Annotated in this window: 101 protein-coding genes (1 of these 101 running past the window's edge); 47 read left to right on the plus strand and 54 right to left on the minus strand. The window is 45.5% G+C overall.

Translation table 11 applies throughout. The features are described from left to right. Positions 1 to 475 precede the first annotated feature (475 nt). From A3773_RS07845 to A3773_RS07875, 7 genes are all read left to right on the plus strand, one after another. On the plus strand, positions 476 to 868 hold the full coding sequence (locus A3773_RS07845) for a hypothetical protein (RefSeq protein WP_156473468.1): 393 nt from the start codon (positions 476 to 478) through the stop codon (positions 866 to 868). Between the two features lie 489 nt (positions 869 to 1,357). Next, the gene (locus A3773_RS19140) at positions 1,358 to 1,513 is read left to right on the plus strand and encodes a DUF2813 domain-containing protein (RefSeq protein WP_368500064.1); all 156 of its coding nucleotides are present in this window, start codon (positions 1,358 to 1,360) and stop codon (positions 1,511 to 1,513) included. A 599-nt stretch (positions 1,514 to 2,112) separates the two neighbouring features. Continuing rightward, positions 2,113 to 2,517: a helix-turn-helix domain-containing protein gene (locus A3773_RS07855; protein WP_067984759.1), complete on the plus strand. Its 405-nt coding sequence runs from the start codon at positions 2,113 to 2,115 to the stop codon at positions 2,515 to 2,517. A 149-nt stretch (positions 2,518 to 2,666) separates the two neighbouring features. Further along, on the plus strand, positions 2,667 to 3,428 hold the full coding sequence (locus A3773_RS07860; protein ID WP_067984761.1) for a TnsA endonuclease N-terminal domain-containing protein: 762 nt from the start codon (positions 2,667 to 2,669) through the stop codon (positions 3,426 to 3,428). Continuing rightward, entirely contained in the window at positions 3,370 to 5,268 is a 1,899-nt protein-coding gene (locus A3773_RS07865; protein WP_067984766.1) for a TnsB C-terminal domain-containing protein, read from the plus strand. Before A3773_RS07860 ends, A3773_RS07865 begins: the two co-directional genes overlap by 59 nt. Beyond that, positions 5,261 to 6,199: a TniB family NTP-binding protein gene (locus tag A3773_RS07870; RefSeq protein ID WP_067984768.1), complete on the plus strand. Its 939-nt coding sequence runs from the start codon at positions 5,261 to 5,263 to the stop codon at positions 6,197 to 6,199. Before A3773_RS07865 ends, A3773_RS07870 begins: the two co-directional genes overlap by 8 nt. Beyond that, positions 6,199 to 8,082: a TniQ family protein gene (locus A3773_RS07875; RefSeq protein WP_067984770.1), complete on the plus strand. Its 1,884-nt coding sequence runs from the start codon at positions 6,199 to 6,201 to the stop codon at positions 8,080 to 8,082. Before A3773_RS07870 ends, A3773_RS07875 begins: the two co-directional genes overlap by 1 nt. 490 nt (positions 8,083 to 8,572) lie before the next feature. On the opposite strand, the gene A3773_RS07880 is transcribed toward A3773_RS07875, so the two are convergent. The 7 genes from A3773_RS07880 to A3773_RS07910 form a co-directional block, all read right to left on the minus strand. Further along, positions 8,573 to 9,259 carry a nucleotidyl transferase AbiEii/AbiGii toxin family protein gene (locus A3773_RS07880; RefSeq protein WP_067984772.1) on the minus strand — a complete coding sequence of 229 codons (687 nt, stop codon included), beginning with the start codon at positions 9,257 to 9,259 and terminating at the stop codon, positions 8,573 to 8,575. Continuing rightward, positions 9,240 to 10,037 (minus strand): MarR family winged helix-turn-helix transcriptional regulator, encoded by a 798-nt coding sequence (locus A3773_RS17700; RefSeq protein WP_156473469.1) that lies wholly within the window; start codon positions 10,035 to 10,037, stop codon positions 9,240 to 9,242. The genes A3773_RS07880 and A3773_RS17700 overlap by 20 nt, the downstream gene beginning before the upstream one ends. 1,040 nt (positions 10,038 to 11,077) lie before the next feature. After that, a complete protein-coding gene (locus A3773_RS07890; RefSeq protein ID WP_197462743.1) occupies positions 11,078 to 12,103 on the minus strand; it encodes a PfkB family carbohydrate kinase in 1,026 nt (341 codons plus the stop codon). A 37-nt stretch (positions 12,104 to 12,140) separates the two neighbouring features. Further along, positions 12,141 to 13,250, minus strand: coding sequence for a hypothetical protein (locus tag A3773_RS07895; RefSeq protein ID WP_067984778.1), 1,110 nt, complete (start codon positions 13,248 to 13,250; stop codon positions 12,141 to 12,143). A gap of 3 nt (positions 13,251 to 13,253) precedes the next feature. Next, positions 13,254 to 15,179 carry an ORC-CDC6 family AAA ATPase gene (locus tag A3773_RS07900; RefSeq protein ID WP_067984785.1) on the minus strand — a complete coding sequence of 642 codons (1,926 nt, stop codon included), beginning with the start codon at positions 15,177 to 15,179 and terminating at the stop codon, positions 13,254 to 13,256. 3 nt (positions 15,180 to 15,182) lie between these two features. Then, positions 15,183 to 16,310: a phosphoribosyltransferase-like protein gene (locus A3773_RS07905; protein WP_067984792.1), complete on the minus strand. Its 1,128-nt coding sequence runs from the start codon at positions 16,308 to 16,310 to the stop codon at positions 15,183 to 15,185. Between the two features lie 51 nt (positions 16,311 to 16,361). Next, on the minus strand, positions 16,362 to 18,275 hold the full coding sequence (locus tag A3773_RS07910) for a hypothetical protein (protein ID WP_067984794.1): 1,914 nt from the start codon (positions 18,273 to 18,275) through the stop codon (positions 16,362 to 16,364). A gap of 295 nt (positions 18,276 to 18,570) precedes the next feature. Between A3773_RS07910 and A3773_RS07915 the strand changes: the two genes are divergently transcribed. The 6 genes from A3773_RS07915 (at position 18,571) to A3773_RS07940 (ending at position 25,134) form a co-directional block, all read left to right on the plus strand. Next, positions 18,571 to 18,957 (plus strand): helix-turn-helix domain-containing protein, encoded by a 387-nt coding sequence (locus A3773_RS07915; RefSeq protein ID WP_067984796.1) that lies wholly within the window; start codon positions 18,571 to 18,573, stop codon positions 18,955 to 18,957. A 159-nt stretch (positions 18,958 to 19,116) separates the two neighbouring features. Beyond that, positions 19,117 to 19,869, plus strand: coding sequence for a TnsA endonuclease N-terminal domain-containing protein (locus tag A3773_RS07920; RefSeq protein WP_067984798.1), 753 nt, complete (start codon positions 19,117 to 19,119; stop codon positions 19,867 to 19,869). Beyond that, the gene (locus tag A3773_RS07925; protein WP_156473470.1) at positions 19,817 to 21,745 is read left to right on the plus strand and encodes a TnsB C-terminal domain-containing protein; all 1,929 of its coding nucleotides are present in this window, start codon (positions 19,817 to 19,819) and stop codon (positions 21,743 to 21,745) included. Before A3773_RS07920 ends, A3773_RS07925 begins: the two co-directional genes overlap by 53 nt. Beyond that, positions 21,742 to 22,698 (plus strand): TniB family NTP-binding protein, encoded by a 957-nt coding sequence (locus tag A3773_RS07930; RefSeq protein WP_067984802.1) that lies wholly within the window; start codon positions 21,742 to 21,744, stop codon positions 22,696 to 22,698. The genes A3773_RS07925 and A3773_RS07930 overlap by 4 nt, the downstream gene beginning before the upstream one ends. Further along, the gene (locus A3773_RS07935; RefSeq protein ID WP_082800574.1) at positions 22,688 to 24,643 is read left to right on the plus strand and encodes a TniQ family protein; all 1,956 of its coding nucleotides are present in this window, start codon (positions 22,688 to 22,690) and stop codon (positions 24,641 to 24,643) included. The genes A3773_RS07930 and A3773_RS07935 overlap by 11 nt, the downstream gene beginning before the upstream one ends. A gap of 53 nt (positions 24,644 to 24,696) precedes the next feature. Further along, positions 24,697 to 25,134, plus strand: a complete 438-nt coding sequence (locus A3773_RS07940; protein ID WP_067984805.1) for a hypothetical protein — start codon at positions 24,697 to 24,699, stop codon at positions 25,132 to 25,134. 3 nt (positions 25,135 to 25,137) lie between these two features. On the opposite strand, the gene A3773_RS07945 is transcribed toward A3773_RS07940, so the two are convergent. Then, positions 25,138 to 25,515, minus strand: a complete 378-nt coding sequence (locus A3773_RS07945; protein ID WP_067984807.1) for a hypothetical protein — start codon at positions 25,513 to 25,515, stop codon at positions 25,138 to 25,140. A 739-nt stretch (positions 25,516 to 26,254) separates the two neighbouring features. Between A3773_RS07945 and dsr1 the strand changes: the two genes are divergently transcribed. From dsr1 to A3773_RS07980, 6 genes are all read left to right on the plus strand, one after another. Next, positions 26,255 to 30,079: an anti-phage defense-associated sirtuin Dsr1 gene (gene dsr1, locus A3773_RS07955; RefSeq protein WP_067984811.1), complete on the plus strand. Its 3,825-nt coding sequence runs from the start codon at positions 26,255 to 26,257 to the stop codon at positions 30,077 to 30,079. Positions 30,080 to 30,162: 83 nt separating this feature from the next. Continuing rightward, the gene (locus tag A3773_RS07960; RefSeq protein ID WP_156473471.1) at positions 30,163 to 31,410 is read left to right on the plus strand and encodes a hypothetical protein; all 1,248 of its coding nucleotides are present in this window, start codon (positions 30,163 to 30,165) and stop codon (positions 31,408 to 31,410) included. A 712-nt stretch (positions 31,411 to 32,122) separates the two neighbouring features. Beyond that, the gene (locus tag A3773_RS07965) at positions 32,123 to 32,527 is read left to right on the plus strand and encodes a hypothetical protein (protein ID WP_067984815.1); all 405 of its coding nucleotides are present in this window, start codon (positions 32,123 to 32,125) and stop codon (positions 32,525 to 32,527) included. Between the two features lie 420 nt (positions 32,528 to 32,947). Beyond that, positions 32,948 to 33,427 (plus strand): hypothetical protein, encoded by a 480-nt coding sequence (locus A3773_RS07970; RefSeq protein ID WP_067984817.1) that lies wholly within the window; start codon positions 32,948 to 32,950, stop codon positions 33,425 to 33,427. A gap of 153 nt (positions 33,428 to 33,580) precedes the next feature. Next, on the plus strand, positions 33,581 to 34,498 hold the full coding sequence (locus A3773_RS07975; RefSeq protein WP_067984819.1) for a winged helix-turn-helix domain-containing protein: 918 nt from the start codon (positions 33,581 to 33,583) through the stop codon (positions 34,496 to 34,498). 254 nt (positions 34,499 to 34,752) lie between these two features. After that, the gene (locus A3773_RS07980; protein WP_197462744.1) at positions 34,753 to 36,825 is read left to right on the plus strand and encodes a 4Fe-4S binding protein; all 2,073 of its coding nucleotides are present in this window, start codon (positions 34,753 to 34,755) and stop codon (positions 36,823 to 36,825) included. Positions 36,826 to 37,333: 508 nt separating this feature from the next. Here A3773_RS07980 and A3773_RS07985 read toward each other — a convergent pair. The 3 genes from A3773_RS07985 to A3773_RS07995 form a co-directional block, all read right to left on the minus strand. Beyond that, positions 37,334 to 37,813: a 3'-5' exonuclease gene (locus A3773_RS07985; protein WP_067984822.1), complete on the minus strand. Its 480-nt coding sequence runs from the start codon at positions 37,811 to 37,813 to the stop codon at positions 37,334 to 37,336. A 214-nt stretch (positions 37,814 to 38,027) separates the two neighbouring features. Next, positions 38,028 to 38,492, minus strand: coding sequence for a nuclear transport factor 2 family protein (locus tag A3773_RS07990; protein WP_067984824.1), 465 nt, complete (start codon positions 38,490 to 38,492; stop codon positions 38,028 to 38,030). A 65-nt stretch (positions 38,493 to 38,557) separates the two neighbouring features. Continuing rightward, positions 38,558 to 39,100, minus strand: a complete 543-nt coding sequence (locus A3773_RS07995) for a carboxymuconolactone decarboxylase family protein (protein ID WP_067984826.1) — start codon at positions 39,098 to 39,100, stop codon at positions 38,558 to 38,560. A 149-nt stretch (positions 39,101 to 39,249) separates the two neighbouring features. Between A3773_RS07995 and A3773_RS08000 the strand changes: the two genes are divergently transcribed. After that, positions 39,250 to 40,149, plus strand: a complete 900-nt coding sequence (locus A3773_RS08000; RefSeq protein WP_067984828.1) for a LysR family transcriptional regulator — start codon at positions 39,250 to 39,252, stop codon at positions 40,147 to 40,149. 265 nt (positions 40,150 to 40,414) lie between these two features. Here A3773_RS08000 and soxR read toward each other — a convergent pair whose 3' ends face one another. Next, positions 40,415 to 40,891: a redox-sensitive transcriptional activator SoxR gene (soxR, locus tag A3773_RS08005; RefSeq protein WP_156473472.1), complete on the minus strand. Its 477-nt coding sequence runs from the start codon at positions 40,889 to 40,891 to the stop codon at positions 40,415 to 40,417. Between the two features lie 168 nt (positions 40,892 to 41,059). On the opposite strand from soxR, the gene A3773_RS08010 reads away from it, so the two are divergent. After that, positions 41,060 to 41,368, plus strand: a complete 309-nt coding sequence (locus A3773_RS08010) for a DUF1330 domain-containing protein (protein ID WP_067984830.1) — start codon at positions 41,060 to 41,062, stop codon at positions 41,366 to 41,368. Positions 41,369 to 41,372: 4 nt separating this feature from the next. Here A3773_RS08010 and A3773_RS08015 read toward each other — a convergent pair whose 3' ends face one another. The 3 genes from A3773_RS08015 to A3773_RS08025 all read right to left on the minus strand — a co-directional run bounded on the left by A3773_RS08015 (position 41,373) and on the right by A3773_RS08025 (position 44,134). Continuing rightward, positions 41,373 to 41,705, minus strand: coding sequence for a hypothetical protein (locus tag A3773_RS08015; RefSeq protein ID WP_231902169.1), 333 nt, complete (start codon positions 41,703 to 41,705; stop codon positions 41,373 to 41,375). A 165-nt stretch (positions 41,706 to 41,870) separates the two neighbouring features. After that, positions 41,871 to 43,424, minus strand: coding sequence for a sensor histidine kinase (locus tag A3773_RS08020; RefSeq protein WP_067984832.1), 1,554 nt, complete (start codon positions 43,422 to 43,424; stop codon positions 41,871 to 41,873). Continuing rightward, positions 43,421 to 44,134, minus strand: a complete 714-nt coding sequence (locus A3773_RS08025; RefSeq protein ID WP_067984834.1) for a response regulator transcription factor — start codon at positions 44,132 to 44,134, stop codon at positions 43,421 to 43,423. Before A3773_RS08025 ends, A3773_RS08020 begins: the two co-directional genes overlap by 4 nt. A gap of 263 nt (positions 44,135 to 44,397) precedes the next feature. Here A3773_RS08025 and A3773_RS08030 point away from each other — a divergent pair, with 263 nt between their 5' ends. Continuing rightward, positions 44,398 to 45,066: an outer membrane protein gene (locus tag A3773_RS08030; protein WP_067984836.1), complete on the plus strand. Its 669-nt coding sequence runs from the start codon at positions 44,398 to 44,400 to the stop codon at positions 45,064 to 45,066. 143 nt (positions 45,067 to 45,209) lie between these two features. Here the strand turns inward: A3773_RS08030 and gmhB are convergent, their stop codons facing one another. The 9 genes from gmhB to def form a co-directional block, all read right to left on the minus strand. Further along, positions 45,210 to 45,779: a D-glycero-beta-D-manno-heptose 1,7-bisphosphate 7-phosphatase gene (gene gmhB / locus A3773_RS08035; protein ID WP_231902170.1), complete on the minus strand. Its 570-nt coding sequence runs from the start codon at positions 45,777 to 45,779 to the stop codon at positions 45,210 to 45,212. A gap of 84 nt (positions 45,780 to 45,863) precedes the next feature. Further along, positions 45,864 to 47,912 carry a glycine--tRNA ligase subunit beta gene (gene glyS / locus A3773_RS08040; protein WP_067984838.1) on the minus strand — a complete coding sequence of 683 codons (2,049 nt, stop codon included), beginning with the start codon at positions 47,910 to 47,912 and terminating at the stop codon, positions 45,864 to 45,866. Then, positions 47,912 to 48,883 carry a glycine--tRNA ligase subunit alpha gene (glyQ, locus tag A3773_RS08045; RefSeq protein ID WP_067984840.1) on the minus strand — a complete coding sequence of 324 codons (972 nt, stop codon included), beginning with the start codon at positions 48,881 to 48,883 and terminating at the stop codon, positions 47,912 to 47,914. Before glyQ ends, glyS begins: the two co-directional genes overlap by 1 nt. Before the next feature lie 147 nt (positions 48,884 to 49,030). Next, a complete protein-coding gene (locus A3773_RS08050) occupies positions 49,031 to 49,477 on the minus strand; it encodes a YtoQ family protein (protein WP_067984842.1) in 447 nt (148 codons plus the stop codon). Between the two features lie 48 nt (positions 49,478 to 49,525). Then, positions 49,526 to 50,974, minus strand: coding sequence for a TrkH family potassium uptake protein (locus tag A3773_RS08055; protein ID WP_067984844.1), 1,449 nt, complete (start codon positions 50,972 to 50,974; stop codon positions 49,526 to 49,528). 15 nt (positions 50,975 to 50,989) lie between these two features. Continuing rightward, positions 50,990 to 52,366, minus strand: coding sequence for a Trk system potassium transporter TrkA (gene trkA, locus A3773_RS08060; protein ID WP_067984846.1), 1,377 nt, complete (start codon positions 52,364 to 52,366; stop codon positions 50,990 to 50,992). A 41-nt stretch (positions 52,367 to 52,407) separates the two neighbouring features. Then, positions 52,408 to 53,715 carry a 16S rRNA (cytosine(967)-C(5))-methyltransferase RsmB gene (rsmB, locus tag A3773_RS08065; protein WP_067984847.1) on the minus strand — a complete coding sequence of 436 codons (1,308 nt, stop codon included), beginning with the start codon at positions 53,713 to 53,715 and terminating at the stop codon, positions 52,408 to 52,410. Positions 53,716 to 53,720: 5 nt separating this feature from the next. Continuing rightward, positions 53,721 to 54,665, minus strand: a complete 945-nt coding sequence (fmt, locus tag A3773_RS08070) for a methionyl-tRNA formyltransferase (RefSeq protein ID WP_067984849.1) — start codon at positions 54,663 to 54,665, stop codon at positions 53,721 to 53,723. Between the two features lie 78 nt (positions 54,666 to 54,743). Beyond that, positions 54,744 to 55,256 (minus strand): peptide deformylase, encoded by a 513-nt coding sequence (gene def, locus A3773_RS08075; RefSeq protein WP_067984852.1) that lies wholly within the window; start codon positions 55,254 to 55,256, stop codon positions 54,744 to 54,746. A gap of 254 nt (positions 55,257 to 55,510) precedes the next feature. Here def and A3773_RS08080 point away from each other — a divergent pair, with 254 nt between their 5' ends. The 7 genes from A3773_RS08080 (at position 55,511) to A3773_RS08110 (ending at position 63,233) form a co-directional block, all read left to right on the plus strand. Next, complete coding sequence (locus tag A3773_RS08080) at positions 55,511 to 56,539, plus strand: LysM peptidoglycan-binding domain-containing protein (RefSeq protein WP_067984854.1); 1,029 nt, start codon at positions 55,511 to 55,513, stop codon at positions 56,537 to 56,539. Between the two features lie 15 nt (positions 56,540 to 56,554). After that, entirely contained in the window at positions 56,555 to 57,703 is a 1,149-nt protein-coding gene (gene dprA, locus A3773_RS08085) for a DNA-processing protein DprA (protein ID WP_067984856.1), read from the plus strand. A gap of 145 nt (positions 57,704 to 57,848) precedes the next feature. Beyond that, on the plus strand, positions 57,849 to 58,361 hold the full coding sequence (purE, locus tag A3773_RS08090; protein WP_067985239.1) for a 5-(carboxyamino)imidazole ribonucleotide mutase: 513 nt from the start codon (positions 57,849 to 57,851) through the stop codon (positions 58,359 to 58,361). Continuing rightward, on the plus strand, positions 58,351 to 58,926 hold the full coding sequence (gene tsaC / locus A3773_RS08095) for an L-threonylcarbamoyladenylate synthase type 1 TsaC (RefSeq protein WP_231902171.1): 576 nt from the start codon (positions 58,351 to 58,353) through the stop codon (positions 58,924 to 58,926). The genes purE and tsaC overlap by 11 nt, the downstream gene beginning before the upstream one ends. 21 nt (positions 58,927 to 58,947) lie before the next feature. Further along, entirely contained in the window at positions 58,948 to 59,862 is a 915-nt protein-coding gene (hemF, locus tag A3773_RS08100; protein ID WP_067984858.1) for an oxygen-dependent coproporphyrinogen oxidase, read from the plus strand. A 31-nt stretch (positions 59,863 to 59,893) separates the two neighbouring features. After that, the gene (gene aroE / locus A3773_RS08105) at positions 59,894 to 60,721 is read left to right on the plus strand and encodes a shikimate dehydrogenase (protein WP_067984860.1); all 828 of its coding nucleotides are present in this window, start codon (positions 59,894 to 59,896) and stop codon (positions 60,719 to 60,721) included. 136 nt (positions 60,722 to 60,857) lie between these two features. After that, complete coding sequence (locus A3773_RS08110; RefSeq protein WP_067984862.1) at positions 60,858 to 63,233, plus strand: Lon protease family protein; 2,376 nt, start codon at positions 60,858 to 60,860, stop codon at positions 63,231 to 63,233. A 247-nt stretch (positions 63,234 to 63,480) separates the two neighbouring features. Here the strand turns inward: A3773_RS08110 and A3773_RS08115 are convergent, their stop codons facing one another. From A3773_RS08115 to A3773_RS08145, 7 genes are all read right to left on the minus strand, one after another. Continuing rightward, entirely contained in the window at positions 63,481 to 64,521 is a 1,041-nt protein-coding gene (locus A3773_RS08115; protein ID WP_067984864.1) for an LbtU family siderophore porin, read from the minus strand. A 122-nt stretch (positions 64,522 to 64,643) separates the two neighbouring features. Then, a complete protein-coding gene (locus A3773_RS08120; protein WP_067984866.1) occupies positions 64,644 to 65,750 on the minus strand; it encodes a DUF1513 domain-containing protein in 1,107 nt (368 codons plus the stop codon). Then, positions 65,740 to 66,828 (minus strand): imelysin family protein, encoded by a 1,089-nt coding sequence (locus A3773_RS08125; protein ID WP_067984869.1) that lies wholly within the window; start codon positions 66,826 to 66,828, stop codon positions 65,740 to 65,742. Before A3773_RS08125 ends, A3773_RS08120 begins: the two co-directional genes overlap by 11 nt. Further along, positions 66,829 to 68,289: a di-heme oxidoreductase family protein gene (locus tag A3773_RS08130; protein WP_156473473.1), complete on the minus strand. Its 1,461-nt coding sequence runs from the start codon at positions 68,287 to 68,289 to the stop codon at positions 66,829 to 66,831. It lies immediately after the preceding gene. A 59-nt stretch (positions 68,290 to 68,348) separates the two neighbouring features. Further along, positions 68,349 to 69,623 carry an imelysin family protein gene (locus A3773_RS08135; protein ID WP_067984873.1) on the minus strand — a complete coding sequence of 425 codons (1,275 nt, stop codon included), beginning with the start codon at positions 69,621 to 69,623 and terminating at the stop codon, positions 68,349 to 68,351. A gap of 128 nt (positions 69,624 to 69,751) precedes the next feature. Continuing rightward, positions 69,752 to 70,372 (minus strand): hypothetical protein, encoded by a 621-nt coding sequence (locus A3773_RS08140; protein ID WP_156473474.1) that lies wholly within the window; start codon positions 70,370 to 70,372, stop codon positions 69,752 to 69,754. Next, complete coding sequence (locus tag A3773_RS08145) at positions 70,347 to 70,892, minus strand: gamma carbonic anhydrase family protein (protein WP_067984876.1); 546 nt, start codon at positions 70,890 to 70,892, stop codon at positions 70,347 to 70,349. Before A3773_RS08145 ends, A3773_RS08140 begins: the two co-directional genes overlap by 26 nt. 136 nt (positions 70,893 to 71,028) lie before the next feature. Here A3773_RS08145 and prlC point away from each other — a divergent pair, with 136 nt between their 5' ends. Then, positions 71,029 to 73,071, plus strand: a complete 2,043-nt coding sequence (gene prlC / locus A3773_RS08150; protein ID WP_067984878.1) for an oligopeptidase A — start codon at positions 71,029 to 71,031, stop codon at positions 73,069 to 73,071. Between the two features lie 69 nt (positions 73,072 to 73,140). Next, complete coding sequence (locus A3773_RS08155; protein ID WP_067984880.1) at positions 73,141 to 73,404, plus strand: YheV family putative zinc ribbon protein; 264 nt, start codon at positions 73,141 to 73,143, stop codon at positions 73,402 to 73,404. 39 nt (positions 73,405 to 73,443) lie between these two features. Here the strand turns inward: A3773_RS08155 and A3773_RS08160 are convergent, their stop codons facing one another. Genes A3773_RS08160 through A3773_RS08180 form a run of 5 tightly spaced genes read right to left on the minus strand, consistent with a single transcriptional unit; the run spans position 73,444 to position 77,954 of the window. Beyond that, the gene (locus tag A3773_RS08160; RefSeq protein ID WP_067984881.1) at positions 73,444 to 74,541 is read right to left on the minus strand and encodes a PQQ-dependent sugar dehydrogenase; all 1,098 of its coding nucleotides are present in this window, start codon (positions 74,539 to 74,541) and stop codon (positions 73,444 to 73,446) included. After that, positions 74,541 to 75,884 (minus strand): MATE family efflux transporter, encoded by a 1,344-nt coding sequence (locus A3773_RS08165; protein ID WP_067984883.1) that lies wholly within the window; start codon positions 75,882 to 75,884, stop codon positions 74,541 to 74,543. Before A3773_RS08165 ends, A3773_RS08160 begins: the two co-directional genes overlap by 1 nt. Continuing rightward, positions 75,881 to 76,669 carry a zinc ABC transporter permease subunit ZnuB gene (gene znuB, locus A3773_RS08170; RefSeq protein WP_067984885.1) on the minus strand — a complete coding sequence of 263 codons (789 nt, stop codon included), beginning with the start codon at positions 76,667 to 76,669 and terminating at the stop codon, positions 75,881 to 75,883. Before znuB ends, A3773_RS08165 begins: the two co-directional genes overlap by 4 nt. Further along, positions 76,669 to 77,466: a zinc ABC transporter ATP-binding protein ZnuC gene (gene znuC / locus A3773_RS08175; RefSeq protein WP_067984887.1), complete on the minus strand. Its 798-nt coding sequence runs from the start codon at positions 77,464 to 77,466 to the stop codon at positions 76,669 to 76,671. The genes znuB and znuC overlap by 1 nt, the downstream gene beginning before the upstream one ends. Further along, entirely contained in the window at positions 77,466 to 77,954 is a 489-nt protein-coding gene (locus A3773_RS08180; RefSeq protein WP_067984889.1) for a Fur family transcriptional regulator, read from the minus strand. Before A3773_RS08180 ends, znuC begins: the two co-directional genes overlap by 1 nt. A 64-nt stretch (positions 77,955 to 78,018) precedes the next feature. Between A3773_RS08180 and znuA the strand changes: the two genes are divergently transcribed. Further along, entirely contained in the window at positions 78,019 to 78,954 is a 936-nt protein-coding gene (znuA, locus tag A3773_RS08185; RefSeq protein ID WP_067984890.1) for a zinc ABC transporter substrate-binding protein ZnuA, read from the plus strand. Between the two features lie 72 nt (positions 78,955 to 79,026). Here the strand turns inward: znuA and A3773_RS08190 are convergent, their stop codons facing one another. The 3 genes from A3773_RS08190 to A3773_RS08195 all read right to left on the minus strand — a co-directional run bounded on the left by A3773_RS08190 (position 79,027) and on the right by A3773_RS08195 (position 81,213). Then, positions 79,027 to 80,013 (minus strand): ABC transporter substrate-binding protein, encoded by a 987-nt coding sequence (locus A3773_RS08190; RefSeq protein ID WP_067984892.1) that lies wholly within the window; start codon positions 80,011 to 80,013, stop codon positions 79,027 to 79,029. Positions 80,014 to 80,247: 234 nt separating this feature from the next. Beyond that, complete coding sequence (locus A3773_RS17805) at positions 80,248 to 80,424, minus strand: hypothetical protein (RefSeq protein ID WP_156473475.1); 177 nt, start codon at positions 80,422 to 80,424, stop codon at positions 80,248 to 80,250. Positions 80,425 to 80,595: 171 nt separating this feature from the next. After that, positions 80,596 to 81,213 (minus strand): cation efflux transmembrane domain-containing protein, encoded by a 618-nt coding sequence (locus tag A3773_RS08195; RefSeq protein ID WP_067984893.1) that lies wholly within the window; start codon positions 81,211 to 81,213, stop codon positions 80,596 to 80,598. A 146-nt stretch (positions 81,214 to 81,359) separates the two neighbouring features. Between A3773_RS08195 and A3773_RS08200 the strand changes: the two genes are divergently transcribed. The 4 genes from A3773_RS08200 (at position 81,360) to A3773_RS08215 (ending at position 85,061) form a co-directional block, all read left to right on the plus strand. Beyond that, positions 81,360 to 81,923 (plus strand): hypothetical protein, encoded by a 564-nt coding sequence (locus A3773_RS08200; protein WP_067984895.1) that lies wholly within the window; start codon positions 81,360 to 81,362, stop codon positions 81,921 to 81,923. Positions 81,924 to 81,994: 71 nt separating this feature from the next. After that, a complete protein-coding gene (locus tag A3773_RS08205; protein WP_067984897.1) occupies positions 81,995 to 82,612 on the plus strand; it encodes a DUF2799 domain-containing protein in 618 nt (205 codons plus the stop codon). 215 nt (positions 82,613 to 82,827) lie between these two features. Continuing rightward, on the plus strand, positions 82,828 to 84,210 hold the full coding sequence (locus tag A3773_RS08210) for an SLC5/6 family protein (protein WP_067984899.1): 1,383 nt from the start codon (positions 82,828 to 82,830) through the stop codon (positions 84,208 to 84,210). Between the two features lie 17 nt (positions 84,211 to 84,227). After that, complete coding sequence (locus tag A3773_RS08215) at positions 84,228 to 85,061, plus strand: metallophosphoesterase family protein (protein ID WP_067984902.1); 834 nt, start codon at positions 84,228 to 84,230, stop codon at positions 85,059 to 85,061. On the opposite strand, the gene A3773_RS08220 is transcribed toward A3773_RS08215, so the two are convergent. Together A3773_RS08220 and A3773_RS08225 are read right to left on the minus strand one after the other, a co-directional pair. Continuing rightward, the gene (locus A3773_RS08220) at positions 85,058 to 86,893 is read right to left on the minus strand and encodes a diguanylate cyclase (RefSeq protein ID WP_067984904.1); all 1,836 of its coding nucleotides are present in this window, start codon (positions 86,891 to 86,893) and stop codon (positions 85,058 to 85,060) included. The genes A3773_RS08215 and A3773_RS08220 overlap by 4 nt on opposite strands. A gap of 3 nt (positions 86,894 to 86,896) precedes the next feature. Continuing rightward, the gene (locus A3773_RS08225) at positions 86,897 to 88,267 is read right to left on the minus strand and encodes an ABC transporter substrate-binding protein (RefSeq protein WP_231902177.1); all 1,371 of its coding nucleotides are present in this window, start codon (positions 88,265 to 88,267) and stop codon (positions 86,897 to 86,899) included. 405 nt (positions 88,268 to 88,672) lie between these two features. On the opposite strand from A3773_RS08225, the gene A3773_RS08230 reads away from it, so the two are divergent. The 4 genes from A3773_RS08230 to nhaD all read left to right on the plus strand — a co-directional run bounded on the left by A3773_RS08230 (position 88,673) and on the right by nhaD (position 94,130). After that, complete coding sequence (locus tag A3773_RS08230; protein WP_067984908.1) at positions 88,673 to 90,784, plus strand: 4Fe-4S binding protein; 2,112 nt, start codon at positions 88,673 to 88,675, stop codon at positions 90,782 to 90,784. 323 nt (positions 90,785 to 91,107) lie between these two features. Then, positions 91,108 to 92,202, plus strand: coding sequence for an enoyl-CoA hydratase/isomerase family protein (locus A3773_RS08235; protein WP_067984910.1), 1,095 nt, complete (start codon positions 91,108 to 91,110; stop codon positions 92,200 to 92,202). 118 nt (positions 92,203 to 92,320) lie between these two features. Further along, positions 92,321 to 92,734 carry a rhodanese-like domain-containing protein gene (locus tag A3773_RS08240; RefSeq protein ID WP_067984911.1) on the plus strand — a complete coding sequence of 138 codons (414 nt, stop codon included), beginning with the start codon at positions 92,321 to 92,323 and terminating at the stop codon, positions 92,732 to 92,734. A 166-nt stretch (positions 92,735 to 92,900) separates the two neighbouring features. After that, the gene (gene nhaD, locus A3773_RS08245) at positions 92,901 to 94,130 is read left to right on the plus strand and encodes a sodium:proton antiporter NhaD (protein WP_067984913.1); all 1,230 of its coding nucleotides are present in this window, start codon (positions 92,901 to 92,903) and stop codon (positions 94,128 to 94,130) included. Positions 94,131 to 94,220: 90 nt separating this feature from the next. Here the strand turns inward: nhaD and modC are convergent, their stop codons facing one another. From modC to A3773_RS08265, 4 genes are all read right to left on the minus strand, one after another. Continuing rightward, the gene (modC, locus tag A3773_RS08250; protein WP_075109514.1) at positions 94,221 to 95,339 is read right to left on the minus strand and encodes a molybdenum ABC transporter ATP-binding protein; all 1,119 of its coding nucleotides are present in this window, start codon (positions 95,337 to 95,339) and stop codon (positions 94,221 to 94,223) included. Between the two features lie 15 nt (positions 95,340 to 95,354). Continuing rightward, positions 95,355 to 96,041, minus strand: coding sequence for a molybdate ABC transporter permease subunit (gene modB / locus A3773_RS08255; protein ID WP_067984915.1), 687 nt, complete (start codon positions 96,039 to 96,041; stop codon positions 95,355 to 95,357). Between the two features lie 10 nt (positions 96,042 to 96,051). Then, a complete protein-coding gene (gene modA / locus A3773_RS08260; protein ID WP_067984917.1) occupies positions 96,052 to 96,816 on the minus strand; it encodes a molybdate ABC transporter substrate-binding protein in 765 nt (254 codons plus the stop codon). Between the two features lie 208 nt (positions 96,817 to 97,024). Further along, positions 97,025 to 97,453, minus strand: a complete 429-nt coding sequence (locus A3773_RS08265; protein WP_067984919.1) for a hypothetical protein — start codon at positions 97,451 to 97,453, stop codon at positions 97,025 to 97,027. Positions 97,454 to 97,648: 195 nt separating this feature from the next. On the opposite strand from A3773_RS08265, the gene A3773_RS08270 reads away from it, so the two are divergent. Both A3773_RS08270 and A3773_RS08275 read left to right on the plus strand, forming a co-directional pair. Then, on the plus strand, positions 97,649 to 99,031 hold the full coding sequence (locus A3773_RS08270; protein ID WP_067984920.1) for a histidine kinase: 1,383 nt from the start codon (positions 97,649 to 97,651) through the stop codon (positions 99,029 to 99,031). Next, positions 99,015 to 99,668, plus strand: a complete 654-nt coding sequence (locus A3773_RS08275) for a response regulator (RefSeq protein ID WP_067984922.1) — start codon at positions 99,015 to 99,017, stop codon at positions 99,666 to 99,668. The genes A3773_RS08270 and A3773_RS08275 overlap by 17 nt, the downstream gene beginning before the upstream one ends. Positions 99,669 to 99,681: 13 nt before the next feature. Here the strand turns inward: A3773_RS08275 and A3773_RS08280 are convergent, their stop codons facing one another. Beyond that, the gene (locus A3773_RS08280) at positions 99,682 to 100,335 is read right to left on the minus strand and encodes a response regulator (protein WP_067984924.1); all 654 of its coding nucleotides are present in this window, start codon (positions 100,333 to 100,335) and stop codon (positions 99,682 to 99,684) included. Then, positions 100,332 to 101,660: a sensor histidine kinase gene (locus A3773_RS08285; protein ID WP_067984926.1), complete on the minus strand. Its 1,329-nt coding sequence runs from the start codon at positions 101,658 to 101,660 to the stop codon at positions 100,332 to 100,334. Before A3773_RS08285 ends, A3773_RS08280 begins: the two co-directional genes overlap by 4 nt. Positions 101,661 to 101,937: 277 nt before the next feature. On the opposite strand from A3773_RS08285, the gene A3773_RS08290 reads away from it, so the two are divergent. Next, the gene (locus A3773_RS08290) at positions 101,938 to 103,407 is read left to right on the plus strand and encodes a GGDEF domain-containing protein (protein ID WP_067984928.1); all 1,470 of its coding nucleotides are present in this window, start codon (positions 101,938 to 101,940) and stop codon (positions 103,405 to 103,407) included. An 8-nt stretch (positions 103,408 to 103,415) separates the two neighbouring features. Beyond that, positions 103,416 to 104,567, plus strand: a complete 1,152-nt coding sequence (locus tag A3773_RS08295; RefSeq protein WP_067984930.1) for a DUF3095 family protein — start codon at positions 103,416 to 103,418, stop codon at positions 104,565 to 104,567. On the opposite strand, the gene A3773_RS08300 is transcribed toward A3773_RS08295, so the two are convergent. The 6 genes from A3773_RS08300 to ectA all read right to left on the minus strand — a co-directional run bounded on the left by A3773_RS08300 (position 104,564) and on the right by ectA (position 110,130). Beyond that, a complete protein-coding gene (locus tag A3773_RS08300) occupies positions 104,564 to 105,004 on the minus strand; it encodes a hypothetical protein (RefSeq protein WP_067984933.1) in 441 nt (146 codons plus the stop codon). The two genes, A3773_RS08295 and A3773_RS08300, sit on opposite strands and share 4 nt — an antisense overlap. Positions 105,005 to 105,014: 10 nt before the next feature. Then, positions 105,015 to 105,845 carry a hypothetical protein gene (locus A3773_RS08305; protein ID WP_156473477.1) on the minus strand — a complete coding sequence of 277 codons (831 nt, stop codon included), beginning with the start codon at positions 105,843 to 105,845 and terminating at the stop codon, positions 105,015 to 105,017. 241 nt (positions 105,846 to 106,086) lie between these two features. Then, complete coding sequence (locus A3773_RS08310) at positions 106,087 to 107,520, minus strand: aspartate kinase (protein WP_067984938.1); 1,434 nt, start codon at positions 107,518 to 107,520, stop codon at positions 106,087 to 106,089. A gap of 339 nt (positions 107,521 to 107,859) precedes the next feature. Next, the gene (locus A3773_RS08315) at positions 107,860 to 108,252 is read right to left on the minus strand and encodes an ectoine synthase (protein WP_067984940.1); all 393 of its coding nucleotides are present in this window, start codon (positions 108,250 to 108,252) and stop codon (positions 107,860 to 107,862) included. A 15-nt stretch (positions 108,253 to 108,267) separates the two neighbouring features. Beyond that, the gene (ectB, locus tag A3773_RS08320) at positions 108,268 to 109,578 is read right to left on the minus strand and encodes a diaminobutyrate--2-oxoglutarate transaminase (RefSeq protein WP_067984942.1); all 1,311 of its coding nucleotides are present in this window, start codon (positions 109,576 to 109,578) and stop codon (positions 108,268 to 108,270) included. A gap of 51 nt (positions 109,579 to 109,629) precedes the next feature. Then, positions 109,630 to 110,130 (minus strand): diaminobutyrate acetyltransferase, encoded by a 501-nt coding sequence (ectA, locus tag A3773_RS08325; protein ID WP_067984944.1) that lies wholly within the window; start codon positions 110,128 to 110,130, stop codon positions 109,630 to 109,632. A gap of 230 nt (positions 110,131 to 110,360) precedes the next feature. Here ectA and A3773_RS08330 point away from each other — a divergent pair, with 230 nt between their 5' ends. From A3773_RS08330 to A3773_RS08340, 3 genes are all read left to right on the plus strand, one after another. Beyond that, positions 110,361 to 110,843 (plus strand): MarR family winged helix-turn-helix transcriptional regulator, encoded by a 483-nt coding sequence (locus A3773_RS08330; RefSeq protein ID WP_067984946.1) that lies wholly within the window; start codon positions 110,361 to 110,363, stop codon positions 110,841 to 110,843. Positions 110,844 to 111,077: 234 nt separating this feature from the next. Continuing rightward, positions 111,078 to 112,253: a CHASE domain-containing protein gene (locus tag A3773_RS08335; protein ID WP_067984948.1), complete on the plus strand. Its 1,176-nt coding sequence runs from the start codon at positions 111,078 to 111,080 to the stop codon at positions 112,251 to 112,253. Next, complete coding sequence (locus A3773_RS08340) at positions 112,159 to 113,886, plus strand: sensor domain-containing diguanylate cyclase (RefSeq protein ID WP_082800581.1); 1,728 nt, start codon at positions 112,159 to 112,161, stop codon at positions 113,884 to 113,886. The genes A3773_RS08335 and A3773_RS08340 overlap by 95 nt, the downstream gene beginning before the upstream one ends. Before the next feature lie 193 nt (positions 113,887 to 114,079). Here the strand turns inward: A3773_RS08340 and nhaA are convergent, their stop codons facing one another. Then, positions 114,080 to 115,343, minus strand: the 3' portion of a protein-coding gene (nhaA, locus tag A3773_RS08345) for a Na+/H+ antiporter NhaA (RefSeq protein WP_067984952.1). The gene runs 143 nt beyond the window's last position; 1,264 of the gene's 1,407 nt are visible here — the last part of the coding sequence; its start codon lies beyond the right edge, outside the window; the stop codon is at positions 114,080 to 114,082.

Below are 115,343 nucleotides of genomic sequence, written 5' to 3' on the forward strand. Positions count from 1 at the left end.
GAATTCGCTGACCATTTTACCAACTTAAGCCTGTGTAAGCTCCGGGAAGGGTTTTGTTAGTTTTCACACAGCCTGTGTCGAAAGCTGACCTTCGAGGTCGTTTCATTCTATATGAGAATTCCTACCAAATATTTCATGTTATATGAGATTTAGACCCTTCTCCTCGTTCTCACATAGAGTGAAATAGCCGATACTTTTGGGCTTTTCTATTTCAAGCCAAGTGAGATTCGACAGTTGGATCATCAAAAGAAGGCATTCCAATAATCATTTCATATTTATCCGGTTTCACTAAAAGCTGTGATTTCTTTGTCGAAGATGAATATACCCCCTTTCCCGAAGCGCAGAGAAAGGTAGGATATAGGATTGATCACCCCACCGTAGCTATCCTTGAGGCAATAGAGTCTGAGGCTATTAAGACTAGAAGAAAGTCACAGCTCATCGGTCTTAGAAGCCTTTACTTCTCGGAACAAGACCAATGGCTTGGTATCACCGAAAAGTAAATGAGGAACGTTCTGGTCTTTATACAATGTCGCAGCTTGAAAGGTCAATGTGTGTTTCTACCGAGCTGATCAAGCAGCTGATCGAAAGGCGTTTACTCCAATCATTTAAACGTGGTGAGAAAGAAAGTCGCTACATCCCTGCCAAATCAGTAGATGAGTTTAAAGAACGCTATGTTCTGTTTACGAAACTCTCTCAGCAATCTGGGCTAGAACTTCATGAAATCAGACCGTTATTTGAAGCCCATAAGATCAAGGCAATCGATCACAAATTACCGAAAGAAGAGCGATACATGAATCGTATTTCCTACAGGTATGACCTGGTTAATGTGAAGGAGACATCGGCTCTTGTGGGGGCAATGGGAGATTGAGTTTCTTGATCGGATTGATAAGGGTTATAAGGAATTGACCCGCGTTTCAATTAGGATAATCTGCTTTGGCCTTTGTTTGTGCTGTATAGGAGCCGTGTTGATTATCGGGGATAGTACCCTTGAGCTTCTATCCCCTCTAAGGCCTTATACGGCTATTCTTGCTATGACTCTCTTTGGTTCTGCTGCGGCAATCTTTTTCATGCATTTCAGATCACTGATAAAGAAAATGTTCAAAATAAGCTAATTGAAAAGAAGCAACAGCTCAAGAACAAGTTTGATGGCAACCTTTAAGTGATCAATTCGCGGATAGTGTCTTTAATTTGACGTAATTTACAAGAGTGTTTCTCTGCGAATGCATTGAAAGTTAATAAGGACTTAATCACAGCCGGTGATGTGCTATCGGATTGGGAATGTGATTTTTTATCAGGGAATTAGATGTGTATTTATCAAATTTAATAATTCAGAATTTCCGTAATTTTCAATTTATTAATATTCCGTAATTTTCAATTTATTAATATTCCATTGGCACAAAACATGGTAGTGCTAGGGGAAAACCGTGTAGGAAAAAGCAACCTTCTTTACGCAGTTAGATTAGTACTCGACTCGTCACTACCCGATTCTTCAAAGGCATCTAAAGTTCTCTGATCTCTGGGATGGCGTTGACTTGTCTAACGACCCTCAAATAGAAGTACATTTCAAATAGAAGTACATTTGGATTTCTCCGAGTTCGATAGTGATGCGGCACTTACAGCGTTGTTGACAGACTTTCGTAGAGCCGATGAACCCACTGTGGCGAGACTAAGCTATGTGTTTAGGAAAAAGGCTGAAGTCTAGGAACCGCGACTTCTAGTGAAGATTATGAATTATTAGTCTTTGGCGGAGGTGATGAGACTCGATCAGTCCCTAATAGAGTGCGCCGTAGAATATCTTTGGATATGCTACATGCTCTGCGAGAGGCTGAAGCTCAATTGGTATCTTGGCGGAACTCTCCCCTTCGACCATTACTTGAAGATGCCCTTGCATCAGTTGATCGTGTCGACCTTGATGGTGTTGCAAGTGATCTTGAGTCTACAAATAACAAAGTAGAATCATTTGATTTATTTACTTCAGGAAAAATATATATGCAGTATATTGAAATACTATAATAATACAGTATATGTAACATATTGTTTATAAAGGGTTAATTGAGTTTTTTGCTGCTGTTTACTATAATGGGTTGACTTAATTAGCATGAGAGATAGGGTATGACTCCTTTTGGTCGTTACCTAGAGCTGAAGCGTAAAAGTAGGCATCTGAAACAGAAGCAATTAGCAAACTTGCTGGGCATTAATCCTAGCTATATAAGTTTGATGGAAACGGGCAAGAAGCCGCCTCCTGCTATTCATATCCGCGAAAAAATTTCTTTAGTATTAAACTTTAATCGAGATGAGAAACGCCAACTGAAGTTTTATGCTGAGCAATCTGCAAGGGTATTCCATTTACCTGATGACATTTCCTTGGAAGTCTACCTTTTAGCTAACCAGTTTCATAAATGTATTAGTGAACTTTCAGCTGGCCAAGCAGCAGCAATTCAATCTATTTTGAAAATAAATGATGTTACAGAAAAGAAGAGCCAAACTTCAGAATTAGTAATGGAGGATATTATGTAAACAAAAACGAGCCTAAGCATGCGCTTGGCCCGTTCGATTCGGTATAAATACCTGTAACTCGCAAATACAGTATCTATTTCCTTTCGAATTCAGTCAAGCGCCCTACTTTATATCGTGATTTTTATTACCTGATTAGGTAAGGGTTTTATATGTCTAAGAAAAATTTTGCTGTGCCTCAGAAGGTACGGTGCGGGGATGATTTTGCCTTTAATTTGGGTCCAGAGCTCAAACACAGTCGTTCAAGAGAACCTGTTACTCGTTCTAGAAGAACGATCCGAGGGCATTTTCCTTCAGTAAAAATGGAAAGGATGATTGATTGGGAGTCTCAATTAGAAAGGCGAGCTTGTCATCGTTTTGAATTTTCGCCTTCTATAAAACAGTACTATGAACAACCAGAGTCTATTTGGCTGTTCATTGAGGGTAAATATAGGAGGTATACACCCGATTTCAAGCTTCACTTTACTGACGGGAGCGTTTTAATCATAGAAATAAAACCTTTCGATCATTTGCAGAAAAGGGATATTAGAGACAAGTTAATTTTAGCATCTTTAGAGTTTGAGAAAGTCGGACGAAAATTTGGAGTTATAACGGACCAAGAGCTACCAAATAAGGAATTAGATCGCAATATTCACTTCCTTCGCCAGTACCAAAAGCTTCCATTTGGTGAGGCGGAAATTGAAAAAGCAAAGAAGTTCTGTGAAAAAACCTTATTACCTTCCATTTCTGGACTAGCGCAAATACTTGGTCGTCTTGGCACAGTATACGCCCTGCTTGCAAATAATGTATGTGGAACAGATATGAATAGGCCTATAGAGCCTGATTCGTTAATTATCTTTGTAGGAGATACTAACCATGAAACTTGCATCTTTTCGTACAGGTCAGCACCTGACTTTGAACTCGTCGACTTATGAAATTATTAGAACACTTGAAAATAAAGATGCTGTTTTGGAGAGGAAGCCAGACTTAGCAATTGTCCTGTATACGGAGGCTGAACTATCTGAAGCTCTTTCCAATGGCACTTTGTCTTTTATCGGTAACCTAGGGATTGATGAGGGTCTGCCAAAGGATGTTTCTTGCCTTTCTGAAAAGGACCAAGAGATAGCCTTTTCAAAGTTTGAATATATACAACAAATTATTGCTAGAGGAGGTGAAAGACCAAGCCTAAAGGCAGTAGAGGTATGGATAGACGACATTTCTGCAACCTTGGGTGACTGTTCACCTCCTAGTCCTATCACTATTTATCGTTGGTGGAGGGCCTGGTTTGAATCAGGTAAAGATATTTCTTCGCTAGCTCCTAAGCAAAAACTAGGTCGTCGTTCTTTTTATGTTCTGGAGCTTGGGCCAATGATTCTTGATGCTTCTGAGTCTCTGCTTTTAAAGGCTACGCCGCATACAAAAAGTGATGTATACGATTACATTTTGGCGAATATTAATGAATCCGCTATTAAGGGGGTTAGATATCAAAAGCCGTCTAAAGCGACTTTTTATCGTTTATTAGATAAGTTGTTAGATCCATTTGAGTTAATGGCTGCTCAAAAAGGGAAAACAGTGGCTAATAAGTTCTATAGGATGCATGGAGCGGGATATGTGACTTCTCGCATACTTGAGCGAGTGGAAATTGATCATACACCGTTAAATATTTTCGTAGTTGATGAAAATACCAAGAAAGTAATTGGTCGCCCAAATTTCACTTTAATTTTAGATCACTTTTCTAAGATGCCTTTAGGATTTTATATAGGCTTTGAACCCCCCTCTTCAGTATCAGTAATGCGTGCTATTCGACATGCAATTTTATCTAAGGATTATGTTAGTAAAGAGTTCCCTTCAATAAGGAATAGCTGGCCTGCTTATGGGTGCTTTACAACTCTTGCCTGTGATAATGGTTCAGAATTTCATGATCATCAGTTAAGACGGATGTGTAATGAGCTTAATACAGAGCTTTTCTTTTGCCCGTCAAAACAACCACATTATAAAGGGTCAGTTGAACGTTTTCTGGGTACTTTGAATAGAGCTGTATGCCATAAATTAAAAGGGACTTCTTATGGAAGTATATCTGAACGCGGGGAGTACGAATCAACAAAGCTTGCGTCTGTCACTTTAGATAAGCTTCGTGAACTGATTCATAAGTGGGTAATAGACATTTACATTCATAGTCCGCATGCAGGGCTGGATGATACACCGGCTAATGTTTGGAAGAACGGACTAAAAGATATCGAATTGATTCTGCCACAGAGCCGAGAGCGGCTTGATCTTATTCTGACAAAAGAATATGTCAGGAAGTTATCTCATGAAGGCATTCGTCTATTTAAACTTAATTATAGCTCTGATGAACTAAGGTTGTTTCGACAACAACTTAAAGCTAACGCAACTGTACATGTGCGAATTGACCCTGAAAACGTAGGTAAAATATGGGTTTTAGATAAAGCAAATCAACGTTATTTCAGCGTACCTTGTACTAAACCTGAATATGCTGAAGGCATCTCATTGAGACAGCATAGATCTGTACTATCTGTTCGCAATGAAAAAAAAGTGGCTGCCATTACTCCTAGTCTTCTTCAGGCAAAAAAAGAATTTACTGATCATGTAAATGAGCTTTCTAACAGCAAGAGTATTCGAGCTAAAACTCAAGCAGCACAACTTAAGCAAAACCCTATAGAAGTAATTTTAGATAACCCTAAGGATTTGGATCGCTCTGAATTGTTGGTTCCTCCTGGTTTAGAGGATTTTGATGTGGAGATAAAATATGAATAAGAACCAGATTGCATCATTATCTAAGCTAAATGGGCTGATAGTTCATCACCCTCAATTTGAATGCGCGTACAAACAAATAAATGAATGTTATGAACTAAAAAATGCAGGGTTGCCGGTAAATTTTTTGTGTCTAGGTATGTCCGGTACAGGAAAAACAACATTGAAAGAGAAATTTCTCAATCAGCATCTTCCTTATCAGACTAGGGACCGAAAAATTGTACCAGTTCTTGTGGTCGATATACCCTCTTTACCTACCGTGAAGAATGTATCAGAAGCCGTATTGCTTGAATTAGGAGACCCTCTTTTTAACAGAGGTACTGCTATAGAAAAAACAAACAGGATTTTGACATTAGTAAAGACCTGTAAAGTACAACTTATTATTTTTGATGAACTACAACATTTTGTTGATCAGGGAAGCAGGTCTACACCTAGTCAGGCTGCGGACTGGTTGAAAACCATTATTGACCGATCAAACGCATCAGTCGTGCTTATGGGATTACAAAGAAGTGAGCACATTCTTCGTTTGAATGAGCAGCTCAGAAGGCGTTTTAGTCGTAGAATTAATTTAGAGCCCTTTTCTCTAGCTAAGATGAATAGTTATTGGGATTTTGTTCGTGTACTACGTGCCATGTTGAAGGTTGTGGACATGCAAGAGGAAACAAACCTGTCTGATAATTTGGTAAGGAGAATACATTATGCAACGAATGGGGTTATTGGTTACATGCAGACACTGCTTATGGCTGCATTTCGAAGTGCATCTAGTTTCGGCAGAAGTCACATAAGTGAGGAGGATTTCGAGGCTGCGTTTACGGAATCAATATGGTCTGCTGGGATTGGAACTAATAATCCATTTAATGAAGATTTTGTTTTTAAGAGGCTTATCAAGCCAGGTATGCCCTTCCATCGTTTGATGAGTCCGGAGGAAGTATAATGGCGACCTTAATTATTCCATTAGTCTATCCGAAAGCTTTTGAAGATGAGTCTCCTATTGGGTATTTAATTCGGGTTGTTGAGGCTAATGGTTATAAACGAGTTCAATGGCTATTTAGTGCTGATGGCGAGCCTTTTAGTTTTTCCCCTCAAAAGTTACTTGAAGCTTTGATTGATGCGAAATGGACTGGCTTTTATACATTCAAAGAACTGATATCTGCGATATACAACGTAGATCAGAAACTATTTCGTTTTGAATCGTTTCGTTACTGCAAAGAGTGTTTGAAAGAGAGGCCTTATCATCGTGCTAGCTGGCAGCTAAGTACTACAGTTGTTTGTGTTAAGCATAGGATGTGGCTCATTGATGAGTGTCGATCATGTGGTTCAAAGCTTAACTTCAAATCTATGTCCTCTATAACCTCATGTTGCTGTGGCGAGTCTTTGATAGATGTTGAGGATACAAATTATGTCCCAACAACAGTGTTGAGAATGCAGAACTTCCTGGATGGTAAATCGTGTATTGCAGAGCCCGATTTTGGGTTTAGTCATGCCTTCAACGGGCCTCTTTTTGATCGAGAGTATAGGCTTAAACTGATAATAAATTTTATTCGTTGGCAGCCTTCTGAAAATATGAAGAATTTAAAAACTGGCTACTTTACAGGGTTAAATACCTTCCCTGAAGCTAAATATTACTCGACAGCTTGTGCTGATGCTTGGTTTGCTACAGAGGAGGATTTTCAACGGTATCTAAGCTGTCTTCATTCAGAGGTTTTTAGTGATCAAAGCCGCGGAGATATTTATTTCAAAAGGTTTTACCAACGAATTTTTTCTATATGTACACATCCAAGTCAAGAATTGATCATTACTTCCATTCAGAATTATCTCAAGGATCACTGGACCTATGCGATAAATAAGAAGAACACACTATTCAGTAAAGAGGCGATCGAAAATCATAAGTGGATAGCGCTACAGCCTGCTTCTTCAGAATACAATATTTCAAAAGCTATGCTTCGAGAAGGAATTACTAGCGGCTCGATTAGATCTCGAATTAGACGTGTAAAATCAAGGGAAAATACAGTTATACACCGAGATGATGTTGTTGAATTTATCAATCAAGAGAAAACGTTTGTAAATGCAAAAGTAGCTATATCGCTTCTCGGTATAACTAAAAGTCAATTTTATGCTCTTATCGAAAGTGGTTTCATTGAAGGGATTTCTCCTGATGAGACAGTTAAAAAGGAATGGGTTATACACCTAGAGGATATATATGCACTGAAGAATTCTGTTTTTACTACCTTGCCACCTATAGAGGTCCAATATATTTATCTTCCTGAGGCTATTCGGAAAGTAGGAAATACTATAAAGAATCCCTTTATTACTATTGTTACAGCAATCAAAACACGTGAGCTTAAAGCCTTTGTTGATCCTAAGTATGTCGGGTTTAGGGGAGTCTGCATTGATATAGAAGATTTGAAGGATTGGTATTTACTAAAGCAGAAGAAGAAAAATCTTAACTATTTCAGCATTAACTCTTTGCGAAGATACTTTCAAGTATCTTCAATGCTTGTCCCCCAGCTTGTTGAAAAGGGATTAATCCAACGCATTAGGTTTAGTAAAAGGGATGAGGAGTTATCTATTACTCATAAGGAAGTGGATACTTTCAAGAACCGCTACGTACTACTATCAAAGTTGTCTAGAGTATGTGAAGTCTCATCCGCTGTTTTGATGGAGTTGTTCAGTGAAAAGGGAATCTATCCTGTAGATGATGATTGGGAAAAACCAGAACAGTTTGTTCAGAAAATCTATTACAGGTATGAACTTATCGACGTTCCGGAGGTACGCTCGATAGTCGCCTCCATGGATGACTGGAATTTTGTTTTCTAGGTAGGAATTGCTGATTGGTTGAGGTTTGTTATAAACAGTTCAGACCTTTTTAAGTTAAAATTTTGTTCTAACTAGTTTTGCTAAAACTACCTCAAAGTGCCTATCTGCTCATAGAGCTGGCCACAAATGAGTACTCAAACAAGTAACAACTAAACGGTCTGCTGGTCAATTGAACACCTGGCAAAGGTAAATATTCCAATCAGCTTCAAACATATCTAGGTGAGTGGCATACAATACACCCTGACCCCCACCCAACTCTTTCTACCTCTGATATAAGTGAATGGAGGAGAAACCTAAAAGGTCAAAAGGCTATTTTAATAATAATTGGTCAGAAGTCAGATTGGTTTGCATACTGGAATGGCAGCCAGGCTATCGTGATTAAACAACCGGTTAAGGAGATAAACAGCATGTGAGCATTTCACCATTGACCCCATCCATAAGCTACCAATAATGCTCTCAGGGCCAAGAAAAAGTAAGCTTTAAATTAAGATCAATTAGTTGTAGTTATACTATTCAATTCCTCTGCACTCTGACCAAGCTCAAGTACCAAGTCTTCCAGATCTATATCTTTGAGAATTGAGTCTTCAATGTGGTCGGCTGCGTACCTAGACTGCAAACTATCAGGATTAATTACCATATCATTCAACGTGCTAACTTGATCTGGTGTAAAAAGCTCAGTGAACTCACGTGCTAAATACCCAAGATCAAATAAATCCCTTATCTTTGATCGATTTTGCGCAGCATTCAGCTTCTGAGAAATGAGCTCTTGAGCGTGATAAACCTTAATATCATTGATGGTCGTATAAGCTTGTTCATCTATCTGTAATGCTCGGTATGACACTTCGAACTTTACTCGTCCCTTACCTTCAGGTCCGGTATATTCAAGCATCCATCGTTTTGTCGTTTGAGTATCTTTTGTTTGTTTGATCGCATCGAGGTTAATGGGAACACCTTTAAATGCATCCCTCATACGACTTTCTGGTTTGATTTGAACTGTTGAATCAAAGTCCAAGTCTTCACTGTATCGATCCAATCCATGACATAGCATCAGTGCCGTTCCCCCTTTCAATATCATAGGGGAATCAGAAAACTTTTGTGCAATACGAGCCATGACTTCCACATGCTGTTTCTGCAGAGGTGAAAATTCATCGATCACCTCAAGCTGCGGTAAGGTCATTTTTGCTTCTCCATGCCCTTAAATCTCTCATTTGGTCTGTCCTTAGAACCGGTTCTAGCTTATCCAACATAGAGGCAAGTTTTCTTTTATTTTTTTTCTCTGGAAACCAGTCATCGACAACATATGAATCGATACCGTTCCCATCATGAAGCCGCTGAAAAATCATGTCAGCCATTGCTCGATAATGGTTGGCCGCAAAGAGTTTTGTATTTGAAATGACACCTGCTTCTTCAAGGCTTTTTGTTTGATCCTCAATTCCTTCAGACCCAAAGACTGAGTATGTATCTGCATAGTTGTCACCCGCCACAAAAAACGGCCCAGGGTTTCTTCCATGCGAACCTTTAAACGTTTCAATGAAGTGCCAATCTCCCGTTCCTTCGTTGGACGGCAGATTTAATGCGGCAAGTCCCGTGAGATAGCGGCGCTTTGTTGTATACGGAATATCGGTAGGCTGGTAGCTACCCTGATAAACCCTTGTTTCAGGTTTCAGCTGTTTCTTCAGTTTATTCCGGCCTTTCACCGTTAACCTAACTAGCTTGTTTCTGGCATCATGAGGATCTTTACTTGTTGCGATCCAGTTTTTAGATACAAGCTTCGTTACAGACCGGCTAAAGCTACTAGTCTTCTCAGTATCACCACGTAATTCATGCAAAGGCATCCACTTCCCAGGCTTGAACATGGAAAGAACAAGTAGAACCCGAAGCTCAGATACTTTTAGGTCATCAAATTCTTCGGCTGAAATAATGTTGTCTATATTGATTGCCTGTGAATTACTCATAACTTTAGGCTCGCATTTCATTTAGTTCCGATATCGGAATTATATCACTAAAAGCCCATCTGTGTTCTAGTTTGGGGCATAGCAATAACTCTGAGGCTCAGCTTTCTTGATCTGTTCCCCCTATCACTACGTCTATTGGTTAGTTAGTCAGTATATTGAGAGGGAGAAAGTGAAGGTTCTTGCTATGGCTACCGAGCGTGCGCAGCCACCCTAGCTGAGTATTATGAGACAGTAGCGGCAGCAGCTGCTTCGCTTAAAGATTCAGATGCTCTCGAAGAGTTTATCAAAGCCCAAGATGTATTTGATAACTATCCATCTAAGTCTGACCAAGCAATAAACGAATATCTACGAGTTGCTAAAGACTACGATATAGCTCTTAAAGATTGCTCAAGTAAACCTATGAAAAAGTTTCTGGAGGACATGTGGCATTAAATGGAGCATAAAATAGAAGTGATTAAGTCTTTCTTGCTGGTGCAATTGCTGCTCTTGATTAGCGTTTAGCTAAAGAAAGACGCACGACTACAAATGGTAGGGTTAAAGCTGTTCGAGGAGGGAATGTTGATGAGAAATAGCGTTTAAATAAGATTGGCTCTATTTGGCAGGAGCTGGCTGAAACACTGTTTGCGCTCTGAACTCTCTCGCATTAATTTGATGCTTAAGGGTTATCTTGATGGGCTTAATAAAATTGAAGAGTACGCAGAGAAAGTTGCAGTAGATGGGTTACCATCAAGCTACTCAGAAAGTAGCTAGTGCTGTCGTTTAAGCTGCTAGGTATATTCTGATTGGTTTCATTACATATGAGAATGGTTCCTATCCATTTCACTATATATGAGAATTTGGGCTCGTGCCCTATTCTCATATATAGTGAAATAGCTTGTATTATGTAGGTTTTTCATTTCATTACATATGAGAACCGACAAGTACTTTGTCGAATCTCATGAATAGTGAAACACTGTCCTATTTTTGTGAGACAGTGTTTCACTAAAGATGAAACATGCAAAAAAAAGCAGCCATATGGCTGCTTTTTTAGTGAAGTAAGTTCAGTTTGGACAAAGTGGACACTTATTCAAAGTATCAGAACTTTCTATGTTTGGTTTATGAGATGAGCCTTCATAGGACTTTGTTTCTAAAATCGAACAGATTTCGTTTTCGAATGTTTCTTTAGTCATGGAATACATACCACTTCTAGCTCCTTCAAAACCGCAATTCCATGATCCTAAAGCTTGTCCATATGAGAGAGCATCCTTTATAGAATCGAGATTATTTGAATATAAATCCTCTCTCGTTCCTGTACATAATTTGGAGATAATCCCAGCTGTTGTCCAGTCACCGCAACCACAGGAATCTAGAACTTTCTTCACTTCAAAAGAAGGTATAGAACACCACTCACCTTGGCTATTCACTCGATACTGCAAACCTTCGCTGCCAAGTGTTTGAATCTCAAGGAATGGACGCTTATCAGATTGTAGGGTTTCGCAGTCAAAGCGTTGATTAGAATACTTAACGATATCAGCTAACTCTAATGCTCTCTGAAGGTGATTAGCAGCTCCTTTAGCGGAAGGTTCGAAAAAGATAATACTACCTTTATTCTTATAAAATTCTGCAAGATCTATTGCCGCAGGAGATACGCGATCGAAAAAGAAGACATCACAACTTGTATCATCCTCTTTAAGAAACTTAGATGCTTTAAGAGTTATCGCCTTATAGCTAGGTAACCACTCGTTACAGTTAGGGCAATTTCGCCAATGAAACTTATGTCGAGCAGGCTGTGAACCCTTACCAGGTATTATTTCCTCGAAAATTACCGGTATAGAAGCAGTGGGCTGAAGTGATAAATATAGATCATTTACCCCCCATGACTTCATATCTTGAATTGCTTTATTTGAATGAGGACTATCATCCATTCTCGATATTGGGAATGAGTTCCATCCTAAATAAGAAAGTATGGTTAGCACATTGCCACAGGTTCCGCCTGCCCATTGATAAGTTGTACCTTCGGGTGACGATTCAGTGACAATGTCTAGCGCTACAAGCCCTGTGCCATGTATTGTAAGACTACTACTCATTAGTGATTGCTCGACTAGATTCATGCTAGAGCTCAAGCTATGCGTAAGCATCGCCGTATAGCCAAATATGCGTTAGTTTTGGTTTGGTCTGTAAATTGCCAGGAGAGTCTAATTTTTCCCAGTCAACATTATAAGACAAGGCCTCTACATAAACTATTGGAAACTTTTTGTCTAAAGCTGCCATTAGAGCACCAATTGCTGGTATTTTGCTGCCTAAAGGAGAGAGAACAATAGTAGAACCGCCTAGAGCTTCAAACACAGGCTGACGATCTTGGGATATTCTCAATATAGTTCTATAGATATCAAGGGGATTTCTTTCATCCGAATAAAGGAAATTTTGTGGTTCAAGTCCCCATTCATTCTCCAGCGCCCCCCCCCAAGCTGTATGAATCTCAGAGAAGTAGCTATAGGCTATTAGGTCCCCTTTTTTCGGATCGTCTGCAGGGAAAGGTAAGATCGGACACGTATCATGAGGTTTTAAATTACTATGTATAATCTTAAGGAGTTGTTCTTTCCCTTTCGTTAGTAGTGGTAACCACAGAGTGGCTGTTTGGCTGCTACCAAATAAAGCTTCTCGATCACAACCACGAACATCACTAGGTTGATCATTTGGTTCTGATTTTATTGAAGAGTCAAGATCAGGGTTGGAAATGATAGCTATATGAATATTTGCTGTGCAGCCATGCTCATTAACCATTTTTGATAGATATAAAATAATAGGAAAGCTTATTCCCATTGACATGGCACTCATATCAACAACGATATCTGTATATCCATCTAAATCAATAGATCGAATAGCTTTTATTATATTGTGACCTGCAACAACAGCCCCGTCGTCAGAGAATATTTCGACTTTTTCTACATCTAAATTGGAACATAGATTCTTCAATGAATTGAGGTTTTCATCTGCCCGAATGATCAACTCGTCATCTGGTTGTGGTCTTTCCTCTTTTATCATGAAGGCTGAAAGCCTGCCTTTTAGCGTGCTTGAAAGCTCAGATATGATTTCAGTACTTCTAGGATCAAAACCAGCACCACCAATCACTAAGCATTTTTTATTGTCACAAGAGAAGTGCTCTTGAAAAAAGCTTAATACACTTTCATCGTAGTGGGATACGCACCTTTCACTCCATCGGCCGTTCTTCATCAACTAGTCCTTATAAATGCTCATTAGGTGCTCAAGATCTCTTTCAAGAAAGCCGCCTCGTTTAAATGTAAGGCCACTTTTTATTTTATATACGCCTGATAATTCGATAAGAGTCCAAAATCTATTTTTAGTTGAATGCTTACGCTTTATGGTTAGCGCGTTGTATGCAACACCATATTTCAAGGCTTGGGCGAGATCATGCTTTTTGTTCAATATTTTTTTAAAATCTTCATCTGGGATGCCGATCGCATTTGGGCCACCCTCTAAAGATGCGTTTGGCTCTAAGGACTTTTTGATACACTGATCGGAGATTAAATTACATATTCGAATTACTTCTGAGTGCTTGGGAAAAGCCCACTTGGATATGATTTCTTCAGCTTTTTTTCTCAATAGCTTGTGCTGAAAATCAGCCCTTAACTCGGCTCTATCTCCACGAATAATCTTAGTTTCAGATGCACTAACTAATTGGCTAGCAAGTAATAAGAATTGCTCGGCATTTTCAGAGCTACCATCGCAAAGATCATCAATCCCGAAATAATACGGTCTTTTGAACTCATGAAGAAGATGTATCTTTGCACCATCTACAATGCCTGAATTCAACTTAATCGGCTTAGACGGTTCTGCTGTTAGTTGATCTTCAAATAGACTGGCTTGGGGAACTCTTTTGATATACCTATTCAATAATATCTTTAACGTTGCAAGTTTTACATCTTCGCCACCTTTTACATTAGAGCCGCCATTAAAGTAGGTTTCTATTTGACTGTTAAAATCATCAATAACTGTAGGGCTTATATTGTTCTTATCTTGTAATCTAGAAACAGAAGATTTCAGCTTTTCTAGATTTGATTTAGTTAACTCAGATGGCTTTGAATTTAAAATATCTTGAATTGATGATAAACCATTCCTTTGAAATATCGGCATCAAGCGGAGGTATTTATCCGCCATGTTTTTAGCCATAACTCGAAAGTTATTTCTTTTCGATAATCTATCTTCACCACTTTGAAGCCAAATTTGCGATATTTCCCTACTTTCCTGAATAGTTGTATCCATTCCAATGCTTGAATGAGAAGTCAGTTCGCTGTGAAGAATCGATTCAGGAGTTTGAGCATCCAAACGCATCATCATCCAACGTGATATCTTCATTTCTCTTCGTGCTAGCCAATCACGGAGGCTAAATATTTGGTCAGGATGTAAGGTATGTACATCGTCCAGTATAACTAGAGGGCGTAATTTTGACTTTTTGCCGTCTCTGTTACTAACTTCGATATTAAGAATTGAATCAAATAACTGATATGGTTCTAAAGCTAACTTTGGAATGTCATCAATCTTTGGCGGGATTAGTGATGCACTAACTTGATATATAACTCTTTCAACCTTTTTGGCTCTCTCTAAAATTTCTTCAGCAAGGCTGCCACCTAAAGTTTCAGATGCAACGGTAGCTTGATCTCTGTACAAGAATTTTATTTTTTTAAAGTCGAGAGATTCATCCTGTTGTAAGTAGTTAAGCCACTGAATAATTGCCCTTGATTGTAAGAATGACTTTAGAAGACCGTGCTTTATTTCTTCAGAATAGGGTAACTCCCAGAAATCCCTGTATTCTGACTCCATGGGTATCCTACAGCCAATTACATCAATATTATTCTCAGCTCCAACGATCTTGCACTTTTTTAAAGCATCCAGCAGAACGCCGTATTCTGTATGGTTTGGGCTATTTATGAGGGTATATACTGTGTTGTATTGCATTAGAGTTGCAATTGTAGTCTTACCACTACCTGGAGTCCCAATAACAACGCTTAGCCTATCAAAAAGAGAGTCATCTTTTGCTGGATTAGAAAAGAATGTATCTAAAGGTTCTGGAGTAACGATAGATAGAAAAGCTGAAGAATCCTTCAGGTATTCTGTTGCCCTTTTCTCAAATGGATTACTCATTTACTAAGCCTTATTAATATTGGTTGTATCATTACTACTCATATCGCTGTGTCTTTCCCTTCTCCTGAAAAGAGGCCTCATACTGTGGCCGCTTTGGCTTTCTGTTTCAGCCCAAAGTAGTGGTAGAGAGTTGTTAGGAGTGTTATGTTCAATCACTACAGGAAGACCGCACTGTCCATATCCGAACCTTTTACAAGTTGTACCGCTTTGACCGCCATGCTTCCCATCTCCTTCAATTGCTTCGTCATAGTACTTTTCACATAAAGTGGAGAATGGGTGGTCAGAACCACTTTTTATGCTTATTTCTTCAGGAAGCACTAGGCCATATGTGAATCTAATGTCATCAGTACCAGATATTTCTAGGAGTTGATCTTTAGCCTTTGAGTAAGATGCATCTATGTTATTCTTGGCGTGTTCTGTCGCGATATAGTGGTGAACATATATTTCAAAATTTTTTGCAAATACACATTCTTCACTATTTATTGAGTTAAGGAATTTAAAGAGCTTTCCTTTCAATCTTTTAACAACATCAATATCAGGTAATATGCTGGTTCCTGAGGCAGTGAAATCGTCAATCAAGTACACACGAGAGAATTTTTCCTCGCTCGATTCAAGCCCAAAATGGTTGGCTAGGTCTTCTCTCAGGTCTTCTAACAGGCTTGTCCATTTTTCATCGTTAATCTGTGTTGCTATCACTACTTGCTCATTAGAAATTGTACCTGCATTCATTCTCCTAAGAGTGTCGATCCTTGCACCATCGCTTAGGCCCATGAAAAGTGTTTTTCTACACTCAATTTGGTAGTCTTTTATGTTCTTACTTGATGACCAAATTTTATGTGAAGGGGTTCCATTAGCTTTAGCTACACTAGAGATGATGTCTTTTTGTACAAATTCAGGGAAAAACTTCTCAACCAATCTATAAATTTCAGCAGGGCTAAAGTAAATTAAATTGTGTTTGATGAAGTTATAAGCGTTCGCTCTATCTTCAGGAGAAAACTGCTGTAACCATGTCGCAAGGCTTTCGATAAATCGAGCACCAGCATGGTAGTCTCTATAACCGTCATACTTATATGACGCCATGAAAGAAAGCCATTTGAACTCTTCAGTTGCAATTTCTTCATCCCAGCTCATTATATTGCTTAATAAGCGTAAGCAAAGTTCCCTGTTCATTAGTAATCTTCCCTACTTGAATTTTATTTTGCCTTTTTCGCTCTTAATTCTTTTTAGATAACTAAGTGTCCCTTGAGGTCCTCTAGTCCCCGCTGGACAGAGATTCCAGCATTTGTCGATAGCGCTTGAAACCTCATCAACACTTAAAGAGAAGGTACTACTTAGAAGTTGACTGTCGTTTCCTGGCCATTTTCCCCTATCTCCAATCGTTAGTACAACCTTGTTCTCATCTAAAGACATTGCCAGTTTGTTAACTACATCTTGCTTAGTGGCATCTTTGGAAAGAATATCAATTGAATGACTTGATCGAGTGATATTTATATCTATATCGGGATAGCTGCTTAATTGATCTTGAACTGACTCCCATAAAAATGACTCTGAAACGGGAAGGTTTGGCTCAACAGTAATTTGTTTGCTTCGAGGTGTTATATTGGGGTCTATCGATTGAACTAATTGGTTTTGACTCAACAAGTCTTCAATGGGAAGTAGACTTGGACAAGTCTTAGTATCACGATTAGGTGCGTTATTATCATCTAACGTGCTCAAATCCGAACCATTGTAATATCCAACTAAAATATCAGACCAGTACTTTTCAGGTATTATACTACTGTCCTGAAGTGCTTCTCTGATGGACTTTCCTCTACCTGTTGCAAAGCCAATTTTGATACCAAGATCTAGTAGCCTTACTAATTCACTACATAGTTCTGCACTAGGTGGGTATCTTCGATAACGACTATCAACCAGTGTTCCATCGTAATCAAATACGATCGCTCCGATATCTTGATTAGTTAAATTCTTATTGAACTGTTTGTAAGCTTTTAACCATTCAGCATCGTTAAATTGATGAATTTGGGATGTTTTTCGTCGAACAGCTGCTTTTTCTTTAGATTGTGATGAAATAAATCCAGAACGAGTTGAAAGCCTATATATCTTTGATCCGTATTGAGGCACGCCAGGTTTACCTGGATCGATACCTCTTATATGGCCTTTCCAGCTAGTAAAGTAGAATGAAAAAATTATTCCAGCGATAAGCTCAAGTAGGCCCCTGTCCTTAAATTCAATCATACCTTTAGGTATGGCTTCAGGAAGCAAATCTAGTGTTTTTCGACAGAGATCTGCATCAGCATCTGTGGTTAAGCAAAGGATGCCACTTGTATTTTCATTCTTTGAAAACCAGTGATGTCGGCCATGTGCGAAGTTTCTTAAGTCCGCTAGATGCACTGAACCTAAACCTGCTTCTACAAGCTTTGATTCAATATCTATTGCTGCAGACTTAAGCTTTGGGCTGTAAATGATATGAAGCCTATCTACACTACATAGCTCTTTATTCTTAGCTTTCAACGTATTTAGATCTTCGAAGCCTTCAATGCAGAAGCTTAATAACGAATTGATATCTTTAGGAAGTTTTGCTGTTCTATCTGTCGCAGAGCAGTACGCTCTGTATAGAATAGTTGTAAAAGAAAGTAATGAATTAGTTGCTAAGAAACCGTCTTTACCAGCCGGCAGATCGTATTCGATCAAATTTGTATATTGATATCGCTTATGTAACTCAGCGAGCCTACTTCCTTTTCTTCCCACAACAGCGCAAATTGTTCTTGGTTCTAGGAGAGAAGCATGTTGGTAAGCCCTTTTAATATCGATGTTGTTACCGCTTGCTGACATAAACCACACAGCGGTATTTCCGTTCTGAGGTATAGCTGATGCAAGCTCCATTGGTGTCACAGGGACTGCTATTGATCCAAAGAAGTGTCTATGTAGTGTTGCTTGGAATTCAGCAGCAGAGAAGGAACCGCCTGAGCCTACCGACAGTAGCGGAAGATGATGGCTTGTTCTAATTACATTTACAATATCTTCAAGCGCTTGTTCTGCAGTCCATTGATAAGTCGCATTTAGCTTCTGCAACTCACTAGAGAAAGGTTTTCCCATATCACTTCACTGTGTAGGTTGTTTGTAGACTAAATAATCCTATATTTGATGGCTAATTGCACACTATATAAATCTGATTTACTAAGTTTATCTGAATAGAAATAGTCAGATTTATTGTTTGTAGCCGCGAATAATTAAAACTTGAGTCTTATCTGAATCTACAAAAAAAAAAGATTACACCTGAATAAAAGTTAAGATATATCGTAACTTTTTGAAAAATAAGATAAAAACTTTGATTTGTTCAGGTTTTGGGCTTATTTTGTTACTTATCTGAGTAACTTTTGAGCGGTTTGGTATGTCACCTTTTGGACGGTATCTTGCAACCTTAAGGCTTCACCGAAGAGTCAAACAGAAAGATTTGGCTAATGCTGTAGGGGTTCATCCTTGCTATATAAGTTTGATCGAAAGTGGAAAAAAGAGCCCACCTCCTGGCCGTTTGATCAACTTGATTACCTTAGCACTTGAGCTTCAAGAAGATGAAGCTGGCTTATTGCGTAGATATGCGGATGAGTCCATCAAAGTGATGCATGTGCCTGAAGACCTCCCAATGGAGGGATACGCTTTTATCTATGACTTACGAAAGTCGTTAAAGCTGCTTTCCATCGATGATTTCAAAGAGTTACGAAGTATTGTTTCAATGAATAAAGTTCTTGGAGAAGAGAGGATGAAAAATAGCGCCTAGATAAAGAAAAACGGGAAAAGCACTGCTTGACCCGCTTTCAGATGGTATAGATACCATGTTGTGGTGACTAAAAGTATCTATCCCCTCCTTAAGCCCGTCAAGCAACCTAACTAAATTCAATAATTTTTGTTACCGATTTTGGTAACGAAAGGGTTAGTTATGTTTAAAAATTATAATGCTACGCCTTTGGGTAAAGGTGTTAAGGGATCTTTGCGCTCAATTTTTAGCGCAGAATCGCCAAATAGTCGGTCAAGGGAGCCTGTTAATCGCTCTGGAATAACATATCGAGGACGATTCCCATCTTTCAAAATGGAAAGATTGATTCATTGGGAATCCAAGTATGAAAGATTGGCCTGCTACAGGTTTGAGTTCTCACCAGGAATAGTAAGCTTTGAAGAGCAGCCTAACCCTATCATTTACCCCCCAGGCTTTAGGTTTTCCAAGTACACACCTGACTTCAGACTAGTGTCTAGTGACTCCAATGAATGGATGGTAGAGATAAAGCCTTATAACCATCTATTTAAAGATGATGTTCTAGATAAGCTACAAACCGCTGCTAGCTATTACCAAGCTCAGGGAATTAACTTCATTGTTATAACCGAAAAAGAGCTTCTTAACCCCATACTCGAATCTAATTTGGTTACCTTGAGAAAAGCTTTGGCCCCTCTTACTGAAAATGAAAGAGCGCACATAACTCACTGGATGAATAACGTTTCTTTGCCAACGGTTGGTATGGCTGCAGAGTATTTTGGAGGCCTGAACAGAGTTTATTCCTTTATTGGCAATCACGTGATAACTACAAATTTAGAATCCCCGTTATCTAGATCATCTTTCATTAAGCTAGCTGAGGAGGGGTACAGTGAAAATTGCTTCTTTTCGTACAGGACAGCACCTCATTTTGAGGTTTGTTGAATATAAGATTTTCAGGATAGTTAGAGATGAGCAGGTAGTTTTAGAGCGCCAAAATGATGGGGCTCTTATCTCTTTTGATAAGCAAAGTTTGATGGAAAGCCTAGTAACAGGCGAATTAGAAATTCTTAGTGACTTACAAAAGCAGGATCACTCCAATGGAGTACTCAATCCACTCAGCTGTTACTCGGATGAATCACAGGCGGAAGCTTCACGTCGGTATGAGTACCTGAAATCAGTCATTGGTGTAGTTGGTGACGTCCCAACTAGAATTGGAATAATACCGGTCATCAAGGAGCATTCTGAGCTAACTGGTGACACCTCCCCTCCAAGTGTTAGTACTCTCTTTAGGTGGTGGAAAAAGTGGCTGCAGAGCGGGAATGATGTTGCTGCATTAGTTCCAATAAATACTAAAAAGCGAAATTCCTTTGTCTCGGGATATCTAAAGGATTTATTCCATGAAGTTGCTGAGGAGGTTCTATTACGGCCAGTTCCTGGAAGTATTCAGGACGCCTATGATTTATATATTGTACGGCTTCAGGAATATAACAAAGCTTGTTCAGAGCCTCTCAGGATGCCCTCACGCTCAACTTTCTATCGTCAGTATCAATCAAGTTATGACGGCTATGAGAAGCTACGTGCTCAAAAAGGAAAGCGCATTGCAGATGAATTTTATCGTGCATCTGGTGCAGGAGTGACTACCTCGCGGATATTAGAGCGTGTAGAGATAGATCATACACCAATAGATAACATCATCGTTGATGATCGCACAGGTTTAGCCATTGGGAAACCCAATCTAACAGCACTTATAGATCACTATTCCAGGATGATTCTCGGAGTCTATATTGGCTTTGAACCTCCTTCAGAGCTATCAGTGATGCTGGCTCTAAAGCACTCGATATTGCCTAAGCCTCAATACCAGGAAGAGTTTGAGTTTGTCCATAATGAGTGGAAAGCATATGGCATCCCATCTGTTCTGGTTTGTGATAATGGTTCAGAGTTTCATGGTCATCAATTGAAACGATTAGCCAGGGAATTAAATATAGAGCTTTTCTTCTGCCCTCCTAGAAAGGGAAGTGCTAAAGGGACAATTGAGCGTGTTGTAGGGTATATCAACGACAGAACTTCTAAGCGTTTACCTGGTACTACTTTTTCGAATATTAATGAAAGGGCCGATTATGACCCTGTGAAGAAATCTTCGATTCCTCTTCGGTATTTTCAGTCTCTTGTATATGAATGGATTATCAATATCTACCAGGAGAGCTTTCATAGTGGCATCAACACATCACCACGGCTGAAGTGGACGGAAGGTTTGGAATCTATAGAGCCTGTCATCCCTGCAAATATCTATCAATTTGATCTCGCTTTTACCCGTGAATATCACAGAAAGCTAAGCCATTCAGGTATTAAGGTTTGTAACCTTCAGTACAACTCGCATGAACTTAAGCTTCTTTCCCATCGAATTGGACATAAGAGCAGTGTCCGTATCAGGCTGGATCCGGAGAATTTAGGCCGAATTTGGATTTACGATGATCAACAAGAACATTTTTTTGTTGTGCCTTCAGTAAGTGAGGAAGCTGAAGGGCTGACAGTTCGTCAGCAAAAACTGATTAGATCAATGATTACTGCACATAGAAAGGAGCTTGATACCGATACTTTAAGGCTGGCTAAGGTTAGCTTGGCGAAACGCTTACGAGATGGTCTGTCTAGTAAAAAGATAACTGAGAGAACTCGCTCGAAAAGGATTGAATCAGACATGGATTGCTTTCAGTCGCCTGTGACACCAGTGAATAAGCCCCCGAAAGCAGATTCTAATAATCCTCTCACTCCACCTGCAGAAGAAGATCTCTTTGAGGTCGATTGGGGGAGAAAGAAATGAATACTGAAGTGTTTGAGAAAATCAAAGCTATTAGAGGAATTACGATTAAGCATCCTCAATTTGAAAAGGCGGTACGGAAAATAGAAAGGGCTTTCTTGTCATGCTCTGAGTGCTCAGTTCCAGAAAATTTGATTTGCATAGGGCCGTCCGGGACAGGCAAATCTACATTAAAGAATTGGTTCGTTGATAGGTATGACAGGAAAGATGTTAATGGGTGCCTAAATATCCCAATTTTAGCTATTGATACACCCTCGCATCCAACAGTAAAGAATTTTGCCGAAGCTGTACTAATTGAACTAGGCGATCCCAATTACAGTAGAGGGTCGATGCAAGATAAGACTAATCGTATACAGCTGTACTTACGGCAATGTGAAGTAAAACTAATTATCTTCGATGAACTACAGCACTTTGTTGATCAAGGAACAAAATCAGCACAAAGAAGTGTATCTGATTGGTTGAAATTATTAATAGATAAGTCAGGGGTGTCCACTGTACTTATGGGACTGGAGAGAAGTGAGCGCATACTACAAGAGAATGAACAAATCCGTAGACGCTTTAGTCACCGAGTTGATCTAACTCCCTTCTCAATCGATACTCATGAGGATAAGAAGACCTTTTACGGAGCAATTTTTGTTCTTGATAAAAGTATCGCTCTTCCTAAGAGAATCGAAGTTGATGACAATCTGTTGATTTCCTTTTTCTACGCTACTAATGGTGTGATGGGCTACTTGGTAAAGCTCATGTTAGGTGCTTTTGAAGTGGCTTACTTTTCTAGATCCAAGTCGATATCAAGAAAACATTTAGAAGTAGCTTTCACCGACACAATTTGGTCTAAGGGGGTTGGTAGCAATAATCCGTTCAGTTCCTCTTTTGCCAAGAGGCCTTTGATTAGAGAGGGAATGCCCTTTTATCTAGAAAGTCAGCCCTTTATTAAGGAGCCGAATGATGCCTGAGCTGATAAGGCCTATTTATCATCCAGTCGCGTATAAAGAAGAGTCTCCTCTTGGTTATCTTTTTCGGCTATCTGATATGAATAAGTACAAGTTTATACACTGGCTTTTTAAAGATAACTTTGGTGCTCTTTCTTATACATTCAAGAACTTACTTCATAGCTTAATTGATCAGCCTTGGACGGGGTTTGATGAATGTGATGAGTTATCAAATAAAATCTCTGAATTGCCAGGTAAATATCTAAATTATACAAGCTGTCGATATTGCCCTTCTTGTCTTCGTGAGGACGGATACTATAGAAATATATGGCATATAAAGTCTGTGGTAGCTTGCCCCAGGCATAACGTATGGCTAGTTGATACGTGCCATTCTTGTAATTCCAGATTGAACTTCAGAGAGCTTGCAGGCTTGCATAGTTGTAGCTGTGGGGCAGATTTGCGTTTGGCATCATCTATAGAGCTTGCCGAAGATGTTCGCCGTTACTTTTATCTACTATCGATAGAAAAACCAGCCTCAGACTTTCATTCTTGGCCTTACTCTATTTGCTTTGGGATGAAAAACTGGAGCCTGGAAGTGCGAATCAGCTACTTACATTTTTTTGCGTCCTGGCAGCCAATAGACCTAAACAATTTTGACCATCGAGGGGCTTTTGGTGGGCTTAATTCAATGGATTCTGCAAAACCGTATATTGAATCCTTGGCTATGAGCCTATGTGGTAACGAGCAGTCTTGTTTTCATGAATTCCTCGACAAGCTCCAGCACTCTGTCGAAAGTAGCCCTGATGCTGGAGACGCCCTCCTCCGCCGCTTTTACAAAGCTTTCTACAAGGTCTGCACCCATGATGACTTCGATGCTTTAAGAATCTCTTTGCAAGAGTATTTAAACGATAACTGGATGTATGCTGTGAATCACAGAAATACCCTGTTTTCTGATCAAGAGATCAAGGCTCATAATTGGGTCTCTTTGCAGACAATTTCTAGGCAATTTGGTATAGGTCAATCCAAAATATTACATGCAATTTCCTCGGAAATGGTTCGAGCCCACTATAGAAGCTCTGATAAAAGGGTCCAAACCCTGGTTCATCGGCAAGACCTAATTCGTTACTTTGAGCAGGAGAAGAATTACGTCGATTTTAAGACGACAGCATCGTTACTTGGCATAACCAGAAAGCAGCTGAAGAGTTTGATTGATGCTGAGGTTTTAAAGGGAAAAGAGCCGGAAAAGCACTACCAGAGTTGGTCCTTTTCTTTGGATGATATCCATGAGCTGATCGATACGTTAAAGGAAGTTGTACCATTCATTGAGGACTCTCGACTTTCTTTAGCTGATGCCATTCGGAAAATATCAAATCGAATAGATAATCCTTTAGTGCGGCTGTATGACGCTATTTTGAATGAAGATGTTAAGTGCTTCTACGATAGCAAATATGTTGGTTTAAGCGGCTTATTAATTGATGAAGCTAGCTTGATGGATTGGTATATGAGAGAAACTTACAAAGAGGATTCTAGTGTCTTTACTAAAGAGCAATTAAAGATGCTGTTGAAGCTTTCATCGACACTGATCAAGCAGTTAGTAGATAAGGGTTTCTTGGAAAAGAGTATGGCTACTGGTCCTGGGAACTGCACTTATATTTCTCAGGAAGCTGTTATCAAGTTCCAGGAGCAGTATGTTGTTCTCTCAAAGCTTTCAAATGCTACTGGAATTGAGTCAAGAGGGCTGATTAGCTTACTATCTGAGCTAAATATTCAATCTATTGATGCTGACTGGCCACTAAATGAGGCACTGTTTCAGAAGGTCTATTTAAGGAGAGACTTAGTTGGTGTTAAGGAAGTAGACGGAGCTATTCGTACTGGTGATGATTGGGCTTATGCATCAGTAGGCGCTATTCCTCAGGCACAGACAAATACACATTATGAGTGGGATGCTCAGTTGAAGTGTCCATTTTAAGTCTGTAAATTCAGTTACTTATATAGCCTAAAAATGAGATATCGGATTTAATCATGGATGACATATCGCTCTCTACAGCAATTTTTTCAATAGTTTGTAGCCTTATAGCAAGCTGGTTATTTCTGAAGTATCAGAAGATTAGTGAGTATCGAGTTAAGAAGAAGATTGCTGACTTAGACTTCGAAATTGAATTCTTAGATCGAATCGGTAATGGCTACAAGGAGCTAATCCGGGTCTCAGTAAAGGTAATTTGTTTTTCTTTAGGTTTGTGTGCCACAGCAGCTGTGGTACTTGTAGCTACTTACTTCTTAGGTCCCCTGGCCCCTTTCAAATCTGTAGCTGTAATTATTGCTCTCATCTGCTTGATATCTGCTGCAGGAATCTTCTTCGCTCACTTTAGATCGTTGGTTCAGCTTATTGATAAAGAGTCTGTTCAGAACAAAATGAGGACAAAAAAGGAAGCGTTAGAAAGTAAGCTCGAAAGTCGTTAATTGTTATTTGTATCTGTTCTTATGATATTTATCCCACAGATGGAGTCGCTTCAATATCAGATAGCTGCAGATTATAAGAGCAATACCGATATTGCCTAACCATAGCTTTTGATGGGTTTCGTAGGAAGCTATCATCATAATCCCTGTGCCTCCAACCAATAAGATTTGCAGTCCATTTAAGGCTCTTAGTGATAGAACTTTGACGTGATGATTGAAAGCTAACTTATCAGTGCTTTCATATTCTCTAACTAAGGGCTGTTCCTCTTTTATGGGCTTCTGTCGATACTTATTTAACTTAAGCTCGCTGTAAGCAATCCACAATGCTACCAAAGCAATTATTGTAGTAATTGACCATTGCCAGTTATCTTCAAACCACTCCATCGGCTACCCTCTCACAGTACAGTACTTTTGTTCTACACAAAGTGTTTAAATAGTATCAGAGCTAATAGGATTTTGGGATTTGGTTTCAAAATCTATGACATGAGAGATACTTTAGAGATGTCATGAATACTGCAACGGATATAAACTACAGCTGCTCCGGTTCTAGCTTTCATGAGATTCGACATACTTACTTATCCTAAAAAGCCCTGACAGCAATGTCGGGGCTTTTTTTATCGCTCGCTAACGGATAGATATAAACGCGCTCAGCTCCCAAAATATGCTGTAGGAGCTCAGCCCCTGAGCGAATGCCTGAGTAAATATCTGAGCAAGCCTCGGGCGAGATTTTTCTCTGCCATTGCTGTTTAGGCGGGCAGTCTATTTCCACATAAGCGCTTTCCCTGCGGATTTACAGCCTTACCTGTCCAAAATGATAATTGTATTGCCTGCCCGCTTAGGTTAAAAATAGTGATAAATCAGACAGGTGGATGTCTGGCATGGGGCGATATACTGAGCTGCTTTTAGCAGGTTCAATGGCTATCAACTATTAATACGCATGCTTGTTTTGTCACGGAAGAGTACGATTCAATTCTTTAGTTTCCCCTTCCTTTTCAAATCACACCACCTGTTTTTAACGGATAACGGTGCGGGTCGATACACAGACCCCCGTATATATAAATGTTAGATCCGTTGAGCCCTCATTTGCTCGAATAAACATACGCATTGGATAGGAAGTATAGGTATGCAATTCATCACGGACGGCCCTGATATACCGGATGAGCTTTTGCAAGCGCATGAGGATGGTCGCGTGGTGTTCTTTTGCGGAGCAGGGATTTCCTACCCTGCCGGTTTGCCGGGTTTCAAGGGCCTTGTAGAGCAAATTTACCGGTTGAATGGAACGGCACTTTCGGACATTGAACGAGGGGCCTTCGAGCGTGGGCAGTTCGATGCCACACTTGATCTGCTCGAACGGCGCCTGCCGGGCCAGCGTTTGGCCGTCCGTCGTGCTTTGGCAAATGCCTTGAAGCCAAAACTCCGCCGCAAGGAGGCAACCAATACACAGGCAGCGCTGTTGCATCTGGCGCGCAACCGTGAGGGAGCGTTGCGGCTGGTCACCACCAACTTTGATCGTATCTTTCACGTGGCGGCCAAACGCACGGACCAAGAGTTCCAAGAGTACGCAGCCCCTATGCTGCCCATCCCCAAAAACAGCCGTTGGAACGGGCTGGTTTATCTACACGGCCTGTTACCTGGAAAGGTGGACGACACGAGCCTGAACCGTCTGGTTGTCACTAGCGGTGATTTCGGCTTGGCCTACCTCACAGAGCGCTGGGCGGCACGCTTTGTAAGCGAGTTGTTCCGCAATTATGTGGTCTGCTTCGTGGGTTACAGCATCAACGATCCAGTGCTTCGCTACATGATGGATGCGCTGGCTGCCGACCGGATGCTTGGAGAAGTCACGCCGCAGGCTTGGGCACTGGGAGATTGCGAACCGGGGCAAGAGCACAGTAAGACCATCGAGTGGGAAGCCAAGGGTGTCACTCCTATACTCTACAACGTACCTGCTGGTAGCCATGACCACTCAGCGCTACACCAGACTTTGCATGCTTGGGCAGATACCTACCGCGACGGAGTGCAGGGCAAAGAGGCCATTGTCGTCAAACACGCCCTTGCTCGTCCACAGGACAGCACGCGGCAGGACGATTTCGTTGGCCGGATGCTGTGGGCCTTGTCAGATAAATCAGGTTTACCGGCAAAGCGCTTTGCGGACCTCAATCCTGTCCCTTCGCTGGACTGGCTGCTGGAGCCCTTCTCGCATGAACGTTTTGGGCACGGCGATCTAGCACGTTTTGGCGTGCCGCCACAAGATGATGTGGATGCCGAGCTGCGCTTCAGTCTGATTTGCCGACCCGCATCCTATGACCGTGCCCCATCCATGCTACTGGCCTCCGGGGACCTAACCAGCATCCAGTGGGATGATGTGATGTTCCATCTGGCCCGCTGGCTGGTACGCCACCTGGATGACCCGAGACTTATCATCTGGATTGCTGAGCGCGGTGGGCAAATGCATGACCGGTGGCAGTGGTTGATTGAGCACGAACTGGATCGCTTTGCTTCATTGGCGCGTCAAGGCAAAACCTCCGAGCTGGATGAAATTCGCTTGCATGCCCCCAAGGCGATCCCTGGCCCCTTGATGCATACCTTGTGGCGCCTATTGCTCAGCGGTCGGGTGAAATCCCCGTGGCACGACTCCGATCTGTATCGCTGGAATGATCGACTGAAACGGGAGGGACTGACTACGACATTGCGTCTGGAGTTACGCGAGCTGCTTGCCCCCAAGGTGGTTTTGAAGAAGCCGTTTCGCTGGAGCGACGACTCGAGCAGTACCGATGAGTCTACAAAAATCAAGCAGTTGGTGGACTGGGAATTGGTGCTGGCCACTGATCACGTGCATTCCGCGCTGCGCGACCTTGCCGATGAGCCATGGAAATCAGCTCTGCCGCAGCTGTTTGAAGACTTCCAGCAGCTGCTTCGTGACGCACTGGATCTTTTGTGCGAGTTGGGCGAGGACGACAACCGTAGCGACCGCTCGCATAGGGATCTGCCATCCATCACGCCGCACCGGCAGAACAGGGGGTTCCGAGACTGGGTAAGCCTGATAGAATTGCTGCGCGACGCGTGGTTGGAGGTTCATAGCAATGACAGCGCGCGTGCCACGCGCATGGCTCAGGCTTGGTTTGAATTGCCGTATCCCGCCTTTAAACGTCTGGCGCTATTTGCCGCTAGCCACGACCACTGCATTCCGACAGAACAGTGGGTGGATTGGTTGCTGGCGGAAAACGCATCGTGGCTGTGGTCCACAGATACAGGGCGGGAGGTGTTCAGGCTGATCGTTCTGCAGGGACGGCATTTGGCAGGGGCTGCACAGGAACGTCTGGAAACAGCCATATTGGCAGGCCCGCCGCGCGCGATGTACCGAGACGATTTGGAGGAGGATCGGTGGCAAGGCTTGGTGGCTCGCTCCGTCTGGCTCCGCTTGGCCAAATTGAACACATCAGGCCTCGTGTTGGGGGCGCCTGCAGCGGCACGCTTGGCGAAAATATCCGCTACCTACTCGCAATGGCAGTTGGCGAACAATGAAAGTGACGAGTTCTCATGCTGGATGAGTGGCACGGGCGATCCGGATTACGAAGACAGCCGAGAAGTCGACATTGCACCCCGCAAGCGGCAGGACCTGGTGCAATGGCTCACAAAACCGGCGCAAGAACGGCGGCCCTTCTACGAAGACACGTGGCGTGAGGTTTGCCGTTCGCGCTTCTTTCACAGTTTGTCCGCATTGTGCGATCTAGCACAGGATGACGTGTGGCCCGCTTCCCGATGGCGCGAAGCTCTACAGACTTGGGCTGAAGAAGGAATAGTGCTGCGCTCTTGGCGATACGCCGCGCCGCTGGTACAGACCATGCCCGATGCAGTTCTTCAGGAGATTGCCCATGGTGTGACGTGGTGGATGGAAGCCGTTTCCAAGTCCATCAACGTCCACGAAAGCATCCTGCTGAATTTGTGCCAGCGCGTGCTGGCTCTGCCGATTGATCCGGGCACGGGAATGACGAGCAACGGAGCATCAATTGACCAACCTGTTACGGAGGCCATTAATCACCCGGTCGGGCATGTCACGCAGTCTTTAATCAACTTGTGGTTCAAGCAGAACCCGAATGACAACGATCTGCTTCCTGCTGAATTAAAGCCCATCTTCACCACTCTATGCGACGTGCAGATAGATCGATTCCGGCACAGTCGGGTGCTGATGAGTTCGCGGCTGATTGCATTTTTTCGTGTGGATCGCCCTTGGACCGAACAGCACCTACTGCCGCTGTTCAGCTGGAGTAACTCCGTTGAAGCCAAGGCCGCTTGGGAAGGATTCCTCTGGTCACCCCGTTTATACCAGCCATTGCTGACAGCCTTCAAGTCACAGTTTCTGGATAGTGCAAACCACTATGCCGATCTTGGCGAGCACCGCCAGCAATTCGCAACTTTCCTCACCTACGTGGCATTGGGTCCGACCGAGGGATACACTGTAGAGGAGTTTCGCGCAGCGATTGGTTCGCTTCCACAAGAAGGCCTAGAGGAATCCGCGCAGGCGCTCTCCCAGACGCTTGAAGGTGCAGCCGATCAGCGTGAAGACTACTGGAAAAACCGTGTCCAGCCGTTCTGGCAACAGATCTGGCCAAAGTCCCGCGACTTGGCGACCCCGCGAATCGCCGAGTCCTTGACCCGGTTGGTCATTGCTGCCCGAGGCGAGTTTCCGGCGGCCTTGGCTGCAGTGCAGGACTGGCTGCAACCCATTGAACACCCTCACTACGTCGTTCATCTACTTGCCGAATCTGGCCTGTGTAAACGATTCCCAACGGGGGCACAGTTGCTGTTGAATTCAGTGATTGGCGATCAACAGTGGGCGCCCCGGGAACTGGGGCAATGTTTGGACGACATCGTGCAGGCTGATATACAGCTTGGGCAAGATGCTCGATACCAGCGACTAAGTGAATACTTTCGAAGGCGCGGTGTGTGAAAGTGGCACCACGTGATCGGTAGGTCTAACAAGTGGCTGTTGTCGGACGCTCCTACGCTTGCGCTCCGATGCGCGGCAAAACCATGGCATTATATTCTATTATGAAAAAACTACTCGCTATCCTAATTCCCCTCTTCGCTGTTGTTGTATTGTTGGCGCAGGTTGATGATGACCTAAGTGAAGACGCTATTAGGCTGATTGATCGCCTTGATAGTGAGAGGACGAGTGAGTCATTTCTTTATCTCTATGGGATCTTTGCCAGTGAAGCGGATGGCCCGCTCAAGGTCGGTAGTCAGCTTTTAGAGGAGTATCGAAAATTAGATGTCGACGGGTCTTATGCGGTTACCGACTATCCCGATTCTAAAAAAATACCTTTACCAACGGGAGATGCGTTTTGTAACGCTTCGGAGCGTGGCTGTCTGGCGTCCCTTTTTTCATTACCATTTGATATTGAAAATCTAGTAAGCGAGCACCGTTTACTGGTTGCTCGATCCAATAGGTTCATTGAGTTTGATGAGTACACAACCCTTTCGAAGCCGACGATTCATGAGTTATTCCCGCCTTACCAATACATGGCTGCAGCCGAACGTATAAAGGTACTTGAAGCTATATCGGTTTATAACGCGGGGAACGCGACGGAGGCGATTGATGCGTTATCGCTTCAATTTTCCCAACTAAGACGAGCAATGGCATTGCAGGATAACTTGATTGGGAAGCTGGTGTTTCTTATGAAGCTATCAGAAATCATCGATGTTATGAGCATCATTCTGACGCATGATGAAGCTGCCGCTAAATGGATTCCTGCTTTAAGTCCATCGGAAAAGAGCTTCGCCATGATCGCCTCGCGAGAGTTCGGCATGTCTTACTACACGTTCAAAGGTTTAGATAAACATCCCGAGTTCTTTGAAAGTGGAGGTAAGGTTCCAGGATGGCTAACCCGATTTGTCTACAAGCCGAATATGACCATTAATGCGGTAGCGCCCACTTACCTAGAGCTAGAGCGGTTAGCCCTATTGTCGCCGGCTGAGTTTGCAAAACAAATCGACGTAAGTCATAGCAGCGCCCCTTCTACGTCGAAACTCAGAAATTATGTGGGCAGCATTTTGATTGCGGTTTCGTCTCCTCAATATGTTGAGTATGTTGCTAGGTTCCAAGATTTCGAGGCGAAGTTAGCGCTGTTTAACCAAGTGCACCACTTTAAGCTTACGCTTGATCGTATGGAAAACCCTTACTATGGAAACGAAACGCCTAAGGAAGCCGAAGGTAGTTTGTGTTTTAGCGGGCCGTTAGACGACAAAAAATCTCTACGGTGCCTCAAAGTAAACATATAACAAACGCCTCAATTAGGACGCTCGTAATAAATTGGGTCTGGTCTATTTATCCGTGGCGGGACGGCTTTGGATCGACAGCCGGTCTTCTAGGTCAATTTCATTCTATATGAACGTGGATTATTTCTCTCGCCCTCCTGCAGGGTGAATAATATCGATAGACCTTAAAAAACAGCCTTCGGGCTGTTTTTTGCGTTATAGGCGTAAACTTGGCCTGTCACGGGCACTATAAAGCCCTCTGCTGCTCTCTCTTCTTGGGTTATGCAATCAGTTGAGACCTTCTTTAAAACCCCTCAGAAGTGATTATATAAAGCCGAAATTCCGACTATTTTTAAAATAAAGTGATTAAATCAGCGCAAGGTGGAGAGGTGACGCCGCCGGTGTTACCTTGGTCAGTAAACGCTTTGTGGTAAGTTGTACTGCTGTTGTCGTACTGTCGTTGTGCTGTGGTTATGCTGTCGTACTCGCATCAATTAAAAAATATAGTGGGCATTGCCCTACTCGTCTTTGGCTGCACGTTACAGAAAGTGACTTCATTAAATGGGCGAGACTTTTATGAGTGAGTCTTTTATGGCTGAGCCTTTTATGAGTAGGTAGGTAACCCTTTGGCGATAAGAACGGTATATCTACGATTGTTTAAGCAAAACCCCTTACCTGTTTTTAATACATTCAACCGGCTAAATGTGCGGGGCTCGGTAAAAGTGCTAACGCTATTATGAGAATAATCTTAGCTATAGGAATCAGTCTGCTCGCTACCGTTGCCTTATATCTTTTATATTGGTTAGGCAGTGGGATCGCATCAGATCTAGGGCATCCCCAGCGAGGGGGTGTGAGCTGGGGTATTGGTGTGCTTGTAGCCACATGTTTTATGCTGCCGTCTGCGTTGATGGCGATGCTGCTTGTCAGTCAGTGGAGGTATTCGCGTGTTGTTGCCGTAGCCTTAAGCTTCCTTGTGTTTCTGTTGTTTAGCACACTGTTTATGGGTAATCAGTTTAGTGGTGGTTGGGCACACCCTTATCGTTATATCTACTTTCAGTGTTGTGCGTTGCTGGTGTTGAGTTCGTTAGTTGTTGTGCCGTTAATCTATAACGCGATTCGGCACGGTAAGGCTACAGGGTAAGTAGGGAAAGGTATTATCGAACATGTGATTAACATGAGCACATGTTTTGCAAACAAGAGATACGTATAGCTTTTCTACTAATATGAATTGTTTTTTGTTAGTTAGAGTCTATAAAAACTCTCATAGGATTACTTTTAGAGTGGTGGGTATAAGTAAGTGCCCTGCTTTTGGGGCTGGTTTTTTTGGGTTACGCGCTTTATTTATATTATGGCCGCCACTCTTAGCTCTGACCGAGTAGTTCCCACAATGTGGAAAAGCCGTAATTTACAGCCACCTAATCAGATAACTAACTGGTGTTATAGTAATTTTGCATTTTTCTTTTATATTTCTGACATAACGATACAGCTTACCCATTAAACAGATAACTTACGTCAGCTAGAGCTGGTGATCTGTTAATAGACACAGGAGAGCTATGTCATTATGTACCTAAAACTGTCTAAGGACTTAATCGTCACACTACAATCTGAGGCCTATGGCGAAGCCTCTTTTCGATCTGCTTACTATGTTTCGACCGGAGTAAAAAAGCGCAAAGCTAAAGCTCTTTGGCAGTTGGAAATACAAACAAAATCCCGGGTTCTTGACTATTTTGAATACAATCAATTACCCATACCCGACCTTAAGATGGCTGCAATTAAAGGGAGTTTTTTGGGGCTGATTTTCCCCATTTTCCCTTGGCGTTTGGTGATGAAAATTATACTCAAGGAAACCGAGATGTTTTTAGATGTCTTCCAACGTTTGGAAGCTCAAGCACCTAAACAAGATAAGCCTTTCTTCAAATACTTAGTTGATCATGAAATCGCCATAAGACGCTTTGCAGAGCTGGAACTGGAAAATAGCCCCGAACAAGCACTGCAGGCGGTCACTTGCCTGTTGAGTCATAACGAAGGTGATTCTGAGTAACATCGCCATAAAGTATCAGCATGGTCATCTACCTCCCTCTCATTTAGGGTGGTGGGAGGCCTCTTTTCGATATTTAGTACCGTTGTCTTCCCAAAACTAGTGAATTAATCTGGTACCCAAGATCTCTACACACGAGCGGTATTTGCTGTAAACATGTGCTTACTGAAAACCACGTTTAATGTATTGCTAGTCGTAGCTCTTATATTTGCCCACTCTATGGTGCAAGCGGGAAGCAACGCGGAAGACATCCGAGCTAAGGCAGAACACTTCCTGATAAAGGAAGTTGCATGGTTTCAGCAGGGAATCATACATGGCTCACAAACGGATATTCGTTTGCGTCAGGCCTCTCTTCCTTTAATCGAAGCGGTGGGTATCTGGGATAATCAGGGACGCTTGGTTTTTCCTGATCAGGAATCCGCGCCTCATATATATGATGTGACCATCACCCATAACCTAAGTAGGTTGCAAACACTCCGTCGTGCAGCTCAACCTACTGCGTGGGAAGCGTTTGATATCGAGGTGGATTCAACATTCTTTTGCTCTAATAGCCTGCCTTCAGTTTGTTTACTGATTAACTCTAAGGAGCTAGCAAAAGGGTTAAATGTTACCAAGCCTCAATTGGTTGAGGCACTGTTTCAACCCATTGAACCACTTGTTTTTTCGCTGGGTCATCTTTGGGTTCTAGTGGCTGGATTGTTGCTATTGCCGCTGGCTTACGTGAGATACTTTAAAACCTCAGAACCACTACAGAAGAAAAAAGATACCAGTTATATTTTTCTTTTGGGGGATATGGAGGTTGACTCTAAACGTATGAAAATTAGTCGCGATGGTTTCAGTGCAAGTATCGGCTCTAGGGACCTCAAGTTGCTGAGATGCTTCCATGACCATCCGGATGAAGTGATTAGTAAAGATCATCTATACAACGTTGGTTGGGGACGGGATTTTATTCCCAGCAGTCGCTCTCTTGAGCAGCATATAATGACTTTACGCAAGAAAATCGACCCGGGTCGTAACCGCTGTTTATTGATAGAAACGGTCCACGGGCAAGGGTATCGTTATCCCCTAAACTAGGCTTAACCTTATGATTTTAAAATCATTACACTTTTCTTTTAATTTTCTGACACCTTTTTCCTAAGTAACCTTTTAAATGATTCTGTACTTCAAGCTGTTCTGACAGTTTGTTTTCCAGAGCGACAGACAAAAGGTTATACAGGATGCTTTTCCGGATTACTGCTTTTTTACTATGGGTTTTACTCTACGGATTTTCAGGTCCATCTTTTGCTGCGGGTTCGGTTGAAAGCGCTGGCATTAAGGTGGTCAGTGTTATGGATAAGAGCAAATTAGAACCCCTCTTTCCTGACCCTTATTTCGTAGGGGATAAAGATACCGAACTGGAGCTATGGCCTCTTTTCAAACAGGAGGTCACAGGCCTGAATCTGGTCGGGTATATCTATGAGTCGATCAACTACTCCTCTATCCCCGGTTTTATGGGTATTCCCTATAACCTGCTCGTAGTGATGGATACCGAGGGTGGTTTTCTCGATGTACGGGTGCTATTTCACCGCGAGCCGATGTTTGTGGGTGGGGTTGGTGAAAAGCCCATGTTCGAATTTGTGGAACAGTACAAAGGCTTATCCCTGATGCATAATATCAAGTTCAATGATAATCAGGGCCAACGTAAACCCAGTGATGGCAAAAACACTTACCTAGATGGTATTTCCGGCGCGACTGCATCTATCCGTATTTTGAATCAAACGTTGTTGTCATCGGCATTAAAGGTTGCCCGTGCCAAACTGGGTTTTGGTGCAGGCAAAGACCCAGACCTGATCGCTAAAATTGATATGGAGCTATTCACCGATATGAACTGGCTCAGTCTAATAGAACAGGGTTTGATTAGGAAAGTCAGCATTACTAATAGCCAAGTGGAAGAACTTTTTACAGAGACTCGGGCTGCCGAGATTGACGAAATTGCCAAGCAGTACCCGAATGAACTGCTAACTGAGCTGTATGTGATGGATCTGGCTATTCCAACGGTTGGGCGTAATCTTCTGTCACCAACATCTTGGGAATTTCTACAGGATAATCTAGAAACCGGCGATCATGCGATACTGGTAGTCAGCACCGGTCGTTACTCTTTTGTGCATGATAAAACCTTGCGAGGTGGTATCTCGGACCGTATTCTGCTGCGCCAGGAAGGCCTACCTATCGAGATGCGTGATTTCGATTTTAGTGAGCGCGTAGATCTCTACAACCCTGAGTATACCGTCAAACTACCGGCTCGCCTGCAAAAGGCTGACTGGATGGTTTACCGGGTTATCGACACTTCAGGTATTGATATTGCCTTACCTCTGGATTTTGAGTTTTCGATCAGTCGGGGAGATGACATTGTTTACCTGCCCACAATCACCAAGAGTTTTAATTTTAGATATACCGTTCCAGAAGCCTATTATTTTGAACCCGACAGCGCGAATAAAACTTGGGTGTCAATCTGGCAAAAACGGCAATGGGATCTCACCATTCTTGCAGCGGGTTTGATAGTCTTATGCGTTGTATTACTGAGACCAAAATTCGTAATGGCGCAGCCTAAACATCTGCAAATATTTCGAACTTGCTACCTTGTTTTTACCCTGTTTTTTATAGGCTGGTATGCACAGGGGCAGCTTTCGATTGTAAATATCACGGGTACCATTCAATCTTTAATGGCAGGCGGAAATCTCAACTTCTTCCTTTATGACCCTATGACATTGGTCTTGTGGGCCTTCGTTATTCCAACTTTTTTTATCTGGGGAAGAGGTGCTTTCTGTGGCTGGTTATGCCCTTTTGGTGCTCTACAGGAACTTAGCGCCCGCATACTAGCCCGCTTGAATTTACAAACATTTGAGCCAAGCCCTAAACTGGATCGTATTCTTAAAAAACTAAAATACCTGCTGCTTTTCGCAATTCTTGTTGCGGCATTTATATCCCCGGTTTGGACAGATCGTTTAGTCGAAATTGAGCCCTTTAAAACCAGTATCACTCTTTATTTTACGCGTTACTGGCCCTTTGTCCTCTGGGCAGTATTCGCCGTTCTGGCCAGTACATTTATTTATAAAGGTTATTGCCGCTACCTCTGTCCATTAGGTGCAGTTATGGCGATTTTGGGTAAATTTCGATTGCTAAACTGGCTGCCGCGCCGGGATGAATGTGGCTCGCCTTGCCAGCTTTGTAAAAAAAGCTGCGCATATGAATCGATTAACAGAGATGGGAGTATTGATTATGATGAGTGTTTTCAATGTCTGGACTGTGTTGAAATTTATGAAAGCGATCAACGTTGTGTCCCTTTAATATTGGAAAAACGAAATGGTCGCAAGCTCAAAAAAGTAGGCTCAGAGGCGTTGATCGCTAGTAGTACGCTTTAGGGGGTAAACAGGAAAACCTTTCTACTGGTAGATGAGCCTTACAACGTCTAAGTTTTCTGATCTATCGTGCCCTCCCCTTTAAGGCTCGTTCTTTATGTTGTCGTCTGCGCTGCTGGTGTTGAGTTCGTTAGTCGTTGCTCCGTTAATCTATAACGCGATTCGGCATGCTATTAAAGCTAAGCCTAGGCTGTAAATGTCGGGCTAGAACGATGGGCGTTTTGACGGGTTACTTAAACGAAGCCCCGTTTTTGGCTTACGGTTGCTAGCTATAATGGCCAGATAGTAACGGCACGATCATTAGCAAACATTAACAAACCGGCAGGGTGTTTCACGTGAAACATTGTGTAATTTTCGCTGCTAAGTTTAGGTACATTTAGTTCTGCCTTTAAACATGTGGCTTTATATTAAATAGAGTTAATAGGTTGAATGAGCCAGGTAACTTCGCCTGTTGCCATGTTGGTTGTAGATTTTAGGCGTGTTGATGGAGCGCGCCGAATTGCTTATGCCTTTATGCTAAGGCTCTTGATATTGCACCGTGAATGATGTGTGCGTCATTCAGTGCGCGGTGGGCTTGATGATCTTTTCGCTTGCTTAGTTTATCAAGGGTGGTGACGTAGATACTCATTGTCTCGTTGTTCAAAAGCTCGTTAATATCTGCAACCCTAAAGTTGGGCGTTATATTTACAGCACTAAATAAACGTTTCAACCAAAAGCCATCCCAATCTTCATGATCGCTATAAACAACGTTTGTTCCTAAAAGCCGGTTAAGCTCTTTTGCAACAACGGCTATGGGTTTGCCTTGTTCGAATAGCGTCTTGCGTAAAATGCCATGCATAGCTTCTGCTTTAAGGCTCCAGTGGCACCAAGACTCCTCGGGAATGATAAGCGAGTGATAGGCCTTTTGGCCGTTGTAAAGGCCAACCTCAATAGGATAACTATTTGGACTGAGTCCACTTGCTTCGATATCTACTATCCATAAGTGAGTCATTACTTTACCCTTCTTTGTTTCTCATCATATGGATGAGTATCGCTCACAGCTGAATAAAGCCGCTTTTTTGCGAAGATCACGCCATAAATGAATTAGCATAACTTGTGGAGAAAAGTTATGTGCTAGCTCCAAACTACACCCTGAACGTAATGTGTAAGTAGTTTTGATGGCCTCGGATGGCTTTTATATTGTTTGTAAAAGCCATCCGAGAAAATCATAAGCCTAAGTCGCTTAGGCCTGGGTGGGTCTTTGGTCGGGGGCCTAGAGGCCAGCGAAACAAACGCTCTTCTTCTTTTATTGGTAGATCGTTAATACAAGCAAAGCGGTTAATCATTAGACCGTCTGCTTCAAATTCCCAATTCTCGTTGCCGTAAGAGCGGAACCAGTTACCGCTATCATCACGCCATTCATAAGCATATCGAACCGCAATACGATTACCAGTAAACGCCCAAAGCTCTTTAATCAGGCGATATTCATGTTCTCTAAGCCATTTGCCAGAGAGAAAATCTTCGGCCTCCTGACGGTTGGATACAAAGTGTGTACGGTTACGCCATTGAGTATTTTCTGAGTAAGCAAGCGCGACTTTGGCTGCGTCGCGTGAATTCCAGCCGTCTTCGGCCATGCGTATTTTTTCAATAGCTGTTTCTTTAGTGAAGGGAGGTAAAGGGGGTCTGGGCATGATGGGCTCCTTTTTAAAAATAAAGGGGGGGCGGTAATCCCCGTCCCCCTGATTAGAAAACGAGGTTACAGTGCCTCAACCGTTGGAAAATCAACTTTGGTGCCTAAAACTTCGTTCATGAAGTTTGTTAAGGTGTTCAGAGCAACGTGACCAACAATTTCAACGATCTCAGCATTAGAATATCCAGCATCGCGGACGGTTTGGAGGTCACCATCAGACACTTGACCACGGTTTTTAGTGATTTTTACGGCAAACTCTACTGCTGCTGCCGCTTTGGGGTCGCGCGATGAGCCGTTGCGGTTGGATTCGATTTCTTCAGGGCTTAGTTTAGCCACGTTAGTGCCAAGGTAGTTATGCGCAGCTAGGCAGTAGTCACAACTATTTACTTCAGCCACAGCTAATGCAATACGTTCGCGAGTTGATGTATCGAGGGAGCCGTTTCCAAGCGAACTATTAAGACTTAAATAGCCCTCTAGGGTTTGTGGGCTATTACTAATTAATCGAAACATATTTGGGACAACGCCTAGCAAATTATTGACTGCTTCAAGAGAGCTTTGTGATGCTTCTGGTGCGTCTTGGATAGTTGCGGGGGTCGGTATTCTAGACATGTTTTTCTCCTAGGCTCTGGATGAATTTGAAACGTTATTTAATTGCAAGACTTAATATACAATTGATCAAAACTAAAATAATTGAATAATATTAGAATTAACTATTACTTATTCTGAAATAATAAGGCTTGGTGTTTGGGTGATGTGTAATGGATAAGCTCGAAACAATGAGGGTGTTTGTAGAAGTGGCAGAATGTCAGAGCTTCGTCGGGGCTAGTCGAAAACTGGACTTGTCACCGCCTACAGTTACTCGGTCAATTGCACAACTAGAGCATACTTTGGGTGTGCGTTTGTTTAATCGAACTACTCGGAATATTCGGTTAACTGATGCTGGGGCGCGGTTCTTTACTGATGCCAAGAGAATTCTAGATGATCTCGCTCAGGCTGAGGCTGCCGCTTCAGGGAGCTATGCAACCCCTAAAGGTGCTCTGTCCGTAACCGCTCCTGTCTTATTTGGGCAAAAATATATAGCTCCTATTTTAACAGAGTACTTACGGAAAAATTCCGAAGTGGAAGTGCGGGCTGCATTTTATGATCGCGTTAGTAACATTCTCGATGAGGGCTTAGACGTAGCAATTAGGATAGGACATCTGAAAGATTCCAGCATGTTTGCAACTCAGGTGGGGAGTATTCAGAGGATTCTTTGTGCTTCACCCGAGTACCTTGAAAAAAATGGTACACCGGAAAGTCCTGCTGATCTTGCCAAGCATGAAATAATACTTGCGTCGACTGTTGAGTCATCGACAACGTGGCGGTTTGAATTATCTCAAAAAAAGCTTTCAGTAAAGGTATTTCCTCGTTTGTACTGCAGCCAAAACGGAACGGCTATTGAAGCAGCTAAGCAGGGTTTTGGTATTACACGGTTACTGTCTTATCAGGTGGGGGAAGAGCTTCAGGCTGGAACGTTACGGCGTATTTTATGTGATTACGAGATCGATTCGTTTCCAGTAAATATTATTCATTTAGAGGGGCGGCAGGCTAATATTAAAATTCGATCGTTTATTGATTTGGCGGTTGATCGATTGCGAGCTAACCCTTTTATCAACTAACAGTTAAATAGCTTGCTCGGTTTAGGTGCTTATTTCAAGGGTGGACTTAACACGGGCCTATAAGCCAAGAATAGGACGTTAGTTTAACTCTTATTCTAATCTCAGTGTGTAAATACAAGGCCCATAGGGAAATGACAACATTGGCCGTTGGTATAAATGAGACTCCCTTTCTGCAATTTTTGTTTCACGTGGAACAGGTAGGCCTAAACGTGAATAAAGGGAAAAGTTGCTATCCTCTTTGTCTGTTTGCTTTAAATTAAATGCTTTATTCATCACCTAAGTGCACATTAGGGTCTAGGTAATATGCCCCAGGGCCATTTACGGCGACGCTATCTTTTGGGTTAAAGAGTTTACATTCATCTACAGATAGGCAGCCGCAGCCGATACAGCTGCCCAAAATATCTCTTAAGCGGGTTAGTTGGTTGATTCGTTTGTTTAGATCTGTTCTCCACTGCTCTGCTAGATTATTCCAATCCTCTGCTGTGATGGTTTTATCATTTGATAATTGACTCATCGCTTGCTTAATTTCTTCTAACGGGATGCCGGTTTTCTGCGCTACCTTAATAACCGCAAGCTTTCTTAATACCCCTCGTTTGTAGCGTCTATGGTTGCCGTTATTTCTTTGTGAGCTGATAAGCCCCTTCGATTCATAAAAGTGGATAGTCGAGACGGGTAATCCACTCCTTGATGAGACTTCACCCACTGACAGTTCTTCTTGTGCCGCATATTTTTTGTTCATCATTTAATAAAAATCGCTTGACCTCAAGTAAGGTTGAGATTTTAGAATGCTCCGCATTGTATGGCAAGTAACCTGTTTTACGAGGCGGAATGAATGCATAAATTCCCTGAAGGTCGCAATCAAAGGAGTGCTGTAATAGGCGCTCAGTTTTTAAGTAATAGGAATGGTTTTATGCTATCGCCCGTTTATCTTGTTGCTAGTGCGCTGCTCGTTGAGGAAGCGAGCCCCTTAAGTTTTTATAACAAAAGCGTTATTCCTTTTTTTGCTGGATATGGTGCGGAGGTTTTGGTAGTGGGTCGTACGGAGCAACTGGTTGAGCATTTGGAGGGTGAATGGAAACCTGGCTCTGATTTTATTCTGTTCCGCTTCTCTTCTATGGATGCATTAGATAAGTGTCTAAACTCTGCGGAGTATCGTGCCTTAAAGTACCTACAAACAGAGATTGTTTCTAAACGCTTATTCTTATCCCTAATAGTCTAGACTGCTACAGGTTGGCGAGAAGCAGAACCGGATTTGATCTGTGGTGATAAGGCGTCCCCCCTCCCTTTTTGTTAACTGATAAGGCCATTTTTCTGAAGAGAGATATATATTTTTTTGGCTGTTTTTGCCAGTTTGTCGATCTCACCAAGGTTAGGCATTTTACCATCCTGTAAGTTCTTTCTTTATCGAGCAGCTCCATATCTAAATAATCTAAGAGCTTTTTGGCGCAGCCAGTACAAGGGCCGTTACACATTAAGGCAATCGGTGTGTCGAATGGAATGGCCTCTCTGATCTGCTTGATGAGCGTTTGCATCGCTTCCGTTGTGTCGGGTTTCATGGCTCCCACCTCTGGCTTTAATTTACCAAACTTGCCGTATTGGTTTCTAGGGTTATGATAAAAGGTGAGCGAAAGGCGACGAGGTGTTATAGGTAAATGGCGACCTTTTTAGGCTGTGTATGGATTCTATCTAGGGCATTTGTGGGCCGCTTTTTATGTTGATGCTCAGGCGGCGAACGGTAATGAAAACTCGAAACAGGTTCCCTGGTTGAGTGTGCTCTGTACGTTGATGGGGCTGTTATGGAGTTCTAGGATTCGTTTCACAATCGCTAAGCCGAGTCCTGTTGAGTGGTTCGCTTCCCTGCTTTTGTCTGGGTTGGTATAAAAGCGTTCGAAGATATGAGGTAGGTCATCTTGGCTTATACCTGCGCCATTATCGCTAATGCTTATTTTAATAGCGTCCGTTGTGACGTTTGTTTGGGCCTCAAGTTGAAAAACAATGCGGCCATTCTTAGGGGTGTAAGCGATGGCATTACGGATGAGGTTTTCAAAGACCCGCTGGATAAGGCTGATATCCGCATGCACATTAAGGTTGTGATTGGGGGTGATAACTTGGTAGTGGATACCCTTCTCTTTTAGCTCTAGTTCCAACTCTTGTAAGGTGTCGTAAACGAGCTCTGCCAAGGAGAAGGTTTCAAATTTAGGGGCCACATTAATGGCCTCAAGTTTAGAGAGCTCAAATAGATCTCCGATTAACTGACCTAAACGGGTTGTGCTGCTGATCGCTGTTTTTAGATAGTGTAAGCGTTCGTTTTGGCTAAGCTGTTTGTCTTTGATGAGTAATGTTTCTAAGTAGCCTTGGGCTGATGCTAACGGGGTTCTTAAATCATGGGATACATTGGCAATCAGTTCGCGGCGTGAATTGTCGGCGTCCTTTAGTTGATCAAACTGTTGCTCGATCTGTGCCGTCATCTGGCCAAAGGTTTGTTGTAGCTGGTCGATCTCATCTTTAGCGGGTGGCGACGTTGCTTGCTGACTTAGGGAGTGGCTTAGAGAGCTGTGTTTGCGCCCCCGTGTATTGCCGCGTTGTTGTTCGGAAAATTGGCCTATCCTTTTGCTTAGCTTGTTGAGGGGATTTATCAGTAAGCTAAAGATCAAAACGCCTGCGATGACGGCAGCTAAACCGATCATAGACAGGGTCATCACCGCCATAGAACGACTGTGGCTGGATTTTATATCTTTGCCCATCTCTTGGTATATCTTGCTACCTAAAACCACGTACAGATAGCCCTGAGCCGCTCCGCTGTTAGGTACTTGGGCGGCGGAAAATATTTTAGTCTGTGTGGGATCGCGTGGGTCAACGCCATGCAATGGGAATACTGCATCGCCATTGATAAAGGCTTTAATGGGGTCTAAGGGGATTGTTCTTTGCTGGATGCTTGCTTCCGGTAATGCGTGGGCGATGATTCTGCCAGTGCTGTCCAGCAGGTAAACTTCGGCTATGGGATTGATGATCATTGCTTGGCGAGAGAGTTCTTTTATCACATCGAGCTTAGGCTTTTCGTCATCCTTACCGATCAGTTCGTAGGCGTCTGTAATGTACATTGCGATACTGGCATTTATCTTTTGGGTTATCTCTTCGTTGTATTGTTTCATCCAAAATTGGCCCGCAAGGAACATAGCCACACTGGATGAGATGAGAATGAGTATGAGCGCAATGGATAGCTTGCTGCTGAGTGTACGGGTTAACGGGGATCGATTAACGGTTGGTTGGCTCATGCGTCAGCGCCTAAGGTTTCTAATTTATACCCCACGCCCCAGATGGTGACGATCTGTTTTGGGTTGTTCGCGTCCTGCTCTATTTTGGCTCTAAGCCGATTGATATGAGAATTGACTGTGTGTTCGTAGCCGTCATGGCCATAGCCCCAAACCTGATCTAAGAGTTCCGAGCGTCGAAAAACCCGCCCTGGGTGTGAGGCGAAATGTTTGAGCAGATCGAATTCGCGTGCCGTTAGGTCGATCTCCTCCTCGCCTAAAAACACGCTGCGATGATCTTCATCTATGGTGAGCGAACCGGCTTTTATTATCCGATTTTTACTGGCGGTTACTGTCTGCATGGCCGCTTCTCGACGAAACACCGCTCGAATACGGGCAATTAATTCCATCACGCTAAAGGGTTTTGTGATGTAATCGTCGGCGCCTAGATCTAAGCCCAGCACTCGATCTAATTCGCTTGATCTTGAGGTGAGTAATAGCACAGGAATATAGGCTTGTTCCCGCCGTACGCAGCGGCAAATTTCCAACCCAGACGGTCCGGGTAGTTGTATGTCGAGAATGATTAAATCCCAGCTTTCGGTCAGGGCTTTCTGCAGGCCGTCATGACCGTCGGCGGAAAGTGTCACTGCCGCACCCAAATCGCCAAGGTGTAGATTTAATAGATCGGCGATATCCTTTTGGTCTTCAACGATCAGTATTTTTCTGTTTTCCATAGGGTTTGGCCTGTACTTAAATGCGGACACGTTTTTAGTGCTGAGTAGGTTATGACAGTTGATTGATGATTTAATTCTATCGATCAGTTCTCACAGGAGTATCACGGAGAGCGGGCTATTTTGTTTTTCTGTGATATCTGCGGATAGAATTAAGACCTTATTGTTAGCCTCTCTGGATACCTTCTTCCGCCCTCTTTTTTAAACTGACTCCGATCTGAAATTATATGGCGGTCTCTGTTGAGCCGTTTAGACGGAGAGTTTTAATGAATCGTTTTAACGCTAAATTAAGTCTGGTTGCTTCGGCTGTTGTCTTGTCCTCAGTAGTGAGTTCGGGGGCGATGGCTGCTGATGGTTTTTATGTGGGTGGTCAGTTGCAGAGTTCTACGTTTGGTCACAGCATTGAACGTAATACTGGCAGTGGTACTAATCCAAGTATTACCAGTTTTGCAGAAGAAACGGATGCGGCTGTTGGTGTCCATCTCGGCTATAAAATGCATTTAACCGATGATGCGTTTGTTGTAGCGGAAGCGTTTTACACCGATGAAAATGCCGAGACAACAAATATCAATAACATGCTGCAAACGCAGTTGGAACTGAATAGTTCGTACGGTATTAATTTTAAAGCTGGGGTTGATGTTACCCCTAAGTTTTCGGTTTATGGGATCGCCGGTGCGACCGTGTTAGATTTTGATATTCATAATAGCTACCCCTTTGCGCCACCTATGCGAAGCGGCGATACGTCGGAAGTGGGGCTGTCTTTAGGGGCGGGCTTTGAATACCAAGTGGATAATCAGTGGTCGGTGAAAGGTGAGTATATTCAGATCAACGATCTTAGTTTTGATCCTTTGCCAGAGGTGGCTGTGCCGGGCAAGTTGAATCCAAATGAGGTTGATTTCGATAGTCTTAAATTGTCAGTGAGTTACGCTTTTTAGCGTCCGCTAACATTACCGTACAAGCCCCTTCCTTACTTTTACGGTTTTTACTCTCAGTGTTTCACGTGAAACACTGAGTTTTTTGCTGGGTGAAGGGTGTGGGATCAAGGGGTAAGGTTGGCATATTGGCCGTGGCTTTTACGTTAGGCTTTAAGGCGTAGGTGTTCGGCAAATGCGCTTAAGTCATCAAAAATCAATGTGCCCGTTGGGTAGGTTTCTGCGGCGATGGTTTTTAACCCTTTACCTGTTTTTACCAAAATCGGCTGACTGTTGAGTTCGCCTCCAGCGACAAGGTCACGCGCGCTGTCGCCAACGGTATAAGAGCCTGATAGATCTGAAAGCCCAAACAAGTTCGCAATTTTTTTGAACATGCCAGGGAGTGGTTTTCGGCATCCGCATTGATCGTCTGGACCATGAGGACAGTATTCTATTGTGTGTATAACGCCGCCCTTCTCGCTTACTAGGTTCGTTAGTTTTTCGTGCATTGCATGCAGCGTGCTTTCGTCAAAATAGTTTCGCGCCAGTCCTGATTGGTTGGTCGCAACGCAGAGAATGTAGCCCGCTTTAGATAGATCTGCGATCGCTTCAATACTACCCGGAATGGGGATCCATTCATCCAGTGACTTTACGTAAGCGTCGGAGTCTTCATTAATGACACCATCTCTGTCGAGGATGATAAGTTTGCACGGGTCGATCTGAGTCAATTGAATCACCACTAAATCTTTACTGTAGGTTTCACGTGAAACACAAAAAAGCCGGCGTAGTCGCCGGCTTGTATTGTATCTGAAAGCGGATGTTTATCCGAGAATGGATATGTCTGCAACACCTAAGAAGAGTGCGCGAAGTTGGCTAAGCAAAGCTAGGCGATTATTTTTGATCGCTTCGTCGTCGGCCATCACCATGACATCTTCAAAAAACGCATCAACTGGCGCGCGTAAACCCGCGAGTGATTCAAGTGCTTCTTGATATTTACCTTCTGCGAACAGTGGCGCTAAAGTCGCTTTCTGTGTGTCTATTGCTGCCGCGAGTGACTTCTCAGCCTCTTCTGATAAGAGGGCTGGATCAACATCGGTTGTGCCAGTGACGCCCTGTTTTGACAGGATGTTAGATACACGTTTGTTGGCGGCTGCCAACGCGTTAGCTTCGGTCAAACTGCGGAAGTGGTTCACTGCTTTAACACGACGGTCAAAGTCTAGTGGACGGCTTGGTTTGATCGCCAACACGGCCAAGAAGACTTCTGCATTAATGCCTGCATCTTCATACCATGCACGGAAACGTTCCAGCATAAAGTCGAGTACTTTGCTTTCAAGTCCGTCACGGGCGGGTAGGCTCGTGTGGTTGTCGGACGCGATAACCAGCAGATCACGCAGGTCTAGGTCTAAGTTGCGTTCCACAATAATGCGAAGCACACCCAGTGCAGCACGGCGTAGTGCGAACGGGTCTTTAGAACCTGTAGGCGGCTGATTAATACCAAACAAGCCCGTTAGGGTGTCTAGACGGTCAGCGATCGCTACAGCGATGCCGGGCGCTGTTTGTGGTAACTCGTCACCGGAGAAGCGAGGCATGTACTGCTCGTTTTGCGCCAGTGCTACGTCGTTGTCTTCCCCATCGTTGAGTGCATAGTGGTAGCCCATAAGACCTTGTAGGTCAGTGAACTCATACACCATGTCAGTCATTAGATCGGTTTTAGCAAGCAGGCCTGCTCGCTCTGCTTTCGCTTTATCTTCGCCTAGTGCCAGCGCGATCTTTCCAGCCAAGGTGCTGATGCGTGATGCTTTATCATGCAGGGTACCAAGGTCTTTTTGGAAGACAATTGTTTTAAGTTTTTCGACGCGGGATTCAAGCGTGCTTTTCTTATCCGTTTCAAAAAAGAAGGCGGCATCGGACAAGCGAGGACGGATAACTTTTTCGTTACCTTCAATTACCTGTTGCGGGTCATTGGAGACAATATTACAGATAGTGGTGAAGTTCGGCAGAAGGCTTCCTTCACTGTCTAAGTGGTGGAAGTACTTCTGGTGCTCCTTCATGGAGGAGATAAGTGCAGCAGCCGGAACGTCTAAAAAGCGTTCTTCAAAGCGACCCGTTAAAGCAACAGGCCACTCATTCAGTGAGGCAACTTCGTCAAGTAGGTCTTCGTCGATCTGTGCCGTTGCGTTGAGCTTTTGCCCTTCCGCAATCACTTGTTCGCGAATCATCTCTTTACGTGCTTCATAATCGGCAACAACCATGCCCGGCTCATTCAGGCGAGCTTGGTATTCTGCTGGGGTAATCAGCTCGATCTCATTGTTGTAATGGAATCGATGACCGCGTGTTTTACGGCCTGATGTTAGTCCCAGGATTTCACAGTCGATAACGTCGTCACCCAGTAGCATGACAAGCCAGTGAACAGGGCGAACAAACTCAACCCGTGACGCACCCCAGCGCATACGCTTAGGGATCGGCAGTTTGTTTAGCGAGTTTTCAACCAGTGTCGGTAGTAGTAACGCCGTCGCTTTACCCTCTTCCGTGTTACGGAAGTTGAAGTAATCGCCTTTGTCGGTCGTGATGGTTTCTAGCTGATCAGCCGTCACACCGCATGAACGAGCAAAGCCTTCGACCGCTTTTTCTGGTGCTTTTACCGATGGGCCGCGACGTTCAATATCACGGTCTGCTTGTTTCTCATCCAGTGCGCTAATGAGCACGGCAAGTCTGCGTGGAGAGGCAAAGCTTTTTACGTCGGTAAAGCTAACGCCCGCTTCTTTTAGACCTGATGTGATGCCTTGAGTAAACGCATCGGACAATGTCTTAAGGGCTTTAGGTGGCAGCTCTTCGGTGCCAAGTTCTACGAGAAAATCGTGTTGGGACATTATTTATTCTCCTCGCAGTTAGCCAGTACTTCCTGACGAATTGCTTCAGGTGCTAGCGGGAATCCTAACGCTTTACGTGTATTGAAGTATGCGCTGGCAACTTCACGGGCCAGTGTACGTACCCGTAAGATAAAGCGCTGACGTTCAGTTACTGAGATCGCATGGCGAGCATCCAGTAAGTTGAAGGTGTGTGATGCTTTCAGTACTTGTTCGTATGCAGGGAGTGGCAGTGGCTTTTCAAGTTGAAGCAACTTGTTGCACTCTGCTTCGCAATGGTCAAACTGTTTGAACAGTTGAGGTACGTCTGCATGTTCGAAGTTGTACGTGGATTGCTCTACTTCGTTTTGATGGAAAACATCGCCATAAGTGACCACTGAACCATCTGGGTTTTTAGCCCAAATCAGATCGTAAACGCTATCTACGTTTTGCAGATACATCGCAATACGTTCTAGGCCATAGGTGATTTCACCGGTTACGGGGTAGCACTCTAAACCACCGGCTTGCTGGAAGTAGGTGAACTGAGTAACTTCCATACCGTTTAACCAGACTTCCCAACCTAAGCCCCAAGCACCCAGTGTGGGTGACTCCCAGTTATCCTCTACGAAGCGAACATCGTGAATACCTAGATCTACCCCCATACGGCGTAACGAGCCAAGGTAGAGTTCCTGGATATTGTCAGGGGATGGTTTTAATACAACCTGGAATTGGTAGTAATGCTGTAGACGGTTAGGGTTTTCACCATAACGGCCATCCGTTGGGCGACGGCTTGGCTGAACATAGGCAGAGCGCCATGTTTCAGGTCCGGTTGCACGGAGAAAAGTAGATGGGTGGAAGGTGCCCGCACCAACCTCCATATCAAGTGGTTGTACGATTACACAACCCTGCTCTGCCCAGTATTCCTGCAGAGCAAGGATCAGCCCCTGAAATGTGCTTACGTCTGGGGTTGCCTTATCAGTCACAGAGTTCACCATTGTAAAATTGGCCGAAAAATTAGGCGGGAATTATACAACAAAAAATGAACAATCGGGCTTAGGAAAAGTGGAGAAGCGGGGATAAAATAGATTTTTTGCTGAAAAGTTTGGGCAGAACGGCTTTCTGCCCAAGATTCGGTCGAAAAATCAGTAATCTAGGCAGAGGTATTTTAAGGTTTCGATCACCTGTTCGGTGTTTTCTGCAACCGCATGAGCGCAGGCATCAATCTCTTTGAGTGGGTGTGTTAGCTCTGGGGCATGTTCCACAATCAATGATTTTCCATTCGCGATAGCAAAGCCTGCATCAAACGCCGCGTTCCACTGACGGTATTTATTACCAAAACGCACGATCACTATATCCGCACGTTTGATGGCGGTCATATGGCGCATGGTATTCATTTTGGCCGATTTGTGGTCGGTCCAAAAATCGGATGTTTCAGGGCCTAGAATCTCGGTGGCGCAGCCGTCACTGGATTCATGATTCGTATTGGGTGTTAATACATCGATAGGTAGGCCATTTTGGTTAATCGCCCTTTTGATCTGATCGCGCCAGTCGGAATGGATCTCACCAGAAAGATATACAGTGTAACGCATGGTTAAAGTCTCAAATTGTAGTCACTTAAAATCTATTCTACCGCCTGCTTAGCGTTTCCAAAAGATCGGCGTAAATAATACAAGCAAGGTAAATACTTCTAATCGGCCGAGTAGCATGGCAAAGCATAACACCCATTTTGCAGGCTCGTTTAGGTTGCCGTAGTGGGCTGATACGTTACCTAGTCCCGGTCCTAAGTTGTTCAGCGTTGCGCCGACTGCGGACCATGCGGTGACTTGGTCTAAGCCTGTGGCAAGCAGTGCAACTAACATCACAACAAAGACAATCATGTAGACGGAGAAGAAACCCCATACCGCTTCTAACACGCGGTCAGAGATCGGTTTTTTGCCAAGCTTAACGGGGATGATTGCGTTAGGGTGAACAAGGCGTTGGATCTCACGGTAGCCCTGTTTCAAAATCAGTAGCACACGTATAACTTTCATCCCGCCGCCGGTTGATCCGGCACAGCCGCCGGCGAAGGTCGCAACAAAGAGTAAAAACGGAAGCATGGCTGGCCAGTGGGCAAAGTCGGCGGTAGCAAAGCCTGAGGTTGTGGCAATCGAGACCACCATGAAGGTGGCTTTACGCAGTGATTCAGCCGGTTCGTAAGTGTTGGTGACAATAAGCACGATCAGTGCGATAAGCGTTATGCCCAGCAGTGTCGAAATATAAAATTTAAATTCAGGGTCTTTAAAGTAGTGGCTGATGGAGCGTTGGCGCCAAGCGAAAAAGTGAAGCCCGAAATTAACGGTCGATACGACCATAAAGAACACACATATCAGCTCAATTGTGAGCGAGTCGAAGTAACCGATACTGGCATCGTGGGTGGAAAATCCGCCGATGGCAACGGTGGAGAAACTATGGCTAACCGCGTCAAACACGTCCATCCCTGCGAGCCAATAACCGACCCCACAGACAATGGTAAGGGAGAGGTAAATATACCAAAGGGCTTTGGCTGTTTCGGTGATGCGTGGGGTTAGTTTAGAGTCTTTAACCGGGCCAGGTATCTCCGCGCGGTAAAGCTGCATACCCCCGATACCTAACATCGGCAGAATGGCGACGGCTAATACGATGATACCCATACCGCCTAGCCACTGCAGTTGCTGACGATAAAAAAGAATCGATTTGGGCAGGTAGTCGATACCGGTGATAACCGTGGCCCCGGTTGTGGTGAGGCCTGATAGGGATTCAAAAACAGCATCGACGAAAGAGAGGTGCGGATCTTCGGTGATCATAAAGGGAAAGGCCCCGAAAAAGCCCAATACCGCCCAGAAGAGTACCGTGATTAAAAAGCCATCCCGTGTGCGCAAGTCTTGCCGGACACGGTAGACAGGTATCCAGATAAGAAACCCCGTTACCAGCGTAATAAAAAAGCCTGCAATAAACGCAAAATCAGCGCCGTCATTGTAAATGTATGAGATGGCTAAAGGCGGCAGCATGGAGAAGCTGAATATCATCAGCAAAATACCAAGAATGCGCAGAATTACTTTGTAATGCATTTGCTCAATTACCGCTTAGAAGAAGGTTAAGCCAACTTGGAAAAGTCGCTCGACCTCTTTAATTCGTCGTTTATCGACAAGGAATAAGATCACGTGGTCGCCACTTTCAACCACAACATCATCATGAGCGATAAGCACTTGATCGTTACGCACAATAGCGCCAATGGTCGTCCCATCAGGCAGGTTGATCTCTTCGATGGTTTTGCCCACAACTTTGGAGGATGAGCTGTCACCATGGGCAACCGCTTCTAAGGCTTCTGCCGCGCCCCGTCGTAAGGCATGCACCGCAACCACGTCACCTCGTCGTACGTGGGTGAGCAGTGCACCAATGGTTGTTTGCTGTGGTGATATGGCGATATCAATCGCCCCGCCCTGTACAAGATCTACATAGGCGGGGTTGTTGATAAGGGTCATTACTGTTCTGGCCCCTTGTCGTTTGGCTAACATGGAGGCCATGATATTGGCCTCATCATCGTTCGTTAAGGCGCAAAATACATCGGTATCTTCAATGTTCTCTTCGATTAAGAGCTCACGGTCGGATGCGCTGCCTTGGAGGACGATGGTTTTATCTAAGGTACGGGCTAGCTTGTTACAACGTTCGAGGTCGCGTTCGATGATTTTAACTTGATAGCGGCCTTCGATGGATTCGGCTAAGCGCGCACCAATATTACCGCCGCCAGCGATGATGATGCGTTTGTAGGGGTTGTCGAGGCGGCGAAGCTCACTCATGACCGCTAAAATATCTTTGCGTGCGGCGATAAAAAAGACTTCATCATCGGCTTCAATGATCGTATCGCCTTTCGGAATAATTGGGCTTCCGCTTCGAAAGATTGCCGCTACGCGGGTGTCAACGGAGGGCATATGTGTGCGTAGGTAGGAGATTTCACGCCCTACCAGCGGCCCACCGTAATAGGCTTTTACTGCGACCAGCTGCGCTTTTCCATCGGCAAAATCGAGTACCTGCAATGCGCCGGGGTGCTGAATCAGCCGTTTGATATGTTTAGTGACGAGAAACTCAGGACTGATTCGGACATCAATAGGGATGCCCTTTTCACCAAAGATCTTTTGGTTTTTATCTAAGTAGTCATGTTCGCGAACACGGGCGATTTTTGTGGGCGTATTAAATAGCGTTTGAGCAATCTGACAGGCAAGCATGTTCACTTCGTCAGAATTGGTAACAGCAATCAACATATCCGCATCAACCGCGCCGGCTTGTTCAAGCACGGTGGGGTAGGATGCTTTGCCTTCGATGGTACGAATATCTAGCCGGTCTTGAAGCTCACGCAGTCGATTCGTATCTGTATCAACGACAGTGATGTCGTTATCTTCTCGGGCTAGGTTTTCAGCCAGTGTGCCGCCAACTTGCCCGGCACCTAGAATAATGATCTTCATTATCAGCCTTTTACTGCTGCTAGAGGCGTAGGGTCGCCGTTTTAGTCGAGCTTACCCTGTTTTTCTAGCAGTGCATAATAGAAACCATCATGGCCGTCAATTTGTGGAAATAATTGGCGTCCATACTCACGTTGAATGCCCCAAGGCGCGTCAATGGTTATATGTTTTACATTGTCGGTTTGTGCGATAAACCGTTTTATTAACCGCTCATTTTCTTGTGGGAAAATGGAGCAGGTTGCGTATAGAAGTTTGCCGCCCGGTTTGAGCATCGACCAGCAGTTTTCGATAATCGCTTGCTGTAGTTTAGATATTTCATGGATATCTTCACCTTGGCGTAAATATTTTATATCAGGATTGCGTCTAATCACGCCGGTGGCTGAACAGGGGGCATCTAATAAAATGCGGTCATACTGTTCACCGTCCCACCATGTTTGAGTGGACGCATCCGCAATAATAAGGCGTGCCTCTAAGCCCAAACGGGTTAAGTTCTCCTCAATGCGCCCTGCTCTTCTTTCCTCTAATTCAACCGCGTCTACGGCGCTAAGGGCCGGTTCGGTTTCTAATATGTGGCACAGTTTTCCGCCCGGCGCAGCGCATGCGTCTAAGACGGTTTGGCCCGGTTGTAGATCAAGCAGTTGGGCCGCGAGTTGGGCGGCTTCATCTTGAACACTAAAGGCGCCGCTTTCATAGCCGGGCAGTGACTCCACGTTTAGGGAGGTGGATAAGCGAATACCCGCGGGGCTGAACACGGTTTTCTCGGCATCAACGATCGGCTCAAGTTGGGCCAAATAACTGTCTCTATCGGTGTTGAGGGTGTTTACCCTTAGCGTCAGTGGTGCTTGCCCATTGTTGGCGTGAAGGATCTGTTGCCAGTGCTCTGGCCAGTTATTCTTTAATTTAGCGATCATCCACTCGGGATGGTTGAACTGGTAAGATTCATTGTCTGCCAGTGAGTCTTCGAGCTCCTCTTGCTCCCGTTGGAAGCGGCGCAAAATCGCATTTACAACTTTGCCTGCCCACTCTTTATCGAGTTCCCGACAGGCCTCAACGCTTTCACTAATGGCAGCATGGGCGGGGATGCGGGTGTGTTGGAGCTGGTAAAGGCCGACTAAAACGATGGCTTTTATATCAATATCACGAAACTTAAACGCACGGTTTTGGAGTAATTTAACCAGACAGTTAAGTTGCGGATGGTGGCGCATCGTGCCGTAACAAAGTTCCCGTAGCAGTGCGCGGTCTTTCTCTGGACAGTGGCGCTCAATAGCGGGGTACTGTGTGTTGAGAGAGCCTTTGTTTTGCAGCAAAGGGGTAAGTACTTGAGCGGCTAATGCGCGCACATTGGATGTCATTAGGGTTATCCTAGCTGCACGCCAGCGCTAAACTGTTCGCGCTTAGAGTTGAGTACTGAGGCTGCGTCCATCGGTTTTTTCCCGGGAAGTTGCAGCGTTTTTATTTTAATGGCGCCTTTTCCGCAGCCGATAATAATGCTCTTTTTATCAGCGGGTAAAATTTGTCCTGCGACGCCCTGTTGGTCGAGTTGCTCGCACTCAAGTAATTTAATAGTTTCATCACCTAGCTGGAAGGTCACGGCAACACGGGGGCTTAATGTCCGCACTTTAAGGTCAATGGCGTCTGCCGTTTGCGTCCAGTCGATCACGCCCTCCTCTTTGCTGAGTTTGTGAGCGTACGTTGCTAATTGGTTGTCTTGAGGCTCTGGCGTTAGATGACCGGCGTTTATGCCGTTTAATGTTTCAACTAATGCGGTTGCGCCAAGGCTACCTAGGCGTTCAAAGAGGGAGGCCGCGGTGTCGTTATGGCTGATAGGTGTGGTGACTTTTAACAGCATGTCACCGGTATCTAAGCCTTCGTCCATCTGCATAATGGTTACGCCGGTTTCGGCATCACCGGCTAGCATTGCGCGTTCGACCGGCGCGGCTCCTCGCCAGCGTGGTAGGAGTGATCCATGTACATTAATGCAGCCTAAGCGTGGTGTATCTAAAATAGGCTTCGGTAGCAGCATTCCATAGGCAACGACAACCATTATGTCGGCTTCAAGGTTAGCGAGTACTTGCTGTTCTTCTTCGGTTTTTAAACTATGGGGCTGAAAAACAGGGATATCGTGGGCTTGAGCAAGGTCTTTGACGGGCCTTGGTGCCATCTGATTTTTACGTTTTCCTTTTTTATCGGGCTGGGTATACACCGCTATCACTTGGTGTTCGCTATCAAGCAGCGCTTGTAAGTTGTACGCGGCAAAGTCTGGCGTGCCTGCAAAGACGATACGAAGTGGGGTGTTAGCCATAAAAAAGTTATCCAAATCAAATAAAACAGGCCTGCGGTGTTACGCGCAAGCCTGAGAATAGAGTGTAGTCGATCGCGCTTACGCGTGTTTTTCCATTTTGTGCTGCTTTTCAAGCTTACTCTTAATGCGATTACGCTTAAGCATGGAGAGGTAATCGACAAAAAGTTTGCCATTTAAATGGTCTAATTCATGTTGGATGCAAACCGCCAAGAGGTCTTCCGCAATCAGCTCGTAAGGTTCGCCATTATAATCGATGGCTGTTAATTTTACTTTTTGTGGGCGTTGTACATCTTCATAAAACCCTGGGACCGATAAACAGCCCTCCTGATATTTATGTAACTCGTCTTCGAGTACTTCAAATTCAGGGTTGATCAAAATCAACGGTTCGTTTTGTTCTTCTGAGATATCGATGGTGACAATACGTTTATGAATGTTCACCTGTGTAGCGGCTAGGCCTATGCCTGGCGCGTCGTACATGGTTTCTAACATATCATCAATCTGAGCACGTACGGCATCATCAACCGTTTCTACAGGTTCTGCGATAGTTCGCAGGCGAGGATCGGGGTATTCAAGAATGGTTAATTTTGCCATGATTCAGTATCTATTCTACAGTTGTGTGAGGTTATCCAGCAGGTATCTCTCATTGATACATGCTAACGTTAGAAAGAAAGTAGTTTGTTTCTAACAAATTTTCTCGATTTTTCAGCCGACTGGCCGAAATAATATGTCGAGATCAATAGCGAAAAATATTATTCTGCCTATTATACTGATTAGAACGCTCAATGCATTGTCGTTACCTCGTTAGCTTGATAGTTTTATGGCTTGGGGTAATAAGGGAACTAGACATGAAAAAATTGTTATGTGGATTACTTGCCTTTGTGGTGCTGTCTTTTACGCACGTTAGTGCTGAAACACGAGAAGATAGTTTGCTTCTTCGTGAGGATTACCCGCAAGAGTATGTAGTCGTGAAGGGAGACACGTTATGGCATATTTCTGGGCGTTTTTTACAAAGCCCTTGGAAGTGGCCCGAAGTGTGGGGTGTAAACCCTCAAGTCGATAATCCACATCTGATCTACCCAGGTGATGTTATCTATTTAACATGGGTGGATGGTAAACCCCGCTTAGGTGTACGTCGCGACAGTGGTATTTACCCGCGTGCCCGTACCTCTCCGTTAGATCATGCCATTCCGGCCATTCCTTTACGTGACATTATCGGGTTTCTAAATGATAACCGGGTGTTGCCTGAAGATATTCTGAAAGATGCACCTTATGTGTTAGGTGGTCGAAGCGCGCGTATTATTGCGGGTGCCGGTGACCGTGTTTATGCACGTGGTACTTTATTAGAAGAGCAGCGTCGCCAAGGTGTTTATCGCGCCGCTGGTGAGTATAAAGATCCTGATACCGATGAGATGTTAGGTTTTGAGCTGACCAAAGTGGCTGATGCGGATGTTAAAGCGCAGGCTGATAGTGTGATTAGCTTGGACGTGGTCAAGTCGAAGAAAGAGATTCGCGTATTGGACCGAGTTGTACCGACGGAAGAGGTGCGTATTCAGTCGATCTTTTATCCACAGTCTTCACCTGATGGGGTCGAAGGTAAGATTCTTAAAGTACTCGGTGGTGTGCGTGATGGTGGTCAATTTAACGTGGTTGCCATTAATAAGGGCGTCCGTGAAGGGTTAGAGCCGGGTCATGTTTTTGCTATCTACCGTCAAGGTGAACGAATTAAAGATCCAGTGACTAAAGATTTTGTCATCTTACCGAGTGAGCGTTCCGGTGAGTTGATGGTGTTTAAAGTCTTCGAAAAGGTCAGCTACGGCCTGATTATGCAAAGCACTGATGTGGTTTCTATTGGCGATACATTGCGCCAACCGTAATATAAGGAAGTAAACATGACGGCAGATCCAAAGGACTGGATCGCCGTTGCAGCCCTGCCCTGTCTAGGGCCGGCATCGATTAAGCGGTTGTGGGAGCATGGCTGGACGCCTGAAAAACTCCTTACCGCTTCAACAATCGAATGGCAGCGGTTAGGTCTTAAGCAAAAAACCATTGATGCCCTGAATGAATATCAGCACTCCTCCCAAGGGCTTATCCATACGACCATAGCGAATGCATTGCAGTGGCAGTCATCCTATGACGATGCACATCTCTTACCGATTACCCATGGGGATTACCCCCACTTACTGCGCGAAATTTATGATCCGCCCCCTATTTTGTTCGTTCGCGGCAATGTTGACGCACTCAGCCTACCTCAGATAGCGATTGTCGGCAGCAGGAGCGCGTCTAAGAGCGGTTTGAAGCAATCCTATGGGTTTGCATTAGAGCTAGCGCAAAACGGCCTTGTTATTAATTCGGGCTTGGCATTAGGGGTGGATGCCGCAGCACATCAGGCTTGCGTCGATATTTCCAAGCCAACCCTTGCGGTTTTTGGCACCGGTATTGACCGAATGTACCCTGCTCGGAATCGTGTGCTCGCGAGCGAGATTTTGCAAAATGGCGGGGCGTGGATTAGTGAGTTGTTTTTGGGCGCGCCGCCCATCGCGCCCCACTTTCCAAAAAGAAACCGTTTGATTAGTGGTATGAGTGCTGGGGTTCTCGTTGTTGAAGCGGCACCGAAAAGTGGATCACTCATTACCGCTCGTATGGCGATGGAGCATGGTCGAGAGGTGTTTGCGTTGCCAGGCCCTTTAAACAACCCGTTGAGCCGAGGCTGCCATTTGTTGATTAAAGAGGGGGCGGTGCTGGTTGAAACCGCGCAAGAGATGGTTGATCACCTTGCACCTCTGCTGGGTTGCTACCTAAATGAAGGCTCAGATTTAGATTCGGCTCACTTAGGTCCTCCTGCTGAACAGGGGGTGCGAGTGGAGCTGAGTGGGGATGAAATCCAAGTTTTAGAGCAGATGGGCTATGAAGTGTGCTGTATAGACCAACTCAGTGTGCAAAGTGGCTTTAGTATTGCTGAGTTGAGTCAGATACTGGTGGCGCTGGAGTTAAAGGGGGTCGTCGAGCAACGGGAAGGTGGTTACATTAAGTGTTGCTGAGAAATGCCTAACATGAAATAAAAAAGAATATCAGTCGGTTTTTCTATATATTTTTCGTCTATATCTATTACCTAACAGCTGTTGCAAAGCGGGCTTTGAACATTTAGTGTTCAGCCTCTTAACTAACTACCTATTCGAGAAAGATATGAGTAAACCATTTCTTGCTATTTTAATGGGGTCTGATTCCGACCTTCCAGTAATGACCGCAGCTGTTGACGTATTGCGTTCATTGGACGTTGAGTTTGAAATCAAAGTTAGCTCCGCACACCGTACACCCGTTCAAACGCATGACTATGTTAAAGATGCGGATGCACGTGGTGCTGTTGCGTTTATTTGTGCAGCGGGTATGGCGGCTCATTTAGCCGGTGCTGTGGCTGCAAATACCACTAAGCCTGTTATTGGTGTGCCAATTAACTCATCGCTTGATGGTTTAGATGCCTTGCTTTCGACGGTACAGATGCCGGGTGGCATTCCTGTTGCGACGGTTGCTATCGGTAAAGCCGGTGCTAAAAATGCGGCCTACCTTGGTGCGCAGATTATGGCGGTAGGTGATGCCGATCTTGCTGAGAGATTAAAGCAGGAGCGCCAAGCTAATACGGATTCCATCGTTGCTAAAGATGCTGCGTTGCAGGAAAAGCTAAAGAACGGTGAACTGTAATCAGAATTTAGACTGGTGGCATATCCACCAGTCTGTCCGGGCGATGCACCAAGGTGGTGTCATCGCCTATCCTACCGAAGCTGTTTGGGGATTAGGGTGTGACCCTTTTAACCAAGACGCAGTCTCTCACCTGCTCAACATTAAACGACGTCCTGTCGATAAAGGGCTTGTTTTAGTTGCGGGCAACCTGTCTCAAATACAATGTCTGTTAGATGACCTCAGTGCGGACGAATACGATAAAGTAACGGCTAGTTGGCCGGGGCCTTATACGTGGGTTTTACCGGACAAAAAAGATATAATCCCCAGATGGATTAAAGGAAAGCATAGCTCAGTTGCTGTGAGAGTGAGCGATCACTCACTGGTTAAAAAGTTAACTGAAGCTTACGGATCGTTCATCGTTTCCACTTCTGCCAATCCTTCAGCTCATTGCCCTGCAAGAGATATATTGAGAGTAAAGACTTACTTCGGCGATGAGCTTGATTATATTTTGCCCGGTTGTTTAGGCGGATTGTCTCAGCCAACCCAAATTAAAGATTTAAAATCGGACCGTATCGTTAGGGTCTGAACATATAAGTGAGTGAGTACTATGTCCGCCCCAAATATCGAAGCTGTAAAAGAATATCTATTAAGCCTTCAGGACGCTATTTGTGATGCCCTTGAAAAGGTTGATGGCGGTGGTGAATTCTTTGAGGACGAATGGCAGCGAGATACGGGCGGTGGTGGTCGCACTCGGGTACTAGCGGACGGGGTCATTATTGAAAAAGGTGGGGTGAATTTCTCCCACGTTTTTGGTGATAAGCTACCCGGCTCGGCAACTGCGCATCGACCTGAGTTAGCGGGGCGTAATTTTCAGGCGATGGGCGTGTCGCTGGTGATACACCCAAGAAATCCTTATATCCCTACGTCGCATGCCAATGTGCGATTTTTTATTGCGGAGAAAGAGGGTGAAGATCCGGTGTGGTGGTTTGGTGGTGGTTTTGATTTAACGCCTTACTACGGCAACGATGAAGATTGTAAATTTTGGCATCAGACGGCTAAAGATGCCTGCGATCCTTTTGGTGAAGAGATCTATCCTCACTTTAAAACATGGTGTGATGAGTATTTCCATCTTAAACATCGAGATGAGCCCCGAGGTATCGGCGGTCTATTTTTTGATGATTTAAACGAGTATGGCTTTGATAAGAGCTTCGCTCTGATGCAATCGATTGGTAATGCTTACAGCAAAGCCTATATCCCTATTATTGAACGTAATAAAGAGAAAGCCTACGGCGAACGTCAACGTGATTTCCAATTACACCGTCGTGGCCGCTATGTTGAGTTTAATCTTGTTTATGACCGTGGGACGCTGTTTGGTCTTCAGTCGGGTGGGCGCACTGAATCCATTCTTATGTCACTGCCACCGGAAGTTCGCTGGGGTTATGATTGGAAGCCTGAGGAAGGCAGTGAAGAAGCGGTATTATATGATCGCTATTTGAAGCCAACCGATTGGTTAAACATTTAACCTTACCTTAGCAATGTAAAGAGTTTTGCCCATGACTGACCGTTATGCCGTTTTTGGTAACCCAATAAAACATTCAAAGTCACCACAGATACATCAGGCTTTTGCTCAAAGTACAGGTCAAGATTTGACCTATGAGGCGATCGCTGTGGCGGAAGATCAATTTACGCAGACGGTTGAATCGTTTTTATCGGGTGATGGGCGAGGTCTAAATATCACCATCCCCTTTAAGCAGGAGGCGTGGGCCTTGGCGAGCGTACGCTCTCCCCGTGCAGAGCTTGCCGGCGCGGTGAACACCTTGTATCGGGATGAGCAGGGACGTCTTTGCGGCGATAACACTGATGGTATCGGCATGGTACGGGATATCATACGTAACCATGGCGGTACGATTAAAGGGAAGCGGGTTCTTATTCTAGGTGCGGGTGGTGCTGTTAGAGGCGTGTTGCAGCCGGTATTAGAGCAAAACCCGAGCTGCGTGGTGATTGCTAATCGAACCGCGTCAAAGGCGGTAGAGTTAGCGGCGCTGGCGTCCCATTTAGGTGATGTGTCAGGCTGTGGTTTTAATACATTGGATGGCCAATGTTTTGATTTAATCATCAATGGAACGGCTGCTAGCCTGCAAGGTGAAGTGCCCCCTATCCCTGCGACTGTCTTAGCGGATAACGCTTGGTGCTATGACATGATGTATGCCGCCTCCCCTACTGCATTCTGTCAGTGGGCGGCTGATCACGGTGCGGAAAAGTCGATTGATGGCTTAGGTATGTTGGTTGAGCAGGCCGCACAATCATTTCAAATATGGCGGGGCGTTGAGCCGGATTCTCAGGCGGTAATTGAGCAGCTTCGCACCGCATTAACTGATTGATTTTAATACAACTGTTATCTTTCCTTGTTTTTATATCATCGCTTGCAAGCGGCGCGTCTGGGGCGTATAACTTCAACAAACACAATGAAAAAAATTGTGATCTCTTAATGACCCCAGTCATCAGCGGGAGCGCCATATGGTAACGGAAACCCGACTATCTTCTGAGCAGCTCTATTTTAGCTGCGATCCTGAATTACTACCGTTTAAAACAACCTCTACGCTTGAGCCTTTTACCGGATTTTTTGGTCAAAACAGGGCGATCGAAGCGATGGAGTTTGGTATAGGTATGCGTCGCCCAGGTTATAACCTGTTTGTGATGGGCACGCCTCATACCGGCCGCTTCTCTTTTGCGATGGAAAACTTAAAAGCGGTCGCTAAAAAAGAGAAAACGCCAAAAGACTGGATCTATCTTAATAATCTACAAGATAACCGCCATCCTTTAGCGATTAGTTTCCCGGCGGGTAAAGCGCAATCCTTTAAGCGGGATATAAAGCAGATTATTGAGGGGGCATTGTCGGAAATGCCCGCAGCGTTTGAAAGCCCGACCTATCAACGCAAGAAAAGTAAAATTGAGCGTGATTTTAATCGTTATTATGATCGCGCGATCGATGCTGTCGAACGGGAAGCCCGTGAACATAGTATCGCGGTCTATCGCGATGCGGGCACTATAGGTTTTACCCCGGTTGCCGATGGGCAAGCGATGGACGAAGCGGTTTTCTCTCAGTTGTCAGAGGATGCCCGTGATGCCTTTACTAAAGCGATCTCCGAGTTAGAAGACCAGTTAAATGAGGCGCTAACCGGTTTGCCTCAGTGGCGTCGAGAAGCGGCGGAGAAACTAAAAAATCTTGATCGTGATACCACGCGCGAAGCTATCTCCCCGCTCTTCCAACCGATCAGAGAAAAATACGCCAACCTATCGGCTGCGATGGATTATTTGGCGGAAATGGAAACCTCGCTGGTTAAAAATTGCAGTGAAATTGTGGGCGACGATAAGGTGTTAGAGCCGGTTACTGATGCGGCTCGACGTAGCTACATGGAGAGCAATTACGGGGTTAACCTACTGGTTGATAATATAAAAACCAAAGGGGCTCCGGTGGTCTACGAGGCCCACCCTAGTTATGAAAACCTGTTTGGCCGTGTGGAATACAACACGGAGATGGGGGCCTTATCAACCAACTATAAGCTTATTCGTTCTGGGGCATTACATCAGGCGAATGGTGGCTATTTGGTTATGGAGGCGGAGAAGTTATTAGAACAGCCGTTTGTTTATGGTGCGTTAAAGCGCGCCTTAAAGTCCCACGAGATCCGTATTGAAAGCCCTGCTAGTGAATATACAGGGATCAGTACCATCACATTGTTACCACAAGCGGTGCCATTGACGGTCAAGTTGGTACTGATCGGCTCTCGCGATATCTACTACTTATTACAAGAGCTGGATCACGACTTTGAAAAGATGTTCCGCGTGGTGGTCGACTTTGATGAGGATGTAAAACGTACACCTCAGATGGTACGCAGTTATGCACGGTTAATGAAAACCTTAGCCGATGAGGAGGGTTTAGCCCCGCTAACACGTCGTGCAGTCGCTCGACTGGTGGAGCACAGCTCCCGGCAAGCGCAAAACCAAGAGTTGCTCTCTGCCCATATAGGTGAGCTCGTTGATCTACTCTGTGAGGCGGATTTTAAACGCATCCAAGAGGAAGATGAGTTAATCAATGCTGACCATGTTGAGATGGCGTTGAACGCGAAAGAGCGTCGTACTGCACGTATGGCTGAGAAGATTGAAGAAGGTATTGTTGAAGAAACGGTATTAATTGATACCGAAGGTGAGGCGATAGGTAAAGCAAACGGTCTCACCGTATTGCAAGTGGGTGATGTGGCGTTTGGTACGCCTGCACGTATCACTGCGACGGTCTACCCCGGTAGCCGAGGGATCGTGGATATTGAGCGAGAGGTTACGCTGGGTCAGCCGATCCATTCCAAAGGGGTGCTTATTTTAAGTGGCTTTTTAGGCAACCAATACGCAAAAGACTTCCCTATGACGATGTCTGCAAGTATCGCATTGGAGCAATCATACGGTTATGTTGATGGCGATAGCGCTTCCCTTGCTGAGGTCTGCACGCTTATATCCGCCCTAACCCATATTCCGATCAGTCAGAACTACGCCACCACTGGATCGATTAATCAGTATGGTGAGGTGCAAGCGATTGGGGGGGTAAATGAGAAAATTGAGGGTTATTTCAATCTGTGTAAAACACGGGGGTTGAATGGCGAGCAGGGGGTCATTATCCCTAAAGCGAATATCCGTAACTTAATGCTGAAGGCGGAAGTCGTCAATGCGGTTAAAGCCGGTGAGTTTTCCGTTTATGCGGTTGCCCATGTTGATGAGTGTTTAGAGATACTGATGGGGCGCAAAGCCGGTAAGCGGAAAGAGGATGGTACGTTTACTCAGCGAAGTATTAATGCACAAGTGGTTAAACGCTTACGCGAAATATCTAGTGCTAAAGCGGACTAAGCCTCATACCTTGTGATTAAAAAGGGTAAAAGTTGGTGCAAGCTAGTTCCATGCTCGACGCTTTACAGATAATATGCACGCTATTAGTGCAACGGAAGCGTTGACACTATGGCTATACCAAATTGTGACGGCCGGCATTGATGATAGAAGGGGGATTCAATGCCGGTCTGTCACACTCCAAACAAACCGCGGTGTTGACCGACGATTTGCTCAGATTTATTCCACTAAACCTAGTAGGTCTAGCTACTTAGAACTCTGTCACAAGGACAAGGTTTAAAGTATCAGTTTCTTCATTGCTGTATGACTCTTCACGAACATACTCTGCAACAACAGACGCATTTTCACCGAATGAGCGCTCTACACCTAGAACAATACGTTCTTCAGCTAAATCAGTAACATTCTGGCCATCATCTGTTTCACTGTAGCCTGCAAAGATTTGACCGTCAGCACCAAACACGTTAGTTGCATAACCTGCATTTAGGTGTAGGAAGGTTGGGTCGATAGATGTGTTGTCAGCATCAATATCAATATACTCTGCAGATAGCGCTAGCGCACCGACTTCATATAGGCCGTTTACACGCCATGCATCGCCTGCTGGAAGGCCGTTTAGATCAGCAACATCGCTTAGGTAGCCCGCACCAAAAGACAAGCCTTCAGTTACAGCAAAATCAGCGCCTAAACCAATAGTGTCAAGCGTGTCACCATCTTCAGCACCGTTAAACGTATAAGCATCAAGGGTTACGCTGTCGTTGCCCCAGCTAACCATTGCCATGCCTTCTTTGATATCGAAAGCATCGTCAGTTAGTGGATCAGTCCATGAGTTGCTGTTAATAACAGCAAATGGAACAGGTGCTTTACCAACAGTAAGAGATAGGTTGCTATCTGGCGCACCAATAACAGCATAAGCTTCAGTTACGTCTAGTTTTTCAGCGTCTGAATCGTATTCAACTAATGAGGAAAGGGTCACATTCTCATTAATTTTCGCTTCAATACCCAGCTCGAACGTATCAAGAAGCACATCATTTGTGCTGTTGCCACCGTCTTCTTCAGAGTGGGTTGCAAGTATCTCAACGGCACCTGAAACGGAGACATTATCAGCAAAGCCACCGGAGTTAGTGCTAGAAACGGTTTCTTGTTTGGCGATCGTTGCTTGTTGAGCAGCAAGTTGTGATTCAAGCTGCGCGATGCGTGCTTTCATTGCTTCTAGCTCTTCTGCAACGCCTGCAAATACAGGAGAGGAGATAGCAATAGTTGCTGCAACGCATGTAGCAACGGCTGTTTTTTTCATGGTTTTTATGTTCCCTTCATCTTTTCAAGTGCAATTAAGTTATATTATAACATTTTGTTTGTCGTAATGTGTATATCTCGACAGCTAAAAAATAGCCTCTGCCTTCGCTGAGTAGCACGCGCCTAACTTATTAAGAGGGACATGTGGTTATCCCAAGCAATATGCGCAGGAACGGAGAGCTTTATTTTCTCTTTACGTTGAGTTTGGCAGTTATAACGGTAGCAATACCCTCTGCCCGTACTGATTAAAAATTCTTCTGGGTGGTCTGTGTGCGCTAAACCACAACCGTCACGGCTTAGGGTCGATGCGATGAATTGCTGTGTATCAGCTTGCCAAAACGTCACCAAGTTACCTCGAGGTGAGGAGATGGCGGCAATGCTACCACTCTTATCAAAGCGTGCGCTCCCACAATAGTGTTTCATCGCTTGATTTGTTACTGAGGGGGCGCGAACTAAGGATAACGGTTGCCCCTGACGATGGAAGGCCACGAGGGGAACATCATCGGTTTTGCTGCCTTGATACTGTAAGCCAATGACAGCCGTTCCCGCCTGATTAACATCGAAATGCCGAATGCTAAGCTGATGATGCTTGTCCGGCATAAATGCCTGTTCTAATAAAGTGCCGGTGTGTAGGTCTATATAGGCTAAGGAGGGGCGCATGCTCTCTAGATTGAGCTTTTCTCTGCCTTTGTCCGGGTGTGTCAGTATGCCGCCATTAGCAACCACTAAGGTTTTCTCGTCGGCCATCATCTTCAGTTCATGGGGCCCAATACCGCCAGAGCTGAACTGTTTTATCACGCGGTAGTTGTCTGCAGTATCTCGAATCACGATTAACCCACGGCCTGTGGCTATCTCGTTCTCGGTTGATATAAGCCAGCGACCGTCGGGCGAGTAAATCGCATGGCCATAGAAGTGTTGCCCTGCAGCGCTTGTGATGCGTTTTATGAGTGCTTTTGACCTGTAGTCGACCACATCAATGAATGTCTCAGGACGGCGGCCTACGGCAGCCAAGACCGGTTCATGGGGGTGCGTGGCGATATGATGCGCACGGGCAGGTAAACGATGGCGCAAGGTTGTCTGCCCCGCTTGATCGATAACAAGTAGCTCATAGCCCCCTGCTTCTGTTTTGATCGCAGAAGCAAAGAGGTTCGTTTTGCTGGTAGCAAGAAGTGAAGGGCTCAGCAGCGTACATCCAAGTAGGAGGCTGAACTGTCTACGACTAATCTCCATCACGGCTATTGAATCCTAGTAAAAGTCCGAGCGCAGGCATGCTTTGATCAAGGCTCGTGTGTAGTTGTTCAAGTTCTTGAGAGATGAGTAATAACTGCTGTCTTACCGCCGGCTCTTTAATATGCTGCGACAGGGGTGTAGGTAGCTTTGTTAACGCCGACTCGATCGTGATGAACTGTTGTTCGATGCCTTCAGCTAAGTCTGTGGCGCCCTCCTCTTTTAACAGCTGGAACAGGTTATAAGTGTTTATTCCGCTATAGAGGTGATGCAACGACTGGATGTTCATCTGTATATTTTGCAGTGCATTTTGGCTGCGCCAGCTTTCTAAACGTCGCGCTTTTGCTTTACCTTCATTACCTAAGGGTCGGAGTATTTTGAGGTCTCGAATAACTTCCAGCTGCTCCACTTGAGCTTTCATGATATCGATGCTCGCTTCTTGAGCTGTTTCGTAAATCCCCTCCTCTGAGGATTCTGTGCTGAACGCTTGCTTATAGGTTTGCCATTCATCGGTCGTATTTTGTGTTTGTAGCACTAAATATTCACTTACCGCGTGAAGGAATTGGCAGCGATAGGGTGTGGTTTCTATCTGTTTTAGCGCATTGTCAGCGAAAATGATGCGCTCAATCGCGGGTAAGCCTTTGACCGCAATGCTGGCTGTTTTGAAAAATTCGGGCTGTAAGGCCGCGGGGTCTTGTGCGCTAAGAATAACGTTTAGCTGCTTTGAGGTTAGGTTTTTCTTATCGGGCCAGAATTGAATCGTGTAATTACGCATGAGTAGTTCAATGGGGCCAAACTGCACGTGCTGTATGCCCTGCCATGCGTTTAGGGTTTCAATAAAGCTGGCTTGTGTTTGCTTGAGCGTGGTTTGACTGGGGGCTTTACAGAGTGATGCGCTGTCGGCGGCTAAGTGCTTACTTTTGTCTGCGAGGGTTTGGTAGCCCGGTAAAATGTGTTCATTCACTGCCGCTTGGTTGAGCTTTAACCAACGCGCTTGGCTAATGTCCGCAGAGGCGAAGGGTATAGTTAGCAGTAGCGCTAAGCTCATTGTGCTGTATCGGGTAATAGATAGCAGGCTCATTTACAGAGACTCCAAAAATTTAATGAGATTGTGTCGATCAGATGTAGGCATGTTTTTTACAGTGAGTTTTGCTTGTTCGGCTTCGCCGCCATGCCAGAGGATCGCTTCAAGCAAGGTGCGAGCACGGCCATCATGTAAGTAATGGGTCTTTTTACTGACTGTTTGGGTTAGGCCTATTCCCCACAAAGGCGGGGTTCGCCATTCTGATCCACTGGCTTGATACTCGGGTCTGTTATCGGCCAAACCCGCTCCCATGTCATGGAGTAGGAGGTCGGTATAAGGCCAGATGAGTTGATTGCTCAGTTCAGGCAGCGCAGGCCTCGTGCTTGTTTTAAAGGTCGGCTGGTGGCAGTCAATACAGCCGCTATTATAGAAAATTTCTTTCCCGGCTAACACCTCTGTTTTGTCGGCGTCTCTTCGGGCCGGTACGGCAATATGACGGGTGTAAAAAAGTAACAGCGCTATCATGCTGTTGGGGGCTTCAACCCCGTCCAGATGGGCGCTGCCACCATGGGGCAACTGTAAGCAGGCTTTTTGCTGTGGGGTGCATTCACCGTAGGGGTTGTTTGCATAAGGGGTGGAGATGCCTATATCCCCATTAAACGCTGCATTGTTTTGTTGATTTAAGGTGGCTGCACCGGCCTTCCAGCCAAAGCGGCCAAGGCTAAGTGTTTGGGTTTGTGGGTTCCAAACGTGATTAGCTTTGCCTGAAATACCGTCGTTGTTTTGGTCGTCAGGATCGCTTAGCGCTAAAATACTTGCGTCTGGAATGCTCTCTAGTAAGCCCAAACCGATCATTGCCGGTGCGATACGAGGTGAAAACATCGTATCTGGATGCAATGGGCCATAGCCTAAGTGAGTAATGGAGTAGTTGGGCCGGCGTAAGGCGACTGATTCGCCATCCGCTAAGGTGACTAACTTCTCGGTATAACGGATTTTTAAGTGCCCTTCTGCGGCTAAACCGGTTACCGCGAAGTCTTGTAGCTGTGTGCCATAGGTCGGCTCAGGGATGACCCCCTGCTGGCCTGAGGCTAAGGCCTTAGCCTGTTCTTCGTTTTGGGCGGGTATGCTTAAACGTAAAAATAGAGACACCGCGTTATCGGCGGGCCAGTCGCTTTCAGGTGTATGGCCACGGCCATCTCGTACGTGGCATTGCATACAGGAGCGTGCATTGTAGAGCGGTCCTAAACCATCGCTGGCGGTGGTTGATGATGGCGCAGGGACCCAGAGTTTTTTAAAGATGCTGTTACCCAGCTTAAAATCTAATCTTTTTTCAAACGCAAGGTTGGCGGCGGGCTGACTAAAAGCATGTCGATTTATGGGGTGATGATGGGTTGTGGCACCGCCCTGCTCTACCTCTTCTGCGGCAAACTGTATCTCCGTACCTTCTGCTGCGAAGAGCTGAAGGGAGAAAAGCAGATAGAAGTAAGGGAGTCGCGTGTACACAGTATTTTTCATCATCTATAAAAAGGAAAATCCGAGACAGAGGCCTCGGATTCTATGATTGCCCTTCAGTCGAGTTACTCAGCGCTAATGGAGGCTGGGTTATCTAAACTGTCTGAACCTTCGAGTTCAACACCTTCAAGTTTTAGCACGGCGATTGCATCCTCAATGGCTTCCGCTTCGGCTACTAAGGCATTAACAAAGGTTTGTACCACTTGGTTGCCTGCTTTGTTGTCGACGCCAATCAACACATCAAAGGTATTTCCTTTCGTTGCTTCATTGACCATCGCTTGAGCCGCGGCTTCTGTTTTTTCTAGTTTGTTTCTAAGGTTTTGATCGACAACGGGTGCTTGGCTTTTAACCAGTTCAGCCAAACTCACACCTGAAACCACAGAGCCATCAACGCGAGTGTACTGGCCTAAGTAAACGTTCTTAATCCCTTTTGCATCGTAGAAGTGGGAGTTGTGCGTGTTGTCAGAGAAGCAGTCATGCTCCTCTTCTGGGTCATGGAGCATCAACCCTAGTTTTGTACGTTCGCCCGCGAGTTCGCCGTAGGCTAAGCTACCCATACCTGTGAGAATCGTTGCGATACCTTCGGCCGGTGCTTTAGTTAATAACTCGCTACGTGCCGCGCCTTTAGGTGCCCAGTTGTTTGCCATCTCATCGAGGTCATCGATCAGTAGCTCTGTGGCAGCCATTAGATAGTCGCGGCGGCGGTCACAGTTACCATGGGTACAGTTATCAAGGTCAAAATCCGTTGCGGGGCGATTGCCCGCACCTGGATTATTACCATTCAAGTCTTGTCCCCAAAGAAGGAACTCAATGGCGTGATAGCCGGTTGCAACATTCGCTTCGACTTCATCGATTTCGTGTAGTGTTTCGGCAAGTAGCTGTTTGTTGATGTTAGAGGCATCGATCTCAACACCGCCGACACTGAGCTTTTTGTTGGCAATGATATTGGCTGCGTAGAATGGGTTTTCGTCTGACTCGGCACCATAGCTGGTGGCTACGTAGTCAATAAGCCCTTCATCCAGTGGCCATGCGTTTACTTTGCCTTCCCAGTCATCAACGATGGGGTTGCCAAAACGGAAGGCTTCCGATTGCTGGTAAGGGACGCGTGCGTTGATCCATGCTTGGCGTGCTTTGACTAAATTGCTTTCGGTTGGGGCCGCAAGAAACTGATTAAGAACGCGATGTAGTTCTTTGGCTGTTAGAAGGGAATCTTCATAGGTCGCGTGTGCAATATTGGCGTAGTTATCAAGAATATCGGACTGAGCGGGGGTTGCTGCGAGAACGGGGCCGCATAAAACCGTCGATATAGCCACTGCTACGCATGACTGGCGCAAATTCATAAATCAATTCCTATCTATTTACAGTAATAAATTTTTGTAGAGGATAATCGTAATGAGAATAGATATCAATAGCAATTGAGAATTAAGTGGGTATAAATGTCTAAGCGGCCTCGCTTTTCCTTACTCGGTTAAGGGGCCGCGCCAGAAAGCCACTGCTCGGCCTCTACAATCCATGCGTCTTGGCCATTGGCACGAAACCATGAGTCGACAGCGTATGCGTTATCGGTGCCCTTTTCGATAATAGCGGCGCTGTTATGGGGGGCATGCAGGGTGAACAAGCCGCGATGCATGTTACCGCCAACCCGGTGATATTTAAGTAAGGCCAAATTATCTAAAAGAAGTAGATAGTTGCTGGTATTGCTGGATTCTGCGACGCAGTCGAGTTGATGGCTTTTAAGGCTAAAGCCAAATGCGTTCTTAGCTAAATCATTTTCTGTGTGCAATTTAGGGCCGGTGATTGTCTCTAGCTGTCCAATCGCGTGGGCTATCTTGTTGCGCTCATCTTCGGCCGAATCGGCTAAAGGGGTAAACAGTAATTGAACCTGTTCCATCTCCTGTTTGGAGAGCTGTATGGTTTCAGATTGAGTGCAGCCAAAGTTGTGGCACAAGGTCATCTCCCCAAGATGGGTAGGGGTCGATAAGCCGTATGTTTTTAACCAGGCGTCGGGCGTACTATCGGTGTTATAACTACAACCGCTGCAACTTATCAGGAGGATAAGTGCGCTATAAGTTAGCGTAGTCTTCTTCAAGATGCTTGTCCTTTAGATTCACGTAATTAGAGGCGCTATAACTGAAAAAAGTGCGTTCTTTTTCTGTTAAGGGACGCTGTTGTTTGGCGGGGCGACCGACATAAAGGTAGCCGCTTTCTAACGTTTTACCGGGCGGAACAAGGGTGCCTGCGCCGATAATCACTTCATCTTCTACCACCGCGCCATCCATAATCATGGCGCCCATGCCGACCAGTACTTTATTGCCGATAGTGCAGCCGTGTAGCATCGCTTGGTGGCCGATGGTGACATCAGAACCGATGATAAGCGGGTAACCGTCAGGGTTATAAGGGCCTGCATGAGTAATATGTAACACGGAACCATCTTGCACACTGGTGCGATCGCCTATGCTGATACGGTGCATATCGCCGCGAATGACCGTAAGTGGCCACACTGAAACATCATCACCTAACGTTACATCACCCAGCACGACCGCCGTTGGATCGACAAATACACGCTCCCCAAGTTTAGGTGTCATGCCTTGATAGGTACGGATTTTCATATTTTATTACTCGAATAAGGGGTAAAAAAACCATTATGACAAAATTACGGGTGTAAGTTTAAATAGAATTGTAATTGAAAAATTAATTTTTGATCCCATTAAAGAGGTATTACCCCTCTCTTCAGGAGCATATTAGATGAGCAACCCAATGCTTGAGCCGCAGTTATTACCTGCTTTTAGTTCGATTAAACCTAATCATATCGAAGCAGCGATTGATCAATTATTGGCGGATAGCCGGGCAGAGGTTGAACGTATTTTAAGCTCAATGACATCACCCACATGGGACAGTTTAGTCGCCCCGATGGAAGAGATGAATGACCGTTTAGCTAAAGCATGGTCGCCGGTCTCTCATATGAATGCGGTGGTTAATACGGATGAGTTGAGAGACGCTTATAACGCCTGTTTACCTAAGTTGTCTCAATACTGGACAGAGATGGGGCAGAATCAAGCGCTGTACCAAGCGTTCAATGATTTTGCAGAGAGTGACAACTTTAAACAGTTAGATGAGGCTAAGCAGAAGGTCGTCACTAATACCCTAAGGGATTTTCGTCTATCTGGTATCGCGTTAAATGGTGATGGCCAAAAACGCTATGCAGAGCTACAACAGAAGCTCTCAGAACTAACGACGAAGTTCTCCGAGAATGTTTTAGATGCCAGTAACGCATGGAACAAGCTACTTAGCGACGAAAGCGAGTTGGCGGGTTTGCCGCCGATGGCGTTAGCTGCGGCCAAGCAGATGGCTGAAGCAAAAGGGTTGGACGGGTGGTTAGTCACCTTAGATTTTCCCTCTTACCTGCCGACGATTACGTATGCGGACAATCGCGAGCTACGTAAAGAGGTGTATACCGCCTTTGCGACACGGGCATCAGATCAGGGGCCAGGTGAAGGCAAATGGGATAATTCATCTGTGATGACGCAGATTCTTGAGCTGCGTTTAGAGTTGGCGAAATTATTGGGGTTCAATAATTACGCGGAATACTCCCTTGCCACGAAAATGGCCGAAACAACCGATCAGGTTGTACAGTTTTTGAACGATTTGGCAGAGAAAAGTTTACCGGTAGCTAAGCAAGACTATCAGCAGCTTTGCGATTTTGCTAAAGAGGAGTTCGGGGTTGAGGACCTGCAAGCATGGGACCTTGCTTACTTTAGTGAAAAACTGAAGCAGGCTAAATACGCTATTTCTGAAGAGCAGATTCGCCCTTACTTCCCCCTTCCTAAAGTGTTGAATGGCCTATTTACGGTCGCAGGAAAACTGTTTGATATTGAGATCAGTGAGGTGGATGAGTTTGACCGTTGGCATAAAGATGCACGGTTGTTTGAGATTCGCCGTCAAGGGGAGGTGATTGCACGTTTCTTCTTAGACCTTTATGCCCGTGAAAAGAAACGGGGCGGCGCTTGGATGGATGATTGTCGTGTACGTCGCCGCTTAGCGGACGGTACGCTTCAGCTTCCCGTTGCGTATTTAGTGTGTAATTTTAGTTCGCCGGTGGGGGATGATCCTGCTTTATTGACCCACAACGAAGTCACCACCATGTTCCATGAATTTGGTCACGGTTTACACCACATGCTGACTCAGATCGAATCGGCTGATGTGAGTGGTATTAATGGGGTTGCTTGGGACGCTGTTGAGTTGCCAAGTCAGTTCTTAGAAAACTGGTGTTATGAGCCTGAAGCATTGGCGCTAATCTCCGGGCACTATCAGACGGGTGAAACCTTACCCCGTGCCTTATTAGACAAAATGTTGGCAGCGCGTAACTTTCAATCCGGTATGATGATGGTGCGTCAGCTTGAGTTTTCACTCTTCGATTTCTGTTTGCACCGTGACTACGAGCCTGGTGTAACCGATGTGCAGAGCTACTTAAATGATATTCGTAGTCGCGTAGCGGTCATTACGCCACCTGAATTTAATCGTTTCCAGCACAGTTTTAGTCATATTTTTGCCGGTGGGTATGCCGCAGGATATTACAGCTACAAGTGGGCGGAAGTGCTCTCAGCCGATGCGTTCTCTCGGTTTGAAGAGGAGGGTGTGTTTAGTGAATCTGCAGGTAATGATTTCCGTCAGCACATTTTAGAGATGGGTGGGTCCCGTGAGCCGATGGAGCTGTTTGTCGCTTTCCGTGGGCGCGAGCCGCAAGTTGATGCACTGCTTCGCCATTGCGGTATCCAAACCGCAGCTTAGAACCCTAAAAAGGTAAGGGGCCTTTCCGGTCGCTTACCTGCACCGACAAGGTGAGTTAGAGATAAAATTATGAGCATTATAAAACGATTTATTGCCGGCGCCGTTTGTCCCCGTTGTGGTGAAATGGACTGTATCCGCACCTTTCGAGATGAAGAGCGGGAGTATAAAGAGTGTATCCGCTGTGATTATGAGGAATCGATGCGGCTTGATGGTGCACCTGAGATTGAGGAGTTAGAAACGCGGGTGAATCGAGAAAATGGACCTGAAATTGAAGAGGGCGCGCAACCCTTACTGTTTACGGTTAACCCCAGTGCGGGTCGAAAGGACCACTAATCCGCTCTAGGCATAATACCGCGTCGATTGGATACGGTATTATTTTATGCTCGGTGGCTTGTCCTTAGACAGGCGATAAATGACACCCGCATAATCATCGGATATCAGCAAACTCCCATCGTTATCCTCAATAATGTCATTAGGTCGCCCCCAGTGATTTTCATTATTGAGCCACCCGCTCACAAACGGCTTGTGACTTACCACCTTGTTGTCTTTTATCTCTAAGGCTACCACGCGATAACCTACTTTCTGGCTACTATTCCATGAGCCGTGCTCAGCAATATAGAGGGTGTGCTGATGCGCATTAGAGCTATGTGTTGAGAACGTCATGCCTAAAGGTGCGACATGGGCTCCTAGCTTGTAGGTGGCGGGTTTGTAGCTGTATTTATGCTTATTGGCATACTGTGCACTACCGTAATGGGGATCGGGCAAGCCTTGGGCATGAAAAAATGGATAACCAAAATGTTCGCCCTCCCGCTCTACATGGTTAAGCTCATCGGAAGGAAGGTAGTCACCTAAGTGATCACGGCCATTGTCGGTAAACCACAGCTGTTGGCTTTTAGGGTGCCAAGCGAAACCAACACTATTACGAACACCGTTTGCAACGGACGTGACCTGCTTATCGCTATCGAGCTTCATCAGGGATGCAAACGGCGGTTTAGGTAAGCAGATATTACAGGGGGCGCCAATATTGAAGTAAAGCGCCCCGTCAGGGCCAAACTTCAGGTACTTCCAACCATGATAAGTACTGTCGGGTAGCGCGTCGTAGTACACCTCAGGGTTGGGTAAGAGGTAAGGAACTAATGGCAGGATATTTTTGTATCTGAGGATGCGGGAAATCTCTGCTACATAGAGATCATTTCCCTTTATGGCGATGCCGCTGGGCATATTGAGCTTATTGGCGATGACGACGGTTTGCTCATAAATGCCATCGTTGTTTTTATCAATAAACCCATACACTTTTCCTGCTCGACGGCTGCCAGCAAAAAGGGTTCCATCCTTTCCGAGTGCCAGCTGACGAACATTGGGCGCTTTAGCTACAACCTCTATCCTGTATGACGGCGGTAGCGTTAATGTATCAAGCGGTAGATCGGTTGTGCCCGAAGCCGAGATCAGTACAGCCAGTAAAGAGGTCATCAATCCATCCAACGTTTATGTTTACATAGACTCCAATAAACATAGCCCCCAGACAGGGCTCTTGCCACAAAAATGGCAATAAAAGAGAACCATAACCCTTGGTTTCCATAGTCTTGTGTTAGCCACCAAAGGGGTAAAAATACGATAAAAACAGAAAAAAGCATCGTATTTTGCATCGCTTTAAATTGCGTCGCGCCCACAAAAATTCCATCCAGGAGAAAGCTCCAGACACCGATCAATGGCAGCGCGATGATCCAAGGAAGGTACGCTTTTGCGGTTGTGCGTACGGTTTCAATATCGGTAAGTAGGTTGATAATGAGATCGCCAGCCAGCCAGAACGCCAATGAAAGTAGGGCGGCTGTACCTACAGACCAGCTTAAGGCGCTGACCAGTGATTGGTAGAATGTGGCTAACTTTTTAGCCCCGATATACTTGCCTGAAAGGGCTTCTGTTGCGTGGGCAAAACCATCTAGCCAGTTAGAGATTAATAATAAGAAGTTAAGTAAAACCGCATTGGCTGAGAGAATATCCGTACCTTGTTTTGCGCCTTGGGCGGTAAAAAAGGCAATGGAACCTAAAATACAGAGTGTACGAATAAAGAGATAACGGTTTACCGCAATCAAATTAATGTAATCACTGAGCCGTTTTAGGCAGGCGATCTCAAGCTGAGAGGAAACATGCTTGAGGTGTCTTTTGGCTAAATAAAGGCCAAGTATTAGTGCGAAATATTCAGAAAAAACGGTGGCCGCCGCCACCCCATCCGCATGCATACCTAAGCCATAGACCGCGAGGATATCCAACAGCATATTGATGATGTTGGTGACTAATAATAAGAGCAGTGGAATACGGGTGTTTTGGTTGCCGACAAACCAGCCCAGTAGGGCGTAATTACATAAGACGGCAGGCGCCCCTAGGATACGGATTTCACTGTATTTTAAGGCTTCGGTTGTCACAATTGGCTCGGCATCCATGAGTGATAAGGCGAGGCTGATGATTGGGGTGCGAAATAATAGAATCAGCAGTCCTATTGCGGTGGCCAGTATGAGCGACTGTGCAAGCAGTTGGCGATTTAAGGCGCCATTATCGTCCCCCAGCGCTTGGGCGGTCATGCCCGTGGTGCCCATGCGTAAAAAGCCAAATGCCCAGTACAGCACGGAGAAGATCATACTGCCCACAGCCACCGCACCTAGGTGATGACTTTCGGGCAGATGGCCAATAACGGCGGTATCCACCAAACCTAATAGGGGAACCGTGATATTGGATAGCATAAGGGGCCAAGCCAACGCCCATACTTGCTGATGGCGTTGGCGATCTGGCCAATATTTAGTCAGTGCGGTGATCATGCCTGCTGTTTGGTCGGCAGACTATAAAGGGCGATAAAGATCGCCAGCGAGGCAACAACAACGGAAGGACCCGCGGGGGTATCAAAATGCCATGACAGCGTAATACCACCGATAATAGAAAGGCAGCCAATAATACCGGCACCTACAGCCATCTGTTCGGGGGTACGCGCCAAGCGCCGTGCGGCCGCTGCGGGAATAATAAGCAACGAGGTAATCAGCAATAAGCCAACGATCTTCATCGCGATGGCAATGACGATGGCAATTAAGAGCATCAAAATTAAGCGTGTTGCGGGTACGTTGACCCCTTCTACATGGGCGAGTTCTTCATTGATCGTGATGGCAAGCAGAGGCTGCCAGAGCAGCTTTAACAGCAGTAAAACGCCGAAGCCGCCGCCGTATATCCAGAAGAGATCTTGCGGGCTTACGGCTAAGAGATCACCAAAAAGATACGACATTAAATCAACGCGAATCTCTAATAGGGCAACGGCGACTAAGCCGAGCGACAAGGCGCTATGGGCCATAATACCCAGCAGTGTGTCCGTCGCCACCATACGTTGACGCTGTAAGGTCACGAGGGAAACAGCAAGGCCTACACAGCAGATGATCACCGCTAAGTTAAGGTTGATATCGAGTAGAAAACCAATGGATACGCCAAGCAGGGCCGAATGGGCAAGGGTGTCACCAAAGTAAGCCATGCGCCGCCAAACGACAAAAGAACCAAGAGGTCCAGCCACGGTCGCAACGCCTAAACCGCCAAGTAGGGCGAAGATCAGAAAATCAGGCATTAGCAGCACCCTTTTTTGTTACGAGGGTTATGATCACTGGCAGGATCTGGAATCGCGTTTCCCTGTTCATCATGGTTATGATTATGGTGGTGGCTATATACGGCTAATTGCTCGCTACCTTTAATGCCAAATAACTCGGTGAAGGAGGGGTCGTTAGTGACATGCTCGGGGTGCCCCGAGCAGCATACATGGTGGTTGATGCAGACAACATGATCGGTAGAGGCCATGACTAAATGAAGGTCGTGACTGATCATTAACACGCCGCATCCGCGTTCATCGCGTATGCGAGAGATAAGGTTATAGAGTTCTAATTGACCATTAATATCGACCCCTTGCACCGGCTCATCTAAGACGAGTAAATGGGGATCGCGTAATAGGGCGCGGGCTAACAATACCCGTTGCATCTCTCCGCCGGACAGGTGGTGAATAGATTGCTCAAGTAGCAGTGACGCTCCCACGTCGCTTAACACCGCTTTCATCTGTGCCTTGCTACAGTTTTGTGCGGTTTTTAAAAAACGCTCAACGGTGAGTGGGAAGGTTTTATCTATTTGTAATTTCTGTGGCATATAGCCGATTCGAAGATTACTTTCTTGCCATATGGTGCCACTGTCAGGCTTTAGTAAACCGAGAATAAGTCGAACTAAGGTCGTTTTTCCCGCCCCGTTAGGGCCGATTAACGTGGTAATGCAACCTTTATGCAGCTCTGTGCTGATATCTTGCAAAACATGGTTACGGCCAAAGTGAAGGTTTACCTTGTTTAACGAAATTAAGGGTTCATGGCGGTGGTGCTGGTTCATTATGGGTTTTCTCGTTGGCATTCAGGGCAGATGCCTAGTACTTCTATGGATTGTTCTTTAGGTATAAACCCAAGCTGCTTAGCTTGTGTGTTCACGGCTTTACTTATGTCTGCTGTTTCAATTTCAACCGTATTGTGACATTGGTTGCAGATTAAAAAAGAACTTTCATGGCTTTCACTGGGGTGTGGACAACCAATAAAGGCATTCAGTAAGGCGATGCGATGGACAAGCCCCTGTTCCTGTAAAAACTCCAACGCACGGTATACCGTGGGTGGCGCTGAATTGAATCCCGCCTCGGCTAACGAAGGCAGTAACTCATAGGCACCTAAGGGTTTATGACTTTGCCAGATCGTTTTGAGCACCAGTTCACGAATCGGAGTAAAGCGCAAATTCCGTTCCTCACATAAGTTTCGAGCATCAGATAAAGCATGCTCTATACAGTCCTTGTGATCATGTTCAGGTCGAAAAGCGAGTTGATATTCAGGCATAAGCGTTATCATTTGTTGTTTTATGTTATATTATAACGGAAATTATCCGAGATGTATTATATCAATGAAAAAGTTAGCTTTTATTATCCTCTTTTTGTTGTCTCCAACACTTATAGCTCAAGAGCGCTTGCAGTTGGTGGCGAGTGTTAAACCACTTCAGTTAGTTGCGCATGCTATTGTGGCAGATTTAGGGGAGGTTGACCTATTAATTCCACCGGGCGCTTCGCCCCATCATTATGCGTTAAAGCCGTCCGATATACGTGTTTTACAGAAGGCTGACCTTGTTGTCTGGGTGGGGCCGGACATGGAGCAGTTTTTGGAAAAAACGTTACAGCGATATGATCGACCTGTACTTCAGCTCATGAAAAATGATGAAGACGAGCACGAAGTCCATCATGAGGATGAGCATGAAGCGCATCATGAGCATGAGCACCAAGCCTCCCATGACGAGGCAGAAGAGGATGATGCCGATCACCACCATCATCATGGCGATGTTGATCCCCATGTATGGATGGATCCTATTTATATGTTAGAGGCAGCGGAGCATATTAAAGAGATGCTGCAGGCGCAATTTCCTGAGTTGTCGGACAAGCTAGAAGCGAACTATCAGGCGTTTAAACGCGACCTATTGTTGGCTGACAAGCAGATAAAGCAGCAGTTAACGCCTTATCAGAGTAATGGGTTTGTTGTGTTTCACGATGCGTTTTCGCTTTTTGTTGAGCACTATGGTTTAAATCAGCGTGCTTATTTCACCGTTGATCCAGCTCAAACACCGGGTGCTAAAAAGCTAGCAAGAATTGAAAGAATACTCAAAGAACCTGATGTTCGTTGTGTCTTTGTTGAGCCTCAGTTTAAGGCGCCTATTGTTGAGCGTATTGTTGATGATTTACCCGTCAATTTAGGGCGACTTGATCCTTTAGCGATAGATGTTTCGTTGACTGAGGGGTATGTGGGTTATCTGAGATCATTAGCCAACAGTATTGAAGCCTGCCTTCAGTAATTGTTTGTTAAGCGCCATCACATGCTTTGTTCATGTGATGGCTTTTCGTTCCGTGAGCTCAGGCTGAGGCTTCTATCGCTCAGCTGAGTCTTTCGCCATCATCTGTTTGAAATTCGGCATTGTTGTCTGTGATACCAATCCGTTATCCATCGCCCACTGGGCTTGGTCTTCTATTGAGCGAATAAACGATTCATTTAGCGAGAGTTTAAAACTGTAATCCTGCCAGACCCAGTCGATAAAGCGACGACTGAGCTTGAGGTGACGGCGTAGAATGAGCTGGGATTCATTCGGGTGGGCAGCGATATAATGCACCGCTTTATTCAGCGCGATCGTTATTTTTTCTTTAACCTCTTTGTCTTGTCCGTTTGGGGTTGATGTGAGCAGGGCATTATTGTTTAAGCCGATCAGGCTAAACGAAAAGCTATAGAGCCCTTTCGTGTTCATAATGACAATATCATCATTTAATTTGTGGCTGATGTAAGCAAACGGTTCCCATGCCGAAATTGCATCAACCTCGCCCGATGAGAGTGCTGTTGGAAGTTCGTTAGCAAAGTAGGACCTTATATTGACCTCAGCGATATTTTCCCCCGCGTGGTTAAGCCATAGGTGGAGGAAATACTCACTGGCACTGCCTTTAACAACGCCGACCGTTTTATGCTTTAAATCCTGCGGGCTATTAATGTTGTTTTTCTTGAGTGAAACTATTTTTATATCATTATCTGTCGTTGCGAAACTGGTTATGACCTCAAAATTAGTCGGTGTAAAGCTGTTAAACATGATGACGCTGTTAGACACCGTCGCAACATCGGCTTTCCCTGTTTGAAGTGCGATATAGCATTGATCACCCCCTTCGATCTCTAAGATAGACACATCGAGACCTGCGTTGAGGAAAAATCCTTTAACTTTGGCGATATAGATGGGCGCTGAAAGCGGTGTTGTTGAGACCGCAATTTTTACTTGAGATAGAGGGCTTGCGTGTGAGCCGCCATGAGTAATAGGGCTCCATAGCGCGTAGAGAGCAAGGCAAAACGTGCAGCCAGTCTTTAAGATTCCATTCATTTGATCTCTTTATCTTTCGATTGCTGTGAAGACAAAATTAAAAAAACGGTTAGCAGCGATAACGGTGGGTGTGATCAGGATCACAACTCTATTGAGTATAGGAAAGGTTTTTACGTTTTGTTTAAAATTTATAAGAAATAGGGAAGGGAACGTGAAGCAGGATAGAGTTGAGGGAGCGCTATCCTGTCAAATCCCGCTCCCCAAAAGGGTGAATCGGATGAAGGGAGGGTGTGATTAATTAGCCAATAATACGATCTGAACGATAGCTGGTAGGATCGCAATCGCTAAACCCCCTAGAACCATCAAAACTGATTGGGTAATTCCAACAACTTCAACATTTTCTTCTACATGGCTCATGGCTAAGCTCCTGAGTGTTTCTGTATTAATAATGGTTAAGAGCATTGCAGGCATGATGCCAACCTTGTTAAGAAAGTTAACCTTTTGTTTATATTATGTTTTTTTCTTTGTTTGGTTGCAGGTAATAGATAATATGCAAATTATGACATGTCTAATATGACATGCGGCAGTCTGTCGAGGTCGGCATGGCTTAAAAGCGGCGTAGGGGGCCGCTAGGTGATGAGTCTACTCACAGGCGTGGTCATTGCTTTGGCTTACTTGGCGGAAGATCTGTATGGCTGACCAACTAAATAACCCCGCCATAATGGACGCGACAATAAGATCAGGCCATGCGGTATTGCTTTGCCACACCCCGAGTGCCGCAATCATAACGGCAATATTACCAATGGCGTCATTCCGGCTACAGAGCCAAACCGAGCGAACGTTGGCGTCCCCATTTCTAAAGCGTAATAGAATCAATACACTGATGACGTTAGCGGTAAACGCTAGTGCGCCAATTGACCCCATCGTGACGGCTTCAGGGGTTTGCATAAAGATAACCCTATAGAGGGTCATACCAAACACAGCTACCCCCATAATCATCAGGCTAGCGGCTTTAAATAGAGCGGCTCTATTGCGTATCCGTAGCGGTCTGCCGATAACAAGTAGGGATAAGGTATAGGTTGCGGTATCGCCTAAAAAATCCAGTGCGTCGGCCTGTAACGCTTGCGAGCTGGCCTGAAAGCTCGCGCCCATCTCAATAAGAAACATCAACCCATTGATGGCGATAACCCACCACAAGGCGCGTTTATACTCGGGTGATGCACCGTCGAAGTGGTGGTCGTTGTTACAGCATGAGCCCATATGTACTCCGCAGCGTATAAAGTTTGTAGTGAACTTTGTTGGAAGGAGAAGATCTCATTATAAACAGATATTACTACCCAAGTAGCATGGTGGATGTTTTTTATCCCCCTACACTCAATAGATCGTTCATTAAAGTAGGAAAGATTATGGCCTGGATAGTTAATCTACAACGCGTGGCGATGACTTTGCTGCTGTTGAGTCTCTCGTTGACGAGTTTTGCTGATGCGCTTGTGGGTAAAAAGCAGATCTCACTTGTGGATAAAAAGGGTGTGGAGGTTGTTGTTGGGGATATAACGTTTTATCCACAGGCTGAAGGGAGCCGGTATGAGCTTCATATAAACCACGATAAATTTAAGGATTACTTCCTTTCGATGAAAGAGATGAAGTGCCTAGAAGGGCCTGAGCTATGGTGCCACCTAGCCTATCCTTACCCCCAACCCCATGAAGTGTCGAATGACGACCTTAGCTGGCTCTCCCATGACCTGTTGTTTATGTTCAAAAAGAAAGAGGACTTTGGCGCTAACTTTTGGAACGGCATTTACTACCATATGCAGGTGGACGGTGATTTGATCCGCGGAGAGGCGCAAGCTGTCGATCTTAATTTACTGGCATCCCCGCCTGATGACCTGACAGTCCCACCTTTGGGTGAGCCTGAACGTGATGAGATTGATCACAATAAACGGTGGTTACCTCAGCTTATTATTCGCTGATCGGCTTTCTTTATTCCATTTATATTCAGCTTGCTGCCCCTATGCTGTATAGGTGGATAGGAGCCGCTATTGTGAATATTAAAGGGTACGACTACAGACGACTTTTTCTATTGGCCCTGCTCGCGGGGCTAACGGGCTGTGCGAGTTTAAGTGAGGACCAGTGCGTCACCGGTGATTGGTATGGAATTGGTTATAGCGATGGGCTTCAGGGGCGCACGGAAGCCTCATTGGCGAATCATCAAGAAGCCTGTGCCGAATATACAATAACCCTCAATGTTGATGCCTATTTGCAGGGGCGAGAAGAGGGAATCGCACTGTATTGTCAGCCGGATAATGGCTACCGCTTAGGTCGCAACGGTTCGCAGTACAATTATGTTTGCCCTCAACACTTAGCGCCTCGTTTTCTTGAAACCTATCAACAAGGCCGCAAGGTCTATCTGCAAGAGAAGCAGGTACAAGCGTTAGAGGATGAGGTTGAGCTTAAAACGAAAGAGGCAACCGCCTTCGCGGCACGGATCGATCACACTGAAAAACGGCTTGTGAGCGAAGGGAGTTCCAGTGTTGAACGGCAAAAGCTCCTGTTCAAACTCCGAGAGTTAGAGCGTGAACAACGTTTTACTAAACGAGAACTGGTTGAGTTAGAGCATCGGCTTATTAGAGAGAAAGCACACTTATTTGATTTAGAGTAAGGCTGAAACGGCCTCGTAATGGGGCGGTGTAGCTTCACCCTTTTGCCCCGTACCTAGCGACCTCTTCCGTTCAGCGCGTTCCCTTCCCTTATTTTTACTGAGGCCGCTACCCTCAGACACCCTATAAGCGCCCTCCGGCATTGCGGTAATTTTTGAACTGTCGCCGATCCATAGTGTCAGAACAGCGATATGTGGATAACCTTGCGGAGTGTTTGATGGATCTTTGGTTGATTTTTCTAGTGTCAGGTTTGGCATTAGGCTCAATTTTACTGTCGCGTAAAACCAGCCATGCCGGTGGCTTTTTTCGTGGTGAGTCGGCAGATGGTTCTGCACCGGGGTTACTGACGTTAATCTTTTCCCAAGTCACCACATGGATCTTTGCCCGTTCTCTACTTAATGCCGCCATTCTCGGTTTTTACTATGGTATTTGGGGCACATTGGCTTATGCGGCGTACTACCTCTCTTTTCTTACCGGTGGGCGGATTATCGATCACCTACGGTTTGAGCAGGGCTATGACAGCGTACAAGCCTTTTTGAGCGACCGCTTTGGCGTGTGGGGCGGACGTTGTTATAACGTTGTGGTGGGTGTGCGCTTGGTGAGTGAGGTCTTTGCTAACTTATTGGTGATTGGCATTCTATTTGGTGCTGCGGGTTCCCAGTCTTATACCTTGGCAGTTATTGGCTTGGCCGCGGTCACACTGTTTTATTCTATGCTCGGTGGCTTGCATGCGTCTTTGCGTACCGATGTGATGCAGATGGTGATTTTTCTTGTGGTGCTGGCGGTCTTGCTCATCATCGTATTGGGGGGCGGTCATTTCACCGTTGAGCTATTCGCGTTTAAGCCGTTTGATATCAGTCAGCCTGGACCGATTCTTTTGCTTGTCGCGCTATTGCAGGTGTGGAGCTACCCCATGCATGACCCTGTCATGATGGATCGAGGATTTTTAGCCGATAGGGCGACCACAAAACGTAGTTTTCTGCATGCGGGCTGGATCAGCAGTCTCAGTGTGATAGCGTTTGGCTCTTTAGGTGTTATCGCGGGTGCGAATGCGTTGACGGGTGAAGATATGCATCAAGCCTTAAGTCGGCTATTGGGCGAGTTCCCCATGTTCCTGTTTAGTGCCTCGTTAGTGATTTCGGCCATGTCTACCTTGGACAGTACGTTGACCAGTTCAGCCAAAATGATGGTGTTGGATATGCGGTTAATGTCCGCTAGCCTCCGTAATGGGCGTATGGTCATGGCGCTCTTTATGTTGCTTGGTTTGCTGTTAGTGTTTATTGGAAATAAGGATCTTTTTAGCGCCGTGGCGGTGAGTGGTACGGCGTCCATGTATCTGGTGCCGGTTATCTTTTTTAGTTTATGGGGTAACCGCCGTGATATTCCGGTTTGGAGTTATCTCGGTAGTTTCATTTTAGCGGTGAGCGGCTCGCTGCTCTATTTTACCGAATCATCGATGTATACCGCACTGTTAGGCGAGGTGCATAAATACACCAAACTGTTGTGGATTTGTATTGTGGTGATGGTTGGGGGATGTGCCCTGTTTATGATCGGCGGCGCAAGCCAGAAGCAGCTGCAACCTGTTATTAATAACTCATAGTGAAGAGTAGGACAATTATGGATCTTGGTACGCTGCATAGCCCCGTACTTATTTTTGGTGGCCCCTATAGCAACCTAGCGGCAACGCAGGCGATGCAGGCTGAAGCTGCTCGTCTTGGCATTCCCGCTCAGCAGGTGATCTGCACGGGCGATTTAGTGGCGTACTGTGCAGAGCCTGAAGCCACGGTCCAATTGATACGTGACTGGGGTATTTCTGTGGTGATGGGGAATTGTGAAGAATCCCTCGCTCAAAATGCGCCTGATTGTGGCTGTGGTTTTGATCAGGGGAGTGCGTGCTCTCTTCTATCTGTGGAATGGTATAACTTTAGCAACAAACGCCTGCCCGCTGATGATAAGCAGTGGATGTCGACCCTTCCCCGTAGATTGACATTCAGTTTAAACGGCCAGCGGTTTACGGTGGTTCATGGTAGCTATGAGCGGATTAATGAGTTTGTTTTTGCCAGTGAGGATAAGGCGCTTAAAGTGCATCAGCGTCAGCTCGCAGAGAGTGATGTGCTGATTGGGGGACATTGCGGTTTACCTTTTGGCACGGCGTTAGGGCCGGGTTATTGGTTAAATAGTGGTGTGATCGGGATGCCCGCCAATGATGGTACAAGAGATGGCTGGTATATGCTTCTGCAACCGGTTGATGGCCAGATTAACGTGAGTTGGCATCGGTTAGCGTACGATGCAAACCATGCTGCGGAGCGTATGAGGCAGGCGATGTTATCGGATGCCTATGCTAACGCGTTGATGACAGGTCTGTGGCCTAGTGTGGATATATTACCCGCTGCCGAACAGGCACAAACAGGGACGAGACTGGAGATAGCGCCGCTATTGATGACGCCTTAGGTTATTATTTTATTTCGACCACTACGTTTGGCGGCATACAAGCAGGTATCGGCGGCGTCTAAGGCGGACTCTAATGAGGGGAGTTGTGGGTTAACTTCTATCGCGCCGATACTAATCGTAAAAAATATTTCGCGTTTATCCGAAATAATGGGGGTGTTTTCGACAAGGCGTCGTAAACGCTCTAAGCCCTTTTTTGCTTCGCAAAGGGGCTGGCTTATGATCATGGAAAACTCTTCACCGCCGATGCGGGCGACAATATCGTTTTCGCGCATATGGTTAGTCAGCAGCTTGGCGAGCTGAATCAGTACATCATCCCCAATACTATGACTATATCTATCATTGATGCGTTTAAAATAATCGATATCGATCATGGCAATGGTTAAGGGTTCGTTAGTACGTTGGTGACGTTTCCATACCTTTTTCCCCTCTTTTGAGAACCCTCGGCGGTTTAATAGGTTTGTTAGGGAATCGGTAATCGCTTGTGTATGAAATTTCTGCTTTTCGTACTCCAGTTCGAGTAAGGCTTTTGTGAGTTTATCTTCAGATGCTTGTAACGCGGTGTTTCGAGCGGCTAAGAGCTGGGTACTTTTTTCCTTTTGCGCCATGAGTTGACGAATGTTGCAGATCATCTCGGAAAAGACATTGCTGAGGGAGTTAATCTCCGTGTGCCGAGAGGCGAGTTTAGGGTCCGCTTGAACATTAAAATCCCCCTGGGCGGCTTTTACGGCTAAGTGCTCTAGATGCTTAATGGGTGTAGTGATTCTTTTTGCAAAGTAATAGGCGATGAGGGAGCCAATTAGAATAAACACAACACAGAGGTGGAGGATTTTATTTCGCACCTCTCTGAGGCCACTGTAAAACTCGATAAGATTGATATTTGTACCGATAAACCAATCCCATTCGGCCACGTAAGTCACCGCGGCTGCGCGGGGGGAGGCGCTGGATTCACCTAAGTCTTGCCACTCATAAAAGATGATCTCACTTCCGCCTGGAGGGGCGCTTTTTGCGGAGCTTATTAAGTGCTCTACGATGGAGTGTCCATGCTGGTCGACAATATTGAGCATATTCTCGCCGTTCCTGAGGTTGTCTTTAGAAACGATATACTCCCCTTGGCCGTTAAATACCCAAATATAACCGGATTTTCCTATACGTTCAGATGCAAGTCGGTCTCTTAGCTCATTTTGTAGTCCCACTTCAAAGTCGTGGCTTTTATAGTCTGTTTCGTTAATCGTGACGCCGAGCACCATCTGCCAATTATCTAAGTAAGTTAGGGCCGTTTGTCTATAAATAATACCGTTAGGGTTGGTGCTCCAAGGGTGTTTGATGATGGTGGTTTGCCCCGAAAGGATGTAGGGCATCTCTTTTTTGATGTGGCTGATGAGGTTCGCATACAGCGTTGGGTTGGTCAGACTCGGCAGCAGTTGATTGTTGATAACGGGATTGAAATTTTCATCTAAAAGAAAGATATGCCCGCTTCTATTTAAACGAAATTGACTGAGGGTTTGTAGTGCCGAGTGCAGCGTTGTATCGCCATAGGTGGGTTTCATCTGTGCAGGGTAGGTTTGGAAAATACTTTTACTCAGCTGGGCGACAGACTTAATGCGTTTAAGTACTAACGCTTCTTCACGCCTTAAGACGCGTTCATTTTGTGCGATAAAATCGTAGGCCTGTGAGCGCACTTCTTGGCTATGCTTATGTAATTGGGATTCGAGGGTTTGTTTGGCAAAACTTTGATACGCATAGTAGCCTACCATCCCCATTAAAACGGTGGGAAGTGTCACGAGTAAGATGCAAATAAAGAGTAGTTCCCATTTTAAGCTGAGATGGTTCATTTTTTACTCTTTGTAATATCCATGGTATTCAAACAAGTTTTCCCAATCAGTGGTTAAATTATCTAAGGTGTCTTTAGCGGAGATATCATCGGTCGTGAGGTACTTGTCCCAATGTTGTTGTGAGAGCGCTAACAGCTCGGCATATTCAGGGACAGCCCAATAGTCTCGGGCGAAGGTTAGTGACTCACTAAAGGCTTTGTGCATCGGTGATGTGGTTAGCCGTTTTTTTGAATTAAGGGCGTGAATGCCGCAGCTGAGCCCGCCTAATTCTGACCAGCGCTCTTGGACCTGAGAGCGAAGAAGCCACTTTAGCAGGCGAAAACTATAGGCTTTTTTCTTTGAGTAACTAATGATGGATATGCCTTGTCCGCCTAAGGAGGTTGCTCTGCTGACGGGCCCTGCTGGAGCCGCGAAAAAACCGATATTGTTCGCGAGTTTATTCTTTGCCGGTGAGGTGAGCTCGGCACTGGTCGCGAAGTAAACCATCGACATGGCAACTTTGCCTTCGATCAGGGGTTTATGTGAACTCCGGCCTGAGTCTAGGTAGTAATTTTTCCACTCCGGGTTCTGAAACGCCGCCAGTTGTTTATAAAATGCAAGCGCGGAGGTGGCTGCAGCATTGTTCAAAATGCCACGAATTTGGAAGGTTTGTTTATTGCCTAAATCCGCGCCCCACGCCCAGATAAGTGGCTGAATAGCCATGGTTAGCCCGTCGTAGTGGGCCGTTCTCCAGGCCAGAAGTCCCCAAAAATCCTCTGTAGGTCGATTGAAAAACTCAGCGATATCTTTCAGTTGGCTCCATGTCGCGGGTATATCTAGTGCGTAGCCGTAACGCTGTAAAAACGCGCGTTTCTCTTGGTTGTCTTCAAATAGATCTTTACGGTAGGCAAACCCCATGGCGTCGCACTCTAAAGGGATCGCCCAATAGCGATTGCTTGCTTTAGGGTATTCCGCATAACTGCTCATCGCTGTCTGTATAAAGCGATCATTGACGTGATGCTGTTCTATCCAGCGAGTGAGGTTGCTGTAGTGACCATTTTTAGAGCCATAGCCTAGCCATTGAGAGTCACCAATCACCATGTCGTAGCGTTGGCTTTTGACCTCCATCTCGCTGAAGAAGTGGCGCTGAATATCTTTCCATGGGTGTTGAACAATTTTAACTTGGATCCCTGTTTCGGCGGTAAATTCGTCGACGAGCTGTTGAAAATAGTCTGCGGGCTTCCATTTTGCCCAAAGAATAGTGATAGACGGCACTTGTTCAGGCTCATGATAGGTCAGTATTGTATCTGCGCCTTGGTCAGACTCTAGGTATACAAAAAGCGTGCTGACTGCCAGTAGGATGACGAGTACAGCGATAATCATCGGCGATATCATTTTATTCACGGTACAACTCACCTCTCCCCGTGCCGCTTTTAATAAGTAGGCATTAGCTCACTTCCTTTTTACAAAAACTAACAGTAAAGAAAGTGTAGTCCCTGTTTACGGGTATCACCATCATTGGCGCATTTAATTGAATAGCTGTTCAATATTAACCCTACGCTAATGAGGGACTTTTTGAGCCGGTTTCGTTGAATCACCTCCTTTAGTACAGCACCTAAAGGCGTTATTGAACGATCATAAAAGATATTTTTATTGTTGATTAGTACTGGCTAATATGAAGGAATAATATAATAAGAAGTTGTTGCTGCGATGAACGTTATTACTAAGGTCTGGTGTGTTCTATATAGGTGTTGCCAACGCCTGAAGGTCTGCTTACGGAATGTATTGTTATTACTGGGTATGACGCTTATTGTATCGAGTGGTTTTCTGCATGCGGGGGTCATGGACAAAGCGGCGATGGAGAAAGCATTTCCATCACCTTATGTGGTCGGCGATAAAGATGAGACGTTGCCCGTTTGGCCGCTTTATCAACAAATATCGACCGATACGCCCTTAGTGGGTTATGCGTTTGAATCGATTGATCTTGCCGCCATTCCTGGTTTTGCCGGTATCCCCTTTAATCTGCTGGTGGCGATTGACCCCAATGGTAGTTTTTTAAGTGTTCGCGTCTTATCACACCATGAGCCTGTTTTTTTAGAGGGGCTGGGTGAGAAACCACTAATCGATTTTGCGCAACAATATACCGGCATCTCACTGATGCAAAATATTAAAATTGATGCGAAACCTACGCTTGGAAGTGCTAATAACAGTGCGAATGCTTATATTGATGGTGTGACTAAAGCGACGGCATCGGTGCGTATCTTTAACCAGTCACTACTCTCCTCCTCGTTAAAAGTTGCGCGTGAAAAGTTAGGTTATGCCAAAGGCCGTGACCCTGATCTCATTGCACGTATTAAGCCTGATATGTTTGAACCGATGTCTTGGCAGGAATTAGTCGATGAAGGGCTGATCGTTAAATACCGCTTTAGCAACCAAGAGGTGGAAACGCTCTTTGCGGGCACGATCGGAGAGGGGCAAGACCCTGAAGGCGCGGAGGCGCCTGATGAAACGTTCGTGGAGCTCTATGCCGCAAATTTAACGGTGCCGACGGTCGGGCGCAACCTGCTGTTACCTCAAGCGTGGGAGTATATTAAAAACAATATTGGCAGTAACGACCAGTTGTTGCTGGTGCTGGGCAAGGGCCGCTACTCGTTTGTTGGCGAGGATTTTGTGCGGGGTAAAGTCCCTGAACGGTTGAGCTTGAATCAAGCTGATCTGCCTATAGAGATGCGGGATTTCGACCTGGATGATCGATTAAGCCTGTTTGATCTTGAGTATAAGCTTAAATTACCGGATGACTTGGAAGGATTCGAATGGAAGTTGTTCCATGTGATCGGGCAGGCGGGGCTTGATCCCGCGTACCCCGCAGAGTTTAAGTTGAATGTTACTCGACAAAAAGGGTGGCTATATCCAGAAAGTGCGACCGAAGGCTTAGCGTTTAAGGTACCTATCCCTGAGCACTATGTGGCGGCGGCTGAGACCGATAATAAAACATGGCACAGCTTATGGGCCGGTCGTAAAGTGGATATTGTAATCCTCATCACCGGTTTGTTGGTGTTAACCATTGTGCTGGTTAAGTACCGTATTTTAACGGGCCCTGCACAACGCCTACGCTGGTTCCGACCTTTGTACCTTCTGTTTACATTAGTGTTTATTGGCTGGTATGCCCAAGGGCAGCTCTCCATTGTTAATATTACCGGTGTATTGCAGGCGCTGGTGGCGGGGCGTAGCTTAGCGTTTTTCCTCTATGACCCGATGACCGTGTTGCTGTGGGCCTATATTGGTATCACCTTTTTTGTATGGGGGCGAGGGACCTTCTGTGGTTGGTTATGCCCGTTCGGTGCGCTACAGGAGTTGATTGGTAAGCTGTTGGCGTTTATAAAGCTGCCGCAACTCAAAGTCTCCACTCAGTTAGATGCACGTTTAAAGTGGATAAAATACATTGTCTTAGCGACCATCCTGATTATTGCCATTGTATCGGTTCCACTAACGGGTTCGGTTGTTGAGATTGAACCGTTTAAAACCAGTATCACATTGATGTTTGATCGATCATGGCCGTTTGTGTTGTGGGCGGTAGTGTTACTGCTGTTAAGTTTGTTTGTCTATAAAGGGTACTGCCGCTATATCTGCCCGCTAGGGGCGGGGTTAGCGATCTTTGGTAAGCTAAGAATCTATAATTGGCTGCCGCGAAGAAGCGAATGTGGGCAGCCCTGTCAGCTCTGTAAGAATCGCTGTGAGTATCAGTCGATTGAACAGAGCGGAAAAATTGATTATGACGAGTGTTTTCAATGTTTAGATTGTGTCGTTATCTACGATAGCGATGAGCAGTGCGTTCCTTTGATCGTTGAAAAACGACAGGGGCGTAAGTTGAAAACCCGTAAAAGTGGTGATGACTTAATCGCATCCAGCTAAGCAAATGATCGGGGGCGGTAAAGGCTTATTTTTCCGCCCCTGACTATCCCCTCTGCCACTTTTCCGTTATGACCACCCTAAACCGATAACACTTTCCCTTTTATACCCCCGTTTAGGGGGTTATTTTTAGTGTGTACGCTCCTTTTATTTAGGTGTGTTCGTTCGTGTGGGCGGCCTGTTTGAGATAGGCGCTAAGGGTATAGGCTAATTTCCTATTGGGTTTCGCTTTAATTCGAGGCAATCTGGTTGGGTAGCTAATCGAACAGCTACCTAAAACTGGCTAACCACCGCCCATCTTACAAGGGCGCTATTAGGAACGTTGAATGAGCTGTGTACGGTTTAACGAATACCCAACGCAAGATGGCAAGAGGCTTGCGGAGATCTGCTTAAATGCTGAGGGCTCTTTGCATGCGCTCTCACTGGAGATGATTGACCTTATTCAACCAAAACTTGAACAGTGGCGGCATGATGAGCGGATAGTTGCGGTTATATTAGATAGTGTTGGCAGCAAAGCGTTTTGTGCGGGCGGGGATGTGGTGAGTCTTTGTAAGGCGATTAAGGCCGATCCCTGCAGCCCATTACCCGACGCTTTTTTTACCCGCGAGTACCGGTTGGATTACACCATCCATACCTATAATAAGCCCATTATCTGTTGGGGGAGCGGTATCGTGATGGGGGGCGGTATGGGGTTAATGAATGGGTGTAGTCATCGCATCGTGACAGAAACCTCCCACCTTGCCATGCCTGAAGTCACCATAGGGCTATACCCAGATGTGGGCGGAAGCTGGTTTCTAAACCATATGCCCGGCCGAACGGGGCTGTTTTTAGGTTTAACCGGCAACCCTATCAACGCCGCGGATGCGTTATTTTTGGGGTTGGCGGATCGTTTTATTACGTCAGATCAGCGTGACCTAATGCTCGAACGGTTGTTAGGTGAATCGTGGGTCGATGCGACTGCGGCGGTTAATCGTGTGTTACGTGATTTGGAGGCGGCGTCCCGGTCGCAGTTGACGCCAGAGGGGCCGGTACAACGTCATTATGATTTTATCCAGAGGATAACGGATCATGATGATGTGGATGGGTTTGTTGAGGCCTTAGTGGCCGTAAAGAGTGATGATAAGTGGATTCAGCGAGGGGTTAATGCGATTAAACATGGTAGCCCGCTATCCATTAAATTGATTCAGAAGCAGCTCGCAGTGACTCAGCATATGTCATTGAAAGAGGTGTTTTGTGCCGAGCTTATTCTGTCGGTTCAGTGCTGTCGCCGAACCGATTTTCCGGAGGGTGTACGTGCGCTATTAGTGGATAAAGATGGCGCCCCGCAATGGGCGTTTAGCTGCTTAGCGGATGTGGATCCGGCGGAGGTGGAGGCCTGCTTTGTTTCGCCGTGGTCACAACATCCGTTAGCCGATCTATAGCGGCGCGACCACCGCCCTATGGGTCCAATGTTTAAGAGATGAATCGGGGTTAATTAATAATGCGTAGCCTGCTTGGCGCTTAACGCGGAATAACAATAAGTGAATGGAGAGATGACCAATGGCACCTTTGATTAAAAAAGGGATTAAGGCGCTGGTTGATGAAGCGAATCAGGTGGTGCGAGAGATTACGGTTGCAGAGGCGATCACCCTGTATGGAAAAGAGGGTGTTCAGTTTATCGACCTGCGTGATATTCGTGAGCTGCAACGGGACGGTGTGATTCCGGGTGCCTACCATTGCCCGCGGGGTATGTTGGAGTTTTGGGTTGATCCTGACAGTCCTTACGCTAAAAAAATATTTCAGCAGGACCTTACCTTCGTGCTGTTTTGTGGCGGTGGATTACGCTCTGCTTTAGCTGGCCGGGCCGTGGTCGAGATGGGGCTGCCGGATGTGCTTCATATCCGTGGTGGGTTCGCAGGATGGCGAAAAGGCGAAGGCGTTATCGCGGAATACATAGAAAAAGCGCACGCCTAACTCACCCTATTGTTAGGTTTGTTTACTTAAAACCTATTTAATTCGATATTAAGTAGGTTTTTTTATGCTTCTTTTGGGTCAGCTCCAACTATCAATTTATTTCTAATAGGAATGTAGGGATAATTGTGTACCTTTTTTCTACTTAAGTTCAAATCGGGAACTAAAGATGCACGTTTTGCTATTGAGCCTTATCGGTCTCGCTTTCGTCTTGATCATTATTGAAGACCTGATCCACTTAAACAAAGCTAAATCGACCCTGTTTATTGGTACGCTGGTCTGGATACTCGCCTTTGTGTTCCCTGAGCATAGTGTTGAGCATATTCAGGAGGGATTAAATGAAAACCTCTTGGACATCGCGACACTGTGGTTATTTTTAATGGCCGCGATGACGTTTGTTGCGTATTTGAACCAGCAGGGTTTAATTACTCAGCTGGTGTACCGTTTACTGCCCAGTAAACTAACGCTGCGAAAGTTAATGATCTTAATGGCGCTAATGGGACTCGTGTTCTCCTCGTTAGCAGATAACATTACAGCATCGTTGATTATGCTTTCCCTGCTAACCTCGCTTAAGTTAGACAAGAAACAAACACTTAAATTTGCCACATTAATCGTATTTGCGGTGAACTCCGGCGGCGTCTCCTTGATAACGGGGGATGTGACCACCTTGATGATCTTCCTTGAAGGGAAAGTGGATATTACGGATCTATTCCTATTGATCGGCCCAGCATTTGCGGGGGTTGTTTCTTTGGCCCTATTACTGATGTGGGGGACCAATGAAGAGGTGACACTGCCGAAATTTAAACGCCCTATCGCCACAGCAGATAAGTTAATCGCCTTTCTCTTCCTTTTGACGATTGGTAGCACCCTCTTTATGAGCGTTGCGTTTTCGGTACCGCCCGTGTTGACCTTCCTGTTTGGCTTGTCGGTGATGTTTATAACGCACCGTATCTTCCATCGCAGCGAGAAATCACCCAATATTTTAGAATCAGTAAGGGAGATCGAGTTTGATACCTTACTGTTCTTCCTCGGTGTATTGCTGTTGGTCGGTATGCTTAAAGAGCTGTCTGTCTTAGAGTTCTTGTTACAGCTTTACGATGTAATGCCAACCTATATGGCCAATTTTGTGGTGGGTATTTTGTCAGCGTTGGTTGATAACGTGCCATTAACCGCGGCTATATTGAAGTCAGGTATTAGTATGAGCACCGCTGAATGGCTGGGGTTAACGTATGCCGTGGGTGTAGGTGGATCTATCTTGATTATTGGCTCTGCTGCCGGTGTGATCGCTTTGAGTAAGCTTGAAGAGGTCTCTTTTATTAGTTACTTGCGTTTTATTCATTGGTTGCTGGTTGCGTACACGGTGGGCTACGTGTCGGTGATGGCCATTGCGAGCTTGTAAGTTGATTTGAGGGTTAGTGAAAGGCTTGGTTTAAATTACCAAGCCTTTTTTGTTTGTGGGCGTGTTTATCGAACGCTTTACCCTATTACCTTAGCGTACGATGGCAACCGACTTGATCTGCGCCCATAAGGACTGCCCGGGTTTCAACTGAAGGTAATCGACTGACCGGCAAGTTAAGCGAGCGATCAGGTACTCCTCGCCGGTTTTTAAACGGACGAATGACATCGCTTCATCACTATCCCCTGTAATCGCATCTACTTTGACCGCTAAGGTGTTTAGTATGCTGGATTGGGTGCTTGGCGTTAGGGTTAAGCTGATGTCCCGTGCAAGTACGCGTACTCTGACCGACTGATGGAGTGCATCGCCTCGGTCCCGTACCCACAGCTCACCATCGGAAAATGCGATACGGGCTAAATGCCATTTAGGGTCACGCTCAACGACCTGACCTTGGAGGACTACCCCAGTATCATCGCCGTAATCCAACGGAAGGTCGATGTGTGAAAAGACCTCGGTCAGCCCCCCTTGTGTGGCGACCTTACCTTGCTTTAGCACCACAACGTGGTCGGCTAAACGGGTAACCTCATCCATTGAGTGACTCACGTAAATAATCGGGATATCCAGTGTGGCGCCTAAGCGTTCTAAGTAGGGAATAATCTCTTGTTTTCGCCGCTTATCCAATGAGGCGAGTGGTTCATCCATCAACAGTAACCGAGGGTTAATGAGCAAGGCTCGGGCGATCGCTACCCGTTGTCGTTCGCCGCCTGAGAGTTGTTGAGGGGAGCGGTGCAAAATATCGTTGATGCCCATAATCTCAATAGCGTGATCATATAATTGAGCCGATATTTTTTTACCTGCACGCTTGCGAGCGTAGGCAAGATTGCCTCCAGCCGTTAGGTGGGGGAATAGGCTCGACTCCTGAAAGACGTAACCTACCGGACGCCGGTGGGTAGGCATAAACAGGGAGGCGTTCTGCCAAACCTCGCCATTGACGATTAAGTTGCCCTGATCCGGTGTTTCTAAACCGGCGATACAACGAAGCAGTGTGGTTTTACCTGAACCCGATGGGCCAAAAATTACGCTTACTCCGCTACCCGGGAGGGTTAGGTCCACATCCAGCGTAAACTGATCCGTATGGCGCTTAGGGTTTGAACTTTGGTGCTTTAATTGAAACGAGGCACGTATAGGGTTGTCGCTTAGGTTCGGTTTCATTGTTTAGTGCCTCACCTAGTTTAAAAGCGCTATTTTTTGTTTACGTTGTAACCAATACAAGGCTAACAGCACGGAGAATGAGAACAGGAGCATGGCACCAGATAAGGCATGGGCCTGCATAAATTCAAGCGCTTCCACATGGTCATAAATCTGCACGGATATCACGCGGGTTTCGCCGGGGATATTACCCCCAATCATCAAGATAATGCCGAACTCACCTACCGTATGGGCGAAGCCAAGGATTGAGGCGGTGATAAAGCCCGGTTTTGCTAAGGGTAAAACCACACTAAAGAAACGATCTAGAGGCCCCGCTCGAAGTGTTGCGGCAACCTCTAGAGGACGCTCGCCAATCGCCTCCATCGCATTTTGGATCGGTTGTACAACAAAGGGCATGGAATAAAAGATAGAGGCGACGACAAGCCCCCAAAAGGTAAACGGGAGTGTCCCTAAACCTAGGCTTTGGGTGAATTGTCCGAAAAAACCATGGGGTCCCATTGCGATTAAAAGATAAAAGCCAAGAACCGTGGGTGGCAGTATGAGTGGGAGTGCAACGATGGCAGCGACTGGCGCTTTCCAAACGGATTGGGTGCGGGCTAACCACCACGCAATAGGGGTGCCTATGAGTAAAAGTAATAGGGTCACGGTCGTCGCAAGACGCAAGGTTAGCCAAATGGCGGTTAAATCGGCCTCGGAAAAACTCATCGTGCTAGGCTCACTGGGTTCGCGCTAAAGGTTTATAACCATAGGACTGCATAATGGCTTCAGCCTGCTCTGTTTTCATGAATCTTAACAGGGCTTGGGCGGCGGGACTATCTTCCCCCGATCGTAATAACACCGCATCCTGTTTAATCGGTGTATACAAGGCCTCAGGGATGATCCAGCTGGAGCCTGCTTTTAATCTACCCTCTTTCATTATTTGGGAGAGAGCAACAAAGCCTAAATCTGCATTGCCTGTGCTCACAAACTGATAGGTTTGCGCAATATTCTCGCCATGTACCCATCTAGATTTTGTTCGATCGATCAAGGCTAAATGTTCGAGTACATCGATGGCCGCGACACCGTAAGGCGCTAATTTGGGGTTAGCGATCGCCAGTTTATTAAACTGAAGAGCTAATAAGCGATCAGGATTGGCTTTGATAAACCCTTCTTGCGCTGACCACAGAGCGAGCTGACCCACGGCGTAAGTGAAACGGCTGCCGGGTACGATAAGTTCCTCACGCTCTAGCTGAGCGGGTTTCTGCTGATCGGCGGAAAAGAAGAGATGGAAGGGGGCGCCATGTTTTATTTGGGCATAAAACTTACCGGAAGCACCAAAGGATAAACGGACCTTATGGCCTGACGCGTGCTCGAATAAAGAGGCTATCTCTTTCATCGGGGCGGTGAAGTTGGATGCGACAGCGACATTAATATCGTCTGCGTGAGCGGTGTGGAGCAACAAGCTCAACACGAGCAGGCAGCTAACCGAGATTGACCCCATCGAGTGGCTCCGTAGTGTACGCTATCGCTGATAGACGAATCGAATGATGGATTGTTGTGTGGGTTACATGGTAGCCGATATTCTAGGTTATCAAAAGTCGTGCGGGCTGCACGCGGGCTCTACTTTGGGGGTATGGCTGCGCGGACGCTAAGAGGCGGCCGAGCCGTTCGGCCGCCTTGTGGGGCAGTATTCTTGTATTTAACGGGGGCTAGGCGTTATACAGGGCGACTAAGTCGGACATAGATAGGGTGCCTACGATATTTTGTTCGGGGTCCATTAGGTCGTACAGGGTACCGCCGGAGGTGTTATCAAAAATACTGAATAGGATAAGGGTGCCGCCGTCACCTCCGCACTCCGCATGGGGGGCGTCGGAGGCTGGTGCCACTGTATAGCTTCCGGTGGCGCGTATTTCTGACAGCGAACCGTCCGCATTAAAGATATGATGCTCCCCCTTAAGCACTAATAGTTTATTCAGTGAATTATGACGATGGAGAATGATGGGTTTGTTTGCTTCGAACTTAAATAGAATTTCGGCGCGTTGTTGTTCATCATCAATATAGAGTATCGAATAACGAAAATGCTCTAAATCACCAAACTGTTTCCATTCAACGACATCTTCGATGCTTTGTAGGCTCATGACTTATCCTCTTATTATTTTTAGCCGCGACTAAAGCTTTTGCGCGGTCACTGATAAAGTGAGTGGATAAGTTAGCTCGGATCTTGTGGCGGTGTAACAGCCAAATTGACTACTAGGGTCGGGCATATAGCCCGATACATGAATCCCGTTTGTTTTTTAGAATGAATTTTAACAATTAATGAAGTGCGTACTACTATGAGACCGATCAAGCTCAATACATTGCTGATGTTACTCGTTATCTTCTCCGGTTCAGTGGCGATGAGTGTGTCGGCGGTTGTCGCGTTGTATCAGTCGAACCAAGAGGCTCAAGATCAGGCGGCGCAAATTGCTAACTCGGTTAAACAGCAGCTGGAGTGGCAACTGTTAAAAGCGCATAACCTGATGCAGGACCCAGCAGAGTTCCCCGATTTTTTCCTTTGGCAAAACAGTAATAGCAGTATTTCAGGTTTCTGTGTGCAGTATGAAAGCGTAGAGGGGCAGCTTGAACGTAGTTTGTGTAAAGGGGATGTTTCAGAGGAAATTTGGCCTGTATGGTTTAAAACCCTTTATATTTACCAGTTTGGGGCAGAGCAGGGTAGCCAGCTTGATGTGGTGTTTAACGAGGAGGTGAAAGGCAGGGTTAGTGCGACACCCAGTTTTTTAGTGCTGTTGCATCGGGCGTGGCGAGATCTGAGTAATCTCATGGAGATGTCCGTTATTACGGTTATGACCTTGTGTATATTGCTGTATATCACCTTGGGGTGGGTGTTAAAGCCGGTGCGGTTGACGACTGCTGCATTAGGTAAAATCCAAGAGGGTGATCTCCAGGTTAGGTTGCCGGACTTTAGGGTGAAAGAGTGGCAGGACACAGCACAGCGTATCAATTCGATGGCTGCTACCTTGCAAGCAACCTTTGATGAACGTAAGCAGTTATCCATGAAGCTACTGCACTTGCAAGAGGAGGAACGGCGGCACCTCTGTCGTGAGCTACATGATGAGCTAGGCCAGTCGTTAACCGGGTTACGTGCCATTGCGTACTACATGGAGGGCGAGGTAAAGGAGCAGTGTCCCGAGCTGTCACCTAAGGTTAATCAAATTACGGCAATTGCCCAACAGATGATGGGGTTAGTGAAAAACTTACTCTTTAGGTTGAGACCCGCCGACTTAGATGAACTGGGCTTGGTGGAAAATCTAGGCTCCATGATTGATGAGTGGAACGGGAAGCATCAAGGGGTGGATTGCCATTTACTGACCGAGGGGCGGTGTGATCAGGTCCCTGCCGCTGTCGCGGTTAATCTATTGAGAATCGTCCAGGAAAGCCTGACAAATGTGGTGAAGCATGCGTCAGCCTCGCGGGTTGAGGTGTTGCTCTGCTGTCCTGATTCAGAGAGGGAGCAGCTGTTATTACAGATCGAGGATAATGGGAACTTAACCCGTGCCGAAACCTTATTAAAACCGGGCAATGGGTTGTTAGGTGTTAAGGAGCGGGTTAACGCGTTGAATGGTGAGGTTAACTTAGCGCGCTCTTCGCTTGGTGGCTTGAAAGTCGAAGCGATTATACCGGTGTCGGAATATGAGGCAGATGATGGGACTCATTAATATTTTATTGGTTGATGATCATGCAATTGTGCGCGAAGGCTATCGCTCGCTGTTAAATAAACAACCGAGTTTTACGATTGTTGCTGAAGCCGAAAGCGGGGAAGAGGCTTATGTTCTGTTTCGGAAACATCAGCCCGACCTTGTTATTCTTGACCTGTCACTGCCGGGTAAGGGGGGGCTGGCAACTCTGATCCAGATTCGTCAGTTGGACCCTAAAGCCAAAGTATTGGTGTTTAGTATGCATCAGAACCCGTCTATGGCGAAAAAAGTAATTGAGGCGGGAGCTAAGGGGTATGTGACTAAAAGCAGCGCCCCAGCAGAGCTGATTCAAGCGGTTATGGACGTTGTGAAAGGCGGTTTAGCGATTAGCGAAGATATCGCTAGAGCGATTGCCTTGGATAGCTTGCATGGAAAATCGGCCATTGTGAATAAGTTATCCACACGTGAGTATGAGATATTGCGCATGCTGGTGGAGGGAAAAAGCAAAGCGGATATTGCCGAAACACTCTCCATTAGCATTAAGACCGTCTCCAACGCCTATTACATTATTAAAAGTAAGCTGGAGGTAAAAACCGACCTTGAACTTATGCATGCTGCATTACAGGCAAGGGTCGTTTCCGTGTCGGATTACCTATAAGGTTCGACGGCTTTTATACCTTTAATACACCGGATGCGAGGGCGATATGAGTCAGCTCTACCGTTGTGTTGGCATTGAGTTTATTTTTAATCCGCGTGCTGTAATTTGCAATTGTCTTGTAGCCTAGACACATGTTTGCCGAAATCTCATGCCCATTTAAGCCTTTGGCTAGTAAGCAGAACACATCAAACTCTTTCGGCGATAACAACTCTACCGGCGTACTTGGGTTTGTATTTTCTTTTTCGTTTCGGACACTAAGGTCAACGGTTGGTTGTGCTTTATCTAAGAAGATGTTGCCTGCGCTGACAGAAAGAATCGCTTCGGCTAAACAGTTAGCGGCACTGTTCTTATTGATAAAGCCCCGTGCACCTGCTTGCAGGGCGCGTTCAGTATAGACCGCACTATCATGAATACTGTAAACCAGAATCATCGCGTCAGAGGAGGTTTTAACAATTTTCCTAATGGCTTCAAGGCCGCCAATTCCAGGCATCGATATATCCATCACAACAATGTCAGGTTGTAATTTCCGGTAGAGCTGAATCGCTTCCTCTCCACTGTTAGCGGTATCGATCCGGTCAAACTGCTCATAGGATGAGAGCAGCATTTTGAATCCGGCTTGAACAACTTCATGGTCGTCGACAAGAAGTATATTAAGTTTATTGCTCATGACTTCACTCCTGAAAGTGGAAGAAACACATCGATTAACATGCCTGCCCCAAGATTAGAGATAATGTTGAGTTTCCCTCCTTGGCTTTCAGCTCTTTCCTTTATGCCCAATAGACCGAAGCCTTTTGATTTATCATCTTGCAAAATACCGGAGCCATTATCTTTGATGAGCAGTGACACCTCATTCGCATCCGTGAGTGTTAAGTGGATACTGACGTGGCTAGCGTTAGCGTGTTTTGCAATATTGGTTAGGCACTCTTGGGTGATGCGATATATGTGTATGGCTGCTTGATGGTCAATCTGATCAGGCTCGCCGTCGAATTTAAGTTCAACCTGTGTGCAGAGATGGGTTTGCTCCCACTCTTGCACTAAATTCTTTAGGGTATCTTTCAGCCCCAGCTCGGCTAAGCAAAGCGGGTGCAGGGTTAGCATGCGTGATCGCACGATGTTGGATAGGTGGTCACAGATGCTGATAATTGTCTCACATGCGACAGTTGCGCCACTTTGTCGCTGTTTTGTTGCTACAGATATGGCTTTTATTGCGGTTAGCGACTGTCCCATCTCGTCATGTAACTCGTGAGCCATGGACTTTCTTTCATTTTCTTGGATGTTAAGGCTGTGATTGGTGAGCTTTTTATTGGTTTGTTTTGATTGCTCAAGCGCTCGCGTTAATTCGTTAATCTCTTGTGAAATGAGATCAAACTCTTGGATGTGATGCTTAGCCAATGGTGAACCATACTCCCCTGAAGAGATCGCTTTTAAGCGATTAAGTATGTCAATAACGGCGTTTAACATTGAGTTAAATAGGGTGTTAATGGTCATAAATAGGACGGTGAGAATGGCAATAATAGACCAAAATAGGGTTAAAAATTCACTCCATGCTTCATTGATTTCGTCATTAGGATCGGTCGCAATAAGGATACTTTTACGGCTATTTTTAGGAAAGTGAATACGGTGCTCAAGTACAGGGAAGTCGCGGCTTACAGCGTAAACAAACCAATGAGGCGGTGTGCTTTCTTCCTCTTCGATATGCGCGGCTGTCGCGGTCATCTCTGGAGCGTCATTATCATAAATGACTATCTTCACGTGACGGGTTTCTTTAAGGGAAGCGAGGTGGGTCAACCAAGACGCTTCGCTTTCCGGTGAGATCAATATGTTTTCACGCTTTAGCTGAAAATCCAGCATCGATTTGACGAGCTGAAAAGAGGAGCTGACTTCATCCTCGACTGAACTTTTAGCTTTCCATATCGCGATGGCGCCCCCTGCGATTAACACAATAAGGACAATACTCAACACGCGAATATTGATTTGGTTACGTAAACTCATACTTAGACCTCAAAAAGCATCATATCTCTCTGATTGTTTATTAAGCAGTTTGTATGCCAGATAGTAGATCCTTATCTCGGCTACGAGGTGTGGCGCTGGCGGCTAGGTTTTGCTGGTTATTCGCGTAGGGAGGCAATAAACGTGTATGCAGATATTTCAGTTTGAATACTTGAGGAATCGTGTGGGGTGAACTAAGTTTTATTGTGCAAATGCACAATTCGCATCGGTCGAATGAGATGCAGAAAAGCTCTTCACCTTCACTTAATGGATTAAATCGGTGGCGAAAAAAAATGTAAATAAGTTGAGTAATAGTGTAACCCACGATATTGATCAGTTGGCCTCAAGTATTGAACAAGAATACTTAAAGTCTAAAGCGTGGAAGTTACCCGGTGTTTTTTCTCTGATCTCGTTTCAGCTCTCTATTCTCGCAACTCTTTTTTCAGTCATCATACTTCTCGGTTATTGGATGGAGGTTGAGTTTTTATATCGTCCGCTTGCACTGGAACCTGCGACCCACCCGGTTACCGCCGTTATCGCACTCTTTCTGAGTGTCTCTATCCTGTTACCTAACCAGCCTTCTCTTCTGGGGTGTTTGAAGACAGCCTTGGTTTCTGTCAGTGCGATTACGGTGCTTGTTGCTATCATTGACTATGTTTTCAGCACAGAGTTTTTGCCACCTAATATTATTTTTGAACGGGAGCAGGGGCATGTTCACGCTTCAGCCTTAGGTAACTATCTAAGTATCAATACCGCCATTATGTTTTTAATACTCAGTTGTGCGTCGTTGGCCGGAATCTACGATCGAAAAAGTCTGCAACAGATCATCGCTTATGTGGCCATATCTATTCCATGTATCTCATTTATTGGTTATGCCTACGGGTTAGCCTCTTTTTATAGCCATATGTCGCTATACACGGCTGTTATCGGTTTCCTGTTAGGCTGGTCATTACTTGCACAGACCTCAGATTATGGCGGGTTTAAAGCGATTCTTAGTCCCTATTTAGGTGGGCGTATCGCGCGTTTCCAGTCCATCAGTGGGATGGTACTGCCTTTTTCCGTCGGGCTGTTTTTCGTTTCGCTATCGAATGAACTCAACTCTTCATATATCGGTATGTTTGTTATATTTGTGACCTGGTTTTTGGTTTTAATGATCAGTATCTCGGCCTATGTTCAGGAGAAGATCGATGCCGCACGGCGTGAGGTGACAGAGAAGCTGATCCAAGCGGCCAATACCGATCCATTGACCGGTTTATATAACCGCCGTCAGTTTTTCTATCTAGGTAAAAAGGAACTAAGGCGGGCCCATCGGACGGGTAATGCTGTTGCGGTATTGATGATCGATATTGATAACTTTAAAACCATTAACGACACGGCGGGCCATGATGTCGGTGATCAGGTGTTGGTCACTGTTTCAAATACGTTGACGCTGGTGTTACGTGAGTTTGATCTGGTCTGTCGGTTTGGTGGTGAGGAGTTTTGTGTGCTCATTACGGACACCACTAAAGAGGGGGTTGAGGAGGTGTGTAATAAAATCACCTCAACAATAAGGTCTTTGAGTATTAATAATTGGACGGATCAGCACAGCCCCGTTACCGTATCGGTAGGTGCTTGTCTCATTGAAAAGATGATAGATTTAGAATCTGCATTGAAAGTGGCTGATGCGGCTATGTATCAGGCGAAAAGCTTAGGTAAAAATCAAACCTATTATTCAGTGGCGTTTTCGGGCGCTCAGGGTAGTCTGCAATAAGTGAGTGTATGGATAGTTTTTACCAAGCATTAGATGGTTTTAGTAATACCGCTGAGATTGTTGATGACCACCATTATAAACCCGTACCGGATGATTGGTTGATCTCAGTTGTTGATGTGCGTGGATCGACAGAAGCGATTAAAGCGGGGCGTTACCGCGATATTAACTTTATGGGGGCGGCAGCGATCACCTCCCATTTGAACCTTATTAGCCGTGATCTTCCGTTTATGTTTGGCGGTGATGGGGCGGTGCTGCTGATCAAAGAGAGCATGTCTGACGCGGCGACAAAGGTGCTGCAATCGTTAAGCTGCCATGCAAAAGAGGTGTTTGATTTAGAGCTCCACACTGGTCTGGTGCCTGTGCGTACTATTCGCGCGATGGGACGTGATGTGAAAATGGCTAAATACTTATCGGGTGAGAGCCCGCCTCAAGCGATGTTCAAAGGCGGTGGGGTCAGCTTGGCTGAGTCATTAGTAAAAGCCTCCGATCACTATCGAGTCGCGGCAACGTGTGTGTTCTCGAAGGAGGATGTTTTTGCGGGGTTATCCTGTCGTTGGAAGCCGGTCCCCTCTTCAACAGGGGTCACCTTATCGGTTTTAGTTCAGCCGTTGGCCTTGGATGATGAGAAAACGGTTAAGCAGGTAATTACTGAGTTTGAGCGCATTTTGGGGCAGCCCTTATCGAATTTGAATCCTATCAATATGCAACAGGCGCGCTATGAGCCGTTTTTTAAAAACCTTAAGCGCCAACTGAGCATTTCGGATGTTGGGGTTAGTAAGGTGTTTTTAATGGCGCTGTTTGAGGTGGTGATCACGGTGCCTTTGTTTAGGTTTGGATGTTATAAATATTTTTCACGCCTAAAAAACTACATGGAAACTATCCCCACCCATTGTGACTTCCACAAATATGATGACACGTTAAGAATGGTGATTAACTGTTCCGATCAGGAGCATAAAGCGCTGGCCAACTATCTTGAGCAGCACCATGAGCAGGGACAGTTAGTGTTTGGTATCAGTGCCTCGGATGCTGCGCAAATGACCTGTCATGTTGAGAGCTTAGCGGATGGTGAGCACTTACACTTTATTGATGGCTCAGATGGTGGGTATGCGATGGCGGCTCAGGGATTAAAAAAACAGCTGTTAGCGGTCGATCAGGCTTAGAGCTGTTTCTTCAACATATCGAGTTTCTCTTTTAGCGTTTCTGTTTTGCCAACACGATTTATTTGGGCAGGACGCTTCTCATCTACGACACGGATACCATTTAATACCGCGGTAAGCTCGGAGGCGCGTTTGAGCAGGTCCTTTCTAACCTGTTGGTCAATATAGCCAAGCTCATTTACGGCCTGTGTGGCTTGATACATAAGCTCTGGTAGTATGCCGATAATGTTTTTCTCATTGGGTCTTGTCGCTAAATGGGTTTGCAGTGTGTCTCTAGCGGCTAACCACTCTTCAAGCTCGTTGATTTCAGCGGATGATAAAACGGCGGCAACGTGGGGCGCGACCTGATTTACATCAATATCAAACTCGGCGATATGCAGTTCTTGTCCCGCATTCTCACGGATACACTTTACTTTGCTGTCTGTGGTAACAAATTTCATAACGGCCCTGTTATTCGGTAGTTGATGTGCTGGCTTTAAGTTGCATAACCAGCTGCATAATCTCTGGGTTCTTTTCAAACCGCTCTTCTTCTTTGGCTTGACGACGGTACTCTTCTGAAACGTCGATTGCCCTTAACAGGTATTCATACGCGATGTGGTCGGCTTGTAGATCAGAAAATGCACAGGCTAATTGGAAGAACGCGTGGCCATTATCCGCTTCTATTTCTAACGCTTTGTTACAGAGGGCGATGGCCCACTGTGGATTATCCAGTTCCAGTGCAGCATCGGCTTTATAGGTAAGGGCTTCTGCGCTATCAGGCCGTAATTCTAGAATCTGGTCGTATAGCTTTATTTTTTGTTCCCATGACGATTCTTGTCCGGCCTTAAGCCAGAACGCCTGCACTTCGTTGGTGGTTTCGATCTCTTGTTGGTTCTTCTTGATCACTGCCGATTTAGAGATCAAGCCCCTTTCAAGCTCATTGAGGCGTGACTCATAATCGATGATTAATTGGCTGATTTTAGTTTCAGCATGGCCCTGAATATTGCTTCGTATATCCCGTAGGGAGGTCCAGCCAACCAGAAGTAGAGCTGAGCTGGTCGCGGCGATTAGATAAAAGAAATAGGTTACTGTATCGGTTGCATACGTGGCTGCAATCTCTGCAACGTGGAGCTGCCTATCTGTTATCTCTTTGGTGTATTCAACGCGGAGGTTTTGCTGCTCAATCCGGAGTTGTTTGAGCTCATCAATAATGTAACGTTCAATAAACGGGTTATACAGGGGCTTATCAAGCGCACTGACCTTCTCTTCGGCGCTTGTGTCAGAGGCCGTTTCCGCTTGCACAGTGGTTACGCTTAACAGTATGAATGATATAAAAAGTAGCGCTGCATTTCTTAACACGATGGTATAAACCCTGATTGTTGAACGTCGTATGCCTCCCTGTAGCATTTTCTATCCGTTGTAGAAAATGTATTGGGTTTTGCATGTGTAAATTGAGTTGTATGGATGCAGCTTAGACCTGCTTCTTCGAGTGCGCCATTGGCGCACGTGTACATAGTACTACGATTGATCAGCGCTTTAGCGTTTAAACCGCTATTTTACGAATCACATCGCCATGATTTTCTTCTTCAATCAGTGCAAGGTGGAGCGCTTTGATTCCTTTTTCGTAATCGCTTTGCTCAACAATACATTGCATCTCAACCTGACGTACCGATTGGTGAAGCGCAAGAATGTTAATGTCAGCATTAGAAAGGGCTGAAATGGTTTTTGCTAAAATCCCTTTCACTTTAATATCAGAGCCGACGGCAGAGATAATCGCGATGTTGTGCATGCTAACTTCGGCGGACGGATATTGTTTTTCGATTAAATGCATGACGCGGTTAATCTTTTTACGGGTACTGACGGCATAGAAGGTGATGCTATTGGCATCCGCTTCTTTGTTCACAATTGATATTTTTAACTCTTTCATCAACCGTGAGATGAAGATGTCGTGATCCGGACTGCCTAGCATCTCTTGGTCAAATATTTCGATGCCGACTGCGTCTTTACGCCCTGTAATAATCTCGACACAGGGGCGTGGATTACAGTAGTTGTTATCAATAACGGTGCCTAAATGTTCCGGTTCAAACGTGTTTTTAATCCGGATTGGAATGCCTGATTTGCGAATCTCACGTGCTGCTCGCGGGTGGATCGCTTCCATCCCTAAGTTTGACAGTTGATCAGCAACGTCAAAATTGGTCATGCCAATAGTGACCACATTATCTTCGCCTACTAATTTGGGGTCGGCACTGCTTAAGTGAAACTCTTTATGGATCACCGCTTCTCTTGCGTTGGTTAGGGCGGCGATCTTGGCAAAGGTCATCTCACTGTAGCCGCGATCAAATGTACGCATGAGCTGTTCTTCACAGTGGGTATAGCCGGTGACAATTAACAGTTCTTTGCTGGGATCTAACGGTTTAAAGTGCTGCTCGATCATCTGATCAACCGGGAGCGACTGCTCTTGTTTCCAGCCGGTTAGATCGACAAAGCGGGCCGGAAGTCCATTTTGGTGGAGCAGCTTGACCGTATTGTAAGCACTGTGCGCTTCGCCGATAGAGGCAAGCATCTCGCGTATAGTCGAAAGGTGCTCTTCTAACTGAAAGTGACCATAGGAACATAAGTTGTGTAGGTTCTGCATACAGCGTTCAGTATCGGCAATGCGCCCAGAAATAAAGGTGTTAGCGCTGCTGAGGTCTTGTCCGGTAAACATACGCTCATTGATCGCGAGCAGCTTGGCTTTTACTTTTTCCAGCTGGTCGACCCATGCGTCTTCTTTTTCGGCTTCAGCAAAGCAGCTATATACGCCAGCATCGCCTGTTTTTTTGTGCTCGAGCAACAGGTCGGTGACACCGCTATAAGCAGAGACAACAAAGATGCGGTTAAATAGGCTGCCATTTTTTTTGCGTAACAAAATATTATTTAATACTTCTGTAAAGCGGCTCATTGATGTGCCGCCAATTTTCTCAACTGTATGTGTCATTATGTTTCCCCTAAGGTGTTTGTCCTTCTCTCTCTTGCTAGCGGGTCTGATCAATGACTGTGGGCAAATATATGAGATGTGGGGTTTGCCCATAGCAAGGCCAAAGGTTGCATTGCGCTATGGCCCTGGCCCTATTGCAGTCCCGTTGGTGCTTGGTGGAAATCTGTGCTTTTTAAGTGTCAAAACGGTTGGCGTTCCCGGGTGCTTTTCTCTTCAAAAGGGGATCATCTTTTGAAGAGAATGCACTGATAAACCACGTCGCTATGCAAAGCGTTAGCGTTTCGATGGGCGCTATTGCCTTGTTATCTGAGGTCTGTGATCCGGTTTTACCTTGCTAGCTTATTTGTCGTCTAGTGGGTAAACGCCGTTCTCATCGTGGACTTCCTGTCCTGTTAGTGGCGGATTAAATACACATGCGAGTTTAAGTTCTGTATGTGCGCGCAGCATGTGCTCATCATTTTTGTCTAGCACGTAAATAGTGCCGGGCTTAATTGAGTGGATCGCTGCGTCTTCTAGTGTTTCCACTTCACCTTCGCCGCTGATGCAATAGACTGATTCCAGATGGTTTTGATACCAAATGTGAGTCTCTGTACCCGCGTAGATGGTGGTGATATGGAAGGAAAATCCCATATTGTCTTCTTTAAGCAATAAGCGCGTGCTTTCCCAGTGTTTGTCTGGAGACACAACGCGTCGTGAGCTTTGTTCTGCTTCTTTCAGTGTTCTAACGATCATTCCTGGTCTCCTAAATTAGCTGGCTTCGTGATAAACGTCATCAAAGTAGCAGTTGTCTTCTGGCATTTCGGATTCAATAGCACATACAGCTTTGACTGCATTCTCGACAATATCTATACCTCGTTTGAGGTTTTCGTCAGAGATGGTCAATGGGCAAAGGAACTTAATAACCTGGTCATCCGCACCGCTGGTTTCAATCATGACGCCTTGCTGGAAGGCGATACGTGTGATTTTGCTAGCGAGTTCGCCGTTGACGCAGTTGATCCCTTGGAACATGCCGCGACCACGGGTGCTGAAGTTACCTTCACCATATTCGGCCACAATGCTGTTTAGGCGCTGTGAAATATAGCTGCCTTTACGCTTAACGCTGTCGGCAAATGTGTTGTCTGACCAGTAATGATCGATGGCTGCTTTAGCGGTGACAAATGCAAAGTTATTACCACGGAATGTACCGTTGTGCTCGCCCGGCTTCCACAGGTCAATTTCAGGACGAATCAACACGACAGCAAAAGGTAAACCGTAGCCGCTAAGTGATTTGGATAAGGTCACAATGTCAGGTTTAATGCCTGCTTCTTCAAAGCTGAAATAGCTACCTGTACGTCCGCACCCAGCTTGAATGTCATCAATAATTAGGAGTATCTCGTGTTTTTTACACACCGCGGATAGATTGCGTAGCCAATCGAGGCTGGCTGCGTTGATGCCGCCTTCGCCTTGAACGGTTTCTACAATAACGGCGGCCGGTGTATCAATACCGCTGCTTGAGTCAGTTAATAGTTTTTCTAGGTAAGCGGTTGTGTCAATGTTGTCACCAAGGTAACCATCATAAGGGACACGGCTGACACCATTTAGGCTGACACCTGCAGCACCACGGTGATGGGAGTTACCTGTCGCAGCAAGTGCGCCTAAGCTCACACCATGGAAACCATTGGTAAAGGCAATAATGTTTTCTCTACCGGTAATGTTTCGGGCTAGCTTTAATGCGGCTTCTACCGCATTGGTGCCTGTCGGCCCTGTGAACTGGACAACGTAATCTAAATCCCTAGGTTTTAGGATTTTTTCGTTAAAGGTTTCTAGAAACTCACCTTTAGCTTTTGTGTGTAGGTCTAAGCCGTGTGTAATGCCGTCGCTTGCAATGTATTCAAGAAGCTTTTCTTTAAATACATCGTTGTTATGTCCGTAATTCAACGTACCTGCACCGGCTAAAAAATCTAGATACTCAGTGCCGTCTTCGGAATAGAGGTACTCGCCTTTAGCGCGGTTGAAAACACGCGGAAATGAGCGTGCATACGATTGAACTTCTGATTCGATCTCATCGAAAATTTTCATACTATAAATCCCTTAATTAACTTTTTTATCAAACTCTACCGCGCGGTCTTTCTAGGCGGGAAGAGGATCAAATGATTTAGCGGGGCCTGCTACATAAAGCACTTCATCTTCATGGTCATCATCTAAATGTACGCCGCGTGCGAATAACGTCTTACTGTCAACGTTCATTAGATGGTCATTAAAGAAGCGTTCAAATAGCTGTTTAGACGCAGAGTTGCTCGGTGAGATTGTGGTCTCTAAAAAGCGAATACGTGGGTCGCGACTAAAGAGCCTACTTAGCATCTGTTGTGCTATGCCTCGGCCTCTAAATTGTGCGTTTAATGCGACCTGCCAGATGAATAACGTTTCTGGGCGGTTTTGCGGGATGTACCCAGAAATAAACCCGACAACTTTGTTGTCAGATGTTTCAGCAATAATTGATGTATTCGCAAAATCTCTACATTGGATCAAATTGCAGTAAAGTGAGTTTTGATCTAAAGGAGGGCAGTTTTTTATGAGCTGATGTACATCCTGTCCATCAGTGATTCGTGGTTGTCTGTATGTAATATCCATAATGTCTAAATATTGTTAGCCTTACTAATGTTTAGTAATACTATACATTTTTGGGTATTTTTTCAAGGGGAAGCTAATGTTATGTTTGATTTTAGCTGATTTTAGCTGATTTTTTTATGAAAGTTTCAGTTCTATATGTTTAGTTTTGCTAAGTAAATGTGCGGTGTATATAGTTTTTTTATGCGTTTAATAGTACTATTTTTATAAAATTTAATAGGTGTTTTTGGTCGATGGGAAAGAGTCAGGAGGCGCTGGTTTTGCTGCGCCAAATTATTAGAGTGACCGATATGCAGGAAAAAGAGATTAGCCGTAGTACAGGGCTAACGCTCCCGCAATTAATGGTTATGCAAACCTTGCGTCAAATGTCACCCATTACGACGGGTGAATTGGCTAAAGAGATCTCGTTAACACAAGCAACGGTTACCAGTATTTTGGATCGTTTAGAGAAAAAGGTGCTTGTGTCCCGTGAGCGGGGTGTTGAGGATAAACGTAAAGTTTGGATTAATTTGACTGAGCAGGGTTTGGACTTAATGAAAGGTGCGCCGACGACTCAGCAAGATATTTTCTCGCGCCGTTTTGATGATATGCAGAACTGGGAGCAGTCTATGGTCGTAGCTGCGTTAGAGCGTGTTGCGTTTATGCTTGATGCTCAGCACTTGGATGCTGCGCCTGTACTAGGTATAGGGCAGTTGGATAGAACAGGTATGAACTAGGCTTTTAGGTATTAATAAGGGGGGGGGCTGATCCTGTATCAACGGTAAGTGCATCGTTGGGTTCCTCTCCTTCCACTTCTCTCTTCCTCTCTTTAGTCTCGTTTAATCTTTATCTGTATGGTGGTTGTGCGCTATCTACTTTATCGTTTGGCTGTTTAATTAAGCGGCCTTTCTCTTGATCTATTCTACACTGTAAAGGGGACCTGTTTACTTTGTGGTTATAGAGATGCGTGAATGAACGAAACGATGTTAGAACGGCGTTTTAGCCTGGCTCAAGTGTCCCTATTTGTAGCGATGGGTTATTTCTTGACGGGACTGTTAGGTCAATTAATCGCGATTCCACCGGGCTATGCCACTCTTTTTTGGCCCGCGTCAGGTTTAGCGCTAGGCAGTTGTCTGATTTGGGGTAGGAAAGCGCTTCCCGGCATATATATCGGCTCTTTTTCGATCAATGTTTATATTGCCTATGCGAGCCAGAGCGAGATCCATTTATTTCTTCCCTGTTTAATTGCGGCAAGTGCCGTGCTACAGGCCTTTGTTGGTGCCGCATTGGTTAACCGGTTTGTTGGTTTCCCTTTTGCCTTCCATAGCCCCCAAAAAGTCCTCCATTTCGCGTTGTTAGGCGGCCCTGTGAGTTCGTTTATCAATGCAACCTTAAGTTGTTTTGTTTTGTTCTTTTTCGGCGCACTTGATGAGCATCATTTGTTGGTTAATTGGTTCCATTGGTGGATGGGTGATTCGTTAGGTGTCGTTTTTACGTTTCCTTGGCTATTGATACTCTTTCCGCATCTGTCTCGGGCAAAGTTGCCCCGCCGACAGCTTCTGTTTTTCTTGCTCTTAATGATCACAACGGTGGTTGTGTTGTTCTCCGTTGCTATCGCGAGTTTTGAACAGAAAAAACAAGTAGAGCAGTTCAACAGAAACGCTGATCTGTTGTCGCAATCGATGCAGGCAGAGGTCGATGCAGCGATCGATATTCTATATAGCTTGCGTGGTTTTGTTGTCAGCCATCCGGGGTTAACTCCGCGACGGTTTCAGCAATATACCAAACCTATTTTAGAGCGAGAGGCGGGGCTGCAGGGGTTGTCTTGGAATGCGGTGGTCGGGGGTGAGCAGTTGAGCGATTTCTCACAGACGATGTCCCATTTGTATCAAGAGGAGGGGATCGCATACCGAGTAACCCAGCGTAATCGCGCAGGTGAGTTGGTGGATGTCGAGCCGAGAACTAAGCATGTTGTTGTGACGTTTATTGAGCCGTTGCAGAGTAACCGCCAAGCCTTGGGCTATGACGTTTATTCCCAGGCCGCTCGTAAGCATGCGCTTGATAGGGCTTATAGTTTACGTTCGGAAGTGGCTACTCGCCCTATTCGGTTGCTGCAAGAAAAGGCGAACCAAGCGGGCGTTATCTAATGACCTGTTGCTCGGTACGGGGCTGGTTTTATTTGACCCCGCTGCGGACAGTGATAAGCAGGTGCTCTTCGCTTTAGGTATCGATCCTGAGGAGCTGGCAACGATTAAACCGGATGCGCTGTTGTTAGAGTCGGTCTACCCACTACAGCGGAATAACATGATAGATGTGGGGGTTGATCAGTGGGCGTTAGTGCAAAACTCAACGAGCCCGTTTATATCAGAGTCATGGAGTGTGCATATTCTTATTGTGTTTGGCTTGATCATATCTGCGCTGTTCAACTGGTTCATTATCATAGTGTATGGGCAATCTTATGAAACAGAGCAGCAGGTTATTGCAAGGACGGGTGAACTGTCTAACCTGAATGTGTTGTTTAATCGTGCTCAAACGATGGGGTCTATTGGCCATTGGGAGTGGGATATTAACCACGAAAAACTCTGGTGGTCGGAAGAGGTTTTTCATATTTTAGAGCAGGACTCAACGCATTTTATACCGTCGATTGATTCATTGTTGGCTGCGATTCACCCTGATGATAGAGATTTCGTTTCTCGTGCGGTTGATGGCGTATTGTATAGAAACGAGCCTTTCGCCGTAGAGCACCGACTGGTGCTGGATAATCATTCAGAAAAAACTGTTTATGAGGAAGGTTTTGTTACCTTTGATGCGCAAAATCGCCCTGTCAGTATGTTTGGCATTATTCAGGATATTACACGTAGAAAAAATGCTGAAAAAGCCTTGGAAGTCGAGAGGCAGCGGCTAGAGGAGATTATTTGGGCCACCAATGTGGGGACGTGGGAGTGGGACATTATCGGCAATAGCATCATTATTAATGAGCGATGGGCTGATATTTTAGGCTATGAGCTTAACGACCTACTACCGTTGAGCCGCCTAACATGGAAGATGCTGATTCATCAGGAGGATCAACCACTGTTTGAGCACCTGTTGGAGGAAGCCTTTAGCCACATTAAAGACCATTATGAGTGTGAATACCGGATGCGTCATCAGCAAGGGCATTGGGTGTGGGTGCTGACGCGCGGTAAGGTGATTGAGTGGACGGCAGACGGAAAGCCTAAGCGAATGTCAGGGACTCAAACCGACATTACTGACCGGAAGCACCGTGATGAGGAGGTCAGGCGTTTAGCTATGACTGACGTGCTTACAGGCTTAGTTAACCGTGCGTACTATAGCCGTCGACTGAGCGAAACCATCAATATCGCTAAAAGAAACAAAGTGCCGTTTGCTTTATTGATGTTAGATCTTGATGGATTTAAGGAAATTAATGACGGCTATGGTCATCCGGTTGGTGACTTAGTGCTAAAAGATTTTGCTGACCTGTTACGTCATACTTGCCGTGATGCTGACGTTATTGCGCGTATAGGCGGAGATGAGTTTATTGTAATAATGACATCCTTAGAGCAAGCCAAGGGTGCTGAGCTTTTAGCTGAAAGACTTTTGCAGCAGAATGACGCCCTGCGTGTGATTGAGGGTCATCAACTTAAAATTGGGGTGAGTATCGGGGTGGGCATGTACACGAGTTTCACAGCGAGTGAAGAAGCGCTCGTTAAAGCGACGGATAAAGCCCTTTATGCGGCGAAGAGCGCCGGCAAAAATAATTATAAAGTACTATCGGTTTGATGATCTTTTTACCCTGCCTTGAAGGGGCGGCGGTATCGTTAAGCGAGGTGTAGCCAGTATAGGGCTAAGTATTCTCGCCGCTCTATCTTCTGTATCTCCTACGTTTTCGTTGGGTTTACCCTGTTTGATAGCTTTATGTCAGAGGAGAGTAGCCCAGGTGTCATGTTGTTGCCATCCGGGCTGTGTGACGTAGTTAAGACTGCTCGCTTGGGGCTTGCATCAACGGTTCTTCAACCGGTTTTGTTTTCTTCGTGGTCATATATAACCAGATGAAGCCGGTTATACCTGCCGTTAGAGACGCAAATAGGATACCTGTTTTCGCCATTAACAAGTCCGCTGGATGTAGGGCAAAGCCTAATTCAGCAATAAAGATGGACATGGTAAAACCAATCCCGCCCATAAACGCCACACCAATAATGTGGTTCATGTTGAGCCCTTTAGGAAGGTCACAGACGCCCGCTTTGACTGCCACCCAGGTAAAGCCGGCAATACCAATCAGCTTACCTACCACTAAACCTAAACCAATCCCCATGGCCACAGGGTGAACAACAATGCCGCCAATATTTGACCAATCGATGGGCACGCCCGCATTCGCTAAGGCGAAGATAGGAATGACGATATAAGCGGACGGTAGATGGAGTTTACTCTCCAATATTTGGGCTGGCGCTTGAACAAGATTTACACCATTACCTAACGCACGTACCCGAGAGCGAAGTGCATCGTTGACGATGATATTTTCATCTTTTTTATAGGTATCTTTGATGTTTTGGACGCTCTCAATAATTAAAGATAAAAAGCGTTTGGGGTCGTATTTAGGTTTCATTGGAATGGTGAACGCGAGAATAACACCCGCCAGCGTCGCGTGAATGCCGCTTTTAAGCATAGCGATCCAGAGGAACGTGCCTATCAGCAGGTAGGGCGAGAGTCGGCGTACCCCTGCTAGGTTCAGGGAGACCAGCGCGAATATAAAGAAGGCGACGAGTGCTAATGCCGTCATATTCAATGCTTCTGTATAAAAGATAGCAATGACGATAACCGCACCGAGGTCATCGACAATCGCTAAGGCGACCAGAAACATAAGTAAGCTTTGTGGTACGCGTTTACCTAATAACGCTAATGCACCTAAGGCAAACGCGATATCAGTCGCCATCGGAATACCCCAGCCGTCGCTTGTATGGCCTGTTGGGTTGATCGCTACATAGATGAGTGCGGGAACCAGCATGCCGCCCACGGCAGCAATAATAGGGAGTAATGCTTGTTTTACGTTGGCCAGCTCACCGACCAGTAGTTCCCGTTTTAATTCTAAGCCGACGACAAGGAAGAAGATGGCCATTAAACCATCATTGATCCAGTGGTGAAGCGATTTAGAGAGTTGGAAGTTTTCTAACCCAATGGTTAGGTAGGTTTGGAATAAGTGATGATAAGTTTCAGCAAAATGGCTATTGGCAAGAATCAAC

This window comes from Neptuniibacter pectenicola, assembly GCF_001597735.1.
GTDB lineage: Bacteria > Pseudomonadota > Gammaproteobacteria > Pseudomonadales > Balneatricaceae > Neptuniibacter > Neptuniibacter pectenicola.

Excerpts from the sequence above, each read along its gene's own strand:
- A3773_RS07845 (WP_156473468.1), top strand. The coding sequence starts at position 476 with ATGGCTTGGTATCACCGAAAAGTAAATGAGGAACGTTCTGGTCTTTAT.
- A3773_RS07855 (WP_067984759.1), top strand. The coding sequence starts at position 2,113 with ATGACTCCTTTTGGTCGTTACCTAGAGCTGAAGCGTAAAAGTAGGCAT.
- A3773_RS07860 (WP_067984761.1), top strand. The coding sequence starts at position 2,667 with ATGTCTAAGAAAAATTTTGCTGTGCCTCAGAAGGTACGGTGCGGGGAT.
- A3773_RS07865 (WP_067984766.1), top strand. The coding sequence starts at position 3,370 with ATGAAACTTGCATCTTTTCGTACAGGTCAGCACCTGACTTTGAACTCG.
- A3773_RS07870 (WP_067984768.1), top strand. The coding sequence starts at position 5,261 with ATGAATAAGAACCAGATTGCATCATTATCTAAGCTAAATGGGCTGATA.
- A3773_RS07875 (WP_067984770.1), top strand. The coding sequence starts at position 6,199 with ATGGCGACCTTAATTATTCCATTAGTCTATCCGAAAGCTTTTGAAGAT.
- A3773_RS07880 (WP_067984772.1), bottom strand. The coding sequence starts at position 9,259 with ATGACCTTACCGCAGCTTGAGGTGATCGATGAATTTTCACCTCTGCAG.
- A3773_RS17700 (WP_156473469.1), bottom strand. The coding sequence starts at position 10,037 with ATGAGTAATTCACAGGCAATCAATATAGACAACATTATTTCAGCCGAA.
- A3773_RS07890 (WP_197462743.1), bottom strand. The coding sequence starts at position 12,103 with ATGAGTAGTAGTCTTACAATACATGGCACAGGGCTTGTAGCGCTAGAC.
- A3773_RS07895 (WP_067984778.1), bottom strand. The coding sequence starts at position 13,250 with ATGAAGAACGGCCGATGGAGTGAAAGGTGCGTATCCCACTACGATGAA.
- A3773_RS07900 (WP_067984785.1), bottom strand. The coding sequence starts at position 15,179 with ATGAGTAATCCATTTGAGAAAAGGGCAACAGAATACCTGAAGGATTCT.
- A3773_RS07905 (WP_067984792.1), bottom strand. The coding sequence starts at position 16,310 with ATGAGCTGGGATGAAGAAATTGCAACTGAAGAGTTCAAATGGCTTTCT.
- A3773_RS07910 (WP_067984794.1), bottom strand. The coding sequence starts at position 18,275 with ATGGGAAAACCTTTCTCTAGTGAGTTGCAGAAGCTAAATGCGACTTAT.
- A3773_RS07915 (WP_067984796.1), top strand. The coding sequence starts at position 18,571 with ATGTCACCTTTTGGACGGTATCTTGCAACCTTAAGGCTTCACCGAAGA.
- A3773_RS07920 (WP_067984798.1), top strand. The coding sequence starts at position 19,117 with ATGTTTAAAAATTATAATGCTACGCCTTTGGGTAAAGGTGTTAAGGGA.
- A3773_RS07930 (WP_067984802.1), top strand. The coding sequence starts at position 21,742 with ATGAATACTGAAGTGTTTGAGAAAATCAAAGCTATTAGAGGAATTACG.
- A3773_RS07935 (WP_082800574.1), top strand. The coding sequence starts at position 22,688 with ATGATGCCTGAGCTGATAAGGCCTATTTATCATCCAGTCGCGTATAAA.
- A3773_RS07940 (WP_067984805.1), top strand. The coding sequence starts at position 24,697 with ATGGATGACATATCGCTCTCTACAGCAATTTTTTCAATAGTTTGTAGC.
- A3773_RS07945 (WP_067984807.1), bottom strand. The coding sequence starts at position 25,515 with ATGGAGTGGTTTGAAGATAACTGGCAATGGTCAATTACTACAATAATT.
- dsr1 (WP_067984811.1), top strand. The coding sequence starts at position 26,255 with ATGCAATTCATCACGGACGGCCCTGATATACCGGATGAGCTTTTGCAA.
- A3773_RS07960 (WP_156473471.1), top strand. The coding sequence starts at position 30,163 with ATGGCATTATATTCTATTATGAAAAAACTACTCGCTATCCTAATTCCC.
- A3773_RS07965 (WP_067984815.1), top strand. The coding sequence starts at position 32,123 with ATGAGAATAATCTTAGCTATAGGAATCAGTCTGCTCGCTACCGTTGCC.
- A3773_RS07970 (WP_067984817.1), top strand. The coding sequence starts at position 32,948 with ATGTACCTAAAACTGTCTAAGGACTTAATCGTCACACTACAATCTGAG.
- A3773_RS07975 (WP_067984819.1), top strand. The coding sequence starts at position 33,581 with ATGTGCTTACTGAAAACCACGTTTAATGTATTGCTAGTCGTAGCTCTT.
- A3773_RS07980 (WP_197462744.1), top strand. The coding sequence starts at position 34,753 with ATGGATAAGAGCAAATTAGAACCCCTCTTTCCTGACCCTTATTTCGTA.
- A3773_RS07985 (WP_067984822.1), bottom strand. The coding sequence starts at position 37,813 with ATGACTCACTTATGGATAGTAGATATCGAAGCAAGTGGACTCAGTCCA.
- A3773_RS07990 (WP_067984824.1), bottom strand. The coding sequence starts at position 38,492 with ATGCCCAGACCCCCTTTACCTCCCTTCACTAAAGAAACAGCTATTGAA.
- A3773_RS07995 (WP_067984826.1), bottom strand. The coding sequence starts at position 39,100 with ATGTCTAGAATACCGACCCCCGCAACTATCCAAGACGCACCAGAAGCA.
- A3773_RS08000 (WP_067984828.1), top strand. The coding sequence starts at position 39,250 with ATGGATAAGCTCGAAACAATGAGGGTGTTTGTAGAAGTGGCAGAATGT.
- soxR (WP_156473472.1), bottom strand. The coding sequence starts at position 40,891 with ATGATGAACAAAAAATATGCGGCACAAGAAGAACTGTCAGTGGGTGAA.
- A3773_RS08010 (WP_067984830.1), top strand. The coding sequence starts at position 41,060 with ATGCTATCGCCCGTTTATCTTGTTGCTAGTGCGCTGCTCGTTGAGGAA.
- A3773_RS08015 (WP_231902169.1), bottom strand. The coding sequence starts at position 41,705 with ATGAAACCCGACACAACGGAAGCGATGCAAACGCTCATCAAGCAGATC.
- A3773_RS08020 (WP_067984832.1), bottom strand. The coding sequence starts at position 43,424 with ATGAGCCAACCAACCGTTAATCGATCCCCGTTAACCCGTACACTCAGC.
- A3773_RS08025 (WP_067984834.1), bottom strand. The coding sequence starts at position 44,134 with ATGGAAAACAGAAAAATACTGATCGTTGAAGACCAAAAGGATATCGCC.
- A3773_RS08030 (WP_067984836.1), top strand. The coding sequence starts at position 44,398 with ATGAATCGTTTTAACGCTAAATTAAGTCTGGTTGCTTCGGCTGTTGTC.
- glyS (WP_067984838.1), bottom strand. The coding sequence starts at position 47,912 with ATGTCCCAACACGATTTTCTCGTAGAACTTGGCACCGAAGAGCTGCCA.
- glyQ (WP_067984840.1), bottom strand. The coding sequence starts at position 48,883 with ATGGTGAACTCTGTGACTGATAAGGCAACCCCAGACGTAAGCACATTT.
- A3773_RS08050 (WP_067984842.1), bottom strand. The coding sequence starts at position 49,477 with ATGCGTTACACTGTATATCTTTCTGGTGAGATCCATTCCGACTGGCGC.
- A3773_RS08055 (WP_067984844.1), bottom strand. The coding sequence starts at position 50,974 with ATGCATTACAAAGTAATTCTGCGCATTCTTGGTATTTTGCTGATGATA.
- trkA (WP_067984846.1), bottom strand. The coding sequence starts at position 52,366 with ATGAAGATCATTATTCTAGGTGCCGGGCAAGTTGGCGGCACACTGGCT.
- rsmB (WP_067984847.1), bottom strand. The coding sequence starts at position 53,715 with ATGACATCCAATGTGCGCGCATTAGCCGCTCAAGTACTTACCCCTTTG.
- fmt (WP_067984849.1), bottom strand. The coding sequence starts at position 54,665 with ATGGCTAACACCCCACTTCGTATCGTCTTTGCAGGCACGCCAGACTTT.
- def (WP_067984852.1), bottom strand. The coding sequence starts at position 55,256 with ATGGCAAAATTAACCATTCTTGAATACCCCGATCCTCGCCTGCGAACT.
- A3773_RS08080 (WP_067984854.1), top strand. The coding sequence starts at position 55,511 with ATGAAAAAATTGTTATGTGGATTACTTGCCTTTGTGGTGCTGTCTTTT.
- dprA (WP_067984856.1), top strand. The coding sequence starts at position 56,555 with ATGACGGCAGATCCAAAGGACTGGATCGCCGTTGCAGCCCTGCCCTGT.
- purE (WP_067985239.1), top strand. The coding sequence starts at position 57,849 with ATGAGTAAACCATTTCTTGCTATTTTAATGGGGTCTGATTCCGACCTT.
- hemF (WP_067984858.1), top strand. The coding sequence starts at position 58,948 with ATGTCCGCCCCAAATATCGAAGCTGTAAAAGAATATCTATTAAGCCTT.
- aroE (WP_067984860.1), top strand. The coding sequence starts at position 59,894 with ATGACTGACCGTTATGCCGTTTTTGGTAACCCAATAAAACATTCAAAG.
- A3773_RS08110 (WP_067984862.1), top strand. The coding sequence starts at position 60,858 with ATGGTAACGGAAACCCGACTATCTTCTGAGCAGCTCTATTTTAGCTGC.
- A3773_RS08115 (WP_067984864.1), bottom strand. The coding sequence starts at position 64,521 with ATGAAAAAAACAGCCGTTGCTACATGCGTTGCAGCAACTATTGCTATC.
- A3773_RS08120 (WP_067984866.1), bottom strand. The coding sequence starts at position 65,750 with ATGGAGATTAGTCGTAGACAGTTCAGCCTCCTACTTGGATGTACGCTG.
- A3773_RS08125 (WP_067984869.1), bottom strand. The coding sequence starts at position 66,828 with ATGAGCCTGCTATCTATTACCCGATACAGCACAATGAGCTTAGCGCTA.
- A3773_RS08130 (WP_156473473.1), bottom strand. The coding sequence starts at position 68,289 with ATGATGAAAAATACTGTGTACACGCGACTCCCTTACTTCTATCTGCTT.
- A3773_RS08135 (WP_067984873.1), bottom strand. The coding sequence starts at position 69,623 with ATGAATTTGCGCCAGTCATGCGTAGCAGTGGCTATATCGACGGTTTTA.
- A3773_RS08145 (WP_067984876.1), bottom strand. The coding sequence starts at position 70,892 with ATGAAAATCCGTACCTATCAAGGCATGACACCTAAACTTGGGGAGCGT.
- prlC (WP_067984878.1), top strand. The coding sequence starts at position 71,029 with ATGAGCAACCCAATGCTTGAGCCGCAGTTATTACCTGCTTTTAGTTCG.
- A3773_RS08155 (WP_067984880.1), top strand. The coding sequence starts at position 73,141 with ATGAGCATTATAAAACGATTTATTGCCGGCGCCGTTTGTCCCCGTTGT.
- A3773_RS08160 (WP_067984881.1), bottom strand. The coding sequence starts at position 74,541 with ATGACCTCTTTACTGGCTGTACTGATCTCGGCTTCGGGCACAACCGAT.
- A3773_RS08165 (WP_067984883.1), bottom strand. The coding sequence starts at position 75,884 with ATGATCACCGCACTGACTAAATATTGGCCAGATCGCCAACGCCATCAG.
- znuB (WP_067984885.1), bottom strand. The coding sequence starts at position 76,669 with ATGCCTGATTTTCTGATCTTCGCCCTACTTGGCGGTTTAGGCGTTGCG.
- znuC (WP_067984887.1), bottom strand. The coding sequence starts at position 77,466 with ATGAACCAGCACCACCGCCATGAACCCTTAATTTCGTTAAACAAGGTA.
- A3773_RS08180 (WP_067984889.1), bottom strand. The coding sequence starts at position 77,954 with ATGCCTGAATATCAACTCGCTTTTCGACCTGAACATGATCACAAGGAC.
- znuA (WP_067984890.1), top strand. The coding sequence starts at position 78,019 with ATGAAAAAGTTAGCTTTTATTATCCTCTTTTTGTTGTCTCCAACACTT.
- A3773_RS08190 (WP_067984892.1), bottom strand. The coding sequence starts at position 80,013 with ATGAATGGAATCTTAAAGACTGGCTGCACGTTTTGCCTTGCTCTCTAC.
- A3773_RS17805 (WP_156473475.1), bottom strand. The coding sequence starts at position 80,424 with ATGCCTGCAATGCTCTTAACCATTATTAATACAGAAACACTCAGGAGC.
- A3773_RS08195 (WP_067984893.1), bottom strand. The coding sequence starts at position 81,213 with ATGGGCTCATGCTGTAACAACGACCACCACTTCGACGGTGCATCACCC.
- A3773_RS08200 (WP_067984895.1), top strand. The coding sequence starts at position 81,360 with ATGGCCTGGATAGTTAATCTACAACGCGTGGCGATGACTTTGCTGCTG.
- A3773_RS08210 (WP_067984899.1), top strand. The coding sequence starts at position 82,828 with ATGGATCTTTGGTTGATTTTTCTAGTGTCAGGTTTGGCATTAGGCTCA.
- A3773_RS08215 (WP_067984902.1), top strand. The coding sequence starts at position 84,228 with ATGGATCTTGGTACGCTGCATAGCCCCGTACTTATTTTTGGTGGCCCC.
- A3773_RS08220 (WP_067984904.1), bottom strand. The coding sequence starts at position 86,893 with ATGAACCATCTCAGCTTAAAATGGGAACTACTCTTTATTTGCATCTTA.
- A3773_RS08225 (WP_231902177.1), bottom strand. The coding sequence starts at position 88,267 with ATGATATCGCCGATGATTATCGCTGTACTCGTCATCCTACTGGCAGTC.
- A3773_RS08230 (WP_067984908.1), top strand. The coding sequence starts at position 88,673 with ATGACGCTTATTGTATCGAGTGGTTTTCTGCATGCGGGGGTCATGGAC.
- A3773_RS08235 (WP_067984910.1), top strand. The coding sequence starts at position 91,108 with ATGAGCTGTGTACGGTTTAACGAATACCCAACGCAAGATGGCAAGAGG.
- A3773_RS08240 (WP_067984911.1), top strand. The coding sequence starts at position 92,321 with ATGGCACCTTTGATTAAAAAAGGGATTAAGGCGCTGGTTGATGAAGCG.
- nhaD (WP_067984913.1), top strand. The coding sequence starts at position 92,901 with ATGCACGTTTTGCTATTGAGCCTTATCGGTCTCGCTTTCGTCTTGATC.
- modC (WP_075109514.1), bottom strand. The coding sequence starts at position 95,339 with ATGAAACCGAACCTAAGCGACAACCCTATACGTGCCTCGTTTCAATTA.
- modB (WP_067984915.1), bottom strand. The coding sequence starts at position 96,041 with ATGAGTTTTTCCGAGGCCGATTTAACCGCCATTTGGCTAACCTTGCGT.
- modA (WP_067984917.1), bottom strand. The coding sequence starts at position 96,816 with ATGGGGTCAATCTCGGTTAGCTGCCTGCTCGTGTTGAGCTTGTTGCTC.
- A3773_RS08265 (WP_067984919.1), bottom strand. The coding sequence starts at position 97,453 with ATGAGCCTACAAAGCATCGAAGATGTCGTTGAATGGAAACAGTTTGGT.
- A3773_RS08270 (WP_067984920.1), top strand. The coding sequence starts at position 97,649 with ATGAGACCGATCAAGCTCAATACATTGCTGATGTTACTCGTTATCTTC.
- A3773_RS08275 (WP_067984922.1), top strand. The coding sequence starts at position 99,015 with ATGATGGGACTCATTAATATTTTATTGGTTGATGATCATGCAATTGTG.
- A3773_RS08280 (WP_067984924.1), bottom strand. The coding sequence starts at position 100,335 with ATGAGCAATAAACTTAATATACTTCTTGTCGACGACCATGAAGTTGTT.
- A3773_RS08285 (WP_067984926.1), bottom strand. The coding sequence starts at position 101,660 with ATGAGTTTACGTAACCAAATCAATATTCGCGTGTTGAGTATTGTCCTT.
- A3773_RS08295 (WP_067984930.1), top strand. The coding sequence starts at position 103,416 with ATGGATAGTTTTTACCAAGCATTAGATGGTTTTAGTAATACCGCTGAG.
- A3773_RS08300 (WP_067984933.1), bottom strand. The coding sequence starts at position 105,004 with ATGAAATTTGTTACCACAGACAGCAAAGTAAAGTGTATCCGTGAGAAT.
- A3773_RS08310 (WP_067984938.1), bottom strand. The coding sequence starts at position 107,520 with ATGACACATACAGTTGAGAAAATTGGCGGCACATCAATGAGCCGCTTT.
- A3773_RS08315 (WP_067984940.1), bottom strand. The coding sequence starts at position 108,252 with ATGATCGTTAGAACACTGAAAGAAGCAGAACAAAGCTCACGACGCGTT.
- ectB (WP_067984942.1), bottom strand. The coding sequence starts at position 109,578 with ATGAAAATTTTCGATGAGATCGAATCAGAAGTTCAATCGTATGCACGC.
- ectA (WP_067984944.1), bottom strand. The coding sequence starts at position 110,130 with ATGGATATTACATACAGACAACCACGAATCACTGATGGACAGGATGTA.
- A3773_RS08330 (WP_067984946.1), top strand. The coding sequence starts at position 110,361 with ATGGGAAAGAGTCAGGAGGCGCTGGTTTTGCTGCGCCAAATTATTAGA.
- A3773_RS08335 (WP_067984948.1), top strand. The coding sequence starts at position 111,078 with ATGAACGAAACGATGTTAGAACGGCGTTTTAGCCTGGCTCAAGTGTCC.
- A3773_RS08340 (WP_082800581.1), top strand. The coding sequence starts at position 112,159 with ATGCGCTTGATAGGGCTTATAGTTTACGTTCGGAAGTGGCTACTCGCC.